At 44.5% G+C, this 97,581-nt stretch carries 67 protein-coding genes, 6 pseudogenes and 1 riboswitch (1 of these 74 running past the window's edge); of the genes and pseudogenes, 38 read left to right on the forward strand and 35 right to left on the reverse strand.

Annotated elements, in window-relative coordinates; translation table 11 throughout:
• The 7 genes from HPS56_RS07125 to HPS56_RS07155 all read left to right on the forward strand — a co-directional run.
• A protein-coding gene (locus HPS56_RS07125; RefSeq protein WP_172275470.1) for a DUF8429 coiled-coil domain-containing protein crosses the window boundary here: on the forward strand, positions 1 to 703 show its 3' portion. 170 nt of this gene lie to the left of the window's left edge; 703 of the gene's 873 nt are visible here — the last part of the coding sequence; the start codon falls outside the window, past its left edge; the stop codon is at positions 701 to 703.
• A gap of 35 nt (positions 704 to 738) precedes the next feature.
• On the forward strand, positions 739 to 2,253 hold the full coding sequence (locus HPS56_RS07130) for a TolC family protein (protein ID WP_172275471.1): 1,515 nt from the start codon (positions 739 to 741) through the stop codon (positions 2,251 to 2,253).
• Between the two features lie 10 nt (positions 2,254 to 2,263).
• Entirely contained in the window at positions 2,264 to 3,253 is a 990-nt protein-coding gene (locus HPS56_RS07135; protein WP_172275472.1) for an HlyD family secretion protein, read from the forward strand.
• A gap of 88 nt (positions 3,254 to 3,341) precedes the next feature.
• Positions 3,342 to 4,520, forward strand: a complete 1,179-nt coding sequence (locus HPS56_RS07140; protein ID WP_172275473.1) for an ABC transporter permease — start codon at positions 3,342 to 3,344, stop codon at positions 4,518 to 4,520.
• Between the two features lie 16 nt (positions 4,521 to 4,536).
• Complete coding sequence (locus tag HPS56_RS07145) at positions 4,537 to 5,811, forward strand: ABC transporter permease (protein WP_172275474.1); 1,275 nt, start codon at positions 4,537 to 4,539, stop codon at positions 5,809 to 5,811.
• Positions 5,812 to 6,013: 202 nt separating this feature from the next.
• Positions 6,014 to 8,164, forward strand: a complete 2,151-nt coding sequence (locus HPS56_RS07150) for an NIDO-like domain-containing protein (protein WP_172275475.1) — start codon at positions 6,014 to 6,016, stop codon at positions 8,162 to 8,164.
• Positions 8,165 to 8,226: 62 nt separating this feature from the next.
• Positions 8,227 to 11,865 carry a choice-of-anchor J domain-containing protein gene (locus tag HPS56_RS07155; protein ID WP_172275476.1) on the forward strand — a complete coding sequence of 1,213 codons (3,639 nt, stop codon included), beginning with the start codon at positions 8,227 to 8,229 and terminating at the stop codon, positions 11,863 to 11,865.
• Positions 11,866 to 12,069: 204 nt separating this feature from the next.
• Here HPS56_RS07155 and kbl read toward each other — a convergent pair whose 3' ends face one another.
• Positions 12,070 to 13,260: a glycine C-acetyltransferase gene (gene kbl, locus HPS56_RS07160; protein WP_172275477.1), complete on the reverse strand. Its 1,191-nt coding sequence runs from the start codon at positions 13,258 to 13,260 to the stop codon at positions 12,070 to 12,072.
• Between the two features lie 170 nt (positions 13,261 to 13,430).
• On the opposite strand from kbl, the gene HPS56_RS07165 reads away from it, so the two are divergent.
• Positions 13,431 to 14,384, forward strand: a complete 954-nt coding sequence (locus HPS56_RS07165; RefSeq protein WP_172275478.1) for an NAD-dependent epimerase/dehydratase family protein — start codon at positions 13,431 to 13,433, stop codon at positions 14,382 to 14,384.
• A 220-nt stretch (positions 14,385 to 14,604) separates the two neighbouring features.
• Here HPS56_RS07165 and HPS56_RS07170 read toward each other — a convergent pair whose 3' ends face one another.
• The 12 genes from HPS56_RS07170 to nadB form a co-directional block, all read right to left on the reverse strand.
• A complete protein-coding gene (locus HPS56_RS07170; protein WP_172275479.1) occupies positions 14,605 to 15,888 on the reverse strand; it encodes an acetylxylan esterase in 1,284 nt (427 codons plus the stop codon).
• 37 nt (positions 15,889 to 15,925) lie between these two features.
• Positions 15,926 to 16,678 (reverse strand): hypothetical protein, encoded by a 753-nt coding sequence (locus HPS56_RS07175; protein WP_172275480.1) that lies wholly within the window; start codon positions 16,676 to 16,678, stop codon positions 15,926 to 15,928.
• Positions 16,679 to 16,790: 112 nt separating this feature from the next.
• Positions 16,791 to 17,747, reverse strand: coding sequence for a tRNA epoxyqueuosine(34) reductase QueG (queG, locus tag HPS56_RS07180; protein ID WP_172275481.1), 957 nt, complete (start codon positions 17,745 to 17,747; stop codon positions 16,791 to 16,793).
• Between the two features lie 48 nt (positions 17,748 to 17,795).
• Complete coding sequence (locus tag HPS56_RS07185; RefSeq protein ID WP_172275482.1) at positions 17,796 to 18,407, reverse strand: polysaccharide deacetylase family protein; 612 nt, start codon at positions 18,405 to 18,407, stop codon at positions 17,796 to 17,798.
• Between the two features lie 128 nt (positions 18,408 to 18,535).
• Positions 18,536 to 21,916 (reverse strand): glycosyltransferase family 117 protein, encoded by a 3,381-nt coding sequence (locus HPS56_RS07190; RefSeq protein ID WP_172275483.1) that lies wholly within the window; start codon positions 21,914 to 21,916, stop codon positions 18,536 to 18,538.
• A 168-nt stretch (positions 21,917 to 22,084) separates the two neighbouring features.
• On the reverse strand, positions 22,085 to 22,546 hold the full coding sequence (locus tag HPS56_RS07195) for a YqaA family protein (protein WP_172275484.1): 462 nt from the start codon (positions 22,544 to 22,546) through the stop codon (positions 22,085 to 22,087).
• A gap of 34 nt (positions 22,547 to 22,580) precedes the next feature.
• Positions 22,581 to 23,507: a hypothetical protein gene (locus HPS56_RS07200; RefSeq protein WP_172275485.1), complete on the reverse strand. Its 927-nt coding sequence runs from the start codon at positions 23,505 to 23,507 to the stop codon at positions 22,581 to 22,583.
• Between the two features lie 12 nt (positions 23,508 to 23,519).
• On the reverse strand, positions 23,520 to 24,788 hold the full coding sequence (gene purD / locus HPS56_RS07205) for a phosphoribosylamine--glycine ligase (RefSeq protein WP_172275486.1): 1,269 nt from the start codon (positions 24,786 to 24,788) through the stop codon (positions 23,520 to 23,522).
• 123 nt (positions 24,789 to 24,911) lie between these two features.
• A complete protein-coding gene (locus HPS56_RS07210; protein ID WP_172275487.1) occupies positions 24,912 to 25,877 on the reverse strand; it encodes a TPM domain-containing protein in 966 nt (321 codons plus the stop codon).
• Between the two features lie 6 nt (positions 25,878 to 25,883).
• Positions 25,884 to 26,471 (reverse strand): LemA family protein, encoded by a 588-nt coding sequence (locus HPS56_RS07215; protein ID WP_172275540.1) that lies wholly within the window; start codon positions 26,469 to 26,471, stop codon positions 25,884 to 25,886.
• Between the two features lie 1,500 nt (positions 26,472 to 27,971).
• The gene (locus HPS56_RS13185; RefSeq protein WP_216655771.1) at positions 27,972 to 28,208 is read right to left on the reverse strand and encodes a hypothetical protein; all 237 of its coding nucleotides are present in this window, start codon (positions 28,206 to 28,208) and stop codon (positions 27,972 to 27,974) included.
• Positions 28,209 to 28,323: 115 nt separating this feature from the next.
• The gene (gene nadB / locus HPS56_RS07225) at positions 28,324 to 29,916 is read right to left on the reverse strand and encodes an L-aspartate oxidase (protein WP_172275488.1); all 1,593 of its coding nucleotides are present in this window, start codon (positions 29,914 to 29,916) and stop codon (positions 28,324 to 28,326) included.
• Positions 29,917 to 30,079: 163 nt separating this feature from the next.
• On the opposite strand from nadB, the gene HPS56_RS07230 reads away from it, so the two are divergent.
• The 7 genes from HPS56_RS07230 (at position 30,080) to HPS56_RS07260 (ending at position 39,777) form a co-directional block, all read left to right on the forward strand.
• On the forward strand, positions 30,080 to 30,481 hold the full coding sequence (locus HPS56_RS07230; protein ID WP_172275489.1) for a hypothetical protein: 402 nt from the start codon (positions 30,080 to 30,082) through the stop codon (positions 30,479 to 30,481).
• A 50-nt stretch (positions 30,482 to 30,531) separates the two neighbouring features.
• Complete coding sequence (dacB, locus tag HPS56_RS07235) at positions 30,532 to 31,791, forward strand: D-alanyl-D-alanine carboxypeptidase/D-alanyl-D-alanine endopeptidase (protein WP_172275541.1); 1,260 nt, start codon at positions 30,532 to 30,534, stop codon at positions 31,789 to 31,791.
• Between the two features lie 80 nt (positions 31,792 to 31,871).
• Positions 31,872 to 33,110: a mechanosensitive ion channel family protein gene (locus HPS56_RS07240; protein ID WP_172275490.1), complete on the forward strand. Its 1,239-nt coding sequence runs from the start codon at positions 31,872 to 31,874 to the stop codon at positions 33,108 to 33,110.
• A gap of 140 nt (positions 33,111 to 33,250) precedes the next feature.
• Positions 33,251 to 33,448: riboswitch (cobalamin riboswitch) on the forward strand.
• Between the two features lie 53 nt (positions 33,449 to 33,501).
• Positions 33,502 to 35,574 (forward strand): TonB-dependent receptor plug domain-containing protein, encoded by a 2,073-nt coding sequence (locus HPS56_RS07245; RefSeq protein ID WP_172275491.1) that lies wholly within the window; start codon positions 33,502 to 33,504, stop codon positions 35,572 to 35,574.
• Positions 35,575 to 35,595: 21 nt separating this feature from the next.
• Complete coding sequence (locus tag HPS56_RS07250; protein WP_253952411.1) at positions 35,596 to 36,810, forward strand: YncE family protein; 1,215 nt, start codon at positions 35,596 to 35,598, stop codon at positions 36,808 to 36,810.
• Between the two features lie 15 nt (positions 36,811 to 36,825).
• Positions 36,826 to 38,622 (forward strand): DUF4465 domain-containing protein, encoded by a 1,797-nt coding sequence (locus HPS56_RS07255; protein ID WP_172275492.1) that lies wholly within the window; start codon positions 36,826 to 36,828, stop codon positions 38,620 to 38,622.
• 276 nt (positions 38,623 to 38,898) lie between these two features.
• On the forward strand, positions 38,899 to 39,777 hold the full coding sequence (locus HPS56_RS07260; protein WP_172275493.1) for an AraC family transcriptional regulator: 879 nt from the start codon (positions 38,899 to 38,901) through the stop codon (positions 39,775 to 39,777).
• Between the two features lie 113 nt (positions 39,778 to 39,890).
• On the opposite strand, the gene HPS56_RS07265 is transcribed toward HPS56_RS07260, so the two are convergent.
• From HPS56_RS07265 to lysS, 4 genes are read right to left on the reverse strand one after another with little or no spacing between them, the layout of a single operon-like run.
• Positions 39,891 to 40,625, reverse strand: a complete 735-nt coding sequence (locus HPS56_RS07265; protein ID WP_172275494.1) for an inorganic diphosphatase — start codon at positions 40,623 to 40,625, stop codon at positions 39,891 to 39,893.
• A gap of 9 nt (positions 40,626 to 40,634) precedes the next feature.
• Positions 40,635 to 41,996, reverse strand: coding sequence for a glucose-6-phosphate isomerase (locus HPS56_RS07270; RefSeq protein WP_172275495.1), 1,362 nt, complete (start codon positions 41,994 to 41,996; stop codon positions 40,635 to 40,637).
• A gap of 42 nt (positions 41,997 to 42,038) precedes the next feature.
• Positions 42,039 to 43,034, reverse strand: a complete 996-nt coding sequence (locus HPS56_RS07275) for an NAD(P)H-dependent glycerol-3-phosphate dehydrogenase (RefSeq protein ID WP_172275496.1) — start codon at positions 43,032 to 43,034, stop codon at positions 42,039 to 42,041.
• Between the two features lie 24 nt (positions 43,035 to 43,058).
• Positions 43,059 to 44,792, reverse strand: coding sequence for a lysine--tRNA ligase (lysS, locus tag HPS56_RS07280; RefSeq protein WP_172275497.1), 1,734 nt, complete (start codon positions 44,790 to 44,792; stop codon positions 43,059 to 43,061).
• Positions 44,793 to 45,317: 525 nt separating this feature from the next.
• Between lysS and HPS56_RS07285 the strand changes: the two genes are divergently transcribed.
• From HPS56_RS07285 to HPS56_RS07310, 6 genes are read left to right on the forward strand one after another with little or no spacing between them, the layout of a single operon-like run.
• The gene (locus HPS56_RS07285) at positions 45,318 to 45,728 is read left to right on the forward strand and encodes a PaaI family thioesterase (protein ID WP_172275498.1); all 411 of its coding nucleotides are present in this window, start codon (positions 45,318 to 45,320) and stop codon (positions 45,726 to 45,728) included.
• Positions 45,725 to 46,864 carry a chorismate-binding protein gene (locus HPS56_RS07290; RefSeq protein WP_172275499.1) on the forward strand — a complete coding sequence of 380 codons (1,140 nt, stop codon included), beginning with the start codon at positions 45,725 to 45,727 and terminating at the stop codon, positions 46,862 to 46,864. The genes HPS56_RS07285 and HPS56_RS07290 overlap by 4 nt, the downstream gene beginning before the upstream one ends.
• On the forward strand, positions 46,840 to 48,555 hold the full coding sequence (menD, locus tag HPS56_RS07295; protein ID WP_172275500.1) for a 2-succinyl-5-enolpyruvyl-6-hydroxy-3-cyclohexene-1-carboxylic-acid synthase: 1,716 nt from the start codon (positions 46,840 to 46,842) through the stop codon (positions 48,553 to 48,555). Before HPS56_RS07290 ends, menD begins: the two co-directional genes overlap by 25 nt.
• 25 nt (positions 48,556 to 48,580) lie before the next feature.
• Entirely contained in the window at positions 48,581 to 49,408 is an 828-nt protein-coding gene (gene menB, locus HPS56_RS07300; protein ID WP_172275501.1) for a 1,4-dihydroxy-2-naphthoyl-CoA synthase, read from the forward strand.
• Between the two features lie 37 nt (positions 49,409 to 49,445).
• A complete protein-coding gene (locus HPS56_RS07305; protein ID WP_172275502.1) occupies positions 49,446 to 50,477 on the forward strand; it encodes an o-succinylbenzoate synthase in 1,032 nt (343 codons plus the stop codon).
• A gap of 44 nt (positions 50,478 to 50,521) precedes the next feature.
• Positions 50,522 to 51,541, forward strand: a complete 1,020-nt coding sequence (locus HPS56_RS07310; protein ID WP_172275543.1) for an AMP-binding protein — start codon at positions 50,522 to 50,524, stop codon at positions 51,539 to 51,541.
• A 161-nt stretch (positions 51,542 to 51,702) separates the two neighbouring features.
• Here the strand turns inward: HPS56_RS07310 and HPS56_RS13190 are convergent, their stop codons facing one another.
• The 5 genes from HPS56_RS13190 to aroB all read right to left on the reverse strand — a co-directional run bounded on the left by HPS56_RS13190 (position 51,703) and on the right by aroB (position 59,406).
• Positions 51,703 to 54,711 carry a fibronectin type III domain-containing protein gene (locus HPS56_RS13190; protein WP_216655772.1) on the reverse strand — a complete coding sequence of 1,003 codons (3,009 nt, stop codon included), beginning with the start codon at positions 54,709 to 54,711 and terminating at the stop codon, positions 51,703 to 51,705.
• Between the two features lie 114 nt (positions 54,712 to 54,825).
• Positions 54,826 to 55,104 carry a hypothetical protein gene (locus HPS56_RS07320; RefSeq protein ID WP_172275503.1) on the reverse strand — a complete coding sequence of 93 codons (279 nt, stop codon included), beginning with the start codon at positions 55,102 to 55,104 and terminating at the stop codon, positions 54,826 to 54,828.
• 657 nt (positions 55,105 to 55,761) lie between these two features.
• Positions 55,762 to 56,196: a PepSY-like domain-containing protein gene (locus HPS56_RS07325; protein WP_172275504.1), complete on the reverse strand. Its 435-nt coding sequence runs from the start codon at positions 56,194 to 56,196 to the stop codon at positions 55,762 to 55,764.
• A 75-nt stretch (positions 56,197 to 56,271) separates the two neighbouring features.
• Entirely contained in the window at positions 56,272 to 58,332 is a 2,061-nt protein-coding gene (locus tag HPS56_RS07330; RefSeq protein WP_172275505.1) for an acetate--CoA ligase family protein, read from the reverse strand.
• 27 nt (positions 58,333 to 58,359) lie between these two features.
• A complete protein-coding gene (aroB, locus tag HPS56_RS07335) occupies positions 58,360 to 59,406 on the reverse strand; it encodes a 3-dehydroquinate synthase (RefSeq protein WP_172275506.1) in 1,047 nt (348 codons plus the stop codon).
• Between the two features lie 317 nt (positions 59,407 to 59,723).
• On the opposite strand from aroB, the gene HPS56_RS07340 reads away from it, so the two are divergent.
• The 4 genes and pseudogenes from HPS56_RS07340 (at position 59,724) to HPS56_RS07350 (ending at position 67,598) form a co-directional block, all read left to right on the forward strand.
• Positions 59,724 to 60,437, forward strand: coding sequence for a phosphoribosylanthranilate isomerase (locus HPS56_RS07340; RefSeq protein ID WP_172275507.1), 714 nt, complete (start codon positions 59,724 to 59,726; stop codon positions 60,435 to 60,437).
• Between the two features lie 961 nt (positions 60,438 to 61,398).
• Positions 61,399 to 62,109, forward strand: a pseudogene (locus HPS56_RS13580) (glycoside hydrolase family 28 protein); the annotation flags it as partial.
• 144 nt (positions 62,110 to 62,253) lie between these two features.
• A complete protein-coding gene (locus tag HPS56_RS13540; RefSeq protein ID WP_440130285.1) occupies positions 62,254 to 65,646 on the forward strand; it encodes a glycoside hydrolase family 88/105 protein in 3,393 nt (1,130 codons plus the stop codon).
• 155 nt (positions 65,647 to 65,801) lie between these two features.
• Positions 65,802 to 67,598, forward strand: a complete 1,797-nt coding sequence (locus HPS56_RS07350) for a pectate lyase (RefSeq protein WP_172275508.1) — start codon at positions 65,802 to 65,804, stop codon at positions 67,596 to 67,598.
• A 200-nt stretch (positions 67,599 to 67,798) separates the two neighbouring features.
• Here the strand turns inward: HPS56_RS07350 and HPS56_RS13545 are convergent, their stop codons facing one another.
• Positions 67,799 to 71,221: a beta-L-arabinofuranosidase domain-containing protein gene (locus tag HPS56_RS13545; protein WP_369800286.1), complete on the reverse strand. Its 3,423-nt coding sequence runs from the start codon at positions 71,219 to 71,221 to the stop codon at positions 67,799 to 67,801.
• Between the two features lie 730 nt (positions 71,222 to 71,951).
• Between HPS56_RS13545 and HPS56_RS07360 the strand changes: the two genes are divergently transcribed.
• The 7 genes from HPS56_RS07360 (at position 71,952) to HPS56_RS07390 (ending at position 81,589) form a co-directional block, all read left to right on the forward strand.
• Positions 71,952 to 73,982 (forward strand): cytochrome c biogenesis protein CcdA, encoded by a 2,031-nt coding sequence (locus tag HPS56_RS07360; RefSeq protein ID WP_172275509.1) that lies wholly within the window; start codon positions 71,952 to 71,954, stop codon positions 73,980 to 73,982.
• Positions 73,983 to 74,066: 84 nt separating this feature from the next.
• On the forward strand, positions 74,067 to 75,371 hold the full coding sequence (locus HPS56_RS07365; protein WP_172275510.1) for an L-cysteine desulfidase family protein: 1,305 nt from the start codon (positions 74,067 to 74,069) through the stop codon (positions 75,369 to 75,371).
• A 185-nt stretch (positions 75,372 to 75,556) separates the two neighbouring features.
• A complete protein-coding gene (gene aldA / locus HPS56_RS07370) occupies positions 75,557 to 76,996 on the forward strand; it encodes an aldehyde dehydrogenase (protein WP_172275511.1) in 1,440 nt (479 codons plus the stop codon).
• A 258-nt stretch (positions 76,997 to 77,254) separates the two neighbouring features.
• Positions 77,255 to 77,605 (forward strand): DUF3244 domain-containing protein, encoded by a 351-nt coding sequence (locus tag HPS56_RS07375; RefSeq protein WP_172275512.1) that lies wholly within the window; start codon positions 77,255 to 77,257, stop codon positions 77,603 to 77,605.
• Positions 77,606 to 77,817: 212 nt separating this feature from the next.
• Positions 77,818 to 78,285, forward strand: a complete 468-nt coding sequence (locus HPS56_RS07380) for a hypothetical protein (protein ID WP_172275513.1) — start codon at positions 77,818 to 77,820, stop codon at positions 78,283 to 78,285.
• A 133-nt stretch (positions 78,286 to 78,418) separates the two neighbouring features.
• Complete coding sequence (locus HPS56_RS07385; RefSeq protein WP_172275514.1) at positions 78,419 to 79,978, forward strand: leucine-rich repeat domain-containing protein; 1,560 nt, start codon at positions 78,419 to 78,421, stop codon at positions 79,976 to 79,978.
• A gap of 72 nt (positions 79,979 to 80,050) precedes the next feature.
• The gene (locus HPS56_RS07390) at positions 80,051 to 81,589 is read left to right on the forward strand and encodes a leucine-rich repeat domain-containing protein (RefSeq protein WP_172275515.1); all 1,539 of its coding nucleotides are present in this window, start codon (positions 80,051 to 80,053) and stop codon (positions 81,587 to 81,589) included.
• Positions 81,590 to 81,792: 203 nt separating this feature from the next.
• Here HPS56_RS07390 and HPS56_RS13340 read toward each other — a convergent pair whose 3' ends face one another.
• Positions 81,793 to 81,969 (reverse strand): VanZ family protein, encoded by a 177-nt coding sequence (locus HPS56_RS13340; RefSeq protein ID WP_253952412.1) that lies wholly within the window; start codon positions 81,967 to 81,969, stop codon positions 81,793 to 81,795.
• A 297-nt stretch (positions 81,970 to 82,266) separates the two neighbouring features.
• On the opposite strand from HPS56_RS13340, the gene HPS56_RS07400 reads away from it, so the two are divergent.
• The 3 genes from HPS56_RS07400 to crcB all read left to right on the forward strand — a co-directional run bounded on the left by HPS56_RS07400 (position 82,267) and on the right by crcB (position 85,110).
• Complete coding sequence (locus HPS56_RS07400; RefSeq protein ID WP_172275544.1) at positions 82,267 to 83,628, forward strand: sodium-dependent transporter; 1,362 nt, start codon at positions 82,267 to 82,269, stop codon at positions 83,626 to 83,628.
• 106 nt (positions 83,629 to 83,734) lie between these two features.
• Positions 83,735 to 84,700: a ComEA family DNA-binding protein gene (locus HPS56_RS07405; protein WP_172275517.1), complete on the forward strand. Its 966-nt coding sequence runs from the start codon at positions 83,735 to 83,737 to the stop codon at positions 84,698 to 84,700.
• A gap of 26 nt (positions 84,701 to 84,726) precedes the next feature.
• Positions 84,727 to 85,110: a fluoride efflux transporter CrcB gene (gene crcB / locus HPS56_RS07410; RefSeq protein WP_172275518.1), complete on the forward strand. Its 384-nt coding sequence runs from the start codon at positions 84,727 to 84,729 to the stop codon at positions 85,108 to 85,110.
• 296 nt (positions 85,111 to 85,406) lie between these two features.
• On the opposite strand, the gene HPS56_RS07415 is transcribed toward crcB, so the two are convergent.
• From HPS56_RS07415 to HPS56_RS07440, 7 genes are all read right to left on the reverse strand, one after another.
• Complete coding sequence (locus HPS56_RS07415) at positions 85,407 to 86,405, reverse strand: virulence RhuM family protein (protein ID WP_172275545.1); 999 nt, start codon at positions 86,403 to 86,405, stop codon at positions 85,407 to 85,409.
• A 151-nt stretch (positions 86,406 to 86,556) separates the two neighbouring features.
• Positions 86,557 to 86,982: a putative DNA binding domain-containing protein gene (locus tag HPS56_RS13345; RefSeq protein ID WP_285822064.1), complete on the reverse strand. Its 426-nt coding sequence runs from the start codon at positions 86,980 to 86,982 to the stop codon at positions 86,557 to 86,559.
• On the reverse strand, positions 86,954 to 87,889 hold the full coding sequence (locus HPS56_RS07420; RefSeq protein ID WP_253952413.1) for an RNA-binding domain-containing protein: 936 nt from the start codon (positions 87,887 to 87,889) through the stop codon (positions 86,954 to 86,956). The genes HPS56_RS13345 and HPS56_RS07420 overlap by 29 nt, the downstream gene beginning before the upstream one ends.
• 792 nt (positions 87,890 to 88,681) lie before the next feature.
• Entirely contained in the window at positions 88,682 to 89,671 is a 990-nt protein-coding gene (locus HPS56_RS07425) for a hypothetical protein (protein WP_172275519.1), read from the reverse strand.
• 8 nt (positions 89,672 to 89,679) lie between these two features.
• Positions 89,680 to 90,789 (reverse strand): HNH endonuclease family protein, encoded by a 1,110-nt coding sequence (locus HPS56_RS07430; protein ID WP_172275520.1) that lies wholly within the window; start codon positions 90,787 to 90,789, stop codon positions 89,680 to 89,682.
• A gap of 6 nt (positions 90,790 to 90,795) precedes the next feature.
• Positions 90,796 to 91,815: an adenine-specific methyltransferase EcoRI family protein gene (locus HPS56_RS07435; RefSeq protein WP_172275521.1), complete on the reverse strand. Its 1,020-nt coding sequence runs from the start codon at positions 91,813 to 91,815 to the stop codon at positions 90,796 to 90,798.
• Between the two features lies 1 nt (position 91,816).
• A complete protein-coding gene (locus HPS56_RS07440; protein ID WP_172275522.1) occupies positions 91,817 to 92,032 on the reverse strand; it encodes a helix-turn-helix transcriptional regulator in 216 nt (71 codons plus the stop codon).
• 317 nt (positions 92,033 to 92,349) lie between these two features.
• On the opposite strand from HPS56_RS07440, the gene HPS56_RS07445 reads away from it, so the two are divergent.
• Positions 92,350 to 92,571 carry a Fic family protein gene (locus HPS56_RS07445; RefSeq protein ID WP_289704604.1) on the forward strand — a complete coding sequence of 74 codons (222 nt, stop codon included), beginning with the start codon at positions 92,350 to 92,352 and terminating at the stop codon, positions 92,569 to 92,571.
• 93 nt (positions 92,572 to 92,664) lie between these two features.
• On the opposite strand, the pseudogene HPS56_RS07450 reads toward HPS56_RS07445, so the two are convergent.
• A pseudogene (locus tag HPS56_RS07450) lies at positions 92,665 to 93,309 on the reverse strand (hypothetical protein).
• 2 nt (positions 93,310 to 93,311) lie between these two features.
• A pseudogene (locus tag HPS56_RS13200) lies at positions 93,312 to 94,600 on the reverse strand (relaxase/mobilization nuclease domain-containing protein).
• Positions 94,601 to 94,690: 90 nt separating this feature from the next.
• Between HPS56_RS13200 and HPS56_RS07465 the strand changes: the two are divergent.
• Positions 94,691 to 94,792: pseudogene (locus tag HPS56_RS07465) on the forward strand (helix-turn-helix domain-containing protein); the annotation flags it as partial.
• Positions 94,793 to 94,838: 46 nt separating this feature from the next.
• A pseudogene (locus HPS56_RS07470) lies at positions 94,839 to 95,142 on the forward strand (helix-turn-helix domain-containing protein).
• A gap of 55 nt (positions 95,143 to 95,197) precedes the next feature.
• Here the strand turns inward: HPS56_RS07470 and HPS56_RS07475 are convergent.
• Both HPS56_RS07475 and HPS56_RS07480 read right to left on the reverse strand, forming a co-directional pair.
• Positions 95,198 to 95,573 (reverse strand): annotated as a pseudogene (locus tag HPS56_RS07475) (virulence RhuM family protein).
• Positions 95,574 to 95,575: 2 nt separating this feature from the next.
• Positions 95,576 to 96,811 (reverse strand): site-specific integrase, encoded by a 1,236-nt coding sequence (locus HPS56_RS07480; protein ID WP_172275524.1) that lies wholly within the window; start codon positions 96,809 to 96,811, stop codon positions 95,576 to 95,578.
• Between the last annotated feature and the right edge of the window lie 770 nt (positions 96,812 to 97,581).

The following is a 97,581-nucleotide window of genomic DNA, read 5'->3' on the forward strand; positions in this document are numbered from 1 at the left end:
TCAGTACAGTGAGATGAAGACACAGATAAACAACGACTCACTTGTAGAGCAGCTTACACAGGAACAGCTAAAGACACAGCGTCTGCTTGAGGAACTGAAACGTACAAAGAGCAATGATGCCCGTGAGATAGCACGCTTGAAGAAAGAGCTTGCAACCGTACGTGCCGTATTGAGAAGTTATGTCCTGGAGATTGATTCTTTGAACAGGCTCAACCAGAATCTGGCAGAGGAGAATACACGAATGAAAGGACAGTATGCCGAGGCGACACGTCAGATAGAGGGCCTTAGCAGCGAAAAGGCATCATTAAGCGAGAAAGTGGCCATTGCCGCACAGCTTGATGCCATTAATATTTCTCTGACGGCAAAGAAATCCAACGGCAAGGTGGCAAAGAAGGTAAAGGACTGCAAGAGTATGGAGGTCTCTTTTGCCATTGCACGTAATGTTACAGCTTCCAACGGTGCCAGGACACTATATGTGCGTATAATGACGCCTGCAGGAAATGTGCTTGGAGGAGGTGGATACTTCAATTATGAGAATAAGAGTATTGAGTGTTCGATGAACAGGACAATAGAATATACCGGTGATGAGACTACAGTGACTACATACCGTAAAGTGACAGAGTTCCTCAGTGCGGGTAATTATACCGTAAGTATCTTTGCTGACGGAAACATGATAGGCTCGAGAAGCTTCTCTTTGAAATAAAATACTTTTTAGTGTTTAAGTAAGCTGTGCGGAGTATGAGAAAAGTGTTAGGATTGTTTCTTTTGTATGGGGCGATACTTCCTGTTGAGGCGCGTATATTGAGCCTTGACAGTTGTCGTGCGCTTGCTCTTGCCAATAACAAGCAAATAAGTATATCCAATATGCAGAGAGGCGTGGCAACCGAGCTCAGAAAGTCTGCACGTACAAAATATCTGCCGCGCGTAAGTGCCATCGGGTCATATTTGTTTACGAGTAAGGAAATATCATTGCTTAATGATAACCAGAAGAGAGCCTTGTCTAATATCGGAACGTCCGCTACTTCGGGAATGTCTTCCGGCCTTCAGGGGTTCTTGTCAGGAATGACACCTGATCAGAAAACGGCTCTCGACAATCTTTTGGCTGCATTCAATTCAAGTGTGGAGCAGATGACAGGCGCAGTGGGCAGTCATATAAACGGGTTGTCGCAGGGGCTTAATGGAGTGGGGCAGAAACTCGTCGATGATTTCCGTACGGATACGCGCAATATCTTTGCCGGGGCGGTTGTCGTATCGCAACCTTTGTTTATGGGAGGAAGTATTACGGCAATGAACAGGATGGCACGTATAAGTGAGGAGATGGCGTCCTATTCTCTTGAGGCAAAAAAACAGATGGTGCTGTATGAGATAGACCAGGCATATTGGATGGTAGTGTCGCTTACTAATAAGAAACGGCTTGCCGAAAGCTATCGTGAACTTCTCAGAAAACTTTATGACGATGTACAGAAGATGGTGAGGGAAGGGGTTGCCACACGTTCCGAGGGGCTTAGTGTGAGTGTAAAGCTTAATGAGGCGGAAATGAATGTCACACAGGTTGAAGACGGTCTCGTTTTGTCACGTATGCTTCTTTGTCAGTTGTGTGGCATACCGATAAATGAAGATATAACTCTTGAAGATGAGAAAAAAGAATCTGTAATGGAATCTCCTGCGGTTACAGATGCGGATATTGGAATGGCAATGGGAAATCGTCCCGAGCTGAAAGTTCTGGAAAGTTCTCTTGATTTGAGCAGGCAAGGTATAAATCTGATAAAGGCTGGAAATCTTCCGCAAGTATTGCTTGTGGGTGGTTATACGATAAGTAATCCAAATGTTTATAATGGTTTTCAAAAGAATTTCGGAGGTGCGTGGAATATAGGAGTCCTTCTTAGGATTCCCGTATTGAACTGGGGTGACGTGTCTTATAAGACAAGGGCTGCCAAGGGTGTTTCCGCCATAGCTGCCATGGAACTTGACGAGGTACGTGAAAAGATAGAGTTACAGGTGAGCCAGAGCTCCTTTAAAGTGAAGGAAGCAAATAAAAAACTGTCAATGGCACAGGCAAATATAGAAAAGGCAGAAGAGAATTTACGTTGTGCAAATATTGGCTTTAAGGAAGGTGTTATGACAAGTACTACGGTTATGGAAGCGCAGACCGCATGGTTGCAGGCACAGTCTCAGAAGATAGATGCGGAAATAGATGTGCGGCTTAGCCATGTAAACTTAAAAAAGGCTCTTGGAACATTAACTAACGAATAATATTATTTTTATGTCTGCAAAAACTCAACATAATAACATATTGCTTGCCGTAATAGGATTTACGGCAGTTGTGATAATCGTGGCAATGATAGGCTTTTTCGCTTTTGGACGTGAACCGGAGATAATCCAAGGTCAGGTGGAGGTCACGGAATATAGAGTGTCGAGCAAGGTTCCCGGACGTGTTCTTGAACTTCGTGTTAAGGAGGGTGACTATGTCAGGGTAGGTGATACCCTTGTCATCCTTGATGCTCCTGATGTAAGGGCAAAGATGACTCAGGCACAAGGTGCAGAGAGTGCGGCTGCTGCAATGGATGAGATGGCGAGGAACGGTGCCCGCCGTGAACAGGTGCGTGGGGCATACGAAGTGCTTCAGCAGGCAAAAGCCGGTTTGGAAATAGCAACGAAGTCATATAATCGTGTGCAGCGTCTGTTTGACGAAGGTGTGATGACAGCCCAAAAGCGTGATGAGGCGTTTGCTAACTATAAGGCGATGGAGGCACAGATGAAAGCCGCACAGAGTCAATATGATATGGCAAGAAACGGTGCCCGTCGGGAGGAGAAGCTTGCAGCGGCAGCTCAGGTACGGCGTGCGCAAGGTGCGGTGGCTGAGGTTAATTCCTATATAAACGAAACGGTTCAGACTGCTCAGACGGCAGGTGAGGTGAGTGAAATCTATCCGAAGATAGGTGAACTTATAGGTACAGGTTCTCCGATAATGTCTATTTCAGTTATGGATGATATGTGGGGAACATTCAATGTACGTGAGGATCAGTTGAACTCAATGAAAGTAGGTGACGAGTTTGTTGCTTTTGTTCCGGCTTTCAACAAGGACGTAAAGCTTAAGGTTTACTATATGAAGGACGAAGGAAGTTATGCCGTATGGAGAGCTACAAAAGCTAATGGACAGTTTGACCTGAAGACATTTGAGGTGAAAGCCCGTCCGGTGGAGAGAGTTGAAGGTTTGCGTCCCGGAATGTCTTTGATAATAAAAGACCGGTGAACGGAAGTAGTGTCTTGTTGGTCTTAATTATATCGGAACGGCATGATTTTGCATGTCACTGTATGTAATAAAGAAAAGTCATTGGTTGATGAAGATAAATAATCATATCCGCCGGATTGCGGCAATAGCCGGAAGGGAATGTGTCATATTGCTAAGGAATCCTGTCTATTGGTTCTGTATGGTAATATTTCCTGTTTCCGTGATGTTGTTTTTTACATCTTTAATGGATGACGGACAACCTCAGGAAATGCCGGTCGGTGTGGTTGACTTGGATAATTCTTCAACATCCCGTTCCCTTATCCGCAATCTTGATGCGTTTCAGACCACCCGTATTACCGGAAGATATGCTTCTGTGGCAGAAGCACGTGAGGCCATACAGCGTAATGAGATATATGCGTTTTTATATATTCCGGAAGGTATGGCTTCGGACTTGCTTGCAAGCCGCCGGCCGAAGATATCCTTTTATTACAGTATGACGTCTCTTACAGCGGGAGCTCTTGTCTTTCGTGATTTGAAGACAATAAGTACGCTGGGTTCGGCTGCCGTAGGTAAGGCAACCTTAAGTGCGCGTGGATTCACGTCAAGTCAGATACAGGCTTTTCTTCAGCCCATACGGATTGATCTTCATCAGATCTCCAATCCTTGGACAAACTATAATATTTATCTCAGTACAATGCTTGTGCCGGGTGTGATAATGTTGTTTATATTTCTTATAACAGCATATTCCATAGGTACGGAACTGAAGTTCGGACGGTCAAGACATTGGCTTCGTCTTGCGGATAATGATATCGTTGTCGCCATCATAGGGAAGCTGCTTCCACAGACGCTTATATTTCTTGCAATAGTATCGGGGTACATGTATTATGTGTTTGGTATGCTACAGTTTCCGCATCATGGAGGCTTTTCCGATATGCTTTTGTTGGGACTTATGACGGTTCTTCCCGCACAAGGATTCGGGGTCTTTGTTTTCGGGCTGTTCCCCTCATTGCGTATGTCAATGAGCATCTGTTCGTTGTGGGCGGTACTGAGCTTTTCCATTGTGGGTTCGGCGTTTCCTGTATCATCGATGGATTCTGAGCTTCAGGCCCTTTCTTGGTTGTTCCCGTTGCGTCATTATTTCATGGCATATCAGGTAACGGTATTCAACGGCTATCCCGTGTCCGATGCGTGGTTGCATATTGTATCGATGCTTGCTTTTACGTTATTGCCGGTGATATTGCTTGGCAAGATAAAAAATGCAATGCTAAACTATGTATATATCCCATAAAATTCCAAAGATGCGAATGAACGGTAAACATGGATTTTTGCAGCGTGTAATTCAGGGACTGACGGATGCCTGTTATATATGGAGGCAGGAAATGAAACTCAACGTCAAAGACGAGGGTGTCCTCATGTTTGTGATTCTTGTGCCTTTGGCTTATCCGTTGCTTTATTCGTGGATATATAACAATGAGTTGGTTCATGAGGTTCCCGTTGCTGTTGTAGATGAATCTCACAGTGCTCTTAGCCGTGAGTTTGCACGCCAGTGTGATGCCTCACCTGATGTTTTCATAAAGGCATACGTTAATGATATGAGGGAGGCACGCCGTATGATGGAACGTCAGGAGGTAAGTGGAATATACAGGATTCCGCATGATTTCTCTACGAATGTCAACAGTATGCGTCAGGCTACTGTAGCCGTATATTGTGATATGAGCCTTATGCTTAACTATAAGGCTGTGTTCCAGACGGCACAGGCTGTAAGTACGGAGATGGGGAAAAAGATACAGATAAGCATTTCCGGTAATTATACACATCGCGAGGATGAGATTTCCACACAACCGTTGGATTTTGACGAGATACCTCTTTTCAATCCTTCCGGGGGATATGGTTCGTTTATCCTTCCTGCTGTCCTTATGCTGATAATACAACAGACACTTCTTCTTGGAATAGGACTTTCTGCCGGAACGGCTCGTGAGAACAACCGTTTTACAGATCTTATACCTGTCAGCCGTCACTATCATGGGATATTCCGTATAGTATTGGGAAAGTCAATGTGCTATCTTATGATTTATTCTGTTGTAGCTGCATATCTGTCTGTTGTGGTTCCGCGTATTTTCAACTTTCCTGCATTGGGACAAGCCGGTGATTTGTTTGCGGTTCTGTTCCCGTATGTCCTTTCATGTATATTTTTCGGTCTTACGCTTTCATGTCTTATTCGTTATCGTGAGAATGTTATGCTTCTGGTGGTGTTTACATCAGTACCGCTTATGTTTCTTTCCGGCGTTTCATGGCCACAAAGCAGTATTTCGGGCGTATGGCAGGCTATATCGTATGTTTTTCCTTCCACTAATGGAGTACGCGCTTTTGTTCGTATAAACTCAATGGGGGGTACGTTGTCTGACGTAATGCCGGAATACCGTGCTTTATGGATTCAGGCAGCAATATACTTTTTCCTTGCATGCATTGTTTTCAGATATCAGATAATGCGCTTGCGCAGCCATATCCTTCAGCGGTTAGCCTATATAAGGCGTAAGAGAAATATTCGCAGGAAGTTACGTGCCCGTGTTCGTTTATAGTCTCTTGTCATTTGCGTCATATTATATTTCCCATGTTATAAGTTTGGTTTGATATGGGTTTTTAATGTTTTTTGGTTTTTATATTATTGTTATATGCTATATTTTACTTATATTTGCAGATAATTATAATATATTATTATGGTAATAAATAACTAGACATATAGATAGTATGACAAATTTTCTTTCAGGTTTAAAGTCCGGCATGCTGGTAGTCATGCTGGCGTTGTCCGGTTGTGTTCTGGCAGGGAATGTGCCGCAATACAAGTACGAAAAAGGCACAGTGGCATATAATGCACTTATCGGGGCTACAACTGTAAGTTCAAGTTTTGAATATTCCGGAACATATATTTATGCTGACGGGGCCGAACTTGGTGCGGCTGAGCCGGGGCCGGGATTTGATATAGGATTTGATTTTATTCTCGGTGGGCAGAAGTTCAATCAGGTTGTAATCGGTAACTCCGGTGTCTTATATTTTGGATATGATATAGTGGATCCGCAGCAGGCATTCAAAGTACAGATGCTTCCTGTAATGAATGGTGTTGAGGGTGGCAATATTTCTTATAAGACCGAAGGTGATGAGGGAAACCGAATATTTACTGTGCAGTATGCCGGTATGGTGCTTATTGAAAGAGGTACTTCTGGCAAAGGAAAGTTTAACTTGCAAATACGTCTTTATGAAAGCAACGGGAAAGTAGAGTTTGCCTTTCAAGAGGTTGAGACTTGTTATGGTTCCGGTTTTGGCTTTTTTACAGGTATAAAAGGTTGGGATAATGATGATGTCATTTTACTTACCAGTGCAGGTATAGACAAAGATGTAGCAGTGTCTCCGTCACGCAAAACAGATGTCCTGAACAGAAAGTCATATATATATTGGGACAATAATGATTACGACAAGTATTATTCGGTCGTTTATTCATTATCTCCTGTCTCCGATAAGAAAGCTCCAAAAGATGCTCCTGAGAATCTTATGGTAAAGGAAGAAAAAGGAAACCTGAAAATATCATGCAGGCGTGCGGATGATGCGGCTGCCACAGTGTTGCTTTATTCTAATACTCCGTTTGAGACATCAGATCTGCCCGTTGACGGTGAGACATTTGCTGTGGGTTCAAAAATGGGTAATTCGATTGTATTGTATTACAGTGACGGTGCCAATCCTTCAGCCGTTATAGAAAACATAAAACCGGCTACAGATTATTATATATGTGCCATAAGTGCGAACGGATACCCGGCCTACGGATGTGACGACAGAGACGAGAATAATTATATAACGCTTCAGGCCCCTCCTTCTGCTTTCAATGCAGAGCCGGGAGGTACAAATTCCGTAAAGTTAGGATGGACTTCAGACTATCCGGTGATTATAGCAAAGACCACACAGCATTCCTCAAATTATGGTGAGTATTCAGGACAGTTCGGCCATCCTGCCCCAACTGTGAAAGCGGGTGATGTTATTCCCGGGGGAGGAGAAGTTGTGTTCGTCGGTGACGGTAATGAGGCCGTGGTGTCAGACATTAAAGACAATAGCCTTGTTTTCTTCAGGGCATGGACACTTAAGGACGGTAGTGTGTCTTCATCAGGTATTGATTCGTGGACCGTTACGCATGCCGTATTACCATACGCTCCCGATATTTCGTCATATCCTTTTGGTGCTGTGCCTTATGGTTGGATTGCTTCATGTTCAGGCGAGGATGTTACAATGAAATTCAGTCCTATCAGGCGTATGTATGATAATGAGCTTGCGCTTTGGGGGAAATCTTACAATGCTGTAGAGAATAGGATCACGACTCCCGAATTGCCTTTGGATGCTCCTGTGAAATTATCTTTCGAATATGCTCTTGAGACATTTGTTTTGGTAAATGACGAACCAAGAGGTAATAAGCCAGGAGTTTTCGGTGAAGGTAATGGGCTTTATGTTAAAGCCGGAGAAACGGGTACAGAATTGTCTTATTGTACAATTGACAAGTATGAAGGGACAATGACGGCTACGAGTGACGGTTACGAGACCGGTTCCAGTACTTTTGAGAAAGTGGAAGTGGATATTCCTGCTGTTGGCGAAAAAGGAAGAATAAGTATTTCTTTTGCATCAGATGATTATACGACAATGTATATACGCAATATAAGAATAGAGAAATCCGGGGATAATGGTGTTTCTGATGTTAATATGGATAATGATATAAAACTTTATGTCGATAAAGGTGTGATAACGATTATTTCACTGTCAGATACAAAAGTTCCTGTTTATTCTGTTGACGGACGTGAGGTCGTTTTACTGAATGTGCATGCTGATTTGCCTGTAAGCGCCTTATTGCAATCTGGGGTCTATATCGTTAACGGAAAGAAGATTGTGGTGAGATAAATTTTGTGTATTTGAAAGGAGATTGAAGTAATGTTGATTATATTTTAATTTAAAATGATAGAATGAAAAAAACTATTGCATTATTTGTATGGAGTTTCATTTTCATATTAGGGCTTTCCGCCCAAAGTGAATCTCCTGTATTGAAAACTCTTGAAATTCCATTCGGTACTATTTGCGGGATGTCAGACAACGGCCGTTGGGCTGTTTATGACGATGGCAATGACGGTGTTGAGCGGGGCTGTTCTGTGGATGTCTATGACTTGGCTACAGGAACCATTGTAACACTCTCTGAAGGAACGGAAGGGGATAATATTCATTTGAATGATATTTCGGATGACGGTAAGATAGTGGCAGGTTCATACAACAATGTTCCCGCTTACTTTAAGGATGGAAAGTGGACGGTACTTCCTTTACCGGCCGGCACACGTGGATATGGCGGAAGAGTTTCGAGTATGACTCCGGATGGTTCGGTAATGGTCGGAATGATTTATAATAACTCCTTTAATTTTACGTCATGCTATTGGAAAGACGGAAATCTTATCACTCTTGAAGGATTGCCTACAACCGATATATCCGGTAAGGAAAATGCAGAATTGAATATTGTTGCTGTTTCGGCTGACGGCAATATTGTTCTCGGAGGATTGTCAACCAATCATCCGGGATGGGGATGCTGTTATTTTGTATATGATGTCAGGACAAAGACTTACGAGATGCTTGGTCAGAATCTTACCTCAGAGTCATTCATTGATAATGTTGTGATGAGCAATAACGGAAGTTTTGTGGGTGGTAATGCATATATAGTGCGTGAGGTTGAAGGTTCGGAATGGCCGGAGGAGCTTATTGTTCCTTTCCTTTATGATGTGAATAAAAAAACGTTTGAAATATATGAAAGTACAGCTGATAATGACCAGTTTGTTTCAGCTGTGGCAAATGACGGTTTGATGTTCTGTGCCACTCCGTACGGTAATCCTGTGCGTACGATGAGTGTGCGTGTGGATGGAAAATATATTGATTTGGGAATGATACTCAAACAACGCTATTCGATAGATTTTACAAAGGCAATGGGTGTTGAGTATACGGGAACTGCCGTAGCGGTGAGTGACGATGGTAAGACAATAGTGGCTTTCCCTTCTCCACAAGATGATAATTATGCCTTGACTCTCCCTGTTTCATTCTCTGAGGCCGCACAAGGTGTTAATATTCTTGCGGAATATGAGCTTTCTCCTGTGTCAGGAAGCAGTATCGCAAAAATAAGGCAGGTCGCTTTATCTTTTACGCGTGAGGCCACCGTAGCTGAAGGTGCCGAGGCATATATTTATAAAGGTGAAACAAAGTTGGCAGTCACAAATTCCATAAGTGCGGCGTCTGTAAAAGATAATCGTATATTTATACTTGATTTTCCTGAGACAGCCTTTTCGGAAGATGAAGAGTATGTGCTTAAGATACCTGCAGGTATTTTCGTAAATGGAAATATGAGAAATAATGAAATCACGGCTGTATATAAAGGACGTGCAGACAGACCGGTAGCTCCAACACGCATAGCTCCGTTGGAAGGAAGCGTAATAACAGAGTTAAGCTACAACAATCCTGTCATGATTACTTTCGACACGAAGATTGCTGTGGCTCAGGCAGTCACAGGCATTCTTTTCCAGAGTGGTTCGGAACAGCCGTTGAGCAGTCTTGTACTTGTTGCCGATGGAAACAAACTATACGTATATCCTCCTACAACGCGTCGTTTGATGAAAGGTTCCGACTATGTGGTGAAGATACCTGCCGGTGCTGTTTCCGATATAGTAGGGTTCTGCCCCAGTAATGAGATTACTGTCAATTATCATGGGGCTTTTGTTGTAACACCTCCCGAGCAGGGTTCAAGCTTCCTGTTTGTTGATGACTTCAATGATCCGGGAACGTCACTGAGCAAATGGCTTATGTACGAGGGTGACCATAACACACCGACCTCAGAAATGGTAGGATGGGGATTTGATGCAGACAATACGCCATGGAATTTCTCTGTGCATGACAACGGACAGTATGATTATTGTGCCGCATCTACTTCCATGTATTCTCCGGCCGGCAAGGCAAACGACTGGATGATAACCCCACAGCTTTCTATAGGAAACGAATATTACAGACTGAATTTCCAGACGCAGTCATATAAGGCCGGTAAGACTGATAAACTGAAAGTTTATGTATGGGAGAACAATGAGCTTATAGAAGGTACTGTGCTGAAAGAGCACATTGATGCAATACGTGCAAACGGAAAGCTGGTATTTGACGGTATACTGACTCCGGGAGCAAATGAAGCTACGCTTACCGGTGAATGGGAAAGCCACAGCATTTCACTTGCAGAATATGCAGGAAAGAAAGTGTATATAGCATTCCTCAACGAAAACGAAGACCAAAGTGTAGTGTTTGTTGATAACGTAAATGTAATATACAAAGGCAACTTTGTTGCCGGAAGCATGACACAGGAGAATGTCGTCTCACAGGAAGAGGTGGAAATCAAGGGATATGTAATGGTGACCAACAACATATCATACGATGCCATTGAGGCCACATATAAGACGGTAGACGGAACCCAAATAGGAATTTATAAGGCTGAGGGTATCGGTTTGAAGGAGGGCAGTGTTTATGAATTTACGTTCCCTGAAAAACTGAAGTTGACCAAAGGGCAGGAAACGCAGTTTACTATAGTGGTGAAGATGGGTACGGAAGAACAGGAGATAAATGCTTCGGTTAAGAATCTTGCGTTCAATCCCAAGCGTCGTGTCGTACTTGAAGAAGGCACCGGCGCATGGTGTGGAAATTGTCCTGGAGGTATACTTGCTGTGGAATATATTGAAAGTCAGTTCCCCGGTCAGTTGATACCTGTATGCATACATAATGACGATGCGTATGCTTATGGTGCGTATGAGAATTTCCTTGGTTTCCGCTCGTTCCCTACAGGTCGTGTAAACCGTATTGAGAATTATCTTTCATATATGGACTCAGATGAGGAAGGCAATCCGTCTTTCTTCTCTGTTGACGGAGATGTAACGTTTGCTGACTATGTGAAGAGTGAGATAGACAAACTTACAGATGTTGAAATAGAGACAGGCGAGGCTGTCTATAATTCGTCTACGGATGAGATAACTGTGCCGGTCGATGTAAGGTTTGCCCTTGACAAGAATTCTGTAAATTATAATATTCTTACTGTTGTTGTCGAGGATAATCTATATGCTAATCAGCGTAATTATTTTGCAAGCCGTACGGATCCTATTTATGGAGACTGGGGGCTTGGCGGTAAGTATGGCCGTGGTTCCGTATGGTATGCTTATAAGGATGTCGCACGTGCAATCGTGGGTCAGTCTTATTATGGTGAGAACGGATATATTCCCACTTCTGTCAGAGGCGGTGAGACAATAACTGGTAATGTTTCTTTTGAAGTTCCCGGCAAATCGATTACTTCACTGCAGAATTGCAAGATTGTATGTATGCTGATTGATGCGGCTAACGGATACGTTCTTAATGCAGCACGGTGTGATGCAATATCTAACGCATTGGAATGGGATCTTGCGAATGGAATAGAGGATGCTGTTGTTGATACAGATACAGCAGGTGTGGAGAATTACAATCTGGCAGGCCAGAAAATGAATGCTCAGCGCAAAGGTCTTAATATCGTAAGGCTTTCCAACGGACGTACGGTGAAAGTCGTAAAGTGATTCGATAAATCTTTGTCTGTAAAATATTGAGGTTGTGTCAAAACGCTGACACAACCTCTTTTGATTTTTTATCTTCAAAACATAGCGAGGATGCACCGTAAAACTTAATTACGACACACCCTCGATCCGTTTATAGAAAACTCAGAGTTTTTTAAGGCAAAGCGTCTCTATGACATGTATATTAGAGTGTATAAATATATGCTCTTATTTAATCACACCAAGTTCCTTACCGACTTTGATGAATGCGCAGATTGCCTTGTCCAAGTGTTCTCTTTCGTGACCGGCTGACAACTGTACGCGTATACGCGCCTGTCCTTTCGGAACAACCGGATAATAGAATCCTGTAACGTAAATGCCTTCAGCCTGCATCTTTGCGGCAAAGTCTTGAGATAACTTCGCGTCATATAGCATCACTGCACAGATTGCGCTCTGAGTAGGTTTTATATCGAAACCGGCTGCCATCATCTTATCGCGGAAATAAGTTACATTTTCCATTAACTTGGTGTGCAAGTCGTTGCTTTCCTTCAACATCTTGAACATTTCTAGGCTGGCACCGACAATGGCGGGAGCCACAGAATTGGAGAACAGGTAAGGACGGGAACGTTGACGCAGAATGTCGATTATTTCTTTCTTGCCTGTGGTGAATCCACCCATGGCGCCACCGAAGGCCTTGCCCAGCGTACCGGTAAAGATATCCACACGGTCGTATATATCGAACTGTTCTGCTACACCATGGCCTGTAGGGCCTACCACACCGGCCGAGTGTGACTCATCGACCATAACCAATGCATCGTATTTCTCCGCCAACTCACAAATCTTATCCATAGGAGCAACATTTCCGTCCATGGAGAACACACCGTCAGTAGCAATGATACGGTGGCGCTGTGCCTGAGCTTCCTGCAGGCAGCGTTCCAACTCAGCCATGTCTGCATTGGCGTAGCGATAGCGTTTTGCCTTGCATAAACGTACACCATCGATGATGGACGCATGGTTCAATGCATCTGAAATGATTGCGTCTTCCTCTGTCAACAGAGGTTCGAACAAGCCACCGTTGGCATCGAAGCATGCTGCATAAAGTATAGTGTCTTCTGTCTTGAAATAATCGGAGATTGTTGCTTCCAGCTGTTTGTGCAGATCCTGAGTCCCGCAAATGAAACGAACAGAAGACATACCGTAGCCGTGAGTGTCCATGGCTGCCTTGGCTGCATCAATCAGACGTTGGTTGTTTGACAATCCCAAATAGTTGTTGGCACAGAAGTTCAACACACTTTCACCGGCATTAACCTTGATATCTGCACGCTGTGGACAGGTGATGATACGTTCGTTTTTATACAATCCGGCTGCTTTGATATCAGCCAATTCCTTTGTAAGGAACTCTTTCATTTTACCATACATAGCTTTTCTTTTTATTAAGGGTATATCTATAAGATTAAAAATCTGTTTTACTTGACAAAGTTCTTATTTTTTTTTGATATAGCATTAAAAATTTTAGAGAAAATTACTCAAATAAACGGTTTTCTGTTTACCTTTGCTTTCAAAAAGAAACTTAAAGCAAGTGACAGACGATGAAAAATGTATTGATCATCGGTTCCACAGGCCAGATTGGCTCGGAACTAACTATGAAGTTAAGAGATATTTACAATGGTAATATCGTAGCCGGATATATCCCTGGTGCAGAACCTAAAGGAGTGTTGAAAGAATCCGGACCTTCTGCTATTGTGGATATTACAAACGCACAGCAGATTGCTGAAACGGTATCTGAATACAACATCGACACCATTTACAATTTGGCTGCTCTATTGTCGGCTGTGGCCGAAGCAAAACCTCAGTTGGCTTGGAAGATTGGCATGGGGGGATTGTTCAATGTACTGGAAGTGGCGCGTGAAAAGAAATGTGCCGTGTTCACTCCGAGTTCTATCGGTGCGTTTGGTGACAAGACCCCAAAGGACAAGACTCCACAAGACACTATCCGCGACCCGAAAACAATGTATGGCGTGACAAAGGTTTCCGGTGAATTGCTGAGCGACTACTACAACATCCGCTTTGGTGTGGATACCCGTTCGGTTCGTTTTCCAGGATTGATTTCATACGTGACACCTCCTGGTGGCGGAACGACCGACTATGCTGTAGATATATACTATTCTGCTGTGAAAGGTGAAAAGTTTGAGTGTCCTATCGCTGCGAATACTTATATGGACATGATGTATATGCCTGACGCATTGCGCGCAGCTATCGAAATTATGGAGGCAAACCCCGACAAGTTGGTTCACCGCAACTCGTTCAATATCGCTTCTATGAGCTTCGACCCGGAAATTATCTGTAGCAGCATAAAGAAATATATTCCTATGTTCCAGATGGAATATAAAGTGGACCCGTTGCGCCAGGCTATCGCGGAATCATGGCCTAATTCACTGGACGACACCTGTGCCCGTGAAGAATGGGGATGGAAACCGGAATTCGACTTGGACAGCATGACCAAGGATATGATTGTCAAGCTGAGAGAACGTTTCAATAAATAGGCCGTACACTGTAGAGACATGCATTGGAGAAGTAAAACGGATTATAATCAGGATGTACCTGGTTCTATCCTATACAGTTCCATAAGATATAACAAGAAGAAAAGCCGTTGCAATAATGCTTGCAACGGCTTTTCTTCTTTTAGTAGTTTCTTGCACATAAATAGCACACATTTCGCGAAATGCTGTGCCAATCAATGGCAGGAAGTTCCTACGGATTCGCTTATTCTGCCATTTTCTGCATCCATTTCACAGACTCGTCGTTGGTTTCAGGAAATCTCCAGTGACCGCTTGTCGGGGTGATGGAAAGTGTTTTTGGGGATTTTATCTCGTTGTATGTTCCGTATGTGGATGTTGGCGAGCATGTGTCGTCGTTATATCCGAAGGAAAAGAATATAGGACATGTCAGTCGGCGTGCGAAGTTGACTACGTCATAATATTCGAGTGTATGCTCTGCCCCTTGCTTTTCATTTCCCTTTTGGAAATACTTCGGCCATCCGCCTGCACGGTTGTGCTGGAATCCGTTGAGGTCGCACAGGGCAGGGTAGAATGGTGCGCAGAAAGTAACCTTTTTGTTCAGTGCTGCTGTGATTATAGTCAATGCACCGCCCTGGCTTCCGCCTGTCACTCCAACGTTCTTTCCGTCCCATTCTGGCAGTGTGCAAAGGAAATCCACGCAGCGCGAACATCCTGCATATACGTCTTTGTAGTAGAATTGTTCTTTGTTTTCTATACCGTTACGGTTGTAGTTGTCTGCAATCTTGCGTGCAGTTTCAAACATGTCATCGCTTAGTTCCGAATTACATCCGCTGTGGATGTTTATTTTGAAGTGTATGAATCCGTTCTCGCTGTAGTATGTTGTTGGTGTGATTTTTTTTGCTCCTGCTCCGGGTGGTTCAAACAAAACCGGATGTTTCTTTCCGTCTTTTGGCTTGCTCAGATAGCCATACATGTTGCGTCCGTTCTTGCCTACTGTCAGTTTTACAAGAAATACGTCTACGTTCTTTGTCGAGTATGACGGCAACGGGGTGATTTCCGGTGTTAGGTCTATCTTCTCAACTTCTTTAATGGCTTTGTTCCAGAATTTGTCAAAGTCCTCCGGCATGGCGGTGAAAGGCTTTATCTTTTCCGGTGCGAATCCGACTTTTACCAGATCCTTGTATGTCTTGTCGTATACGGTGAATTTTAGGTCGCATGCCTTGAAGCCCGGCTCTTTTCTTGTTCCGAGGTTTATTGTGGCAACTCCATTGTTGAATACCGCGGAATCATTTTTTTCAGGAGTCATCATTTCATCGCCTGTCTTGTAGTATACCTTTACTCCATTGAGCGGAATACCCCCTTTGTATGCCTCTATCTTCAGGCTGGCATTCTCGTTCAGTTCATAATTCCTGCTTGGGTTGTTTGTGCTGACAATATATTCCACATACTGTCTTCTGGGTTTCGAGAATTGTGCCGAAGCCTGTATTGCCGTTAAGGCAATACCCAATAATAGAATGATTCTTCTCATTTTGTTTTAGTGTTTATATTTGTTTCTAATTAGTTTTTTACGGTTTCCTGATGCTGATATCTTCTTCTTCGATAAGTTGCCTGTAAGTATTGTTTATTGATTCAAGCATTACGTTCATGTTGCGGCGCGTACGGCATGCCTTTATCATTATCCTGAATATCCCGTCTGTATCATCCGGAAGTTCTTCATGTTCATTGCAGCCGTTGAGCAATACGTTTATGACATCCATTACTATGCGATAGAGCCTGGGTTGGTTTATGGATACGTTGCCTGTCGCATTCTTTTTCAGTCCGCATATATAGCTTCTTGCCGTTGCGCCTGTTACGATGTCTACAGCAAGGTCGGTGGCTATTGCAGAATCATTGCTTTCGTTATCTCTTGTATATGCGGAGATATATTCGCGTGCAGGCATGATTCTTCCTTCAAGAAGACATTGAAAGTTCATTTTGTATTCGTCAACCATTGCCTTATACAGGCTTTCTGTCTTGCATGCAATCCTCATGAGTGAACTGAAGTCATTGCCGTTGGCGCTTACTTTCTCTATTATTTCCTCATAACTGTAGTTTATGTTTGCTATTGGTATGAACATGTTTGCATGAAACTCGCCTGCTATTTCCTCATAGTGGTTTAGCATGATTTGTTTTATTCTCTGTGGCTTTGCTGTCTCCCTGTCGTCATTGCTGCTTATAATGCCTTCGGTAAATCCGAGAAAGAAGCCCCTTACAAGTGCGGCCAGCACGGTATGCCTGTCGGTCGTATGTATTGTTGTTTCTGTATTCCTATTATTCATGAATTATTGATTGCCTGGTGTGTGATGCAAAATTACGCAAAAAAAGCGACATGTAAGAGCTAAAATAAATATAATGTGTCCTGATATTTGGAAGGGCAACTGTATGGCTGTGTTATTCCTGCCTGTTTTTTACGGCAATGATATTTCTCATCAGTCCGTCATACTTTGCGCGTTTCACTGCGCTTCCCTTAAAAAGTCTGCGGTATCTGTCAACGGATAAATCGTGCCATTGTGCTTTCTTCATGTTCATCAGTTCATGTGACGGTTGGAGTCGAGGTTCTGTGCATGGTTTGGCGAATGTATTCCAAGGACATGCCGTAAGGCATCTGTCGCATCCGTATATATAGTTTCCCATACCTCTTTCTGCTTTTTCAGACAAGGCTCCGCGGTTTTCAATAGTCTGATATGACAGACAGGTCTCCGCACGGAAGATGTTTTCCGCATTGTCATTCCCTATACGTTTTTCGTCACAGTCATGCAATGCCTTTGTCGGGCAGGCATCGAGGCACGCCCGGCATGTGCCGCATCTGTTGGTGCCCGGACTGTCGTATATCATTTCAATGTCGGTTATTATCTCTCCAAGGAAAAACATGTTTCCTGCATGGGGGATGGTGAGCAGATGATTTTTTCCAATCCATCCTATTCCGGCCTTCATTGCCCAATATTTTTCCAATATAGGAGCGGTATCGCAGCATATCTTTATGTTGTCTGAAGGTATTGTCGTTGCCAGTTTTCTTAGTTTGTCCTTCATGATGTCATGGTAATCCTTTCCGTATGCGTATGCCGCCAAACGGTATTCCTTTATGTCCATCATCTCATGCGGCGTATAGTTCATAGCCACACATATTATGCTTTTTGCTTCCGGCATAAGCAGTGTCGGATTTAATCGCTTGTCTGTATGATTGGCCATGTATGCCATAGAGGCGTGTCCTTTCAACTCAATCCATTTCATGAACTTGTCGGCTGTCTGTCTGTCTACAGGTTCCGCATGGGCTATTCCGCATGCAAAAAAGCCGAGGTTTGCAGCCTCGGCTTTAATATTTGATGTGAGAGTCTCTTTGTCTGTCATAGGTTTAAAATCCACGTTCTTTCCGTCTGTAGGTGTCGGTATTTCCTTTTATTCAAAGACCTTGAACTCATATCCCTGTTCTTTCAGCCATTTTATTGCTTCCGGCAATGCGTAATGAAGCTTGTCAATGCTTTTCAGCGAATCATGAAATGTTATTATAGAGCCGTTACGTGTATATTTCTTTACGTTGTTAAGTACATCTTCTGCAGTCATCCATTTGGAATAGTCGCGTGTGACAAGATCCCACATTACTATTCTGTATTTACGTCCAAGCCATAGATATTGGTCGATGCGCATCCATCCGTGTGGAGGTCTGAACAGGTTTGTATGCAGCAGCTTGTTTGCCTTTTCCGCATTTTCGTTGTAGGTTTTCACCGTATGTCTGAAACCGCCCATGTGGTTATATGTATGGTTTCCGATCCTATGTCCGGCTTTCAGCACATTTTCATATATATCAGGATACTTTCTCACATTGTCACCCACCATGAAGAATGTTGCATGGATGTTGAACTTAGCGAGTGTTTCCAGAATAAAAGGGGTTGCCTGTGGTATGGGACCGTCATCGAAGGTAAGGTAAACAGCTTTTTCGTGTTTGTCCATTCTCCATGTGGCTCTTGGATACAGCCACCTTAGCCATATTGCCGGTTGTTCTATAATCATATAGTCTGTTGTTGAAAGAACAGTGCTATTTCATGATAGCCTAATGTTTTTAATCCGGGGACAGGCCGGGCTGTGCTTGTTGTCGCAGCCGCCCGTCTGTCCTACGGTCTGTCTATAATTATATATGTTTATTGTCCTGGGAACTGACCGCCCTTACCATGATATTGATCCATCTTGATATTAAGCTGTCCTGCGAGTTTTTCTCCCCAGTTTTTGTCGATTTGCATAGCAATCATCGACACCTGTTGCATAATATAGAAATGTCTCAGACAGTCGGATTGTGAACCGGCAAATCTGGTGCCGTCGAGGCTGAGATACCAGTCGATATACTGGTTTGACTTATTCCATAGTTTCTCCAGGATATCACGCGCCTTGTCTTTTTTATTCAGTGCAGTGTATATCCGTGCCTGATCACATGAGCCGCCTATGTAGTCTATTGGAACGTTATATTCCGGAATCTGCTTTTCCATATAGTCAAGAACCTCAAGGGCTTTTTTGTCCTGTCCCTCGTTCATAAGTTCCATCGCCAGTTGTACGAATATACGTTTGTGGGTGTAGCACATTCTCATTACGGTCTCATCGATGTATATACCTTTCGTGCTGAGTCCTCCAAACTTAAACTTGTGCATCAGATTGTCGTATGTGCGTTTTGTGTCGAAGTTCTTTGCACCGGGTGCGTTTGTCGTGAAAGGAGTGATGCGGTTTACAAGTCCTTCCTGCACAAAGTTGTCTCCCAGGTTCATATAGTTGTCCTCACCTACAGTCAGTGCGACATAAATAGGGCGTGTCCAGTTGCTCTGCGATATCATCTCAAGCATCATGAGATCTCCTTTATATAGAGCGTTCTTTCCTTTCAGTGATATTACCATGCGGTCCGGGATAGAGTCAGCTGCCATCATCATTCCGCTCTTTCTCACAGCCTCCTTGTCGATAGTCACATATACTGTATCGGTAGGTATGACATGGATATTGCCGTTTTGGCTTCCTGTGATGAGTTTCATTATTTCCCGTTGTTCCGGTGTTACTTCGTTGAGTACCCAGTATTTGATAATATTCTTCAACTCAAACGGATTGTCACCGAACATAGCCTTTGCTTCCTCAGGATAAGTCTGGTAGAGATTCTCTATTGAGTGTTTCATGGAAGGCTCTACTTCCACATACTCGTTCGTTCCGGCGCAATACTGTAGCCTGTTCCACTTTATCGGTACGGAAGGAGAGTCGTAAGCCGGACGTTTCATCTGGTCTATGTACCAGTCTGTCTGCAGGTAGCTTAGGTTGCATACACGTGCATCTGTGCGCACACCTTCCACGTCCTGATTATACCACAAGGGGAATGTGTCGTTGTCGCCGTTTGTGAATATAATCGGATTGTTCTCCTGCTGGAGAGACATCAGATAGTTTTGTCCGAAGTCGCGGCATGTGTAACGTCCGCTGCGGTCGTGGTCGTCCCATGTCTGTGATGCCATCTGTATAGGCACAAGCAGACATATTGCGCCTGTCACACCGGCAATAAGGCTCTCATGCTTCTTTACCTTGCGGTATATCTCCTCGATAATGGCTGCCACGCCAAGTCCGCACCATATTGCAAATGCATAGAAGGAACCTGCGTATGCATAGTCGCGTTCACGCGGTTGAAGCGGTGTCTGGTTGAGATATATGACGATGGCAAGTCCTGTCATGAAGAACAGGAAGAATACGACCCAGAATTGGCGTATGCCGTTTGGACCCTTGCGCAACGATTGCCAGAAGAGACCTATGAGTCCGAGCAGCAGAGGCAGACAGTAGAATACATTGTGGCCTTTGTTCTCTTTCAGATCGTCAGGAAGCTTGCTTTGGTCGCCAAGACGCCAGTTGTCAAAGAAAGGAATGCCTGTAATCCAGTTTCCGTGCTCAAGTTCTCCGTGCCCCTGGATATCGTTCTGGCGTCCTGCGAAGTTCCACATGAAGTATCTCCAGTACATGAAGTTGCATTGGTATGACAGGAAGAAGCGTAGGTTCTCAATTTGGGAAGGCACTTTCACCGATACCAACTCTCCGCATCTGTCGTATGGCACGCTGCTGCCGTCAACGCCTCCCATCCAACTCTCGTATGCCTGGGTATGTGTGGAACTGTACATACGTGGGAACAGCATATTCTGTGCATATTTGTAATCGTCCTTTGTCCGTACAACGAAGTATGAGTCTTTCTCGTTTTCCGATGCCTTTTCTTTTCTTTGATATACGGGTGCTCCTTCGCTTCTTACAGGGATGCACATGTCTCCCTTTCTTTCAAGGGCGATCTGTGATGTGTATGCCTGTCCGTAGAACAGAGGCCGGCTGCCGTATTGTTCGCGGCTTAGATATTCTCCAAGAGTGAATATGTCTTCCGGTGAGTTCTGGTCCATCGGAGGGTTGGCCGATGAGCGTATTACTGTCACTGTATAGCTTGAGTAGCCTATCATAAGCATCAGCATGCAAAGAAGCGAGGTGTTCTTCACGCGTGCGCTTACAAGCGGCTGTCCTTTCCTCTTGTATTTCAGAATCATCCACAGCAGTGCCAGTACGATTATGCCGATTACGATAGAGCTCCATCCGTGTCCGTAGAACGGAATGCCGAGCATTGCTATTGAGCATAGGAATGCGATGCTGCCGCGTTTCTCGTTGTTGTTATGGTATGTTTCATAGATAGCCCATATTATGCAGGCAATAAGCAATGCGATGTAAATAATCTCACCTGTATTGAAAGGACATCCGAGTGTGTTTACGAAGAACAGTTCAAACCATCCTCCTACGCGTACTATTCCTGGAACCACGCCATATAGCACGGCACCGAGAATGACCATTGATATTGCCAATGCCGCGAGGGAACCTTTAAGGTCTGAGGCGGGATTCTTGTGCGGGAATTTCTTGTAGTAGTATACAAGTACGATGGCCGGAACGCAAAGAAGGTTAAGCAAGTGTACACCAATGGAAAGTCCGGTCATATACATTATCAGGACAAGCCATCTGTCGCTGTGAGGTTCGTCGGCATGGTCTTCCCACTTCAGTATAAGCCAGAATACAATGGCTGTAAATGCAGAGGAATAGGCATAGACCTCACCCTCCACGGCACTGAACCAGAATGTATCGCTGAATGTATATATAAGCGCTCCCACTAAAGCCGATGCCTCGATGGCGATTGTCTTGGCCATGGTAAGCTCATTCCAGTTTCTTATCAGAAGCTTTCTTGCAAGATGGGAAATAGACCAGAACAGGAACATTATGGTCACTGCGGAGAGCAGCGCGCTCATTGTGTTTACCATCCGTGCCACATCCGAAGGATCGCTTGCAAACTGTGAGAACAGGTTTGCCGTAAGCATGAAAAGCGGTGCGCCCGGCGGATGGCCTATTTCCAACTTGTATCCTGTGGTGATAAACTCCGGACAGTCCCAAAAACTGGCTGTCGGCTCGATAGTAGAACAATACACGAAAGCTGCGATAAGGAATGTTATCCAGCCTAATGTGTTGTCCACAAGTCTAAACTGTTTCATTCTTTAGAATTATAATTAATTTATTGTTTATATTATTCCGGTAATTTGTGTAATCAGGGTACGATTATGCAGGTTTATCCTGCAAAGTTAATATAAATAGCTGTATATGTGTGCTTTTTAAAAACATTTAACCTGAAAGCATAATTGGAAAATGCTGTCAGCTATATGTTAAAACATTCCTATTATATAATCGGTACCATACATTAAAAGTAAATATCTTGTGAACTTGCCTATGGTGACGCTTGTGAATGTGATGAAAACATTGGTCCTCATAAGTCCCAATGCCACTGTCACGGCTGTGCCTATTATAGGCAGTACTGAAAGCAGGCCCATCCACGCCCCTTTGCCGGACATGAACCTTACGGCACGGTCGAGTTTCTCTTTCTTTACCTTCAGATATTTCTCTATCCATTCGAGCTTACCCATCCTGCCGATGTAATAGTTGAGCATTCCGCCGGCAACGTTTCCTATTGTGCCGTATACGATAAGCCCCCATGGCTCAAGCCCTGCCGCGCGCAGGCCAACCATCACGGCCTCGCTGCTGAATGGAAAGGCGCTTCCGGCAAGGAATGCTGCGATAAGCATTCCGCCATAGCCGTATTCGATGAGTAATTCTATGAATGTATCCATGATCAATGTTCTTTTTACCGTTATGGTGATACTGTCACGATATCCACAGATTCAAGACTGTGAGTGTAAAGGCGCATATCACGATAGCATAAAATGTGAGCCCGGTTATTCGTGTGCGTGTGAGTGAAAGGAAATGTCCTGTCAGTGGACTTGTGTTTACAATGATGATTCTTATAAGCATGTCATAATGCTGTGGTTGCAGGATAAGAAACACTGTTGCGGCGATATCGGTTGTGATAAAGCAGTTATAAAGCATTCTTGTCTTTATCTTGTCATCCATTCTTGTGCGGTTGTAGTGGATGCTTCCTGTTATCATCAGTATAATTACGAATACAGCCACAATAATCTGTCGGGTGCTTAGCATACTGTAGTCTGCAATATTTCCGAATGCTCCTAATTGCGAAAAGTGTTCTATAAAGAAATACGGCTGATTGTCATATATAAGATATGCGGACATACACCAGTACGGCAGGATTAGTCCAATGACGGAGGCGGCAATGTTTTTCCAACTTACCGAACTTAGGAAGAAAATCATTATCGTCCAGATAACCGGCACAAGGAACAGTATATGCACATAGAAAACGCTTGCTGTTCCTATGCATAAAAAAGAATAGAAGGCAAGTCCGGGCGACCGTCTGTCAAGATATGTCCGGAACAGCCAAATGTACATGGCTATGATACAAATGGTTGATATCGTCTCGTTTATGGATGTGAATCCCTGTGGATATGTACATGATAGGACAATGAATGAGCATGATATCATTCTTGAGTAAATTCTTATGAGGGAGTATCTGTTGTTCAGTTCCATCATAAGAAATGCAGACATGGCAAAACAGGCGAACTGAAACCACAGATTCTGTGAAATCAGTCCGCCTGCAAGCCACACTGCCGTGGCGAAAACAGCCACCGCCGGCAGTGTGAGCCTGCTCTCAGAAACAATGTTCTGTAAGCGTTTGATCATAACTATGTGGAACTATAGGTCTTGTCCGATGTCTCTTCTGAAGTATTTGTCGGTGAACTCAATCTTCTGAGCCTCTTCAAATGATTTCTGTAAGGCTTCTGCCTTGTCCCTGCCGTATGAGCTTACGGCTATTACCCGGCCCCCGCTTGTCACGATCTCACCGTCCTTTACGGATGTGCCGGAATGAAAAACGATGCTTCCCTCTACGTTCTCAATGCCTTTGATGGGATAGCCCTTCTTGTATTCCCGGGGATATCCTCCGCTTACCAGCATTACGCATACAGCCGCACGTTCGTCAAATTCTATTGTACGTTTGTCCAAATCACCTTTGGCCACACCCTCGAACAGGTCAACGATGTCGCTTTTCAGTCTCAGCATCACGCTTTCTGTCTCGGGGTCTCCCATGCGGCAGTTGTATTCTATTACCATAGGCTCGTCACCGACATTTATAAGGCCGAAGAAAATGAAACCTTTATATTCAATGTTTTCTTCCGCCAGTCCTTCAACCGTAGGGCGTATGATTCTGTCTTCAACTTTCCGCATCCATTCTTTTGTCGCAAACGGTACAGGGGTTACGCTTCCCATTCCACCGGTGTTCAGGCCCGTATCGTGTTCTCCGATACGCTTGTAGTCTTTTGCCTCAGGAAGAATTTTATAGTTTTTACCGTCAGTGAGAACGAACACCGAGCATTCTATGCCTGACAGGAATTCTTCGATGACAACCTGTGCCGATGCGTTGCCGAACATTCCTCCAAGCATTTCTTTAAGTTCTTTCTTTGCCTCATCAAGAGTGGGGAGTATCAGAACCCCCTTGCCTGCACACAGACCGTCTGCTTTCAGCACGTATGGCGCCTTGAGTGTTTCAAGGAAATCCAGTCCTTCCTCGAGCGTATTGCCGTCGAAAGTCTTGTATCTTGCTGTGGGGATATTGTGGCGTTGCATGAATCCTTTAGCAAAATCCTTCGAGCCTTCCAGTGTCGCGCCTGCCTTTGACGGGCCTATCACCGGTATGTCTTTTGTGCGTATATCGTTTTTGAACTCGTCATAAATGCCGTTCACCAATGGGTCTTCCGGACCTACGACAACCATGTCGATGCTGTTTTCTGTCACAAAACTTTTAAGTTTTTCGAACTCGTTTACACCTATTGGCACGTTTTCACCGCAGTTTGCCGTGCCTGCATTGCCGGGGGCAATAAAGAGTTTCTCAACCTTTTCGCTCTGTGCTATCTTCCATGCAAGGGCATGCTCGCGCCCGCCGCTGCCTAACAGTAATATCTTCATTTCTTAATTGATGTTGTTTCGTTTATGTTGTGCAAAGTTAATATTTTCCATTGCACTTATGGTTATACATACTTTGCAAAGCTTAATAATTATGGTTTTTTAATTCATTTGATAATCGCGGTGTCACCAGTCTGAGCCGGCGCCACCTCCACCGGAGTCTCCGCCTCCGAAGCTTCCTCCGCTGAATCCGCCTCCTCCGTGTCCGCGTCCTCCACTGAGTAATGAGCTTAGAAATAGGGCGTTGAGTATGTTTCCGGCGGTAGGGCCGCTATTGTCGTGAGGTCCTCCGATGTCTTTGTTCCTCACCGTTATTTTCCCACAGTTGTCGCAAATGAGGATTTCTTTCTGTATGCGGTGCCCTCTCCTGTCTGTGTAATAATCACGCGACATTGTCCTTAGGCTGCTTTTTCCACAATGGCGGCACGTATGGCTGCGGCGGTAGTGGTATTTGAAAAGTACAATCGAAAGTAAGATTATAGATGCGAGAATTATGAAGCTGATTATAGGGCTGATGCCTGTCTCGCTTTTTTGGTCGGGATTCATTGAATCTTCCAAAACCCGGTATATTGCAGCGGTTCCTCTCATGATTCCCGCATCGGTGTCACCTTGTCTGAATGCGGGAATCATGTATCTTGTCTGTATGCGTTTGCATATTGCATCTGTAAGAACGCCCTCCAATCCGTATCCAGTTATGAATCTTATCTTATGGATGTCTGCCACATATATGACCAGCAGTCCGTTGTCCTTTCCCTTTTTTCCTATTCCCCAATACCGGAAGAGGGAATGGCCGAATTCAAACACGTCACTGTCACCTATGGAAGGAAGCATGACCACGGCTGTTTCTATGCCCGTGGCCTTTTCGAGCTTTGCGAATATTGTGTTTATCGAGTCTTTTGTCTGTGAAGTCAGAAGGTTTGCAGGGTCTGACACGTAGTGCCGGCTGTTCATAATGTGTACATTCGGTACCGTTTTCACACTATATGCCGCACTGTTGCCGTCCGTATGTGTTGCCTTTTCACCTCCGAGGCACACATACGGCGACATCAGCACTGCCGTCAGCATTATCCAAACCTTTAATACTCTTGTCATTTGCTGTTAGAATTTTACTTCAGGAGCTTTTTCCGTACCGTTTTCCGCTTCAAAATATGCTTTTTTCTCAAATCCGAACAATCCTGCAAGTATGTTTTTGGGAAATCTGCGTATTGCCACGTTATAAGCCTTGGCTGCATCGTTGAAGTCTTTGCGGGCCACGGTTATCCTGTTTTCCGTTCCTTCGAGCTGCGACTGAAGTTCAAGGAAGTTTTCATTAGCTTTCAGTTGAGGATAGTTTTCCGCCACCATCAGCAGTCTTCCGAGTGCTGCCGAAACAGACCCTTGTGCTTTCTGATACTTTGCCATCTGTTCGGGGGTGATGTTTGTCGGATCAATTTTCACGCTTGTTGCTTCGCTGCGTGCCTTGACTACGTTTTCGAGGGTGCTTTGTTCATGTTTCGCATAGCCTTTCACTGTGTTGACAAGGTTCGGTATCAGATCGGCCCTGCGCTGATATTGTGTCTCTACGTTTGCCCACTTGCCTTGAACGCCCTCGTCCATTGACACCATGCCATTGTAACCGGTGATACCCCAAAGCAGAAGAACGACAATAATGCCGCCTGCTATAATCCATCCCAAATGTTTCTTGATATCCATAAATGATGTTTTTATTGTAAATACTAATATATTATAATGTGAATTTTCTGTAAGCAAACGCTCCGTAGAGGATGTTGCAGGACGAAATGCCGAGGTTTCGTCTGTCTTATGCAAATACAGTGCAAACCGAATGCAATGAAACTTGTTTCAAATTGCTGAGGTGCCGCCTGTTTTATGCAAAGATACTGTAAAAGCGTTTGTATGCCATGAAGTTTTTAACTTTTTTGTTTTTTTTCAGAGAATGTCAGGCATGTATAAGGCATGGAGATTGTCTGTGAAACACAGTGTCTCAAAACAATGTTCATGAATATAGCACAAGGTTCGGTCTTCTTTGGGTTAAACAGCACACTATTGGTTATACGTGTTTTTATGCTTGACGGTGTGGAATATATAATGCAAAAGTACTTCCTTTGATGCTTGTCACTGCCTTTGGAATACTAAGGGTAGTCCGTTTTCTACAACCGGATAAAGCCGAATCTCCAATGTATGTAATAGTTTATGTTACACTTCGGTGAATACGAGTTCTTCAATGGAAAAATATGCATATAATCAGGGGACTTGATATGCTTCGGTTTATAACTATGTCGGTGTCTGTTCTCAAACCGCAATCAGGCTGTTCTCAAATCATAATCGGCATATCCTTTTACTTTCCGACTTAAGTCGGAAAGGTGGACGACTTAAGTCGGAAAACCGTCTGACTTAAGTCGGAAGGTCGTCCGACTGTAGTCGGATGGTTTGATAACGGCCGTTTTTCGGTTAGGGAACGGCTTTTTCCTGGTTGGTCGCCGGGCTTTTCCTTGTATTTCTTATTCAATTGCTCTCGTGTGTTTCTGCTTGGATTCGTATATGGAAGTCTTATATCCAAAACACTGTTATTCTGACTTCCGGCAAGGTTTTTTGGCCAAGTCATGGCTGTTTTGTGTATTTTATGGCCCCAAAGTGTGTCTTCTTCTTTTGTTTGAAGTTTTTTTGTGATTGTCTCTTTTTCATGTTAATCCAATAAGGAATTAATATTTCAGAATTATTCTCTTCATCTTCATGTAATGAAAGTAGAAACACATTGTGGATGAGCGTTTTCGTCAGTATACATGCCTGATGCTTCCACATGCTCTTCCTTTCTCTCCCCTTTGGGGAGCCGGAGTGGCTCCTTCCACGAGTATGGACATCGCTTTGCGATGTGTCAGACGAGTTTAATGAATAGGGATATGGAGGCGTTCAAGCCTGACACATGCCAAAGGCATGTCCCTACTATAACCTGCCCCCCATTGAGGCAAGTAGATAACCGTTAAAGCGGAATAAATCTGGATTATAGTCAGTTAAGAAAAGCAAAGACAACATACCTAAAAATTGCTGTAAATAGAAAACCATTTTGTTTCTGTTGCCACATAAAGAAACTTTTCGTATCTTTGTATCCTGAACGTAGGATAATAACATACGGAGGTTATTTTGAGGCATTCATTGAGACGCTTTCGGAAAAGTCAAACTTATATTGTATCAAATCCTTTCTACCGGCACTGCCTTGACGAGCCCATTCTTATATTTCCGCATTAAGGAAGGGTTTATGCCAATGCTTTTAGCGAACTCGGAAGCATTGATGAATGGAAATGCAAGGAAGAAAATCGGGCATGTCATAACGGTATTCTGTCTCGAAACATCTGTTATACCACCATCAGCATAGATGCCGTATTCTCCGTCGGCTACTTTTTCGATAATCGCTACAATCTTTTTCATTGCTTTCGGCGGCTTTCAATAATCTTTGTATGGTTTTTAGTAGATGAAATTAGTATAAAAACAGCGGGATGAGACAGAAAACGCCTCATCCCGCTGTTTTTTTTATAATGCTTCTTTACCGTTGTTTGTCGTATGCATGGTGTGGATAGTCTATCGTGAAGTGAAGTCCGCGGCACTCTTTTCGTTCTATGGCCCATCGGGTGATGAGGTAGCCGACGTTAATCATGTTGCGCAGCTCACAAATGTCGCGGCTGGCCTTTACTCTTTTGAACAGGTTCTCTGTCTCCTCATACAGCATGTCGAGGCGGTCCCATGCGCGTTTGAGGCGCATGTCGCTGCGCACTATTCCGACATAGTTGCTCATTATCTCTCCGACTTCCTTCACGCTTTGCGTTATCAGTACTTTCTCTTCGTTGGTGAGTGTGCCCTCGTCGTTCCATTCCGGCACCTTGTCGTTGAAATCATATTCGTCGATGTGTGCCAGTGAATGTCTTGCGGCGGCATCGGCGTATACCACTGCCTCTATCAGGGAATTGCTTGCAAGCCTGTTGCCTCCGTGCAGTCCTGTGCATGCGCACTCACCCAGGGCGTAAAGCCTTTCGATGCTCGATTGGCCGTTGATATCAACCTTTATGCCTCCGCACATATAGTGGGCGGCCGGGCGTACCGGTATATAGTCCGTGGTGATGTCTATGCCGATGGATTTGCATTTCATGTAAATGTTTGGGAAGTGCCTTTTGGTTTCTTCCGGGTTCTTGTGTGTCACATCAAGGCATACATGGCTCAGGCCGTGTGTCTTCATTTCCTTGTCTATGGCACGTGCCACGATGTCACGCGGGGCGAGTGAAAGCCTCTCGTCGTATTTCTCCATGAAAGTCTCTCCGTTTGGCAGTTTCAATATGCCGCCATATCCACGCATGGCTTCGGTGATAAGGAATGCCGGATGTGTCTCTCCCGGATGGTACAGTGCGGTGGGGTGGAACTGTACAAACTCCATGTCGGCCACTGTCCCTTTTGCACGGTATACCATTGCCTCACCGTCTCCCGTGGCTATTACCGGATTTGTCGTGGTCTGATAGACGGCCCCGCAGCCTCCTGTACACATTATCGTTACCTTACTGAGGTATGTATCCACCTTCTGCGTATCAGGATTCAGGACGTATGCCCCGTAGCAGTGGATATATGGTGTGCGTCTTGTCACCCTTGCTCCGAGATGATGTTGTGTTATTATTTCCACGGCAAAGTGGTTTTCCTTTATCGTGATATCAGGGTTTGAGCGTATCGCACTCATCAGTCCGCGTTGTATTTCCGCACCGGTGTCGTCGGCGTGATGTAGAATACGGAATTCTGAGTGTCCTCCCTCACGGTGCAGATCGAATTCTCCGCGGTCATTACGGTCGAAGCTCACTCCCCATTTTACCAGTTCGTCAATCTGTTCCGGGGCGTTTCTTACAACCTGTTCGACAGCACGGCGGTCGTTTATGTAGTCGCCGGCAATCATAGTGTCCTCTATATGTTTGTCAAAGTTGTCTGTTTTCAGGTTTGTGACAGATGCAACACCTCCTTGTGCAAATGATGTGTTGGCCTCGTCAAGCGAAGTCTTGCATATTATGCACACTTTTCCTTTGTGCGCTCTTGCTGTTTTAAGGGCGTAACTCATACCGGCAACACCTGCGCCGATAATCAAAAAGTCATATTTAAAAACCATAATGTATTTTTGAATTACGTCTGCAAAGATACAGCAAATGGCAGATAAATCAAAACGAATCCATTCTTTTTTACACCATGTGCGTTAACAGTCAGTCTGAAATGGAGGTTATTATTTTGTATTTAAATTGATTTTGAGTAATTTTGTAAGCAAAACAAATTATATGGACAGAACTTTTCACCATCGTCTGACGGTTTCATCGGTATTGCTTGCAGTGATGCTTTCCTTTCTGGCTTTGTCTTTCTTTTGGCATCCGTCGGGCAATAATGCCTTGGTGGGGGTTATGATAGTCATACTCGTCATTGTTGTGGTAGAGCGTGAGATACATACAAAGTATGTTCTTACGGCCGGTTGCCTGCGTATAATCCGCGGACGTTTCTCACCAACGGTTGAAGTGCCGTTGGGCGATATTGTTAAGGTAGAAAGGGTAAATGGCCGGCTACTTCTTGTCACGTATGTGCTGATTGTATGCGGTGACGGCCGTCGTGTGAGTGTCAAGCCATATAATCCGTGTGATTTTGTCAATGTTTTGACTGAAAAGATAAATAAAGTAAGACTGCAATGAAGTTTAGTGTTGCCGGATATGTTTCCGACTTTCCTATGACGTTGTCCGTGATGTCAGGAAAGTTTAGTTTGAGAGCAGTGGTGCTGCTTGTGATGTTTTTGTCGTTGCAGGCGGTGTCGGCACAGGATGACATGATGACAGAAGCCGAGGATGCCCCCGGGACTGACACTCTGTATGCCGGTTCTGCCGTATGCGACAGTGTTTGCGCGTGGCCGTTGAATGTTCAGCAGAGAATAGACAGGCTGTTGGAAGATGAAATGTTTCTCACATCGCAGGTAGGACTTCTGGTCTACGATCTTACGGCAGACAGCGTAATCTATGGGTATAACGAGAAACAGCTGATGCGTCCGGCCTCCACAATGAAAGTTTTGACGGCTATAGCGGCTATAGACAGGCTTGGAGGCTCGTACAGGTTTAAGACCTCTTTGTATTATACGGGCACTGTGGACAGGAATGTTCTTGATGGAGACGTATATTGTGTGGGCGGTTTCGACCCATGTTTCAATGGCGACGACATGAGCGCGTTTGTGGAGAGTATCCGCAGGATGGGCATAGATACGATACGCGGCGGAGTGTTTGCCGACAAGACGATGAAGGATTCTGATAAATTCGGTGAAGGATGGTGTTGGGATGATGATAATCCTGTGCTTTCACCGTTGCTCATATCCCGTAGGGACGTGTTTGCCGGGCGTTTCATTGCCGGCTTGAGAAACGCCGGTATTGTTGTGGGCGATTCCTGTTCCGAGGGTGCCGTTCCGGCCGGTGCGTTTCAGATATGTGTCAGGACGCACACGATAGACCAGATACTGATGGGGATGATGAAGGACAGCGATAATCTTTATGCCGAGGCCATGCTGTATCAGATTGCCGCTTCGACGGGAGCCAGGCCGGCTAAGGTTTCGCATGCACGGGATATCATAAAAAGACTTATAGGCAAGGCCGGTGCCGGCCCGTCGTGCAAAATTGCCGATGGAAGCGGCTTGTCATTGTACAATTACGTGTCACCGGAGATAGAGGTGGCGCTTTTGAGATACGCTTACCGCAATTCCAACATATATCTTCATATTTATCCGTCGATGCCTGTAGCCGGGCATGACGGTACATTACGTAGGCGTATGAAAGGAAGCTTTACCGAAGGAAACGTGCATGCAAAGACCGGGACTCTTACAGGGATAAGCTCCCTTGCGGGATATTGCACGGCTCCAAACGGCCATGTGTTGTGTTTTTCAATCATAAACCAGGGGCTTATGCAAGGCAGGGCCGGACGCAACTTTCAGGACCGTGTATGTACGGCACTGTGTATGCCCTGAAGCAGATGTACGGTAAGGACGATGAATGTCTGAGATTATTATTTTGTCATATTATATAAGTTTAGGGTGTAATGAAGAGTATGGGAACCATAAGGGGATATGTTGAAGGGATTATGGAGTCGTTGGGCTTCTCTGATTATTGGACGACGGTGTCTGCACATTTCGTGATGGTGGCTATCGCTGTAATCCTTTCACTCGTATCTTATTTTGTGTGCCGTGGTCTGGTGTTGCCCTTTGTAAGAAAACTGACAATAAAGACATCCATAGAATGGGATGAGAAAGTATTCAATGTACGTACTATGCGTGCGGCATGTAAGATTGTTCCGGCAATAGTTATCTGGAAACTTCTGCCTCATATATTCTATGAGTATCCTGTTTTTGAGGAAGTGCTGCGGCGTCTTACCGCCATTTACATAACGGTGGCGTCCACATGGCTTGTCATTACCTTGATAGACTCCATGAAGAAGCTTGAAGGCGAGCATCGCACGGTGGTGGAGCAGTATTTCCATACGTTCTGCGGTGTTATGAAGATTATTGCGATATTCATATCGCTGATAATTATTGTTGCGATAGCTATAAACCGTAGTCCGCTGACGCTTTTTGCCGGTCTCGGAGCAACGTCGGCCATACTTATGCTTGTGTTTAAGGATGTTATTTCCGGTCTTGTGGCCGGTGTCAGGCTCACAAGCAACGACATGCTTCAGAAAGGCGACTGGATAACGGTTGAGAAAGCCGGTATAAACGGAATTGTGGAAGATATTACGCTCACGACAGTGAAGGTAAGAAATTTCGACAAGACCATCGTCACCATCACTCCTCAGACGCTTGTTGACGATACGTTTCAAAACTGGAAAGGCATGCAGCAGGGTGAGGGCAGGCGGGTGGCCCGCGTGGTATATATCGATTTCCGCAGCATTACTATTGCAGGAGAAGCATTGAGGAAGGAACTCATATCCAAAGGATATTTCACGGAGGAGGAAATGAAGGTTGCGGCAAACGTCGGTTCCGGTGGGGCAAGAAAAGGTGCTTCCGATGGCAGGAAGCATCCCAAAGCGGGTCGAGGACCGGTTAACCTTACGCTTTTCCGAAATTATATGGAGCGCTATCTGAGCACCCATCCGGCAGTCAATAAAGATTTGTATATGATGGTGAGGCAGTTTGAAGCCACGAACACCGGGCTTCCAATTGAGTTCTATTTCTTTCTTAAGGAGAAAGAATGGGTTCGTTATGAACACCTGCTTGCCGGCATAATGGAATATGTATATGCTGTAATACCGGATTTCGGCCTGAAAGTTTATCAGCGGTATTCGGACAGGTAGGATGCAGGAAAGCCGTACGTTCTTTTCATGGACATTATGCCCTAAACACTGAATTTTGTGTTTTTATTGTTGTGTATGGCGAAAAAGCATTATCTTTGCATCCGCAACGGTTCACATAATATGAATGTGTCCAGTTCTGCTGACTGTTTTTACCGTGTGGTGCGGCTTGAAACATGTAGGCAGGATGAAGAGGGAAACAGGTGAGATTCCTGTACAGTCCCGCTGCTGTGTTCCGCCCTTATTATTACGGAGACTGACAATATGCCACTGAACATTTTTGGGAAGGCGTCTGTTTCCGGGCGGAAAGTCAGAAGACCTGCCTTGCGGATATAACGGCAAAAACGATTGCGCTTCACGGCCTCGAGGACGGTGGTGAAGAAAAATTTGGGTCATGTTCTTTATAAGGAAATCTTTATTTGCGGGGATATTGTGCCTGGGATGTACCGCTGTTTGCGGCAGTCACCGGTATGATTCGGGCGGAAGTCCGGTCAGGAGCGTTGTGGAGTCTGAGGCCGACAGCGTTTCATCCGGACCGGTATCCGACAGTGTGTACAGCATAAAGGAAGTGGAGATTACCGCAGTCCGCAGCCGTCGCGATGTCATTCCCATGCAGAAGCTTGACGGAAAGGAACTTGAGAAACTCTCATCCCATTCGGTGGCTGATGCATTGAGATATTTTTCCGGACTCCAGGTGAAAGACTATGGAGGAGTAGGAGGAATAAAAACTGTGAACATACGCAGTATGGGAACAAATCATCTCGGTGTGTTTTACGATGGCGTTGAGTTGGGCAATGCCCAGAACGGGCAAATAGACTTAGGGCAGTTTTCGCTCGATAATGTAGATGAGATAAGCCTTTACAACGGTCAGAAAAGTCAGATATTCCAGTCGGCCGCAGACTTCGGAAATGCCGGTTCGGTGTATATCAGGACGCGGCGTCCGTCATTCGGCACGCGTAATAATAACGTCAAGGCAAAATTCAGATATGCTTCGAGCGATACATATAAAGGTTCCTTGCTCTATGAATGCAGACTATCCAAGTCTTTGTCCGCCTCTGTGAATGTGGGAGCTTTGTCGTCGAGCGGAAAGTATAAATTCAGATACAGACGTATGAATATGGACGGCACCACAGCATACGATACCACGGCAATACGGCAAAACGGTGATATTTGGGCTTTCCGTGGCGAGGCGAATGTTTTCGGACTTGTCGACCGTGGCAGCTGGAGTGCAAAACTTTACACATATCATTCGGAGCGTGGAATACCCGGTGCCATTGTCAACAATGTGTGGAGGAGGGGAGAGCGGCAGTGGGATCACAATACTTTCGGTCAGGTGTCATTACAGAAAACGCTGACACCGCGGATGGACACCAAACTGAAGATGAAATATGCCTATTATGACACACACTATGTGAATAACGACACTACACAGATGCCGGTCGACAATACATACCGTCAGCAGGAGATATACGTATCCACGGCCAATGTATACGAGATATCGAGAGGATGGAGCGCGTCATTGTCATACGATTTCAAATGGAACAGACTCGACAGCGACATGCGTAACTTTGTGAATCCCAGGCGTTATCAGAATATGGCATCGCTTGCAACAGCCTTTGACAGCAGAACCGTTACCGCTCAGGCCAGCTTGCTTGCGACATTCGTTAAGGACCATACCGACATAGGCATGTCGCAGCCGGCAAGACACGAATACACTCCGGCTCTGTTTGTGAGCGTGCGTCCGATGGGCAATGACATGCTTACGCTGAGGGCATACGCAAAGAAAAGCTTCCGTATGCCGACATTCAACGATCTTTACTATACGGATATAGGCAATGCCATGCTCAAGCCTGAGGCTGCGCTTCAGTATGACTTGGGGTTCACGTTGGGGCGCAACGACGGCCGCGGCCTGTTGAAAGCCATGTCGATTCAGGCCGACATGTATTACAATTCAATACATGACAAGATTGTGGCGTATCCGAAGGGGCAGCAGTTCCGCTGGACAATGCTCAATCTCGGACGCGTGCATATAACAGGTGTCGATGTGTCGGCAGGAGCTACGGCATCACCGGTACGCAATCTCACGCTTACATCGCGCATACAGTATACGTATCAGAAGGCCATAGACGTGACAGACCCTGCCGATACCTATTACCGAAATCAAATACCGTATATTCCATGGCATAGCGGTTCGTTTCTGATGTCGTTGTCTTATATGGGCTTCGACATGAACTACAGCTTCATATATGCAGGTGAGCGTTACAGCCAGAAAGAGAACATACGTTATAATTATCTCCAGCCGTGGTATACAAGTGACATTAGTTTTACATACAAGTGTTGTATCGCAGGCATTTCCTGGCGCATGACGGTTGAGGTGAACAACCTTTTCAGCCAGGACTATGATGTGATTCTCAACTATCCTATGCCCAAGCGTAATTATGGTATAACGCTTGAGGCAAGTTTATGATAATGATAAAAGAGAACAGATATGGAAACCGGAATTTTTTATAAGCGTGTATTGAAGGCATTGTCTTATCCATATAATAATGTATGGATGGTATTTGTGGTATTTCTACTTATGGCTTCATGCCGCGGAGACGAGTATGTGATGTATTCTGAGACAGAAGATTCCGGTATGTCGGTGTATTCGGAAGGAATAAAGGGTATGTATGTTCTTAATGAGGGAAACATGGGGTCAAACAAGTGTACGCTTGATTATCTTGACCTTTCCGGTCAGGAAACGACAGGCCTGTATTACCGTAACATTTATGCTGAGCGTAATCCCGGTGAAGTGAAGGAACTTGGCGACGTGGGTAATGACATTGGCGTATACGGCAGCAGGCTGTGGATGGTGATAAACATTTCAAATAAGGTGGAAGTGGCCGATGCGTTTTCAGCGAGAAAGATAGGAAAGACAGATATTCCAAACTGCCGGTATCTGGCATTCAAAGACGGTTACGCCTATGTAAGCTCATACGTGGGACCGGTGGAACTTGGTGGCAAGGGGCGTCTTGGGCGAGTATATAAGGTGGATACCCTCACCTTGAAGAAGACGGATTCGGTCACGGTTGGCTTTCAGCCCGAAGAGATGGCCATTGTCGGTAATAAGATGTATGTGGCCAACAGCGGTGGCTACAACAGCAGGGGGTATGACCGTACCGTGAGCGTGATAGATCTTGAGACGTTCAGGGAAGAGCGTAAGATAGACGTGGCGGTAAATCTCCACCGCTGTCGTTCCGACCGTTACGGACAGGTGTGGGTGACTTCACGCGGTGACTATTTTGACAATCCGGAAAGACTTTATGTCATGGAAGATGCCGGAGGCAGGGGGATGGTGAAGGCAGACTCGTTAGACGTGACCGTCACGGATATGTGCATAGTGGGCGACTCACTGTACTATATAGGTGTGAGCCAGATGTATAATTCGGATTACGGAACATTCTCTTCCGGTATCATCAATGTCAGGACGAGACAGGTCGTGTCCGAATCGCTTTCGTCATCTCCGGAATTTATGAAGATGAAAAAGCCATACGGAATAATCGTTAATCCCGTTTCGAGAGACTTCTACGTAATGGACGCTAAAGATTATGTGTCGAGCGGTTCGCTGTTGCACTTTGATTCCAATGGAGTGTTCGATATAAGCATAAGGACGGGGGACATACCTGGGTGTGCCGCATTCGTTACGGAAAAAAGGAAAAATTAATAATCAATGGTATATATGAATAAGGTATTACTGAATTTATCATTGGCATTGACAATGCCATTTGCCGCCGTGACAACCGGTGGAAACGCAATTGCCCAGACGGGCACGGACGGAAAGTATTCGAAATACATAAAGGCTGTGGACGAGTACGTGCCTGCACCCGGACAGTTTGTGAATGTATATCCGGAGTATTCTGAAGGTGACGATGCTGAGGCTATGGCAGCTAAATGTACTGAAATGATAGCCGGCAACAACCGCGGAATGGTATCTCTCGGAGGGTTTGGAGGATATATTACGTTTCATTTCGACCATAGCGTTGCAAACGTGCGCGGTCATAACGACATATATATTGCAGGCAACGCTACTGCCTCATTGTTTGAGGGATATGGCAAATTGGGAGGAAGTGCCGAGCCTGGGATTGTGATGGTGTCGCGAGACGATAACGGCAACGGATTGCCTGATGACAAATGGTATGAGCTAAGAGGCAGTGCCGACACCGACAGCTCGGCAAGTGTTAAGTTTGGATATGGTATCACATACAGATATGATGCGATGAAGGATGTGGCATGGACCGACAATATGGGCGGTTCAGGCTATGTGCTACGGAACAATGTGCACAAACAGGAGTATTACCCGCTTTGGCTGACAGGAAGCGACCTTTCTTTCAAAGGGACGCTCCTTCCTGAAAATGCAGTGGATACCGACGGTGCCGGACGCCAGTGGGTACTTATGTTCTACCGCTATGGATATGTGGACAATAAGCCGAACAACGATTCCACGGCATGCAGTTTCAATATAGACTGGGCAGTGGATGAGAACCGTAATCCTGTGTATCTCGATAAGATAGATTTTGTTAGGGTGTATTGTGCTGCAAACCAAAACTGCGGATGGGTAGGAGAGGTGTCTACTGAGATTACAAATGCCTTCGACCTTCATCTTGACGAGTCAGTGGCACGTATGAACGGAGCAGACTCCGAACGTGCGGTCACGGCAACATTTGAGAATCTTACCCTCAATGACGGTGGCGCATGGTGCGGTCCTGATATTACGGGGCGTCCTGTTACGGGAGATTACGGCGACAGTCAGCTTGAAGGGACTTTTGCCAGCGGAACATATTCTTTCAGCAATAATTATAGTCTTGATTGGGGGTCATGGAGCGGATTCGCATATTCTGCAAGCACCGACACCAAATATGAGACGCTTGCCGACCAGTATAACTGTGCCGTCGGTTCGGGATATGACGGCTCAAAGACCTTTGTCGTGGCAAATAATACAGGTATGATAAAAGTACTCAACAAGGCTGACGGTGACATTGTACGAGGACTTTACATCACAAATTCCGCATATACTCTCAATTCTATAAAGAACGGTGACGCATATTCAAAGAAGTTCGGGGAAGGCGACTTCTTCAAGGTGATATTCACCGGTGTCCATGCCGACGGTACAGAGTCATGTGTGGAATATTATCTTGCCGACTACCGTTCGCCTGTGGTGTCAGAACGGTATTATGTCGACACATGGAGATGGGTTGACCTTACGTCTCTCGGCAAGGTGGTGAGCATAAGATTTACTCTCGACGGTTCGGATAAGAGTGCATGGGGACTCAATACCCCGTCTTATTTCTGTATGGATAATTTCAACGGTGAGGATGACGGCACGGGAATATCCGGTCCGCTTGCCGGTTACGGTGATGCCTGTGTATATGAAATAGAGCGTTATACTCTTGACGGAAAACTTGTGGCCGCACCTATACAGGGTGTGAATATCATAAAGATGAGCGACGGGACAACCAGAAAGATCCTTGTGAGGTAGTTTAGGCCATATTCTCATAGAGGCTTGACACGATTCGGCTGCAGTTACCGCCTGGCGGTGTCTGCAGCCGTTTCTTATGATTCTTTCATTATTCTTTTCATTTCTCATTTGAAAAACTCCGTATTCTTCACTTTTGAAGTGATATGGCGCGTTTTCTTTTCATTTTCTTTGCAGTTCAGGTAAAAATATTTATCTTTGTAGACAATGAGTGAAACAGACGGCAGATAACTATATACATGTATAGCCTCATTGCCTGTCAAAAAACGGAAATGATGTATGCAAAGAAGTCGATATCTTGTTGCGAATGAAAGAGACCTCCTTTGGGGACTGACTATAAGTACTGTCGGTTACGAGGAACTTGAGCCAGGCGACCCATATCCAACGTTAGGGCATGCCGACGGCTATTACTTTAAATTGGACGAGGGGCGTGTCTTGAATGAATATCAGCTTCTTTATGTCCTTGAGGGTGAGGGAGTCCTTTCGACCAACAGGCAGAAAGAGGTTGTCCTTCATGAAGGAGATTTGTTTCTTCTGTTTCCAGGGGAATGGCATACTTATCATCCGGGCGACAAGACGGGATGGAAGAGCTATTGGATAGGCTTCCGCGGAAAGAATATGGACGACCGCGTTTCTGCCGGCTTCCTTTCTCCGGATAAGCCGATATATCATGTAGGTTTTTCCACGGCTGTTGTAGGACTCTACGATTCCGCACTCAATGCGGCCTTTGAAGAGAAGGCATACACCAATCAGCTTCTTGCCGGCATTGTCAACCATCTTTTGGGGTTGATGTATTCTCTTGAACGGAATATTGTACTCAGTAAGAATCAGATGCATGTAAATATGATAAGGCGTGCACAGCTGAGAGTGAGGGAGGCTTTGGAGAGCAGCCTTACGATACAGGAAGTGGCGGAGGAATTGGGCATGAGCTATTCTAATTTCAGAAAGCTCTTCAAGGAATATACCGGTATCAGTCCTGCTGTATATCAACAGGATTTGAGGCTTCAGCGTGCAAAAGAGCTCTTGACTACAACAAATATGAGTATAAAGGAAATAGCATACCAGCTGAATTTTGATTCACCGGATTATTTCTCGGCAAAGTTTAAGGCAAAGACAGGCAGAAAGCCGAGTGAGATGCGGAATGTGGTCGTGAAATAAAGAAAATGCCAGTGGCGGCATGGAATAACAGGAGGCGGAATCCCCATATCCATATTCGGGGATTTCCGCCTCCTGCAATATTACCGTATAATATGCCATGACCGTAGAATATCTTAAGGGTATTGCCGGTAAACCGAAAGTTCTTCCCATTTGTCCCTGAAGTCAGGAATACTCGGGAATATAATGTCTGCGCCTTCGTTTTTTAAGTCTGAGTCTGGCAGCGGTCCTGTGTTTACTGCCACGGTGAATATGTCTGCGGCCACGGCAGCCCTGACACCCAACGGAGCGTTTTCCACAACGATGGCTTCCCATGGCTTCACACCGGCTTTCTCCATGCCTTTCAGATAAGGTTCGGGGTGGGGCTTGCCTCTTGTCACATCGAAGCTTGACACTATAAGTTCGTTTCTTACCAGACCCTCAAACTCTCTTTCAAGCTTTTCGAGTAGTGATTTCTGTCCGCTTCCCGTAACAACCACAATCTTCATGCCGTCACGTTTTATCTTTCTTTGCAGTTCAATCACTCCTTCCATTATTCCTGCTTCCGGGCACATTGAGAAGAAACGTGATTTCTCGCTATACATCTTTTGAGCCTCTTCGTCGGAGAGGTCGCGTCCCCATTGTTCCCTTGCAAGTAGCTTTATTGTTTCCACACCTCTCATACCTTCGTATGTATAGGCTTTTGCCTCAGGCATGTCGATTCCGAAACCTTTCATTGACCGATGCCAGCTTTTGGCATGGTTTGGCATGGAGTCATATAAAACCCCGTCCATGTCAAAAAGAACGGCTTTGGGGCAGAATTGCCCAAAGCCGTGTCTTTTCATATAATTGTCTATCTCTTTTTTGAACATATACGTCGGTTAGTTTTCTTTTGCCAGCCGTTCCTTGATAGCCTTGCTGTCTGCTTCATATCCGGGTTTGTCGAGCAGGGCAAACATGTTTTTCTTGTATGCCTCTACTCCCGGCTGGTTAAATGGATTGACACCGAGAATTAGTCCGCTCATACCGCATGCGACTTCAAAGAAATATATGAGCTGTCCGAGGTAGTACTCGTTCAGTTCAGGAACACTGATGCGGATGTTTGGCACACCACCGTCGACATGGGCCAGTCTTGTTCCGAGTTCGGCCATCTTGTTTACCTCGTCAACCCTCTTGCCTGCAAGGAAGTTAAGACCGTCGAGATTCTCTTCATCTTCAGGGAACAGCATGGTCTTTGCCGTCTTCTCAATGCTGATTACGGTCTCATAAATGGTGCGTTCTCCCTCCTGAATCCACTGTCCCATGGAATGGAGGTCGGTAGTGAAGTCGCATGAAGCGGGGAATATGCCCTTGTTGTCCTTTCCCTCGCTTTCTCCGAACAGCTGTTTCCACCATTCGCTTATGAAGTGAAGTTTGGGCTGGTAGTTTACCATTATTTCGATTTTCTTTCCTGCCTTTGCATAGAGACCGTTTCGTACGGCTGCATATACGGCTGCCGGATTCTCTTCAAACGGAACATCAGTACCACATGATTTTTCCATATCTGCGGCACCCTTTACAAGTGCCTCGATGTCAAATCCAGCACATGCTATGGGCAACAGTCCTACGGGAGTCAGTACAGAGAAGCGGCCGCCTACGTTATCGGGTATTACAAATGTTTTGTAACCCTCTTTGTCGGCTGCCGCACGCGCGGCACCCTTACATGCGTCAGTTACGGCCACAATCACCTTTTTTGCCTCTTCCTTTCCGCGTTGTGCCTCACATTGTTTTTTCAGCAGGCGGAATGTGAGGGCAGTCTCTGTCGTTGTTCCGGATTTTGATATGTTTATAACACCGAATTTCTTGTTTTTGAGATATTCGGAAAGCTCTGCAAGATAATCCTCTCCAATATTATTTCCGGCAAACAGGATGTTTGGGTTTTTCCTGTCATCATTTACGAGCCATGCGAAAGAGTTGCTGAGAGCCTCTATTACCGCACGTGCTCCAAGGTAACTGCCACCGATACCGGCAACAACCACAACTTCGCAATTTTTACGCAAAACCTCTGCACAATCCTGAATCTCCTTCAGAAAGTCAGGTGTTATTTCAGACGGAAGGTGGAGCCATCCGAGAAAATCGTTACCGGGGCAACTGCCGTTTTCAAGTGCCTCACGGGCGGCTTTTACTGCCGGCTCGTATGCTTTCACAGTTCCTTCTGAAAGAAACTGGGCAGCTTTAGTGATGTCTAAGCTGATACTTTTCATTGTTATTTTGAGTTTTAATTGTTAGGAAATCTTTTTTTTGTTCTATCTGAAAGAGTCTGTAAGCAGCTTTATCTCTATCTGCGGACTTATACGCTCATACAGTATGTTATAAACGGCATCGAGGATTGGCATGTTCACATGCATGTGACGGTTTATCTCCTTCATACACTTTGTGCCGAAGAATCCTTCGGCAATCATTTCCATTTCTATCTGTGCGCTTTTAACACTGTATCCTTTGCCTATCATGCTTCCGAAAGTCCTGTTGCGGGAGAAATTGCTGTATCCGGTGACAAGCAGGTCACCGAGATATGCCGAGTCGTACACGTTTCTTTCTACCGGATGCACCGCTTTTAGGAATCTTGACATTTCCTGAACAGCGTTTGCCATAAGCACAGCCTGGAAGTTGTCACCGAACTTCAATCCGCTGCATATTCCTGCAGCTATGGCATATACGTTCTTGAGTACCGAGGAGTACTCTATGCCCAAGACATCGTTGCTTGTTTTTGTCTTGATGTAATCGCTGACAAGAATGTTTGAAAAGGCTTCCGCCTTCTCTTTGTCGGAACAGGCTACTGTAAGATATGAAAGTCTTTCAAGTGCCACTTCTTCTGCGTGTGACGGTCCTCCGAGGCATGCGAGATTGTTGTATGGAACGTCATAAACCTGATGGAAGTATTCCGAGCAAACAAGATTCTCATCCGGTACAATGCCCTTTATCGCTGTGATTACAAACTTGTCCTTAAGTCGCGTTTTCAGCTTTTTAAGGTGATTTTTAATGTATGGAGACGGTGTTACGAACACGAGCGTGTCGTAGTTTTGCACAATCTTATTAATGTCGCTTGAGAATTCTATTTCATCTATGTTGAAATGTACGCTTGTCAGGTAGGCGGGATTGTGACCCACACGCCGGAAATCCTCTATACGGTCATCGCGGCGCATATACCATCCGATGTGACGGGTGTGCCCCACGACTATTTTTGCAATAGCCGTAGCCCAACTTCCACCTCCGATAATCGCTGTTTTTCCGCAATCGAACATAATTCTTCTTTTGTTGCAGTCAAATTACAGTCCCTGTGCTTTTTCTATCCATGCGGCAAAGTCGTCCACTTTCGGATTGTCATAGCCCAGTTTGTACTTCTTGTTGACTCCGCATATATCCATCTGCAGTTTTTGCGGGTTTACGTTCTTTATATCTGAAACGAGATAGTAGCCGCATTTATTAAATACTGCCACCCATTGTTCCTTCACTCCTATGGCTTCCCATTCTGCCGCGCTACTTCTCGGAGCTTTCTTCTCTGGCCGCATCTGTGGGAAGAACAGTACTTCCTGTATGTATGTTTTTCCTGTCATCAGCATCACCAGACGGTCTATGCCTATTCCGATGCCGCTTGTCGGAGGCATACCGTATTGCAGTGCCCTGAGGAAATCCTGGTCGATAATCATTGCCTCGTCATCTCCCTTGTCGGCCAGGCGCATCTGTTCTTTGAACCGTTCCTCCTGGTCGATGGGGTCGTTAAGCTCCGAGTATGCGTTTGCGAGTTCCTTGCCGTTCACCATAAGTTCAAAACGCTCGGTTAGTCCGGGCTTGGAGCGGTGCATTTTTGTAAGCGGGCTCATCTCCACCGGATAGTCGGTGATGAACGTAGGCTGTATGAATGTGCCTTCACAGAATTCTCCGAATATCTCATCAATGAGTTTGCCTTTGCCCATGGTATCGTCAATTTCCATGTTCAGTTTCACGCAAACTTCACGTATTTGCTCCTCGTTCATTCCGTTGAGGTCGTAGCCTGTCTTTTCTTTTATGGCGTCAAGTATGGGAAGTCTTCTGTAAGGTGCTTTGAAGCTTATGATGTTGCCGTCTATTTCGCGTTCCGGTTTACCGTTTACGGCTATGCAGACTGTTTCGAGAAGTTTCTCTGTGAATGACATCATCCAGTTGTAGTCCTTATACTGCACGTAAAGCTCCATACATGTAAATTCGGGGTTGTGGTTTCTGTCCATTCCTTCGTTTCTGAAGTTCTTGCCTATTTCATAAACGCCTTCGAAACCGCCTACGATAAGTCTTTTCAGATAAAGCTCTGTGGCAATGCGCATATACATGTCAACGCTCAGGGCGTTGAAATGTGTGATGAAAGGTCTTGCGCTTGCGCCTCCGGCAATGGCCTGAAGCGTAGGTGTTTCCACTTCCGTGTATCCGGCTTCATCGAGCACCTTGCGTATAGTGCGTATCACCGTGGCTCTGCTCAGGAATGTGTCTTTCACTCCTTCGTTCACCACCAGGTCTACATATCTCTGACGGTATCTCAGTTCGGGATCTTCGAATTTGTCGTAAGCCACACCGTCTTTGTATTTTACTATAGGCAGAGGCTTAAGGCTCTTTGAGAGAAGCGTTATCTCCTGTGCATGAACGGAAATCTCTCCGGTTTGTGTGCGGAAGACAAAGCCTTTCACCCCGAAGAAGTCGCCAATGTCCATCAGACGCTTGAACACTTTGTTATACATGTCCTTGTCATCACCGGGGCAGATGTCGTCCCTTGTTATATATACCTGGATGCGACCTTTGGAATCTTGTAATTCGGCAAAGCTTGCCTTTCCCATTACTCTTCTGCTCATAAGCCTTCCGGCTATGCAAACTTCGCGTTTGGCGTCTTCGTCATTGAAGCCGGCCTTTATATCGGAGGAAAAAGCGTTTGTTGGATACTCTGCTGCGGGATATGGCTCAATACCCATATCTCTTAATTCCTGCAGACTTTGGCGTCTGCCTATTTCCTGTTCACTTAATTCTAAAACGTTCATAATAATTTGAATATTCCTACTATTATTAATGGGTGCAAATTTACAAAAATATTTTGATAAACAGTCATTTTACATTTTATTTATGGCATGCCATACTGATAAATGGTCTTGAAAAGAAACGTCGGATGCCACCGGACAGGCGCAGACGGCAAATACAGGTTGTCATACGCATTCGTGACGGTCGTGTCCGAGGATACTGTCATTGCAAACTGCCATGTGTACTGTGTCGGCCTCTTTGGGCGGTGAGGATTATATCATTCATGGTGTAGATATTTGGAATTTCCATTATTTAAAAAGCATTAAATGTTTGTGTTTCTTGTTTATTTTTTATACATTTGCATGAGATAAAAACAGAGCCGGTGCCTTATGGCGGGAAACCATAGAACAGCAGACTTGCAGATTTAAAAGAAACCGTCGGTGCGTATTTTTGTCTTTTGTCTGACGGGCATTGTTTTTATTCATGTTATTTTTAGCAAAAGACTTTTATAGTAATCTTTTATTTGTAGAAGCAGGAATATTATATCTATGAATATAGAGAATGTGAGGAAGATTCTGTCGGAAACCGACGGTCTTGCGTTTACTTTGGGGATGGATTTTGAATCTACGCCTGATCCTGACACTTGTAAGGCAACACTTCGTGTAGACGGTCGCACAAGCCAGCCTTTTGGCTATCTCAGTGGCGGGGCTTCTTTGGCATTGGCCGAGACTTTGGCAGGAGTTGGGTCTTCGGCATTGTGTCCTGGTTTGATGTGTATGGGAGTAAATGTAAACGGCAATCATATCAAGGCTGCCCGCCGCGGAACAAAGGTTACGGCCACGGCCCGTATAGTACACAAAGGGCATAGGCTTCATGTATGGCATGTAGATATTGTCGGTGAAGACGGTGAGCTTGTCTCCACCGTGAGTGTGACTAATTATATAATAGGCGTTCAATGATAAAGAAAAAGAAAGCCTATGCGCTTTACCGGCTTCCATATTCGGACACGTATACCGAAATTATTCAGGAAGAGGGTAGTCCTGAAACATTTTTCTCATCTTGTGAGCTGAACGGACGAAACGGATTTGCTTTGGCGCCTTTTGCAGTGTCGGAAGACTTGCCGATATTGTTTATTCTTGCAGACAGGACCGTTTCCGGAAATGTGGATGACTTGCCGTTCTTGCCGGATGAGGATATTCCCGATGTAAAATGTTTTTGCGCGAGTTATGACAGCTATGCTTCTGATTTTGAGGTGTTTCATTCAAAACTTAAATCGGGTGCCTACAGCAAGCTTGTCCTGTCTCGTTGCGCTGTTTACGAGTCGTTGGAGACAATATCTCCGAGGACACTTTTTGCCCGTGCGTGCCGCTTTTTTCCACGTATGTTTGTTGCCCTGGTCCATACGGAGCATAGCGGGACATGGCTTGCGGCTACACCGGAGGTCCTTCTCGACAGCTGTGGCAAATTGTGGCATACGATAGCACTTGCAGGTACAATGCCGCTGGAAGAATGCCAGGAAGGGTTTGATAATCCTCCCGTACCTTATTGTTACGGAGTGAGTACAGGCGGTATTGGAGAGAAAATGTCTGGTGACAGTGGGGCAGACGGAATCTTATGGAGCGTGAAAAACATTGACGAGCAGCGGTATGTGTCATCCTATATAAAAGAATGCGTGTTACGGTTTACGGACGACTGCCGGGAAGAGGGGCCGTATACGGCACGTGCCGGGAACGTGGTACACCTTCGTAGCGATTTCACCTTCACTCTTCCTTCCTGTGACGATATGGGACGGCTTGTGGATGCCTTGCATCCGACACCGGCAGTGTGCGGTGTTCCAAAACATGAGGCTTTCGGTTTTATAAGTTCTTCGGAGACATCTCCGCGCGGGTATTACAGCGGATTCATGGGGCCGGTAGGCGCTTTAGGGAACACACATCTGTATGTGTCGCTCCGTTGTATGCGTATCGACGGCCGCCGTTATATGCTTTATGCCGGTGGTGGTTTGCTTCCCGAGAGTAATGTGGAGTCGGAATGGAATGAAACGGAAGCAAAAATGGAGGCAATGAGAAAATGTTTGGCAATAAAGAGAATATAAATATACTTACCGCGCTTTTAATAGCGCATGGCGTGAAGGATGTCGTGGTATGTCCGGGCAGTCGCAACGCTCCTATTGTTCATAATATGAATGAATGCGGAGAGGTGAAGTGTCATCCCGTTACGGATGAGCGTTCGGCCGGATTCTATGCAATGGGCCTTTCCCAAGCCACGGGACATCCTGTGGTTGTATGTGTTACATCCGGTACGGCATTGCTGAATCTCGCTCCTGCCGTGGCAGAGGCATATTTCCAGCATGTGCCTGTGGTTGTCGTGTCGGCCGACAGGCCTTCGGCATGGATAGGACAGCTTGACGGTCAGACGCTGCAGCAACCGGGCGCTTTCGGATGTTTTGTACGCAAGACGGTAAATCTGCCTGAGCCGCAAGACGATACGGAGCGATGGTATTGCAACAGACTTGTAAACGAGGCCATGATTGCGGCTGGGTATGGCGGGGGAGGTCCGGTGCATATAAATGTTCCGATTAGCGAACCGTTGTTCGTATTCGACAGGCCGGAATTGCCGAATGAACGGGTGATAAGTTTTCATAAGCCGGACTATTACCCCGGTTATGGCGTATTGGCTCAGCTCAACGCTGCCGTGAGCAACAGTACCAGACCTATGGTGGTGATTGGAAAGACGGTATTGGCTGATGCAGGAGTGCGCAAAGTTTTCAGTGATGTCGCAGAGCGGATAACGGTGATAGGTGAGCCGTTGAACGGACTGTGTTCTCCTGTGCTTTTTGATGAGACAATACGCCGGGTGGGCAATAATCCGGAGTATATGCCGGATCTTGTCATTTATATTGGTGACACGATAGTTAGCAAGTGTGCCCGCAAGTTTCTGCGGGAGGCAAAAGCCGACACATGGATGCTCACTGTCGACGGCAGTTGTATGCCGGATCCATTGATGAGTCTCACACACATGGTGGAGTGTCATAATCTGGGTGTTATGGCTGATATTCTGAGCATTGCATCAAAAGCCATGGACTGTACGGCAGATGAGGATAACGATAACTTGGTAGACATTGTCACTGACAGGTCGCGTTTCAGAGAATTATGGTCAGATGCCCTTGCCCATGCTGCCGAATGTGCAGCCGGGTATGTGCCGCGGTATTCACAGATGGCTGCGGTGAAGTATCTGGAAGAGCAGCTCGAGGATATCGACCGTGATGTATATGTACACTATGCCAACAGCTCGGCTGTGCGCCTGGCCAATATATATGCTTCTCATTATGTTTACTGCAACCGTGGAGTAAACGGAATAGAGGGAAGCCTGTCTACTGCGGCGGGCTTTTCTGTGGCAGTGGCCGGATTTGTGGTGTGCGTCATTGGCGACCTGAGTTTCTTCTATGATCAGAATGCGTTGTGGAATAGTAATATAGGAGGAAATCTGCGTATAATACTTCTAAACAATCATGGAGGTGGAATATTCCACAGACTTGTCGGTCTTGACAGTTCTCCCGTAGCAGGAAATTTCATTGCCGCATCCCACGGGACCGATGCCCGCGGAATATGTACGCAGAACGATATCGGCTATATGAAGGCAGATGACATGGATGAGATGAGAATCGGTATAGTCACATTGCTGACAAGAGAGACCGGACGTCCTATGCTGCTTGAGGTGTTTACGGATTCTGATGATGACAAGAAGGCATTGGACGGATATTATTCCTGCTTTATGGAAGAATGATATAAATTATAAAGATATAATGATTATGGAAACAAGAGAATGGAAAAAAATAGAAGGATTTGACTTTAATGAAATTCTTTTCGAAGAATACAACGGAATAGCAAAGATAACGATAAACCGTCCGCGCTACCGCAATGCTTTCACTCCGCGCACCACATGGGAAATGTCCCAGGCTTTTGCATGGTGTCGTGAGGCAAGTCGGATAGGCGTGGTGATACTTACCGGTGCAGGTGACAAGGCCTTCTGTTCCGGTGGCGATATGAATGTGAAGGGACGTGGAGGATATGTCGGTGAAGACGGAGTGCCACGTCTGAATGTACTTGATGTGCAGAAACAGATACGTTCATTGCCAAAGCCTGTGATAGCTATGGTTAACGGCTTTGCTATCGGTGGCGGTCATGTGTTGCATCTTATGTGCGATTTGACCATTGCAAGTGAGAATGCCGTTTTCGGACAGACGGGACCCAAGGTAGGGTCTTTCGATGCAGGGTTTGGTGCAAGTTATCTTGCCCGTATCGTGGGACAGAAAAAAGCCCGTGAAATATGGTTTATGTGCCGTCAGTATAGTGCGGAAGAGGCTGAGCGCATGGGAATGGTGAATAAGGTAGTGACGTTGGACAGGCTTGAAGACGAGTGTGTGGAGTGGGCGGAAACCATGATGGAACGCAGTCCTCTGGCCCTGCGCATGATAAAGGCCGGACTGAATGCCGAGCTTGACGGACAGGCTGGTATCCAGGAATTGGCCGGTGATGCCACAATGCTTTATTATTTTCTTGATGAGGCTCAGGAGGGAGGCAGGGCTTTCCTTGAAAAACGCAAGCCGGATTTCAAGAAATATCCCAAACTTCCATGATAACTTTATAAGGCTGTACCGGTAAATACGAATAGATATGAGATATAAAGTAAATATAGTTCCGCGCACGTTGCATTTCAGACAACCGGCAGGAACATCGCGCGGGATATATACCACGCGTGATATATGGCTTCTTGAAATTACTTCGGATGATTGTCCGGGCAGGAAAGGCATAGGCGAGTGTGCTCCTCTGCCGGATCTTAGTTGTGACGCCGGTCCTGAATACGGCCGCATCCTGCGTGATATGTGCGACAGTTTTGAATGCGATGGAAAGATTGATTACGCTTCCATGCGTCCTTACCCGTCTATGCTGTTCGGCTTGGAAACAGCATTACTTAGCTTTGAGAATGGAAGCGATATGCTGTTCGATAATCCTTTCAGCCGTGGGGAAGAGGGTATAATAATAAACGGGCTTGTATGGATGGGGGCATACGATGAGATGCTTAAGCGTATTGAAGAAAAACTGGATGCCGGTTTCGGTTGTGTAAAACTTAAGGTAGGTGCGATAGACTTCGACAGCGAGATAGAGCTTGTGAAACTCATACGTGGGCGTTTCAGCCGTCATGAGGTTGAACTGCGGCTTGATGCGAACGGAGGGTTTGATTTTAATGAAGCCTTATATAGGTTGGAATTGCTCTCGCAGTATGCGGTGCATTCCATAGAGCAACCTATAAAGTCGCGTCAGTGGGGCAATATGGCACAGCTGTGCCGTGAGTCACCGTTGCCTATAGCACTTGATGAGGAACTTATTGGAGTGAACGATCCGGAAATGAAATCGCATTTGTTGAACTTTATCAAGCCTGCATATATTGTAATCAAGCCGTCTTTGCATGGAGGCATGCGTGGCACACGCGAGTGGATTGATGCCGCACGCCGTCATGACGTGGGCACGTGGATAACGAGTGCGTTGGAAAGCAATGTAGGCCTGAATGCCGTGGCACAGTTGGCTGCCGATGTCTATGGTCCGAATGTGCGTGTTCCGCAGGGACTTGGCACCGGACTGCTTTTTGAGGATAATATTCCCATGCCGTTGGAGTTGCGCGGTCAGGAACTTTGGACAGTAAGGTAGGGATATTCTATATATCGGATATGGAAGGCAGGAAGCATGCAGGGATGACATTGGAGGAATTTATTTCAGAATGGAATAATGATTCTGATTTGTTGCTGGTGCATACCAGCGGTTCCACTGGAGAGCCGAAGCCTCTATGGGTCGAGAAGAGACGCATGGAGGCTTCGGCGCGTATAACATGTGGTTTCCTCGGATTGAAGAGTGGGGATACTGCATTGTTGTGTATGCCGTTGGACTATATTGCAGGAAAGATGGTTGTCGTGAGGGCGTTGGTTGCAGGACTGAGACTTGTATGCGTACCTCCGTCCGGTAATCCTTTAAGAGGGCTGTCTTGTGCCCCTGTGTTTGCGGCAATGGTTCCTCTTCAAGTATACAACAGTTTGTGTGATCCGGGAGAGAAACGGATGCTTATGCAGATAAGGCATCTTATAATAGGAGGGGGAGCTATTGATGCAGCGATGGAAGTCGTGCTTAAAGATTTTCCCAATGCTGTATGGAGTACGTATGGAATGACCGAGACATTGTCGCATATAGCCCTGCGGAAGGTTAGCGGTGCGGATGCAAGTTGTTGGTATGTTCCGTTTGCCGGGGTAGATATATGTACAAATGATGACGGATGCCTTGTGATAAAGGCTCCTGCCGTTTGCCGGGAAACTCTTATCACCAATGATATTGCAGAGATTGCTTCTGACGGCCGTCGGTTCCGTATTTTGGGGCGTAGGGACAATGTTGTTGTGTCAGGTGGAGTCAAGATTCAGATAGAGGAAGTGGAGCGTTTGCTTTACGGGAGGATAGGCGTGCCTTTCATGATTACAAAACGTTCTGACAAAAAGTTTGGAGAGGTTCTTGTGATGCTTGTTGAGACAGGCCAGCAGAATGCTGATAGTTTTTCCGGACGAAAAGAGGAAGAACGTAGCGTGGACTGTTCGGCAGTGGCTGCTATATGTCAAGAAAATCTGCCGAAATACTGGTGTCCAAAGGAATATATTACAGTGGAAAAACTGCCGTTGACAGAAACAGGTAAGCCAGCAAGGAGAGAGGCGGAACGGATGGCTCGCTGTTAGTGGCATTTGATGAGCTTTGATAAATGTTATTTTTATAGAGTAGATTTTGAATTAAATGGAGGTGTTGCAAAACAGATAGAAACAACTAAAGTCATTAAACATGTAACATTATGTATCCGTATTTCTGTTTTTAGTTTTGCAGCACCCCCATCTTATGATGTTTATTTAGCGTAAGAAACTATCTTTTTTGTCTTTATCTTTCCGTTTTTATAGATAGATTTCTTTATATATATTCCTTGTTGCGGTAACCCGTTTATTTCCATGCCTTGCAGATTATAGTATCTGGTTGCCGTCGGACTTTCCTGTCGTTTCTCACCGGCAATGTCTTCTATGTCAGTTGTGGCGTCAAGCTCCTCTATAATCCAGCGCAGACGGGCACGGTCTGCCGGGTAGGCGAATGCCACTGTACCTCCTTTGCCGTCTTCATCGATAGTTCCGACGTTCAGGCATCGGTTGTTTGTCGATGATGTCTGCATATAGAACGCATGCCGGCCGTTGTCCTCCTTTGCGTAGTAAGGATATATTGTGACAGGTGTTTCGGAGAGAAATCCTGATATTTGCATGTATGTTCCGGTTTTCTCGTTGCGTATATATACTTCGCCCTCTGTCGTTCCGGGGGCGATTGTCCATTGAGCTTCAGGCATTTCGCTTATGACGTCGTCTTTCCCATTGTTAATGTCTGTCTCGTTGAGTCCAATGCGGATGGCAAGGGAGTCGCGTTTTCCGTCAGTGCTTTTTAATGCAATGAGATAACGGCGTCCTGTAGACATGTCGGCGTTTGTGGCACTGGCATTTGACATGGCTCCATAACTGTAGATGTTGTGTAGTTTTTGTGTGTCGTATCCGGCTAACGTCATGATTCTTGTCTCTTTAAAATCCGCCAGGACGTTTGCCAACTCTGCCGTTATGGAATCAACGTCAGCCTGTGTGGTTGTGTTTATATCGATACCGTCGAGGAATTTTTGAGCCTTGTTTATGGTTTCTGATAATCTTTCGTAGGCTGCGGCCGGATATCCTAATGTCACATGACCTATTTGTGCCGATTCAGCAGCTTTCTTTGCTTCATTGACAGTATTTCGCAGTTTTGTGAGGTAGAGTGTGACCATACTCTTGTCTATTGCAACGAATGTGTAGACCATGTCTGCGCGCATGATTGTGCCGTTGCTCCATATCCATTCATCGGCAAAGTTTTTCGGACGCAACTGGTAATTCTTATATTGTGGAGTATTGATTCTGAACATTGCCAGCGGCTCTTTTGTCCCTGACTGTGCCGCCACTTCGTCTCCCGCGTACATTATTTGCAGTCCCTTTGCGTTTTCCGTGGCTGTTACACGGCCGGCACCATTGAGGGTGTCGGTATGCGAGATATACATTCCTGTGGCCTTGTTTTTTATGAGTATGCATGAGTTGTCCTCCGGGTCTGTCGTTATTTCCCAAAGCAAAGCCGGATCGTCCCAGTTGAAGTTTTCTGTTGAGCCGAGTGTTCCATTATCATCGTTAAAGGTCAGATATTTGGGATTACCAGCATAGGTAGTGCCCGAATTGAATGCCTTTGTTCCATAGTTAATGATACGGTATACTTTGCTGTTGTCCGGTGTGAACTTTGTTGTGCCGCCTGAGAGCCCTCCTCCGGCTTTCATTCCTTCGTCATTTATGGATACGGCCTCAGAATACAGAGATGATTTTTCCCCTTTGACTGTTTTCAGGCGGAAGTAGTAGATCTTTTTTGGTGTAAGGCCGTTTATTGTTGTGCTGACGGCATCACCGGCAAGCTGTGTGATTTGTCTATAGACAATGCCGTCTTCAGACTGTTCCACGATAATGGCGGTGGCGTCTTTCTCGCTGTTAATCCATGTAAGTACAGCGGTAGACTCATCTTTCATATTGACTTTCACGTTTGTAGGACTCATTATGTAGTCGCTTTTTCGGGCAAGACTGTTTATATAATCCTCAATATTTGTATATCCGTTGCCGTCGATGTCCCCGTTGGCGTCATTCTTATTCGGATTTAGTCCGTTTGCTGTTTCCCACTCGTCCGGCATCCCGTCTCCATCGGAATCAACAGGTACTGTGCCACCTGCCAAAGTTCCGATGCCGCCGACATCCTGCTCGTTGTCGATGAAACTGCCTTCTTTGCCGAGAGAAGTGAGTTGGGATATTATTCTTTGGTCGTGTGAGTCTCTTATGCGTGACGCTCCTGCATGTTCAACCACGCTGTAGTATGCTTCTTCTGCTGTTTCCAGATTCATTGGGGCATTACATGTCATATTGGGATTGCTCATCGGAGTTGCACCGTTGTAGTCGGTTATAAGCGTTCCGTTGAGTATGCCGTCGCGGTTGCCGTCGGTATAGTTTCCTGAACTGTATAGATGGTCGGTAGCTGTCCAGTCGTCGAAGTATTTATTGGAACTGCCGCTACTCGGTCCGGTGATGAAATAGTTGTTTATCACATCCTGATAATGTTCTGCCGATGAATGTCCTCCTACGATACCGTTGCCATAGTTATAGACAACATTGTTATAATATTGTATGGCACATTTCATTTTTGGATTACGGCTCTTGTTGTTTGCCCAAAGGCAATGTGACACTGTCCAGTTCCAGCTCCCGTCCGTTATGGCTCCGAAGCGTTGCGGATCTATTCCTTCACTTATTATGCAGTTTTGCCATGTGATGTTTGAGGCATTGGCAATGTGAACGTTGTCCCACCGTCCCCATGAAATGGAACAGTGGTCGAGAATGACATTATTGCACCCGTCCATGGTCAATGTACATTTTGAGCGGTTCATGTTGATACTGCCTCGCATGCGTATATACCTTATTATTACATTTGAGCTGTTTGACATTATTACACGTCCTCCGTACACGGTTATACCCTCACCGGGAGCTGTCTGTCCGGCTATGGTGATATTGCTGGCAATGGTAAGATTACTTTCCGTAATGTCGATTACGCCTCCTACATCGAATACGACAATTCTGTTTGGCTGACTCACGGCATCGGCTAAAGAGCCTGGACCGGAAGCGTTAAGATTGGTGACATGAACGACTGTCCCTCCACGGCCGCCAAGCGCGTACGCGCCAAATCCTTCCGCACCGGGAAATGCAAGTTGCTGTCCGTTAATGGAAATGCCGAAAAGCAACATTGAGAATAGTAGAATTATACTTCTTTTCATAATCTTTTTATAATATGATGGTTTTATTTATTGTATCAGGATTGTGAGCCTTTGTGTTTTAAATTATAGTTATGGGCTTACTTCAATATAATATCAGGAATAAGATAATTCATGTCAGAAGTCGACCTTTATTTTAGTGTTGTAATCTGATATGTCTTTCTTTATTTTTGTTATAATCGTTTCTTGTTCCATTGGTTCATAGAACTTCCATTCAAGCTCATGTTTTCCAAAGACTGTTGTTTCCGTTCTATATAGGATGGATATCATCTTTGATTTCCTCTCTATATAGAAATATGTGGAGCCGTTGACACCCTCATATCCGATTGTTATGGATGCATTGTCTTCTTTTATTATTTCACAGTTTGGAAACTCTGACAATATAAACTCAGTCAATTTATTATATTGTTTTCCTATTTTGTTGTCTTCCTTCGTTTTTTGTGTTCCTTTATTTATGTATATTATAAATATACATGCCAGTGTCAAGGTGATAAATATTAAAGTATAGCTCATCATACAGACATCATTTATTTCTGTTTTTTATAACCCATAGAAAATATTTAGAGCGTGGAACTGCAATGCCCACTTCTTAGTTGAAGGTCCTAGGAAAACCTTATGAGCAGATATGGATATAGCAGCCCACGCTATAGCGTGAGAACCACTATGCCATCCTTGCTCATTTGAAAATTTACCAGGTTTCCAACTACAAGATAAGCATAACGCTTCTTTTGTCTCAGTGAAAAAAGTATATGAACCGGGATAATCCCAATCCGTTTTCAAAGATAAGTAATAAATTTCGGGAAACAAAATATTAAGTGTCTTTTTTATGGATTCATTATGATTTTAGTAAAAAGCTTCAGATATACGCCATGGAAATGTCTTTTGCGCGGAAAAACTTATAGGTCGATAAAGATAAGGCTTCCACGCCTATTATATGTTGATCCACAAACAATGCACAGGCTTGAAGTTTAATGTTTTGGGGGATAAAAGAACAATCCGTTCCAGCCGGTGTTCCGGCGGAAACGGATTGTATGATGTCAATATGCATATTTTTCAGTCTATGTCTGTCACCTGAAAATGTTTGTTGAATGTGATTTCTGTTCCGGTAGACAGTTCAATCTCATATTCAGATTTGTCTTTTTCAATTTTAATGATTTTAGAGCCTGAATAATTGTTTTTCACATATTTGCTGATGGCTGTAGGAACAAGCATGGCGGGTACGGAAGAGCGTTTGCAGTCTATTTCCGTCCAGTTGCCGTTCTTGTCGAACTCGATCTTGTCACCGTTTGTGAAAATAACATCATAGTTCTTGCTTATGATATTGCTTTCCATCTTTGCCGCTGCCACTTTTTTGCCCTTGAAGTGCTTTTTTATAATCTGCTGTGCCACGGCAGGAAGTTTTGTCCGGTCGATAATCTTGTCTGTGTCGGCCGTCGCTGTTGTCTGTACTGTAATCAGGCATACTAATGCCATGATAACTTTTCTCATAAATGTTCTCATAACTGTTTGTGTTTAAATGTTTAATACTAATTGTTTTATGGTGGCGCACCCGCCTACCTGTCATTATATGTCTATTCTTATCCTTGCATCCACGGCTGTGATGGTATTCTCATCGGCAAGCAGCGGATTGATGTCAAGTTCCTTTATTTCTGTTGCAAACCGCAACAGTGTTGACAGTCTTACAATAATTTCTGCATATTTCTGTTCGTTTATGCCTTTCTGTCCTCGTGTTCCCTTTATTATTTTGTATCCCCTGAGTGAGTGAATCATGGAGAATGCTTCTGAGTATGACAGTGGTGCGAGTCCGCTTGACACGTCTTTCAGTACCTCTACAAATATTCCACCCATTCCACATAGCACTACATGACCGAACTTGGGTTCGTATTTTGCCCCGATAAACAGCTCTCTGCCTTTTATCATTTTCTGTATCATTACTGACGTGGCCCCGGGTATGCCCATCAGACGGTCAAATTCCATTTCGAGATGTTCTTTGCTTCTTATGTTGAGCACCACACCGCCAACATCGCTTTTGTGTATGGGGCCTACGACTTTTGCCACAACCGGGAAACCTGTTGCAGCGGCAAAGCTGAGACATCCTTCTTTGTCGTTGCTAACAAATTCCGGAACCATCGGTATGCCTGCACTTTGGAACAGTTCTCTGACAACGTCAGGAGATACGTATCCGCTTTCCTTTATATTTCCTATTATCTTCCTTATTTTAGGTACGTCGACACCGAAAAGCTCTATTTCCGGTGAGGCTGGCTCCGGTGTCTTCATTATTTGTGCAAGCGCAGTTGCAAGAGTAACTTCATCACTGAAGTTCACATGTCCTTTGCTAAGAAATTCAGCCACTTCCGGACCTGCTGTATGAAGGCAGGGGAGAATCGGGAATATAGGCTTGCCTGATTCCTGTATTTTTTTGTGGAGCACGTCGTATGCCTCGTATAGTTTTACAAGACCCGGAGTTCCGAATATCACCATTATGGCGTCGATGTCTTTAAATTCGTGTTCGCAGTAGTCTATGGCTATGCCGAGTTGTTCCGGTGTTCCGGTGGCGAGAATATCTATCGGATTGGCTACAGACGCTCCTTGGAATAGCTTTTCCTTTAGTTCGTCTGCCTTTTCCCCTTCAATCTTCGGAACGTTCAGTCCGCCTTTGGATAATGCATCGGTGAGCATAACCCCCGGGCCTCCGGCATGTGTCACGATGGCAAAGTTTCGTCCTTTCAGTCGTGGCAGTGTGAATATGCATCCTACGGTGGTGAGCTCTTCGCGCGAGAAACACCTTACGATACCGGCTTTGCGGAACAAAGCCTCGACGGCAGAATCGCTGCTTGCTATGGCTCCGGTGTGTGATGACGCCGCACGGCTTCCGCTTTCACTCGAACCGGCTTTTATAGCAGCAATCCTGCATCCTTTCCGGATCAGTGATGAGGCATGGAAAAGAAGCTTGTCCGGATTGGATATGTTTTCGATGTAGAGCAGTTTTACGTTTGAGTCGGTATCGGGATTGAAATTCTCGTCCATATATTGCAGCACGTCCTCTATGCCGATTTGTTTCCCGTTTCCAACCGACCAGACAGAATTGAATTGAAGGCCTTTTATTACGGCAGATTCAAGAATGAATACTGCTGTGGCTCCCGAACCGCTGATAAAGTCAACTCCCTGGGGATTGAGGTTTGGTATAGGTTTTGTAAACACACTGTGGTGACGGCTTGTGAGAAGTCCGATGCAGTTCGGGCCGATAAGGGCAGCGTCATGTTCCTTGCATAAGCTGAGTATTTTTTCTTCCATTACAGCTCCCTCAACGGTCTCTTCACCGAATCCGGCGGATATTATGATAAATGCCTTTGTTTCTTTTTCCTTTACCAGTTGTTCCACTGCATCCGGGCATAGCTTTGAGGGAATGACCAAAATGGCCAGTTCTGTTGGAGGAATCTCATTTATACTGTGGAATACTTTTATGCCTTGTACTTCATCTTCTTTAGGGTTTACTATGCGCAGGGTTCCTGTGTATCCGCCTTGCATGATATTCCTTACGATTGCGCCTCCGGGTTTGTGCATGTTGTTCGAACCGCCGATGACGACGATACTTTCAGGATTTAATAGTTGTCTGTTAATCATAATGGCTTGTATATTGTTTGTTTTTATTTAGAATGCATAGAAGTCAAGGGCGTTGAGAATGTCTTCTTTGTCAGCTGTCTGATTTATTCTTATGTCACCGGTATCTCCAAGCAAGGTGAAATTTATTTTGTCGGAGATGTTTTTTTTGTCGTGTGTCATAAATTCGTAAAGCAACTGGTAGTCGTCACATGTTATGTTCATCCGTCCGTAATGGCTGTGTATGAAATCCACAGTCTGGTACATCTTGTCTGTAGGGAATTTGGCTTTTGTGACGCAAAGGTAAAGCTCGGCTATCATGCCGTATGCCACGGCATAGCCGTGTAGTATAGGCTGTCGTGTCATTGCAAATGATTCGAATGCATGTCCGACGGTGTGCCCGAAGTTCAACGCCTTGCGTATACCTTTCTCGTGAGGGTCCTGTTCCACGATTCGTTTCTTTACCGCCACTGATTCTGCCACCATTCTTCTCAGTTCATCGAGATTGGGATTCTCGATGTCGAAATTCATAATTTCCGCCCACATCCTGCTGCTGTATATAAGTCCGTGCTTGAGCATTTCCGCATATCCGGAAAGCATGTTCTCACGGTTTATTGTTTTTAGGAAAACAGTATCTATTATAACGCTTTGTGCGTTGTTGAAAACCCCTATTTCATTCTTCAGCCCGTTAAAATTGATGCCTGTTTTTCCTCCCACAGAGGCGTCTGTCATTGCAAGAAGTGTCGTGGGGATATTTATATATGCTATGCCTCGCTTGAATGTTGATGCCGCGAATCCTCCGAGGTCTGTCACCATTCCTCCGCCTATATTTATCATCAGGGAATGCCGTGTCGCGCCCATCTGGCCGAGCTTGCTCCATACAAATGCCAGTGTGTCAAGATTCTTGTTCGTGTCTGAGGGTTTTATTATTATATAATGTGCTTTTTCCAGACACTTTAAGCCCTTAACCAAGGGCAGGCACATACAGGCTGTGTTTTCATCGGCCAATACAAAAAGCTTGTCGTGCGCGCATTCGTCAATAGAACTTTCAAGAGTTTTGTGTATGTTCTCCGATATGATAACTTTCTGTTTCTCCATTTCTTTATTATGATAAATGATACTTATGTCAGGATACTTGTCTGCCTGATGCCGTTTTGCTCTTCCATAATCTGGCGGGAGGCGGCTTTTGTTAATTGCAAATATACGGATATTTTTTTTATTGGCACATTATTTTATATTAATTTCATAAGGCTTATGTTTCTGATACTATTTTGAAAAAGTATGCTTTGATTATAAGAGCTTGTTATTCTAATTTGCATATATTAACAGAATCGGTATGTTCCTTTATTGATTAATGGCTACATTTGCATACAGAATATATGTCATATATATTTTTTATTCCTTTAAGAAAGACGATGTTGGATAATAGATTTGTTGTAAAGGTATGCGGAATGACGGATGCCGGGAATATCAGTGACGTGATGGCGTCGGGTGCGGACTGGATAGGACTTGTGTTTGATGAGGAATCTCCAGGATGTTTGAGAATGCGGCCTGCCGGTTCCGCTATTGTGCCTGATGGCAATGGTTTCGCAGATGGTGATGACGGGTTGTCGCTTTCATCTGAAGACAATAGGCATGGAATGCTTTTCGGTGTTTTTAAGGATGACATGTCTCAGAACATCATAACACGTATTGTAAAATATCATTTGGATGGCATACAGTTGGATGGCAACGAGCCGCCTGTGTTGATTCGGAATCTGCGTCGTTCGGTGGTTCCGGATATAAGCAATGGCATAAAGGTGATGAAGGCCATCAAGGTGTGTTGTGCGGAGGATTTGCAACTGTGTGAGAGATATTATGACTGTGTTGACTGTTTTTTATTTGAGATATCCTTTCATTTGGCCTCGGGAGAGTGCGGCCGGGATGTCATGACTGTGCTTTCCGGATATTCCGGGTGTGTTCCTTTCATTATTGGCGGAGACATAAGTTATGAGGATGCGGCAAGAATAAAGAGTTTTTCTCATCCGCGTTGTATTGGAGTTGATATCGGCCAGCATTTTGAAACCGAACCAGGAATAAAAGATGCTTTGCTTATTGGAAAATTTATTTCCGGAATAAGGAAACCGTAAAATAATATATCAGATGTGGATTATTTTTATGGTTATGGATAATAATATGTTTTCCTGCTTTAATAATAGCGGCAATAAAATGCTTTTCTGATAAAAAATACCATATATTTGGCAAATATTTTATGCTGTTTAATAAAATATAGCTAACTTTGCAATAACAAATTTGACTACCATCTATAAAACAAAAATAGAAAACTTACATAATCAAGACTATTAGGATAAATTCCGATTATTAAGGAATATTATTTCATTTGTTTAAGGGTTAATGAAATTCCCTCATTGTTTAGTAGTAAAATCAGACCGTGTCTGGGAAGATGCGGTCTGTTTTGATAAAAACAGACAATTGGACAATAAAGGTGCATGAATTATAAATAATAACTAAATAATAATTAATTCTTTTATGAAACGCTTAAAACTATTGCTCTTATGCTTGTTGTTGCCGGCAGTTCTTGTCGCTGGTGGATGGGATACACAATACAGGCAGATAGAACAGAGCATCCGACAACCGCAGTTTGCCAGCCGTGATTTCAATATCACGAAGTATGGTGCGAGTACTAAAGCAAAGGCGTCTGAAAACCAGAAAGCCATTAACAAAGCCATTGCCGCTTGTTCAAAGGCAGGCGGGGGAAGGGTTATTGTACCTTCAGGAATATATAATACAGGTGCGATAACGCTGAAAAGCCATGTGAATCTTGTTGTAGAGAAAGGGGCGGTTCTGATGTTCGCGTTCGAGCCGGAATTGTATCCTGTTGTTCTTACCCGTTGGGAGGGACTTGACTGTTGGAATATCTCACCTTGTGTTTATGCTTATAAAGAGACGGATATTGCCATAACGGGTGAAGGAACGATAGACGGCGGGGGTACCAACGACACGTGGTGGAAATGGTGCGGAAGTCCGCGTTATGGCTGGAAAGAGGGCACTATAAGCCAGCGTAACGGCAGCCGCGCACGTCTGTTGAAGATGGCTGAGGACGGTGTTGACGTGAATGAGCGCAAGTTCGGCCCAAAAGACGGCTTGCGTCCGCAGTTGATAAACATCAACCAGTGTGATGGTATCCTTATTGAGAATGTGACACTGCTGCGCTCTCCGTTTTGGGTTATCCACCCGTTGCTTTCAAAAAATATCACTGTACGTGGCGTGCATATTAATAATGACGGTCCGAACGGTGACGGTTGCGACCCTGAGTCATGCGACGGTGTGTTGATAGAGAACTGCTATTTCAACACCGGTGACGATTGTATAGCCATAAAGAGCGGACGTAATAATGACGGTCGTCTGTGGGGAAAGCCAAGCCAGAATATAATCATACGTAACTGTAAGATGCAGAACGGACACGGTGGTGTGGTTATTGGAAGCGAGATTTCCGGCGGATGCCGCAATGTGTTTGCAGAAAACAACAAGATGGACAGTCCCAATCTCGACCGTGTGATACGTATAAAGACAAACACATGCCGTGGTGGCGTTATAGAGAATATTTACGCACGCAATATTGAAGTAGGGCAGTGTGGCGAGTCTGTGCTTAAAATAAATCTGGACTATGAGCGTAATGAGATTTGCTGCCGTGGTTTCCTGCCGACCGTACGTAATATTAATCTCGAAAACATTACTTGTCAGAAAAGCAAGTACGGTGTTCAGATTATTGCGCTTGATACGTGTACCAATGTATATGATATCAATGTCAGAAACTGTAAGTTCAATGGTGTTGCGGAAGGAAACTTCAGCAAAGGTATGACACGTAATGTGAAATTCGAGAACCTTTATATCAACGGTGGGCTGGTACTTCAGAAGAAACCGTATAAGAATTATAGTCAGTGGATGACCTATTCCGAGATGAAACGCGTGCCGGAGTCATACCTGCTTGATTTCTCAAAGAAACCCAAATGGAGCTATGTAATGGGTATTGAGCTTGAGGCAATGCTTGACACTTATCTGAAATATGGCGGTGACGAGATAAAGAAATATTGTCAGACATATACTGATACGATGATTAATGAGAAAGGAGAGATCCGTGGGTATAAGTTTGATGATTACAATCTTGATAACATCCGTACCGGTCATTTTGTGTCACGTATGTATGAGAAATTTCCCGAACCGAAGAATCTTAAGGCTATGAAGACCCTGATGAAGCAGATGGAGAAGCAGCCGAGAACATTGGAAGGTGTATATTGGCACAAGGCCGTCTATGCGTATCAGGTATGGCTTGACGGTATTTTTATGGGCTTGCCTTACAGGGCTCTTACTGCCAATATGCTTTTGAATGACAAGAAAGCTCTCAAGATCTACGATGATGCCGTTGATCAGGTGAAGAAGACATACGAGCGGACACTCGACCCTAAGACCGGTCTGAACCGCCATGCGTGGGACGAGACCCGTGAAATGTTCTGGGCAGACAAGGAAACCGGACTATCACAGCATTGCTGGGGACGTGCCCAGGGATGGTATACGATGGCGCTTATTGAGCTTCTTGACGCTCTGCCTGAAAATTACTCACGGCGTGCAGAAGTTATCGAACTGCTCAGAAAAGACCTGGATGCGGTCATCAAGTGGCAGGACAAGAAAACGGGAGTATGGTATCAGGTGATGGATACTCCGAAAGGAGACGGCAACTATCTTGAGTCAACATGCTCGGCAATGTTCGCATATTCCCTTCTTAAGGCATACCGTAAGGGCTATCTTGGAGCGAAATACCGTGATGCCGGTATCAGGGCATACCGTGGTATAATAAACAATTTCATAAAGGTTAATCCCGATGAGACAATTTCATTGACAAACTGCTGTTCCGTGGCAGGTCTTGGTCCGGGTGTGAGCGATGCAGTAAAGAAGGCCGCCCCGAAAGTAAAGGAGAACAGGCGGCGTGACGGTTCTTATAAGTATTATCTCAGCGAGCAGGTGCGTGACAATGATGCCAAAGGTGTAGGCCCGTTCATCTGGGCTTCACTTGAAATGGAGGCGTTAGGTTTCGACACCTACAACTCGACAAAGGCTATCGACCGTATGGCTGTAGTATCGCGTAACAATCCTGTTGTGACAAAAGCAGACCCACTGTCTTCGTTGTCTGTCGGTGACGGACATTTCGCGGCTACAGTGGATTTTACTGGATTGCAGAGCTTTCCGGTAGAGTATGAGAACGGTGTGCCCCTTACAACAATGTCTGAATGGGGATGGCATTCGTTTGAAAACATAAAGAAAGTCACTCCGGAAGAATCTCAGAAGTCATTTGACCTCGGTCATGGCCGTGATGAGGTCTATGCCGTTGAATATAAGCAGGCCGGACGCAACAAGGACGCTACTGATTATTTCCGCATCAACCCGCACCGTTTGAACCTCGGTGCTCTCGGTATAGCATTTAAGGATGAAAAGGGAAATGCCGTAGAGATGGGGCAAATTTCCGGTATACGTCAGGAATTGAAGTTGTGGGACGGTGTGATAGAGTCAAAATACAATGTGGACAATACTCCTGTTGAGGTAACCACCGGAACAACCACAAAGGAAGGATATTCTGGTATCTTTACCCGTGTGAAGTCCCGTCTGTTGGGCAAGGGGCAGGCTTGTCTCACGCTTAAGTTTCCTTACCCTACGGGCAAGCATGCCGATGCGGCCTCTGACTGGAAGAGTGCAGACAAGCATGAGACAAAGATAATCTATTCAGACAGTACAAAGGCTGTGGTACAGCATAAGCTTGATGCCGTGGCATATTATGTCCTGTTGAGATGGGACGGTAATGCGAAGATAGAAGAGAGCGCCCCTCACTGTTTCACACTGGCATCAACTGATGATGTCCTGAGCCTTGCCGTAAACTATTTCCCTGAAAACTGTTTCCGTAATGGCAATGTTGTAATGCCTTTGGCCCAGGCCGGCACATGGGAATACGACCAGGAGCTGAAAGCGTGTATGAAGTATTGGCCGAGATTCTGGAATGCCGGTGCCATTGCCGACTTTTCAGAATGTACGGATATGCGTGCTAAGGAGCTTGAGAGACGTACGGTACTGTCGCAGTATCTTACATATATAAACTGTGCCAACGACAATCCTCCGCAGGAGACCGGTCTTACATATAACTCATGGTTCGGACGTCCTCATCTGGAAATGACATGGTGGCACATGGTTGACTTTGCTTTATGGAAACGTCCCGAAATAATGAAAACAGTCCTTGACTGGTATAATAAGACAGCTTATCCCGAGGCGGAGAAAATAGCACACCGCCAGGGATTCAAGGGTGTACGTTGGATGAAGATGACAGATCCTGATGCCGGTGAGGCTCCGTCGAATACCGGTTCTTTCCTTATATGGCAGCAGCCTCATTATATTTATATGGCAGAGGAGATGTATCGCGCCAACCCTTCTGAGGCGACTCTTAATGCGTATGGAAAGTATGTGGAGGCTACGGCAGAGTTCATGGCAGATTATGCCAAGGCATGCGATAGGCAGAAGAAAGGCAAGATAAAACTTTTCGGACAGACGGCCATGCAGGAGTCCATGTCGAAAGACTTCTCTTATAATCATCCGTTCGACCAGGCCTATTGGCGTTATGGTCTGACTGTTGCCCAGAAGTGGCGTGAGAGAATGGGCAAGGAGCGTAATTCCGTTTGGGACGACATCATATCACGCATAGCGCCTCTTGCGGAAAAAGACGGAATATACATGTCGGGAGAGCCATTGCATCCGTTTGATGCAAAGTCAAAGGCGGTGGATTTTGATCCTTATAAGGCTGTTGAGCAGACAGGCAAGAAGCAGATTTCCGCCGAGGATTTCGCCTTTAAGTCAAGGAGTGACCATCCTGCCGTGCTTGGTGCATGCGGCCTGCTTCCGTCAACTTCCGATTATGTGAACGGTCATGAGACCGCACCTTTATATAATAAGGAAACAATGAAGGCCACTCTCAAATGGGTTATGAAGAATTGGAACTGGGCAACAACCTGGGGATGGGATTATGGAATGATAGCCATGTGTGCCGCACGTCTTGGTGAGACGTCAACCGCTGTTGAGGCTCTTCTCATAGACAAGGGGAAGAACACTTATCTTGTAAGCGGACATAACTTCCAGGAGCCGAAGCGTCTTCGCCTGTATCTTCCAGGAAACGGTTCTTTGCTCGATGCTGTGGCAATGATGTGTGCCGGATGGGACGGATGTGCCGAACCAAACAATCCCGGTTTTCCAAAGGACGGAAGATGGAATGTGCGTTGGGAAGGATTGCAGAGGATGCAGTAGTTAGTGTTTATTATAGAATTAAAAAAGCTGTAAGCCGAATGCAGAAGCAAGGTTTGCTTTGATTGGGCCGAGGCGTAGCGTTTATTCAAAACATTATTTAAAATAGATGCACGGGTATCGGTAACATCCGGTATCCGTGCTTTGATATCAAGACAATGAAAAGATTTTTTTTATCGGCAGCAATGTCTGTAGCAGCCGTTGTTGCAACGGCACAGGCTCCGGCCTTTCCGGGAGCGGAAGGTCATGGGAGGTTTGTCACCGGAGGCCGTGGGGGCAAGGTCGTCCATGTAACCAACCTTAATGATAACGGCCCGGGGTCTTTCCGTGAGGCGGTGAAGGGAAGTGCAAAGAAAATTGTAGTGTTTGATGTGGCAGGAGTAATACCTCTTGAGTCAGACCTCAGCATTGGCGCCAATACTACGGTTGAAGGACAGACCGCTCCTTATCCGGGTATAACGTTGCGTTACCGCACCTTGCGTTGTGCAAACAATATTATCGTACGTTTCATACGTGCGCGTCGCGGGCAGGAAAGAGATGTCAATGACGGTGCGGATGCAATATGGGACAGACAGAAAACAGGTATGATATTCGACCACTGTTCTTTCAGCTGGTGTATCGATGAGGTCGCTTCTTTCTATGACAACAACAATTTCACAATGCAGTGGTGTACAATAGCAGAGAGTCTCACTAATGCCGGACATAACAAAGGCGCTCATGGTTATGGAGGTATTTGGGGTGGCAAGTTGGCCAGCTTTCATCACAATATGATTGCCCATGTGACCAACCGCGGTCCGCGCTTCAACGGGGCGCGTTACGGATGGACCGGATATACAGGCAACCAGCAGTATTCAAAATATAGGTGGGAGAACCCCGTGCAGGCAGAGAATGTGGATTTTCGCAACTGTGTCATGTATAATTGTCAGGGCACATGCTACGGAGGTCCTGGAGGCGGACAGATAAACATGGTCAACAACTACTATAAGGCAGGGCCAAGCGGAAACGGAAATCAGGAGCGTATAACGATTGTGACGGTGTCATCAAGCGGAAATTCAGACAAGAACCATCCGGAGTATTATGGAATGACAAGCCGCTATTATATAGCGGGAAACACAACTGAGACAGCTTCCGGGATAAAGAAGGAAAACCGTGACTGGAGCGGAGTGTCATACGACAAAGGAGTGTTTACCATTAAGGGAGAGACGTATTCAAAGGATGTGAATAACTTTTATGGAAACAATGTCCCGCATGTGGCCAATTCGCAAGGCGATATGTGTGTAAGGATAAAGATGGACGCACCGTGCCCCACGGGTGATGTTACCACTCATACGGCAGAGGCCGCTTTCGTCAAAGTCATGGATTATTGCGGTTCGTCACTCCACAGAGACGATGTGGATGCGAGATACATGGATGAGGCAATGAGCGGAACGGCGACGTTTATGGGGTCGGTTACCGGAAAATGGGGGCTTATCGACGTCGTAGGTGATGTGGGCGGATATACTGAAAAGGATTTTCCCACAGGAAAGCGTGAGTCCGGTTTCGATACAGATAATGACGGAATGCCTGACGCCTGGGAGATTGCCAACGGTCTTAATCCCAATGATGCGTCTGATGCCGGTAAGTATACTCTTGATCCCAAGAAGTATTATACAAACATTGAGGTGTATTGCAACAGTCTTGTGCAGGATATAATGATTGGCGGCAATGACGGTGCCGAGGAGAGCGTGCGGGAGTATTATCCCCGGTATACCAGGGAGGACGGCACTGTTGTTGAGGCCGTAAACGGAGACTTGTCTGGAATAAGCGATGCGGTTTACGGTGGTTCCGGAACCTTTTCCACGGCATATTATAATATGTCAGGGATGAGGATTGACCGACCGGTAAAGGGGATATGCATACGTGTTGACCGGACCTTGTCGGGTAAGGTGCTCAAAAGTAAGATTGTTATACCGTAATAATATATCTTTGATTGATTGACAAAATCAGCTATGTAGGGCGTTTTAGTATTTTTATATGTCTTTCTATTGGTTTGTCATACTTGGGTAAGAAAAAAACGGATGAATGATGTGAGCCTGTTCCGAAGTGTCTGGAAGTCTGATCAAGACTTTTGCGGCATTTCCGGACAGGCTCTGCTTTTTTGGGGATGCGCATGTGACTATTGATTGTTGCCGCAGACTAATGTCGTTACGGAACGGGCCGGGAATGCCACATTGCTTATATTGTTCCTTTTTTCAATAAACTTTAATGACTCGCCGGCTTTATCGGAAGTGCGGTATACTTTCCATTCTGCCTTATTGGGTATATTGAATCCGGCTGTCTCATCTTCGTAGGAATAGTTTATCATCACTATAACGGTGCTCCCGTCACGGTTGCGGAATGCCGAACACATAAGGCCGTAAGGCTGTGTGGCTGCATCCGGGTCCGGTTGGAGATCCGGACAGCTCCGCTTTACTTCTATCCGAAGCGCCCCGGGACGTATAAAGCGGCTATAGTTTCCTAATGTCCATAAAAGCTTTGAGTCGACTATTGTGTCATTGGCAGAGCCGGGTGCTTTATATTGAAACAGAAGTCCGTCTTTATAATTGCCTCCGACGGCTCTCCACCATTGCCAGCTGCGTGCATCTGCGAAAACGAGGTCATGATGAATCATCCTTGCAACGTATAGGGCGGTTTTCATTGTGCGGTCATATCCGCCGCCACCTCCTATCTCTTCGTCATTGCCCATGATGCACACTTCGCTTTGCCATAATTCCACGTTGTATTTCCGCAGGGTGTCGCGCAGTGCCTTGCGGCATTCTTTCATATATTCCACCGGTGTGTTGGTCCAGTAGCTGTGTCCTGCCATGAGCCGTGGAATCGACTTGAGGTTGCCTATATATGTTTCCGCACTGTCCTTTGAGAAGAAAGATTGTATCTCATATCCGCGTTCCGGTCCCGTTTCATGTGTAGACATCATGCACCGGTAGTCAGACGATTCTGGAATTATCATTCTGGTGCTGATGCCGCGTGATTGCAATTCTTTGTCAATCACACGTGAAAGCCGTGCAATCTCATATTTTGTGGCTGGAGTCCCTTCCTGTTTGGGGCCCTGCCAGTTCCAGTGCCCGTCAGGCTCATTTACAGGCGACAGGTAATCAAACTTTACTCCGTCATGGGCTTCCAGTCCGGATATGACATCGGCGAGGAATCCGGCAAACTCCTCATATTTGTCTTCGCGCAGATTATACGTCCCGCCGCGTCCGGTATTAGTGGCAAGTCCGTTTTTTGTATAATGTACAGGCGGAGAATTAAGAAATCCGAGCAGATACGGCACTCCATGATTCTTTGCCAGCTTAAGGAAGCTGCGCTGTCCTTTTTGCTTGTTCCAGTTATATGTTCCGTTGCTGTCCTGAAAACATTCCGTGCGGGTTCCGTAGTTGATAAGGCTGCCGTCTCCCTGTTCCGCACTTCCCGCACCGATGTTGAACCGCCAGAGACTGAGTCCGATGCCCATGGGATTTCCCTGTGAGTCTGTTTCGGAACTGAACAGCAGCCTTGCCACATGTGACTGTGTGTTTTGAGACATCTCTCCGATGAATCTCATGCTCCATGCATCAGATGCTCCAAAACAGTCAATCTGTTGGTGAGGCCGTGACGGATCTACTGTGAATATGTTTTTTTGCCGTGCCGGTGCCTGTTCTTGTGGAAGCCATACGGCCATGTTGCCCGGTCCGCGGTGGCACCATGCGTAATATGGGATTAGAGTGAGCCTTGCCTTATTGCCCGTCGGACTGCCGGAGCCGTCAAGGCTTGGCGTCCGGACATCTGTCACTAACTTTGTAAGGCCGTTGAGCACGTCGGGACAGTATGCGGTATGTATTTGGGGATTCTGATTGACGAGCACGCTCAATACGTCAAAATCATTGTCGGCCCATTCGGCGCAATAGACTATTGGACCGCGTTCGAATGCGACCCTGCCGCGGTCGGCTTCCACATCGGAATGTGCCCTTACGGTGCGGGGTTCCATATCGAAATGTATTTCCACTTTGTCTCCTTTCTTCCATTTGCGGGCAATGGACAAGTAGCCCTTTTCCAATTCTGCCTTAACCGGATTCCCGTTCACACATACCGTGTAGCCAAGATGTTTTCCGTCGGAATATCTGTAAAGGTCGGATGGAACCGCTTCACCGCGTACCCAGCCGGGTATACGGATTCTCATGTCGAAATGACCGGCTTTGTTCTTGTCGACGGTCATGGTCACATCACCATTCCACGGGTAGTCTGTAGTTTGGGTCAGGGCCACGTCCTTTCCTCCTACCTTAATGTCTGACGCATTGGATATAAACAGGTTTATGTATACATTCCTGTCTTTCACGGCATAGATATATCCGGGTACAGACGGGATAAAGCGGCAGATATTCGAAGGGCAGCAGGCGCATCCGAACCACGGTTGACGTCTGTGCTGTCCGTGTGATTCGAGAGGGTTGGGATAGAAGAATCCTCCTCCGTCGATGGATACGCCCGATATCAGTCCGTTGTAGAGTGTGCGTTCAAGAACGTCATAGTATTTTGAGTCTCCGTGAAGCAGAAACAGCCTGTGGTTGACATACACGTTTCCTATTGCGGCGCAGGTCTCGCAATATGCCGACATATTCGGAAGCTCATAGTTCTTGCCGAAAGCCTCTCCTTCGTGTTTTGCCCCGATACCTCCGGTTATATAGTACTTTTTGCTTACTATGTTGTTCCAGATGTTGTCAATGGCCCTTATATATGCGGAATCTCCGGTGAGGGCTGCCACGTCTGCCATTCCCGCATACATGTATGCCGCACGTACGGCATGTCCTACCGCTTCGTCCTGTTTCGTGACGGGTTTGTGCGCCTGGCTGTATTTGTCGGTGCGTGAGGTATGTCCGCGTTTGTCGAGGAAGAATTTTGCCTGGTCGAGGTATTTCTTGTTGCCGGTCACGAGATATAGTCTGGCAAGTGCCATTTCGGCAATCTGATGCCCGGGTACCCTTACGGTCTGTCCGTCCTTGTCGCCGATTTCACGGCATACGCAGTCGGCGTATCTGACGGCTATGTCAAGAAAGTTCCGCTTTCCGGTTGCCTGATAATGGGCTATGGCACCTTCCACCATGTGTCCGAGATTGTAAAACTCATGACTGAGATTTTCAACGGCTTCCCATCTCCGGCTTCCTGCCCATTCATGAGGATGTGCGGGATTCATGGTGCGGCTTGTGTATAGATATCCGTCCGGTTCCTGGGCCGCCGCCACTATTTCCAGCACGCTGTCTATGTAGCTCTCGAGTTTTTTGTCGGGATAAGTCTGTAGAATATAGCTTGCTCCCTCTATTGTCTTGTATACGTCCGTGTCGTCGAACGAAAGGCCGCCTACTTTGATTGTGTCTGACGGATGTGCCGCACGTACGAAGTTGGTGTAACGTCCCGTTTCCTCGCATTTTCTGAAAGCCAGCGGTATTGTAACCTCGCGGCTCGCCTTCAGCCGTTGGCCCCAAAAGGCGTCTGTCACTTTCACTGAAGTAAATGGAACCGGATTTATAGGATAACCGTGAGCGTTATCCGGAGTCTTTGCATTCATGGTGGTGCAAAGGACTGTTAGCAAACCGGCAGGTATTAATCTGAATTTCATAATTTATTAGTTGATGTGAATTAGATATTACGGATAAGTGTATTGTTTCAAAACAGGTCAAGGCTATATATTCATAATTATGCTGGGGTGTAGCATCCTGGTGATAAAGCCAATGTTTACCGGGAGCAAATTTACATGAAAATATTGAGATTTCCATACGTGCAGGATAAAGAAATGGTTTTTCTTTAGAGGAAAGCTATATGATTTTATTGTATCCGGTATGTTTTTTTACAGGGAATCATGTGCGGCCAGTCGGAAAACAATGTCTGTCCGGCCGGTTCTTAAGCAATGAAGTTCCTGTTTTCAGACCTGTCGGCTTAAGTCGGTATATTTGTCGACTTAAGTCGACAGATATGCCGGCTGAAGTCGATGGATGCGTCGGCTTAAGCCGACAGGTTCACGGACATACCGTTCGCGGTTTGGGAAACGGCCTTTTGCAGTTTGACAATCCGCTATCCGGACCGTCTGTCCGGCATTTTATGCCGCGGCATTGTCTTTTGGGATGTTGTCGCGCGTGGATTTCTGTATATGGAGGATTTGATGTATGTGATTAATTTGATGAAGTTTGTTTTTGTTTTTGTCGGAAGTTTTTTTATTGTGTAGAGCATATTTTTATCTTTTCATGTCTTATTCCCGATAAAAAGATTAATTTTGCAGTCAAAATAGAAGTTTATTTAAAATGAAGAAGTTTTTATTGTTTGTCATCCTTATAGGATTTACAATGGCGTTGAATGCCCAGATGGTGGAACCGGTGCATTTTTCCTCTTCCCTGAAGATGCTTAAAGGCGATGAGGCCGAGATAGTTTTTTCCGCAAAGATAGACGACGGCTGGCATTTGTATTCCACCGAACTTGGAAACGACGGCCCGATATCGGCAAGTTTCCATGCAGAGAAGATGGAAGGCGCCGAGACCGTAGGCAAGCTTCAGCCGCGCGGCAATGAGATAACACGGTTTGACGAGATGTTTGGAATGAAGTTGCGTTTCTTTGAGGGAAGCGCGGTGTTTGCGCAGAAAATAAGGTTCACTGCTCCTGATTACGATATAGACTGCTATTTGGAATATGGCGCATGTACCGATCAGATGTGCATGCCGCCTTCAACGGTATCTTTCAGAAAAAGCGGAAAATCTGCTGTAGGGAAGACATCAGCTGTGGAAAAGCCGACCGATGTGAAAGTGGCTGTGGAAGAGCTTCCTGCGGAAAAGGACAGTCTTAAGGCCGTGTCAGACAGTGTCATTACCCCGGATACTTTGGATACCGCGGTGTTTGCGGGCGGAGAGAATAAAGACTTATGGGCTCCGGTGGTAAAGGAGCTTAATGAGTTCAGCAACGGTGTTGATAACAACAATTCGCTTATATATATATTTCTTGCCGGACTGGCAGGAGGATTCCTTGCACTGCTCACTCCGTGTGTATGGCCGATTATCCCGATGACGGTGAGCTTTTTTCTTAAGAGAAACAAGGAGCGTGGCAAGGCGATACGCGAGGCTGCCGCCTACGGTGTAAGCATTGTGGTCATATATGTGTTGTTGGGGTTGCTTGTCACCATGCTCTTTGGGGCGAGCGCGCTCAATGCTTTGTCTACAAACGCAGTGTTCAACATTTTCTTCTGTCTGCTTCTCGTGGTTTTTGCGGCTTCTTTTTTCGGGGCGTTTGAGATAACGCTGCCGTCGTCATGGAGCAATAGGATTGACCGGAAATCGGAAAATACAAGCGGAATGCTGAGTATATTCCTGATGGCCTTCACACTCACCCTCGTGTCTTTCTCATGCACTGGCCCGATAATCGGTTTCCTGCTCGTTGCCGTGTCTACGCAAGGCAATATCATAGGCCCGACGATCGGTATGCTCGGATTTGCCATAGCTCTGGCCATACCGTTCACGCTCTTTGCCATGTTCCCGAGCCTTCTTAAGTCTGCTCCCAGGTCCGGAGGATGGATGAATGTTGTAAAGGTGACATTGGGATTCATAGAACTTGCCTTTGCGTTGAAGTTCCTTTCCGTGGCCGACCTTGCATACGGATGGCACATACTCGACCGCGAGGTGTTCATCTCGCTTTGGATTGTAATATTCGGCTTGCTTGGAATATATCTTCTCGGTTGGCTCAAATTCCCGCATGATGATGAAGGCAACCGTACAAACGTACCGCAATTTTTCATTGCAATGATATCGCTTGCATTTGCCGTGTATATGGTGCCTGGATTATGGGGAGCGCCTTTGAAGGCTATAAGCGCTTTCGCGCCTCCGATGAATACCCAGGACTTCAATTTGAAAGAATCTGCCGTCGAGCCGAAGTATACGGATTATGATAAAGGTATGGCCGCCGCTGCCGCCGAGGGTAAGCCCGTGATGGTTGACTTTACCGGTTTCGGATGTGTAAACTGTCGTAAAATGGAAGCTGCGGTATGGACAGATCCGAAGGTGGCGTCGATGCTTAACGGTGATTATGTGCTTATATCTCTGTATGTTGATGACAAGACCCCGCTGAAAGAACCGTTGGAGGTGACGGAGAACGGCCGTCAGCGTGTGTTGCGTACCGTCGGTGACAAGTGGAGCTATCTGCAGCGCACCAAGGTCGGGGCAAACACCCAGCCTTTCTATGTCCTGCTTGACAACAGCGGCAAGCCTCTCAACGGCAGCCGTTCATACGATGAGGATGTAAGTCAGTATGTGGACTTTCTCAAGAAAGGACTGGAGAACTACAGGAAATAATCCTACTGTGACAATCATGCCTGTAGACCAGGCATGATTGTTATGGCATGAGCTTATGTAATATTCCCATTATCTGTTTTTATTATGCTTGAACAACATATTCGTGACCGGATAATAGCCCTGATTGATAAAGAGGTGATGCCGGCAATTGGTTGTACGGAGCCTATGGCCGTGGCCTTGTGCGTGGCTAAGGGCAGGGAGACGTTGGGCTGTATGCCTGATGAGATAAATGTGCGTCTGAGTGCCAATATACTGAAAAATGCCATGGGGGTGGGCATCCCCGGCACAGGCATGATCGGCCTGCCTATTGCCGTGGCGCTCGGTGCTGTCGCGGGGAAATCGGAATACGGCCTTGAGGTGATAAGGGATTTGTGTCCCGAAGCTCTTGCCGGGGGAAAGGAATATGTTGCGGGAAACCATATTAATATATCCCTTAAGAATGACATAACTGAAAAGTTGTACATTGAAGTGGAGTGTCTGGCGGGAGCCGATGTGTCGCATACTGTAATATCAGGCAGTCATACCAATTTTGTTTATGTCGCATCCAACGGAAATGTTATTCTTGACAGAAGGAATGGCGTTTCAGGAGAAGGCTGTGACGCGTCGGATGAGGACATACGTCTGGATATGAGAATGGTTTATGAGTTTGCGGCGGAGACACCGCTTGACGAAATTTCTTTCATTCTTAAGACAAGGGACTATAATATGAGGGCGGCACGTGAGGCCTTGCTTGGAAATTACGGACACAATCTCGGAAAGACCATCGACCGTCCTTTGGCAAAGGGAATATTCGGAAACAGCATATTCTCGCACATCATTGCAAGAACGGCATCGGCCTGTGATGCGCGCATGGGAGGCGCGATGATACCGGTGATGAGCAACAGCGGGAGCGGCAATCAGGGAATATGTGCCACGATACCGGTGGCGGTATATGCCGCAGAGAACGAGAATACGGAAGAAGAGCTTGTGCGCGCCCTTATGCTCAGTCATCTGACGGCCATATATATAAAGCAGAGCCTTGGAAAACTGTCGGCATTGTGCGGATGTGTAGTGGCTTCTATCGGAAGCAGTTGCGGCATAACTTATCTCATGGGAGGCGACTATGCCCGTATGTGCCGTTCTGTAAAGAATATGATAGCCAATCTCACAGGCATGATTTGTGACGGGGCAAAGCCCAGCTGTTCCCTGAAAATATCATCGGGAGTGAGCACGGCAATCCTTTCCGCATTGCTCGCGATGGAAGGCAAGTGCGTGAGCAGTGCGGAAGGCATCATTGACGATGATGTGGACAAGAGCATACACAATCTTACATCGATAGGTGCCGATGCAATGAGGGCTACTGATGACATGGTTCTGAGCATAATGACCCACAAAGGCGGTTGCCGGTAGCTGTAGGATAACCTTTTGTTGAGAACACAGTTTAAAATATATAAAAAAGCGATGATGTATTTTGCATTTTCGCTTTTTTTTATTAATTTCGCAATTAAACCGTTAGCCTGATACAGATGGCCCCCATTTTGGGGATACCGCCATTCCATATATAAATATTAGTATCTACTTAAAACAATAAGTGTATGAAAGATTTAAAGATGTATATCAACGGTAAGTTTGTTGATAGCGGTTCCGGTAAATGGATTGATGTGCTTAACCCTTCAACGGAGGAAGTCATAAGCCGTCAGCCTGACGGGACAGTAGAGGATGTGAATGCGGCTCTTGATGCCGCAGAGGCCGCACGGAAGTCGTGGGCGGAAACTCCGGCCATAGAACGTGCCGCTTATCTTAACAGGATTGCCGACGGTATACGCAAGCGTCGTGAAGAGTTTATCGATATAATAATGCGTGAGCAGGGAAAGACGCTCACATGGGCAACAGTAGAGGTGGACGTCACGGCAGATTACTTCGACTATATGGCCACGTTCGCGCGTCATATAGAGGGTGAGGTCATTCCGAGCGACCGTCGCGGTGAGACAATCATACTTACAAAACGGCCGATAGGAGTGGTGGCGGGCATTCTGCCATGGAACTTCCCGTTCTTCCTTATTGCCCGTAAGGCCGGTGCAGCCCTTATCGCCGGATGTACGATAGTAATAAAGCCGTCACAGCTGACTCCCGAGAACTGTACCGAGTTTGCCAAGGTCGTAGACGAGGCAGGCTTGCCGGCAGGTGTCATCAACATCGTTACCGGACGCGGTTCCGTGATTGGCAACGAGATGGCCGGAAGCCCGAAGATAGGTATAGTAAGCGTCACTGGCAGTGTCGGGGCTGGTGAAAGCATCATGAAAGCCGCGGCTGCGAACATCACGAAAGTGTCGCTTGAGCTTGGAGGAAAGGCTCCGGCAATAGTATTTCCTGATGCCGACCTGGATGCTGCCGCACAATGGGTGCTCGACAGCCGTATAGGAAACAACGGACAAATTTGCAACAATGCCGAGCGTGTTTACGTCCATAAGGATATAAAGGAGAAGTTCACAAATCTGTTGCTCAGGAAGTTTGAGGCAGTCAAAGTCGGAGATCCGTGTCTTGACCATACGGTAGACATGGGGCCGTTGGTTGAGAAGCGGGCTTTGGAAAGCGTTATTGCGAAGGTCGAGCATGCCAAAGAGCAGGGAGCCAAGGTGCTTTGCGGAGGCCACCGTGTGGGCGACAAGGGGTATTTCTATGCCGCTACGCTGCTTGACAATTGCACTCAGGATATGGACATTATCCATGAGGAGACATTCGGCCCTGTTCTTCCTATCGTTGAGTTTGAAGATACCGACCAGGTAATAGCATGGGCAAACGATGTCGAATATGGTCTTGCATCGTCCGTATTCACTAAAGACATAGACACGGCGGCCAAGGTCGCACGTAATCTTGAGTTTGGCGAGACATATATCAACCGTGAGCACTTTGAGGCCATGCAGGGCTTCCATGCCGGTGTGAAGAAGAGCGGTATCGGAGGTGCGGATGGAAAACATGGTGTGGAGGAATATCTTGTCACTCATGTCACTTATCTTGACACTCATTACGAATAGAAGTGATATCCTACGGTAATTGTTTACCGTATATCGGGCAGTTTTAATGTTTTTGCTGTTTATCGTTAATGATAGCGGAAATATTAGAACTGCTTTCTTTTTATCCGCTCATTATGAGCGACTTATGTTATGTTGTGAGTTATTTGTGAACACATTGTATGACGTGTTCATAAAGTTGTGAATTAATTGTGAACATATATTTGATATGTTTGCTCTTACTTTTTGTATATTTGCGAGAAATAAAAGTAAGAGCTGATTATGAATAGTAGATCATTTATTGTTTTTGTATTTTTACTGATATTTCCGTGCCCGTTTGTCATTGCGGGAATAGTCGTTCTTGATAATGATGAAAACGAATTGTCACGTGACAGGCATGTTGAAATACCCGTCGTCTCTTTCAACGACAGTATTTTGACCGTGTCTTCCGACAGTATTATAAATAATGTGGAGGTTGTGATAAAGGACCGCTCCGGCAATGCCGTTTATTCAGTAACAGTAGATGCCGTTCCCGATGGCAGCTCGGTTTCTTTGCCCGGAAGTTTTGGTAACAGAGGATATACTCTGGAGCTGTGTTATGACAGTAATTACCTTTATGGTCATATCGAATGACTCTATACGGATAAATTTTGAGACTTTTTCAGAAATTTTCTTTGGCTTAAAAGCTTTTTGTGTATATTTGCAATTGATAAACGTGACAATATGTTAGTATAAAGGATGGTTTTATGACTTATTGTGCTGTTATAGGCTGATGATGTTGCTTTTAGGTATTTTGGAATAAATGACCGTATAATAAATTATTAACAATTAAAATTAACTTGATTATGAGGAAACAGTTTCTTTTTCTTGGCATACTTGCAGCCTTTTATGCCTTGTCATTCTGTTCTGACGATGAAGTTTCCGACAGTTTTGAATCCCCTCCGTCAGCCCTTGGTGTTTCCCGTACTATGACCGTTGATGAACTCACGGAGAGCTACACCGTGAAGGTGGAGGCTATGAGCGATGGAGCTATAAGTTTCTCAGAGGTAAGCGTTTCCGGCATGTCCGCAATCCGGAGCGTTGATGCCAATAACAATCGCGACGAGGTGGTTGTGACCTTTGACCGTCCGGTAGCGTCCCGGTCATCCTTGCGTCTTGCCTATTCCTCAGGCAACACTCCCGTATCTGAATACACTCTTGACTGTGGCGCTGAAAGCTACGTCATCCCTGCCACGGGGATGCGTCCCGGTGTATATCAGGTGTCTCTGATAGAGAACGGCAAGCTTGCCGGCTCGTATAAATTTGTAAAATAATCAACTATTCAGTTTCCTGGCGGTGGGGGCATAGACCCTTATCGGTCAGGAAACATCTCTCTCTTCAAATCCCTTTGCAAGTATAGGGATGCGCTGTTATAACGATATTTTTAAATTTTAAAAACTGTGACTTATGAAAAAGACAATAATTACCTCGTTGGCATTGCTCACCTCTGTGTTTTCCGTGGGGCAGAATATAAAAGTCATTTCTGAATTGTATTCTTGGGATGGCTATAATTTAGAGAAGGCTCTTGGCAATGAATGGGCGGAAATAGACTCTCTTGTTGTTTTAACTTGCAGTCGGGGAATGATAAATGAAAGTGATTTTCCCTTTATCCGTAAATGTTGTGAGGAGGGCCGTCTCAGCGGAATAGACTTTCGTAGAATTAAGATGGAAAACATTCCCTCTTCTGCATTCTCTCCGTCAGTATCCTCAGACGGTGTCAGACGGGAAAGTAAACTAAAATATATAACTTTACCGGCCGGTCTGAGAGGTATAGGCGAGTCGGCTTTTCTTGGAACAAATTTGATAACTGTAGACATTCCCCGTACTGTTGAGTCTATTGGTTCCCGTGCCTTTGGTGAGTGCCCGAATCTGCGTTCTGTCATCTTGCGCGGGAATACTCCCATGAAAGGTGTGGCTCCCGATGCCTTTTCAGGAATAGCTCCCGATGCCGTCCTGACTGTTGATACGGAATCTGCTGAGCATTACCGTTCTTCCGATACATGGAAAGTGTTTAAATCCATATATGCAGATGATGATATCTTCAGGACGCTTTCCGTTCACTTTGACGGCAGTCTCACAGCGAAGGAAATTCTTGGCAAGGATTCTGCAAATGTCGATTCTCTGATTGTCACAGGTGTTCCTACTGCGTCAGATTTGCTTTATATGATGTGTTTGCCTGTTTTTAGCAACGGGCGGCTTTACGGTTTGAATCTCTATGACTGTGACATTGAAAAAATCTCAGATGATGTAGATTTCTTTGGTTACAAAAACAGAATAAATTATCTGAATCTGCCCAAAAAGTTGAAAAAAATCAATGATAGTTTTTTGGGTAACACATATATCAGATGGTGCTCCATTCCCAATACAATAGAGGAAATAGGTATTGCAGCCTTTAATGAATGTAGAAATCTGAACATGGATTTGATCATCCCTGAAGGCGTAAAGATTGTCGGTTTTACGGCATTCTATAATTGTTATAATTTGAAATCAATATATCTTCCGTCAACCCTGTCGAAGTTGGGAGAATGGTCGTTCTATATGCCAAGTGCCGGGAGATTTCCAGACAAGGTGTTGGATGTATATATGAACAGAATGACTCCACCTGAATATATATACTTGGATGGTTATACTCAGGAGGATATTTTGGGTATGGGTGGGGCATTCAATATATGGTGGGATAATGCTTGTCATAACGTTCGTCTTTTCGTTCCCGTCGGTGCAAAGAAGAACTATGAGAATAATAAAAATTGGGAAGTCTTGAGTGAGATAATCGAGACCCCGGAGCTTACCGGTGGTCCGAACGGAATAGACGGCACGGTTGTATCTTCTGACGCAGACAGCGGTGTCACCGAGGTATATACCGTTTCGGGGCATTTGGTATGGCGTGGCACGGGCGAGCCCCGCTTGGAAAAAGGTCTCTATATCGTTAAGACGGGCGGAAAGACTGAGAAGTGTATTGTCAGGTAACGCCCCTGTCCGCGCGGTCCTTTGCCGGATGCGCTGTTATAGCGATATTTTAAATTTTAAAAACTGTGACTTATGAAAAAGACAATAATCACTTATTTGGCACTGTTCGCCTCCGTGTTTGCTGTTGGGCAGAATATAAAAGTTATATCTAAAATGGATGACCCAATTCAAAATCCGGATTTTTTCCAAAAGGCTCTTGGCAGTGAATGGGCAGAAATAGATTCTCTTGTGATAACGTATCCGTACCCCATGCTTGGAGATAAAGAATTCCGCCTTCTTCGCAAGTGTTGCGAGAAAGGGCGTCTCAGTGGTATTAATCTTACTCATTGCGGAGAACGTGATATACCGGACAATGCCTTTTCTACTCTTGGGGATTCAGATAAGGGGAATTTTCTGAAGAGTAATCTGAAGTATGTTTCCCTTCCTCAAGCCTTGAAGAAAATTGGTGTGGGTGCTTTTGCAGGAACAGGCCTTCGCTGTATTGACATCCCCCGTACCGTTGTATCAGTAGGGCCGCAGGCTTTTGGGCGGTGTCCGGAACTTCGTAGTGTGACAATAAGGGGCAATAAAGCAATGACATGTATCAGTAAGGATGCTTTTTCCGGCTCTTCATCCAACGCTGTTCTTAATGTGTTTACCGATGCCTATGACTATTATGTAGATTCAGAAACCTATAAAGGCTTTAAAGGCATAAATGCTGATGCAACGATATACAAAGATCGGACAATACACATTGACGGCAGTCGTACAGCAAAAGACATACTTGGAGCAGACGCTTACGACATTGATTCCTTGACTGTTACCGGAACACCAAATTCAGATGATTTTGAATTTATATGCTCTTTATCCAATTCCTGCAATGGTCGGCTTCATGGCCTGAATCTTTTTGACTGTGATATTCAGGAAATGTCCGATGACTGTTTTGGTTCTGGAGTGAATAAGATACTGAATATTGTATTGCCAAAAAATCTACGGAGGATAGGACATGAGGTCTTTAGTTATTCCATGTTGGAGAATATTTCGTTTCCCCCGACATTGAAGGAGATAGGTATTTTCGCGTTCTATGAGTGCCGGTATCTTTGTTGTGATTTGAAACTTCCGGAAGGGTTGGATTATATTGCTTATCAAGCATTCTGGATGTGCGTAAACTTGAAATCCATATATCTGCCTTCTACATTGGAACGTTTAGGTGTGCAGGCTTTTTATAATCCTTATTATGTGGAGGGAATAGAGGACGGACCGGATGTTTATATAAACAGGCGAACCCCTCCGGTAGAAGTAGACTACGCTGGTGAGCCAGAAAATAATGTTGGGCCTGTATTTGGGGCGAGGGTGGACTCTTGGCGTCTTTTCGTTCCTGTCGGTGCAAAGAAAAATTATGAGAACCTGAAACATTGGTTTTTTAGCGAGATAATCGAGACCCCGGAGCTTACCGGTGGTCCGAACGGAATAGACGGCGCGGTTGTATCTTCTGACACAGACAGCGGTGTCACCGAGGTATATACCGTTTCGGGGCGTTTGGTATGGCGTGGCATGGGTGAGCCTCAGCTCTCTAAAGGCCTTTATATAATGAAGACAGGCGGAAAGGCAGAGAAGCGCGTTGTTGAGTAATTCCTTTTGGCCATCACTGTCATGGATGTGGTGGCCGACAAGCAAATGTTAAAAGTGTATTCAGACCGAATATACTTTTAACATTTATTTCTGTTTGCCGTAATTTGCCGCTTTACCATGACAAGTTATTGTGAGGTCATGTATTAATGGTTACCGGACAGGATAAGATATGTATGGATTGTTTGAAAATCGAATATCCGATTTTATTTAAGATATTTTGTTCTGTTTATATGCACAATCCACCCGAATACGGCTGCGATTGTAACTCCTGCTATATTTGCGGCAAAATCTAACCAGTCACCACTTCTTCTTCCGTTTGTACAGTACTCCTGTAGCAGTTCTATCGCACCGCTCATTATAACAGGGGCCAGCCATGCCATAATGAACAGCCTTTTTCTGTTTATCCTTTCTTTGTGTCTGGTTAAGTATTCAATCCATATTACAGAACATGTGCCGGTATACATTGCGATGTGTGCCCACTTGTCGAAGAAACTGATACTGCTGAGTTTTGTATGTGGAGGCGTAAAGAAAGACAAGTACCATATTATGACAATAAAAGCTGTTGAAAATGGATTTTTCCTGATTAATTGATACAAATATTGCATATTTACTTTCTATTTCGGTGCAAAAATAATATATTTTTCATACTTTTGCAAATGAACAAGTATAAAATAGTTATGTCATTACAGGAAAGAGCAAAGTTTGGAAGTAAAATAGGTGTGATTCTTGCAACGGCAGGTTCGGCCGTAGGATTGGGTAATGTGTGGCGTTTTCCTTATATGACAGGTGAGAACGGTGGTGCAGCTTTTATAATATGCTATGTGTTCTGTATTGTAGTGCTGGGATTGCCTTGTATGATCAGTGAGTTTGTTATAGGGCGCAATGCAAGGTCTAATACGGCACGCGCTTATCATAAACTTGGCGGGAGAAGCCCATGGATGGTTATAGGATATCTTGGAGTGCTTACGGGGTTTCTGATAACTGGTTATTATGCTGTGGTGTCGGGTTGGTGTCTGCAGTATATTTATGCTTCCGTGTCAGGATGTCTGCATGGTAATCCTCAGTTTATAAGAGACTATTTCGTGAGTTTCGAAACAGATCCTTTGAAACCTATATTGTGTACTATAATTATTCTCGCTATCACACACATGATAATATCCCGCGGTGTGAAGAGAGGAATAGAGAAGGCTTCAAAGATGATGATGCCTACGTTGTTTGTTCTTCTGCTGTTTATTGTAATCATGTCATGTATGCTTCCCGGTGCCGGACGGGGTATCTCGTTTCTTCTTAAACCGGATTTTGATAAAATGAACAGTGATGTTCTTCTTGGTGCGTTGGGACAGTCGTTTTATTCGCTAAGTATAGGAATGGGATGCCTGTGTACGTATGCGTCTTATTTCAGTAAAGAGACAAATCTTGCCGGTTCGGCTGTAAAGATAGGAGTGATAGATTCATTGGTGGCTATTCTTGCCGGACTGATGATTTTTCCTGCGGCGTTCTCGGTGGGAGTGGAACCCGACAGCGGGCCGTCGTTGATATTTATAACATTGCCCAATGTGTTTCATCAGGCTTTTTCTTCTGTTCCGGCAGTCGGAGATGCGGTAGCGGTCATGTTTTATGCATTGCTTTCGCTTGCAGCCTTGACATCTCTTATTTCATTGCATGAGGTAAGCACGGCTTTTCTTTCTGAAGAACTTAAAATATCCAGAAGCCGCGGTGCCTTGATTGTTACGGTTCTGTGTACCGCTGTCGGGGTGTTCTGTTCTCTTTCTATTGGAGGTTATGAAGGCCTTCAACTGTTTGGGAGGTCATTGTTTGATGTTTTTGATTTCGTGACTGGCCAGGTGTTTCTTCCTGTTGTGGGATTTCTTACATGTATTTTTGTGGGATGGTTTCTTCCTGGTCAGCTTGTTAGGGATGAGTTTACCAACTATGGGACATTGAAAGGAAGTTTCTATCGGCTTTATATCTTTTCTGTAAAAATAGTATGTCCTGTATGTATTGTCCTGATATTTTTGCATCAGTTTGGAGTAATCTGAGAAAGTGTTACTGACAATAAGCGGCAGACGTTATACAATAATCAAAGTTCAAATTGATGATGCCGAGGCATGACGTTTGTTGAAAAACATAGTTAAAATATGATTTATGAGATGGATAAAGAAATATCCTATATACATCAATAGGAAGAGTGACCGAAGGGTTTTTATCGTCAGTGCTGCTATTATGTCAGTGTGTATTCTGCTTGTTTGTTTTTTCGATGACAAAGAAGACAACACAGTTTATCAACATAATGAAGAAAAGGCAGCTTTTAGGGAATTTGGGAGACAGGTAAAAAACACAGAAAGCGGTAGGATCTCATATTATGCGGTAGAAGCAGCACAAACAGAACTTTTCGATTTTGACCCCAATACGGCCGACAGTACACAGTTTCTCCGTTTGGGTCTCAAGCCTTGGCAGGTCAGAAATATATATAAATACAGGGCAAGGGGAGGAGTTTTTTCCAAACCGTCGGATTTCGCCAGGGTTTACGGACTTACCGTAAAGCAGTATAAGGCGTTGGAACCGCATATAAGAATCTCGGATGATTATCTTCCGGCCGGAACATTGTTTGAGAACGGTAAAAATGAGACGCATTATTCTGTGGAGACATCTGCTGGTGTTTATGATAAAGAAGCATTCAGGAAACAAGAGGATTCGTTGCGCAGCACAAGAAAACTGTCTTTAGGACAGTATGTTTCTGTAAATACGGCTGACACCTCGTTATTGATGCGTATTCCAGGTATTGGTGGATACTATGCTGGTGCGATTATACGTTATCGTGACAGGCTTGGCGGTTTTGTAAGTCTTGACCAGCTTGACGAGATAGACGGGTTACAATCGTCTGTAAAGCAATATATGATGTTGGAAACAGAAAATACAGTGCGTTTGAATGTGAACAAACTGTCTTTGTCTGCCCTTCGCAGACATCCATATATGGGTTTCTACCGTGCAAAGGCGATCATCGACTATCGTCGCGTTCACGGACGGATAGCCGACCTTTCCGACCTTTCTCTTGTTCCTGATTTCACTCAGGAGGCAATCAGGCGTCTTGAACCCTATGTGGAGTATTGAGTAGTATTATTATGTGATTGATATTTATGCTAAGAACTCTTGTTTTTATCGGTGTCGGAAGTTTTATTGGTGGAGTTGCGCGTTACTTGTTTTCACGTTTCATACAGTTTCATGCCGCCACGGCATTTCCATGGGGAACAATGACTGTAAATATCGTAGGCTGCTTTTTAATAGGCATCATCTATGGTCTGTGTGATCGTAGTTTTATAATGAATAACGATTTGCGCCTGTTTCTTACTGTCGGTTTGTGTGGAGGGTTTACGACATTTTCCACATTTATACATGAAAACTATATGTTTCTTGACGAAAAGAATTGTCTGAATGCCATTCTTTATTCAATGTTGAGTCTTGGCCTCGGACTTTTTCTCGCTCGTCTTGGGCATATTCTTGTAAGAATGTGTCTGTCGTGATTCAGGGTGTTAAAGGCAGTGGATCCTCTTGGTCTGTCGGGTGAGCCATATAATATACTACAAATCAATAACTTATAGTTGATAAGACGAGAAATTCAATATAACAAAAAAGGAAGCTGATTATCTCAACTTCCTTTTCAAGTGGTGCCACCAGGAATCGTGATTTATCCCCAAGTGGTTGAATATCATTCTTTTCTAAAAGCAACTCTACTGTAATCTCCTCCGATTGCTCCACCAATGACTTGCGTTGTTCTGCGCAAGGTTGCGTGAAGGTTTCCAAATGCAAAGGTAGTGAATTAGTTTGAACTTTTACCATTGTTATCTTTCAATTTCTTGATTTCCTTATCAAAATCGCTTTCAAGCAGTTCCATTTCGCGTTTGCGATAGAAGGCAAACTCTTTTTCGGCCTTCTCAATCGCTTGTTTATGCGAAATGTTTCCCTTGCCAATCAAAACCTTCCGCTTGTGTGCTATAATTTGGTTGTCCAGTGCTTCTATCCAATCTTTCATTGTCATAGGATTCATTTCCAATGCTTGAAACTCGGCAAAGTCCAAGAAACCGGACACAAGCAGATTTAGACGTTGAAGTTCAATCTCAGACAAATAGTTCTTGGCAATCTTTACATCATCCTTAGTCACATAATTTCCCTTGAAGTTCGTCATACCCACAAACGGCTTCTCATTGTCCACACGATTGTAGATAACTTCTGCTGCCGTATTCTCATGGACAGCATAATGCAACTTGTTTTGTACGGTGGCGAAGAACATCTTTGTCATCTCATCGCGTGGGTCATAATCCGTGGCCGTAGCATAAATATCGGTGACTTGCTGATAGAAGTTGCGTTTGCTACTACGAATATCCCTAATGCGTTGTAACAACTCACGAAAATAGCGATTGCCGCCTTGCTTTAAGCGTTCATCATCCATCGCAAACCCTTTCTGGATATACTCATGAAGTCTTTGTGTTGCCCAACGTCGGAAACGAGTTGCCACTTGAGACTGGACACGATAGCCCAAGGCGATAACCATGTCAAGGTTGTAGTGCTCCACTTCTCGTTCAACTTTACGAGAACCTTCTATTTGAACTGTTCGGAATTTCCGAACAGTTGCCTCCTTTACTAGCTCTCCATCCTCAAATATATGCTTAATATGCTCACTTACATTTGATTTACTCGTTTGATATATATCCACCAACTGATTTTGTGTCAGCCACAAATCTTCATTGGCAAAACGCACCGACACACGAGTAATTTCGTTGTCGTCTTGATAAAGTATTATTTGGTTTTCTTTGTTTATTAGTTGCATTTTTTTAGTATTTTATTGTCAAAATTACACACTTTGTAATAATTTTTCTCTCCGCTTATTCTTTCAAGTTCATATTGAAAACGTTCCCATTCACTCAAATCCTTATGCCAACTTTCAAATTCATCTAGATCATCCATGTACTTTACTCTATTGTTTTCCAATAACCTTGTTTCCTACCTCCTATACGCTCTAATAATCCAAGTTCCTGAAGGCGTGAAAGGTTATACTTGACACCATCTTCAGTGATGTTGGGAAGGCTTTCACTTATCTCTTTTCGGGTCGCTTCGGGATGCTCTTTTAAGAAAGACAGCATAGCCTGCTGTTGCTCTGTCAGGTTTTGGGTAGTCTTTTGGGTAGTCTTTCTTTCTGGATACTCAAACTTGAATATCGTCCAAATGCCCGAAGCATCGTAACGGAATTCTGGTGTGGAAAATCCGTCATTCTTACAGGCTATAATGATACGTTCAATGTCACGTCCCCATGCTTCAATTTCTCCAGAATGAAAGAATGTATTGGCAATGTCAGGGTTATAGGGAAAACTACGATGAGAAGATAGCAGTGTTTCCACTGTCCAACCGTCTGGCAATACACCACCATTTACAATTTCCAGTTTTATTTTCATACACGCGAATTTGTATGGGAGAAGGTTCTGCATAATCCTTGTTAATGCAGGCATTTAACAACGCCTCGCGAAGAGCTTCCCTTGGTATAGGCAATGTTTCTATTCGATGAATACCATCGTAAGTTACGACGGCTTTCATATATTTGGTGCATAGTAAATCCATTAGTTTTACAATTTGCTGAAACAGGTTGCCATGTACTTCATCTTGATACACCAAATCCATTCCCTCACGGAAGAAGCCCACCTTTACAAAACTTCCGGTCACGTATCGTTCCGGGTCTGGATGGAACAATAAAGCAGCAGCACGTTTTAGGTAATCACTTTCATAAAGTCGAAGTTCTTCTAACAGACCATGGTTGTCATCCATTAAATCAGCATCTTCCATGCGTTCGCTTCGTTTAGCATATTTGCGAAATAAATCAAAAGTCGCATTGTCCAAATCCTCTGTTTTCAGATAAGGCACTGGTACACCGTCCCAAGTTTTTCCCTGTTTGCGAAGCATAAAACGGTCGAGTGCCGCACCTTTCAACTCTTGGTTGGTGACTCCGCTCCGCTGGTAATACTTGCCGCGGAAACTGATTGGATAAGGATATGCTTCAGTTACTATTTCCAGATATTGCTTTTTATTATCCTCTTTTTGATTAACATCTACCAGTATTCCGAGCATATCACGTACCTTATTGGGAATATCTTCCATCAACTTCTTGGCTTCTTGTACACCGCAGATTTCGCCATTGTCCTTAATGCCGACAAACAGTGTTCCACCTTGTGCATTAGCAAAACCACATATCCATTTCAGATATTCGTCGCGCCAAGATTCTTTGAATTCTATGTTTTGTGATTCGGTTGTCATTATACAATTCAAATTAAAGCAATCCATATACAATACAGCTAAAGATAATAAACAATATAATAATTATAGAGAGTCTTACTACCTTTATATCAATTCCATACTCTCGTTTAAAGGTTGATGTTATTTCTTCTTCATTATAAATTTGAATATCAGAACGTTTTTCCAAAAAGTCAAGCCTGATGTATTGATAAATTGTACATATTGCATACAAACAAATGATAAAGAAATCTAACAGGAAATATATAATACAGAATCTCATCAGAACAACAAAGAAACCTTTCATAAACGTAAAGATACTAGTTTTATTCCATAATTCATATGAAATAAAATTGTATTTTGAGATATCCATTTCAATATCAAAAAGCAGCCCTATTAGAATAAGTATAATTACGCTAATAGATAATAGTATTGCGTAAGAAGTTAATGCATTAAACTGATAATAAAAATTCCATAAATGTAATTCTTTTACTGGATGGATAGAGTCGACTTTTTCACTTGCCTTACTGATAGATTTGGTTGTTTAAATTTGTTTTGACTTATCGAATATAACAATGATTAGACTTAAAAATAACGCAACCATAATAGACAAACACGTTAGAATGTGGTTTGTCGCATCACTTGTTAATCCTGTTGGTTTATACAAACAGAATATGAAACTAACACATAGTGCAATAATTTGTAGAAAGGAAAAAAAGAACTTTGGTTTTTTCTCTTTCCCATTTAAATTTTTATATTGCCATTCGTGCCCATCTTTAATGAGACGAAATAAATAATATATTAATAGATTACTATTCATCTATGTTCTATGCCATAAACTTCAGGCTTTATTTTACTTAATAAATTATCACATAATGATTTCAATTCATCTCGTATAAAATCTCCATTATCATCTGCTGAAATATAATTGTCAACAACTATAATGGGGCGGATGTCATTTTCCTTATCTATTGAGAAGGGTAATGATTTCTTTTGCTCTTCATTTTTCATGACACCTTTTTTGTTAGCAAAGGAAGAGAGTGATATTGTAGAGTTTCCAGCTTTGAGGGCAAAGAATTTACTGATTCTATTGATTAACGTATTCGAGTTTTGAATATCACTTATATTTGTTTTTGGAACAATCGTAACCTTAACATCAAATTCTTCAGAATTTGTAACAGACTCTTCTTCTGCTTGAGTTTGGGTAATAATTTCTTGCTCAAATGATAAACTAAACAAATTTGCACTTTCTATAAACTCCATTTTTAGCCATTTGGGAAAATATGAATTAACACGACATCCTTTTGTCGCATCTGTTTTAAACAATCTTTCAATAAAAGGTTTTACAGCTCTGCGTATGGATGCATTTTCCTTAGACTCAACCATTAATATCCCAATTTTGGAATCTAATGGAAAATAGAAGTAGAAATAATATCTATCAGTGACAATGTCAGTTTTGTTTATAGTCCTTCTCTTAGAAGGATCTGACATTTTAGCAAGTTTTCGAACGGAATTATAAGGACCTGCATCAATAAATCCTTCTATTGTATAAACTGAAGAGTGAGAAGTCAGTATGTTATTTATACGTTCTCCTTTTCCTTTAAACAAGGTTAGACCTATGTTTTTATTTTCTACACAGAAAACATCTTTGCCTATCAGCTCTATTAAGTTGCGATAAAACGTATTAAATAGTTTTGAATATGTAATAGTTTTGTCAGTAATATTATTCTTTTTTAGAATAACATCCTTAAAAATTCCTGCTCGTTTATTTAGAACTATTTGGTATACATCAAGTTTACTAGCCATGTCAATATTTATTTTCCTCCTTTAATTCGATTACAATTTCTACAAAGCATTTGACAATTCTCTGCTACAGTTGTACCGCCCTCTTTCCAAGGGGTGATGTGGTCTGCTTCCATTTCTTCCAACTCGAAATGTTTGCCACAATGTACGCAGATTCCTTTCTGCCGTTCGTATGCTTCACGTTTTTGCTTTTTGTCGAATGTTCTGAAACTGAGATCACGTAGATCTTCACTTAATACATAGCGATAGATACCTGATTTCTTCATAATCTCATCGTCCTCCATCAAGTCGTGGATTTGCTTTTCAAGTACATCTGTATCGTAAACGCCCTCACCAAACTCGTCAAACATCGCTCCCCAATCCAAACCTTTCATTTCACGACGATATTTAGGGAATGTGGAACGTATCCATGTGATGATTGATACAAAGTAAGCCCACAACTTGTTGGCATTTGGGTCAAACTGATGTTGTGCCATATAATCATCAACCTTTGCGATGCCATCATGACGGGCTGCCCATTTGAGGATAGTTGAAAGATACGCTTGTTCAATGGCACTACCGTTTAGAAAATCTGCACCGAGTTTATAAGCTGGGCAACCATTCTTTGAAAAATGACGGCGGGCATCTGTCACAAATGGACCTGTATAGACTGCGTTAAGAAGTTCTTGGTCGAGCAGCTTTTCTCCTGCGATATTGATAACTCTGAACCAATCTAATTTTTCCTTGTCTGTTCCTTCACAGAAATATACTGTTAATTCGTAATTTAGGAACTTCTCCTTTTCTTCGTTTGTCAATGTTGAGAAATAGAGCGTGCCACGGTCTTTGTCCTCAATATTGAAGCCGTGAGTAAAGAACTCGCAGATTGACAACGTGCGTTGTTGCCCATCAATCATCTCGTAATTACCATCTTCGCCAACACTCCAATACATGATATTGAGTGGGAATCTTTTTAAGATTGTATCAATAACAGCTTGCTGCTGTTTTACATTATATCGGAACTCACGTTGGTAGGGTGGGCGAATATCCAATTTGCCTCCAAAGCCTTTAACACCTGTATCGGGATTGTTGCTATAGCCATCGATAAGGTCAGCAACTTTTATTGATTTTAGTTCTATCTTCATGGCTAATTACTTTTTACGACGAATAATAATTCGAGTGAATGGTTTCTGTGGATAACCGTTTACCATATAGAATAATTGTCCGTCGCGAAGACTTTTATTCAATTCTTTAAGTTTACGATCAAATGGGGTCAATCCAAGTTCTTTACCGGAATCGCCTTCAGCAATTCCAATTATTTCAAATTGCTCAGGATTGTATTTATCCATAAAAGTAATGGGTACTCCCATCTTCCCATCATAATCACATGGTATTTCTGCTGTTTTGGAAATATCTATTGCATCATAATTCTCATATTTAGGATATTCCTCGGGAGAATACTTTTTATAAAGAATGATATTTTCATGTCTTTTAGGTGTTTCAAGATTCGTAAACCATGTAACTCCTGAAACACGTATCATGCCTTCACGGTGGTCTCCAGCGGTAGCCTTGTCTTCGTAATGAGAAATAAAATGGCCTGCCCCTCCTTTAAAACCATAGCCAAGCCACAGTTTATTTTGTTGGATAAAGGGGAATATTTCTTTGTACTTGATAGCATTTTGATGTCCGATAATCAAGAACTTCTTATCATATTCAATGAGTTGTGCTACATATTCTCTAAATAAAGAAAATGGAGGATTAGTGACAACTATATCCGCTTCTTTTAGAAGTTCTATACACTCTTTGCTTCTAAAATCGCCATCCCCTTTTAATGGCATCACACCAATTTCATCCGCATTAGGGATATGGTCTCCGTTCTTGTCTCCTTCATAAACCAAATATACAGCCTGTTCACTTTTATTTTGACTGAACAAGTCCATGTCTTGATTCTTGTAACAAGTGGTAATCAACTTTTTCAATCCAAGGAACTCAAAGTTGTAGGCAAAGTAGGTGAAGAAATTGCTGACACGTGGGTCATCGCAATTGCACAATACAGTTTTGCCACGAAAATGCTCACGATAATGTTTCAGCTCATTATTTATATCTTCAAGCTGCGTATAGAACTCGTCTTTCTTAGCTTCTTTAGCTTTATTCAGATTCTTATTTGCCATATTATTTTTCGTTGTTACTAGGATTAATCAGTTCACGTACATCTATTTTCAGTACATTCGCAATCTTGACAAGCATTTCTAATGATGGTTGTGAAGTATTGGAACACCAACGAGAAATAGTAGCTTCATTCTTTTGGAGTTGTTCTGCTAACCATTTCCCGGTTTTATTTTGTTCAACCAATACTACTTTTATTCTATTTATTCTTTCTGATTCCATTCCTATTTGGCTTTAAAGAACAGCAATATCTTGATTGTATATGCAAATGTAGTGATTATTTTTGAAAAATAGATGTGAAACCGAGATAAATATCATCCATGCTTGTTTGGAAAACTATACCAGTGGTACAAAACACACCATGGATGCTTGTCAGGCACAAGGTGTGGAAACCCTACATGGTCTTCCGATGGAGGTTTTGTAACTATCACGTTCAAGCGAACTGATATCGCATCAGCCACAATAGAAACTGATAAAGAAGACAAGAACGCAACTAAAGAGGACCAATACCCCTCAAGAACCCCCTAAGTACCCCATAAGTGGAATTGTTCATTCAGAAAATGGGCGACTCTTATATGTCTATGAGGGATATGGCGGATGTATGTGATATTAAAGACTTAAAGCATTTCCGTGAAAGTTATATCACTCCTGCATTAGAAGAAGGATTAATTGAACGACTTTATCCCAATCAGCCGAAGCATCCAAAACAGAAATACAAATTGACAGAAACAGCTAAAAAAAGGCTGATGAGGAATCTCTAATAGGATTATTGCCATATAACCGCATCGGAATGAGGCTACCATTCCGATGCTAAATTTTATAGTCGATTTGATTATGAAGCACTTGATGCCATATCAGTCGGATTTTGATTGGATACTCTCCTGCATCAGACTGTCGGAAACTGCTTTCAGGGATGTTTCATATCCGTCCGCCTGCTTCCGTATTCATTCAATGGCTTTCTCGTCCCTGTGCAAGTTAAACACCTCGTTCAGCCAAAGCACATCATTTGTATTGCATCCGCCCCAAGAGCGGATGGCTCGGAACTTCAGCGCATCATCGGCATACTGCCTTTTGGACTGCCACTGTGCGATATTGCCCCACAATGATAAGGCGCATACCACGTCAATACCCACAACGAAAGAAAAGACCTTGCTTGACTTGATATCAAAGCGATGCTTGTGAATATGCTCTTGTGGTTGCAGTTCTTGTTGCACGCCTTGTTCTCCCTGCGACTTCTTGATAGAATCTAATTGTCGCAGAATCGCGAAAGAAAGTTGTGCGTATGCCTTCCATAGCCTTGCCAATAAGCCCTTAATATCTTCCGACTGAGCTTTAGTTGTTTCCACGATTACATTCTTAATCGGGGATAAATCCTGTTGGTTATCTTCGGTTTTCGGATGTTGGTTTACCACGTTGGGCAACTCTTCCAACTTGCCGCTTATGCCTTTTAAAGCTGTCTTGATTTCCTCAAAGAGGATAAATACATTGTTGTCTGCCATGATTACCAGTTGATTTTACGTTGTTTCTTCTTTTTCTTGTTTCTCAGATACGGGCGTATGGCTGCTGTTCCTCCGGCATATTGCTTGGAGAGAATAAGCCTAATGACCCCTCAATAAGACTGTTACTACTATTTGAGGTAGGGCTTATTTCTTCCCGATTAGTTTGCGGTTGAGATAGCATCTGCCGTTCCTCGTAATTGTTACGGCTCAATGCCGCATCAATCTTGGAGTAACTGAATTGTCTGTCCACCTTTGAGCCGTTGAAACGATAGCCGTTCATGGTAAAGACTATACCTTGAATCTCATAGGTCTGTCCCTTATATTTAAACTGCACATCTACATCTTGCTATTCCAATCTTTCAAGCATGGTGTTCCAATTTTTGCATCTGCCGACCTCCGTTTTCAAGATTTGGTATAGCTCGTACCTCGTCTTATCCGGTTCACGCAAACGGTCTGCTTTCACCTGCTCTTTACCATTGGCAAAGTGAAGCCCGTATTTCTTGGTAAATTCCTTGCAAATACGCTCGCTGCGAAAGCAGTCATTCCTGTCAGAAATGGTCTTGCCATTATTGCCAATGTGGTTGAACGCAATATGCACATGTGGATGCTCCTTGTCAAAGTGCCGTCCAATGATGTACTGCGTATCCTTGATACCCATATGTTCCATATATTCTTGGGCAATCTGTGCCACGACCGCATTATTCAGTCGTGGCGCATCTTCCTTAGAAAAACTCAAAGCAATATGCCCGACAGACTTTGTTAGCCTCGGATTCATCTGTGCCTGCCCGATAACCCCCTGCGCTATCGTATCGTTATTTTCTAAAAATAAGCCGTCCGCATCTATGATTTGAGTACCCTTCTCATCCAATCTGTCACGCACCTCACCGCTGACGAATACAGGTTTGCGGTCTGCAATCTTTGGAATCTGTAAGTATGTGGAGCGATACTCCTCAAATGACAACCTGCGTTGTTTGCTGCTGATGCGTCTGGCAACAGTCCGCTCTGGGAAATCATCCGTTTCAATAGCCGTGGTTGCAACCTCTTCATTATTGTCCACATCTTCCCATACATTCTTTTTTTCAATCGGGAGCGTCTCGGACACAGCCTCCATTACTGCGGATGTGTCCGGTTCATCGGGTGCTGGAAATAGGGATGCCACTTCTGTGGGCTGTTCCTCTTTCGGTGCGGAGGGTATTTTCTCTCGCTTGGGTCTGTCTATGGAAGGCAGATAGTCTTCCAGTCTGAAGTTCTTGTACGCTTCATCGTTCTCGTAAATTCTTTTCTTTGCCATCTTGTTACATTTTAATCGTTAATACTCGTGGTCTGTATGCGCAAAGTTGACAGTTTGTCGGAAGCAAAATAACTGCCTATTATTCATCTCGTCAAGCACAAAACCAACTACCGTCCCGAAGATGTGAAGCGTATCGTCTCCATCGTGGAGGACAGGAGAAAGGAAGCAAGGTTCAAAGGCAGGACAATCTAATAACCGAATAAAGTAATAACAATAATCCCACTAAATCCAAAGTAATATGAATGAACTGATTAACAAAGACAACGAGTGGATAATCCACTTCATGGGTCGTCTTGACCGACTGCTGGACAACGTAGAGCATCTGACCGCCAACTATCGCCCGACATTGGGCGGTGAGCGTTTCTTCACCGACAAGGAAGTATCTGCACGCCTGAAGGTGAGCCGCTGGACACTTTAGGACTACCGCAACGAAGGGCGTAGCCTATATCCAGTTGGGCGGTAAAATCCTCTACCGTGAATCCGATATTGAACGGATGCTGAATGACGGCTACCGTTCCGCCTACCGACAGGCTGCAATCTGATTTTCTTGAAGGAGTGCAGTTTGCCGTCTGCCCTATGATTGCGGAACAATGGACTTCAACTATACCATAGGTTATTACCTCTGCTACAGGAAACGAACAGCGTAATCGGTGTTTCTTTTGTGGCGGTACTAATTTTACTGATTATAAACTGTCTAAGCAGAACACTTTCTTTACTGCATACTCTGAATGCAATGGCTATAATCATTGCAATGTTATAAACATCATAACTGATACCGTCCAATTGCTTTATATACTTCATCGTATCATATTTGTTCAACTCCTTATTCTTATATATTGTATGAATCGCCTTGCGAATATCGCATGAGAAAACACCGAACAAAATCCGCAATCTCAAACTTGGTCATCCATACAGGTGCAGTAGGCATAGTGACTGCACCCGTTGCACTGATTGTTATTATTCCTCTTTCCATACCTATTGCATTGCTTTTGACATCACGGACTTAACATTATTCATATCTCTCAGAATAGAGGAGTCAAGTACACGAGCGTAGTGCTGTGTCATTTTGATATTGGAATGACCAAGCATTTTCGCCACGTTTTCAATACTCACACCATTGGCAAGATAGACTGAGGTTGCATACGAATGCCTTGCAACATGTGTGGTCAAGGTCTTGTTTATCAGACACAAGCCTGCAATTTCTTTTAGGTAGCTATTCATCTTCTGATTGCAAGGAACAGGAAGCAGACAGTTTTTCTTTTGGCAAGCCGGATGCTTTGCGTATTTGCGGAGAATCTCCAGCGGAATATCAAGTAAGGGGATGTTGCACATATTCTTCTTTTTCTGTCGAGGCTTATGAATCCAAAGGTTGCCATTGGAGTCTTCTACGATATGTTCCGGTGCCAGTTGTTGCACGTCTATGAAGGCTAACCCAGTGAACGCTGCAAAGATAAAGACATCACGAACAATGGTGATACGCTCTAACGGAAACCCCTTGTGATAGATAGTGAGTAGTTCGTCCATTGTCAGAAACTCACGGATAACTTCCTTCTCGTGGAACTTGATGCCCATAAACGGATCTTTGGTTATCCATTCGTTGGCAAGTGCAAGATTGGTTATCTTCTTCAAGCACTTCATGTAGCGGATAACCGTATTCTGCTGGCACTCCTTTTCCGTTTTGAGATAGAACTCAAAAGCACGTACCAGTTCACCATTGACTTCCGACAAAGGTAAATCCTCCTTGTCGTATTTCAGTTTGATAAGTTCAGCAAGGTAACGCTTGCAGCTCTCATAACGGCGGACGATAATCAGGGCATAGTCCTTTCCGACAAGTTCACGGCATTGGTCGTTATGTTCTTGGATGGTTTGAATGAGAGTGCGGACAACCTCGGGCACTTGGTCTTGCCCGAAGAACTTTTCCTGCAACAGGCGAGCGGTGATGAACTGACCTTGTTCCTCCAGTTCATTGAAAGTCTGGTGGAGCTTGATTCTCGCATCTTCGATATACGCATTGAGGTCACAGGATTTGCGGCTTTTCCCTTTGGCACACTCCTTCGCCTGATTCCACAAGGCAGGCTCAATGCTCTTGTGGATGTTGTTTTCCACTCGCGCACCGTTCACTGTGATGCGCATACACACGGAGGCTTCCCCGTTTTTCAGCAGTTTGGCTTTCTTGATGAAGAAAAGCACATTGAATGAGTCTCTTTTCATGTTCCTACAGTTTTTCGTTGTACAAAAGTAGGAAACCATGCACGCTTTCTTGATACGCAAAATACTGCAAATCAGAGAGAAGTAATCTTATTCGGTGGAGATATGTACTCCACCTATTTTGCTCCACCTTTTGGAACACCAGTAACAGTAATATTCTGCCGTTTTTTGCGTTCCGCTGGAAAACAAAAAATCCTGATTCCGTTTGGAAATCAGGATTTTACTGTCTTTTGCTTTTCTTCTAAGTGGTGCCACCAGGCAACCGCTTTGTATTCTTTTATCTTATTGATATACAGAATTATATAGGAAGTGAGATGCGCCGAATGTACACTTTCAGTACATCGTTCCGATTGCAACCTCAGTTTATCTGAATACAAAGGTATAACATATTTCAAAACTGGCAAAACTTTTCAATGTGTTTTTAATGAGGAAGTTACTGAGGCGTTGAAGAAAAATTCGATTTAACAGGATATTTTCAAAGTGTACATAATACATAACTGTGTACATATTGGTTTTTTATTTAGTAACTTATGTAATATGAATCCCATCTATTTGGGAGGAGTATTTGCATCTCTTTGAGCTTATCGTATTGCCGATTTGAGTGAAATAACAAATTTATATACCACCGATTTTAGTGGTATATAAATTTGTTAGTGGTATATATTTTTCGTAACTTCCTCTAAAAAGTCAAGATTTCCCAAAATCTCTTCCAAGTTAAAGGGCTGATTACCAGAGTAAAATATTTGGTGACATTTCCTTAAGAGGTATAACAT

Origin of the sequence: Xylanibacter muris, from assembly GCF_013166605.1 — a bacterium.
Classification (GTDB): Bacteria; Bacteroidota; Bacteroidia; order Bacteroidales; family Bacteroidaceae; genus Prevotella; species Prevotella muris.

Excerpts from the sequence above, each read along its gene's own strand:
- HPS56_RS07130 (WP_172275471.1), top strand. The coding sequence starts at position 739 with ATGAGAAAAGTGTTAGGATTGTTTCTTTTGTATGGGGCGATACTTCCT.
- HPS56_RS07135 (WP_172275472.1), top strand. The coding sequence starts at position 2,264 with ATGTCTGCAAAAACTCAACATAATAACATATTGCTTGCCGTAATAGGA.
- HPS56_RS07140 (WP_172275473.1), top strand. The coding sequence starts at position 3,342 with ATGAAGATAAATAATCATATCCGCCGGATTGCGGCAATAGCCGGAAGG.
- HPS56_RS07145 (WP_172275474.1), top strand. The coding sequence starts at position 4,537 with ATGAACGGTAAACATGGATTTTTGCAGCGTGTAATTCAGGGACTGACG.
- HPS56_RS07150 (WP_172275475.1), top strand. The coding sequence starts at position 6,014 with ATGCTGGTAGTCATGCTGGCGTTGTCCGGTTGTGTTCTGGCAGGGAAT.
- HPS56_RS07155 (WP_172275476.1), top strand. The coding sequence starts at position 8,227 with ATGAAAAAAACTATTGCATTATTTGTATGGAGTTTCATTTTCATATTA.
- kbl (WP_172275477.1), bottom strand. The coding sequence starts at position 13,260 with ATGTATGGTAAAATGAAAGAGTTCCTTACAAAGGAATTGGCTGATATC.
- HPS56_RS07165 (WP_172275478.1), top strand. The coding sequence starts at position 13,431 with ATGAAAAATGTATTGATCATCGGTTCCACAGGCCAGATTGGCTCGGAA.
- HPS56_RS07170 (WP_172275479.1), bottom strand. The coding sequence starts at position 15,888 with ATGAGAAGAATCATTCTATTATTGGGTATTGCCTTAACGGCAATACAG.
- HPS56_RS07175 (WP_172275480.1), bottom strand. The coding sequence starts at position 16,678 with ATGAATAATAGGAATACAGAAACAACAATACATACGACCGACAGGCAT.
- queG (WP_172275481.1), bottom strand. The coding sequence starts at position 17,747 with ATGACAGACAAAGAGACTCTCACATCAAATATTAAAGCCGAGGCTGCA.
- HPS56_RS07185 (WP_172275482.1), bottom strand. The coding sequence starts at position 18,407 with ATGATTATAGAACAACCGGCAATATGGCTAAGGTGGCTGTATCCAAGA.
- HPS56_RS07190 (WP_172275483.1), bottom strand. The coding sequence starts at position 21,916 with ATGAAACAGTTTAGACTTGTGGACAACACATTAGGCTGGATAACATTC.
- HPS56_RS07195 (WP_172275484.1), bottom strand. The coding sequence starts at position 22,546 with ATGGATACATTCATAGAATTACTCATCGAATACGGCTATGGCGGAATG.
- HPS56_RS07200 (WP_172275485.1), bottom strand. The coding sequence starts at position 23,507 with ATGATCAAACGCTTACAGAACATTGTTTCTGAGAGCAGGCTCACACTG.
- purD (WP_172275486.1), bottom strand. The coding sequence starts at position 24,788 with ATGAAGATATTACTGTTAGGCAGCGGCGGGCGCGAGCATGCCCTTGCA.
- HPS56_RS07210 (WP_172275487.1), bottom strand. The coding sequence starts at position 25,877 with ATGACAAGAGTATTAAAGGTTTGGATAATGCTGACGGCAGTGCTGATG.
- HPS56_RS13185 (WP_216655771.1), bottom strand. The coding sequence starts at position 28,208 with ATGAAAAAGATTGTAGCGATTATCGAAAAAGTAGCCGACGGAGAATAC.
- nadB (WP_172275488.1), bottom strand. The coding sequence starts at position 29,916 with ATGGTTTTTAAATATGACTTTTTGATTATCGGCGCAGGTGTTGCCGGT.
- HPS56_RS07230 (WP_172275489.1), top strand. The coding sequence starts at position 30,080 with ATGGACAGAACTTTTCACCATCGTCTGACGGTTTCATCGGTATTGCTT.
- dacB (WP_172275541.1), top strand. The coding sequence starts at position 30,532 with ATGTCAGGAAAGTTTAGTTTGAGAGCAGTGGTGCTGCTTGTGATGTTT.
- HPS56_RS07240 (WP_172275490.1), top strand. The coding sequence starts at position 31,872 with ATGGGAACCATAAGGGGATATGTTGAAGGGATTATGGAGTCGTTGGGC.
- HPS56_RS07245 (WP_172275491.1), top strand. The coding sequence starts at position 33,502 with ATGTTCTTTATAAGGAAATCTTTATTTGCGGGGATATTGTGCCTGGGA.
- HPS56_RS07250 (WP_253952411.1), top strand. The coding sequence starts at position 35,596 with ATGGAAACCGGAATTTTTTATAAGCGTGTATTGAAGGCATTGTCTTAT.
- HPS56_RS07255 (WP_172275492.1), top strand. The coding sequence starts at position 36,826 with ATGAATAAGGTATTACTGAATTTATCATTGGCATTGACAATGCCATTT.
- HPS56_RS07260 (WP_172275493.1), top strand. The coding sequence starts at position 38,899 with ATGCAAAGAAGTCGATATCTTGTTGCGAATGAAAGAGACCTCCTTTGG.
- HPS56_RS07265 (WP_172275494.1), bottom strand. The coding sequence starts at position 40,625 with ATGTTCAAAAAAGAGATAGACAATTATATGAAAAGACACGGCTTTGGG.
- HPS56_RS07270 (WP_172275495.1), bottom strand. The coding sequence starts at position 41,996 with ATGAAAAGTATCAGCTTAGACATCACTAAAGCTGCCCAGTTTCTTTCA.
- HPS56_RS07275 (WP_172275496.1), bottom strand. The coding sequence starts at position 43,034 with ATGTTCGATTGCGGAAAAACAGCGATTATCGGAGGTGGAAGTTGGGCT.
- lysS (WP_172275497.1), bottom strand. The coding sequence starts at position 44,792 with ATGAACGTTTTAGAATTAAGTGAACAGGAAATAGGCAGACGCCAAAGT.
- HPS56_RS07285 (WP_172275498.1), top strand. The coding sequence starts at position 45,318 with ATGAATATAGAGAATGTGAGGAAGATTCTGTCGGAAACCGACGGTCTT.
- HPS56_RS07290 (WP_172275499.1), top strand. The coding sequence starts at position 45,725 with ATGATAAAGAAAAAGAAAGCCTATGCGCTTTACCGGCTTCCATATTCG.
- menD (WP_172275500.1), top strand. The coding sequence starts at position 46,840 with ATGTTTGGCAATAAAGAGAATATAAATATACTTACCGCGCTTTTAATA.
- menB (WP_172275501.1), top strand. The coding sequence starts at position 48,581 with ATGGAAACAAGAGAATGGAAAAAAATAGAAGGATTTGACTTTAATGAA.
- HPS56_RS07305 (WP_172275502.1), top strand. The coding sequence starts at position 49,446 with ATGAGATATAAAGTAAATATAGTTCCGCGCACGTTGCATTTCAGACAA.
- HPS56_RS07310 (WP_172275543.1), top strand. The coding sequence starts at position 50,522 with ATGACATTGGAGGAATTTATTTCAGAATGGAATAATGATTCTGATTTG.
- HPS56_RS13190 (WP_216655772.1), bottom strand. The coding sequence starts at position 54,711 with ATGAAAAGAAGTATAATTCTACTATTCTCAATGTTGCTTTTCGGCATT.
- HPS56_RS07325 (WP_172275504.1), bottom strand. The coding sequence starts at position 56,196 with ATGAGAAAAGTTATCATGGCATTAGTATGCCTGATTACAGTACAGACA.
- HPS56_RS07330 (WP_172275505.1), bottom strand. The coding sequence starts at position 58,332 with ATGATTAACAGACAACTATTAAATCCTGAAAGTATCGTCGTCATCGGC.
- aroB (WP_172275506.1), bottom strand. The coding sequence starts at position 59,406 with ATGGAGAAACAGAAAGTTATCATATCGGAGAACATACACAAAACTCTT.
- HPS56_RS07340 (WP_172275507.1), top strand. The coding sequence starts at position 59,724 with ATGTTGGATAATAGATTTGTTGTAAAGGTATGCGGAATGACGGATGCC.
- HPS56_RS13540 (WP_440130285.1), top strand. The coding sequence starts at position 62,254 with ATGACCTATTCCGAGATGAAACGCGTGCCGGAGTCATACCTGCTTGAT.
- HPS56_RS07350 (WP_172275508.1), top strand. The coding sequence starts at position 65,802 with ATGAAAAGATTTTTTTTATCGGCAGCAATGTCTGTAGCAGCCGTTGTT.
- HPS56_RS13545 (WP_369800286.1), bottom strand. The coding sequence starts at position 71,221 with ATGAATGCAAAGACTCCGGATAACGCTCACGGTTATCCTATAAATCCG.
- HPS56_RS07360 (WP_172275509.1), top strand. The coding sequence starts at position 71,952 with ATGAAGAAGTTTTTATTGTTTGTCATCCTTATAGGATTTACAATGGCG.
- HPS56_RS07365 (WP_172275510.1), top strand. The coding sequence starts at position 74,067 with ATGCTTGAACAACATATTCGTGACCGGATAATAGCCCTGATTGATAAA.
- aldA (WP_172275511.1), top strand. The coding sequence starts at position 75,557 with ATGAAAGATTTAAAGATGTATATCAACGGTAAGTTTGTTGATAGCGGT.
- HPS56_RS07375 (WP_172275512.1), top strand. The coding sequence starts at position 77,255 with ATGAATAGTAGATCATTTATTGTTTTTGTATTTTTACTGATATTTCCG.
- HPS56_RS07380 (WP_172275513.1), top strand. The coding sequence starts at position 77,818 with ATGAGGAAACAGTTTCTTTTTCTTGGCATACTTGCAGCCTTTTATGCC.
- HPS56_RS07385 (WP_172275514.1), top strand. The coding sequence starts at position 78,419 with ATGAAAAAGACAATAATTACCTCGTTGGCATTGCTCACCTCTGTGTTT.
- HPS56_RS07390 (WP_172275515.1), top strand. The coding sequence starts at position 80,051 with ATGAAAAAGACAATAATCACTTATTTGGCACTGTTCGCCTCCGTGTTT.
- HPS56_RS13340 (WP_253952412.1), bottom strand. The coding sequence starts at position 81,969 with ATGGCATGGCTGGCCCCTGTTATAATGAGCGGTGCGATAGAACTGCTA.
- HPS56_RS07400 (WP_172275544.1), top strand. The coding sequence starts at position 82,267 with ATGTCATTACAGGAAAGAGCAAAGTTTGGAAGTAAAATAGGTGTGATT.
- HPS56_RS07405 (WP_172275517.1), top strand. The coding sequence starts at position 83,735 with ATGAGATGGATAAAGAAATATCCTATATACATCAATAGGAAGAGTGAC.
- crcB (WP_172275518.1), top strand. The coding sequence starts at position 84,727 with ATGCTAAGAACTCTTGTTTTTATCGGTGTCGGAAGTTTTATTGGTGGA.
- HPS56_RS07420 (WP_253952413.1), bottom strand. The coding sequence starts at position 87,889 with ATGACAACCGAATCACAAAACATAGAATTCAAAGAATCTTGGCGCGAC.
- HPS56_RS07425 (WP_172275519.1), bottom strand. The coding sequence starts at position 89,671 with ATGGCTAGTAAACTTGATGTATACCAAATAGTTCTAAATAAACGAGCA.
- HPS56_RS07430 (WP_172275520.1), bottom strand. The coding sequence starts at position 90,789 with ATGAAGATAGAACTAAAATCAATAAAAGTTGCTGACCTTATCGATGGC.
- HPS56_RS07435 (WP_172275521.1), bottom strand. The coding sequence starts at position 91,815 with ATGGCAAATAAGAATCTGAATAAAGCTAAAGAAGCTAAGAAAGACGAG.
- HPS56_RS07440 (WP_172275522.1), bottom strand. The coding sequence starts at position 92,032 with ATGGAATCAGAAAGAATAAATAGAATAAAAGTAGTATTGGTTGAACAA.
- HPS56_RS07480 (WP_172275524.1), bottom strand. The coding sequence starts at position 96,811 with ATGAAAAGAGACTCATTCAATGTGCTTTTCTTCATCAAGAAAGCCAAA.